Genomic DNA, 115,343 nt, shown 5'->3' with positions numbered 1-115,343 from the left:
AACCGCGTCTTGCATGGACAGCACGGCGCGTATCTCGGCGTGCGCCAGCACCACGCGCAGGACGGCATCGCAGCTTGCGCCACTGGCATTGGATTCCTGTGTGTCCCAGCTGATGCGCCACTTGCTATGTGACCCGTCAAGCGATGTGGCATCCACGCCGCGCACGCCCGGGCAGGCAGACAATGCGGCGTGCAGCGCTGGATGGCGCGCGGTGGCAAGCGCCAAATGCAGTTGCAGCGCGGCGGGTGCGCCGCCCAAGGCCGCGTCCTCAACCAGACGGCCCTGGCGCAGAATCGCAATGCGAGTGCACAGCGCCTCTACCTCTTGCATCAGATGGCTGCTGAACACGACCGCGCGGCCTTCGGCGCAGCGCCGGATCATGTCGCGCGCCTCGACAATCTGCAATGGGTCCAGACCGTTGGTGGCTTCGTCCAACAGCAACACGGGCGGATCGTTCAGCACGGCTTGCGCCAGCCCGACGCGCTGACGCTGGCCCTTGGACAGCCGGCCGATCACGGTGCGGGCCACGCCTTGCAGGTCAAACCCGTCGATGGCCCTTTCGATAGCCTGCCGGCGCGCGCGCGCGCCGCCCGCCACTTTTACGCTGGCTCCAAAATCCAGGTACTGCAACACGGTCAGCGCGTCATACAACGGAGCGCGCTCGGGCAGATAACCGATATCGGCGTTGCCTCGTCCTGCGGCCGGCTCACGGCCGTGGATGGTGATGCGCCCGCTGTCCGGGGTATAGAACCCCGCCATCAAGCGCAGAGTGGTGGTCTTGCCGCTGCCGTTCGGACCCAGCAGGCCCACAATTTCCCCGGGCCTGACGGACAGGCTCAGGGAATGCAGGACCTGACGCGGCCCGAACGACTTGCAGACCTCGTGCAAAGAAACAGCGGGCTGCATCGGACGCCTTTTTAGTCGAAGACTTTGGTCTTGGCGTTCTGCGCGTGCTGCTCCGCATCATGGCTGTACCAGAGCTGGCCCTGACGGGCGTCGCGAATCTGCTTCAAGCGGTCAATAGCCTGCATGGAGGCCGCGGTATTCCAGGTAATGCCAGGAATCACGCCCGCTTCGTTTTCGCCGGTGTAGATCGCATCCGCCGCCAACAGCACCGTGCCCGTGTTCTTCAACTTCACTTGCAGCGACTGGTGGCCCTGCGTGTGGCCTTTGGTGTCCAGCAACACGATGGTGCCGTCGCCGAACAGATCGAAGTCGCCTTCCACCTGGATGAAATCGTAGTCGCGAGTGGTGTCGAAGTCCTTCATCACATAGGCGGCACGCTGGAATTTTTCCGGCCACCAAGCCGCGCGCAGCTCGGCCTTTTGCACAACGTGCTTGGCCTTGGGGAACATCTTGATGTTGCCCGCGTGGTCCAGGTGGAAGTGGGAATACACCACGTACTTGACGTCACTGACGTCAAAGCCCGCAGCCTTTAACTGGCGGTCTACGACCTCGTCGCGGCCCTGGATTGAATTGAAGGCGCCGCACAAACCCTGGCCCCAATAATTGGCGCAATTGCCATCGGCCGTGGCCTGGTTCATGCCGGTGTCGAACAGCACCAGGCCGCGCGGATGCTGAATGACATAGGCCGGCACCGGGATCTTGATCTTGGTGCCCACGTCCACCATGGCGGTCATGAAGCCCTTGTCCAATTCGATCTTGCCGACAGACAGCTGCATCAGCTTGATGTCTGGCGGCGCATCGGCCGCTTGCACCCCGCCCCCTGCCATTACCGCTGCCGCACCCACTGCACCCAAAACTTTTTTCCAGCTCTTGCTCATTGTTGTCTCCTCAGACCAACAGGGGTAACCGCAGCCCAATGGCGGCGGCCGATAGCAAGCCACCCGGTGTGTCCCGGGTTTTATTCAATAGGTATCTTCTGTGCGGGGCTGACGAAGGAAGCGTATGGACACGCTCCCCCGAGACGGCATCTGGCGGCCGTTTTCTCTGTAGCGGACTCTGACGCAGCGCGCGCGGGCTGCCAATTAAGGTTTCATTAAGCTGGGCTTCACGGCGCACGCAGTGGGGGGAACCCCTAGATCATTCGCAGGTGTAGTCCGACTGGTTGAGAGAATTCCGCCGTCGAACCGCGCTACACCAGAATCGCGCCCTTGCGGCGCGTGAACTGCGCCAGCGACTGCAACGCCAGGGTGTGCATCGCGGCAACCGACGGCAGCAACGTTTCTTCCTTGCGCGTCAGCACGCCTACGATGCGCTCCACCATCGGTTCGGCCAGCGGCACAAACACCAGCCCGGTTGCCGTGGCGGGCCGTGCCAGCACAGGCAGCACGGTCACGCCCAGCCCGCTGACCACGCTGGCCAGCAATGACGCCCGGTTGGACACCACAATGGCCGGGTCTTCGATGGCGCTGCCCAATTGATGGTTTTTCAATGTGTCGAAGGTGGCGTTGCCTATCATTCGTTCAAGCTCCAGCGCTGCCCACGGCACTGGCCCGCGCCGCCGCGCCAGCGGATGGCTCTTGCGGCAAACCAGACCGAATGCGTCTCGCGCCACAGGCGTAAAGGCAACCTCGGCCGTACGCGGCACCTGGCCAGCCACGCCCACTTGGACCTCTCCGTTCAGCACCAGCCGGTGCACATCTTGCGACGACTCGTCCACAGCGCGTATGCGGATATCAGGGTGCTTGCGCGCATACCGCTCCAACAGCCGCGGCAACCATTCATCGGCCAGTGACGGCATCACCGCCAGCGACACCGGCCCCTTGTTGCCCATCCCCAGCTGGCGCGCCGCATCCAGCACACGGTCATGCGTGGACAGCAGTTCGCGAAACAACGGCGCCACGGCCTGCCCCAACGGGGTCAGTTGCGCGCGTTTGCCGGCTTCGAACAACGGCGCGCCCAATTGTTGTTCCAGATCTTGCATGGCAGCCGACACCGCCGCCTGTGATCGATGTGTGCCTGCCGCGGCCAGTCTAAAACTGCCGTGCTCGGCTGCCAGCAGAAATTGGCGCAGGTGTTGGATCTTCAGGGGCGAGGGCATAAAAGATGGCCGATTGAATTCAGATTTTCCGAAATTAACTTACGTTAATTTGGATTGTCAAAATTCCGGTGCGCACTCAACAATGGATGCATCGTTCATCCCCCCCAGGCCTAGGAGCAACAGCATGGCTTTGCAAGTGCGCAAAATTGTCAGTTACGTCGAAAAGACCTTCATTGAAGGCGGCAAGGCCGCCGAACGGCCGCTGGTCATGATCGTGGCCGCCGCTGTCATCCGCAACCCTTGGGCGGGTCTGCCGTTTCAGGAAGATCTGCGCCCGCAAATCCTGGAAGCCGCGCCGCCGTTGGGCGAGTTGCTGGTAGAAGAAATTCTGCGTCAGGCTGGCTCCGCAGATCAGATCGAGGCCTATGGAAAAGCCGCTGTAGTGGGAACCGCCGGCGAAGTCGAACACGCGTCCGCGCTGATCCATACGCTGCGTTTTGGCAATGCGTATCGCAACGCGGTGGGCGGCACCAGCTATCTGAGCTTCACCAATATGCGCGGCGGCCCGGGTTGCGTGATTACGGTGCCGATGATGCACAAAGAAGATGAGGGCCTGCGTTCGCACTACCTGACCGTGCAAACCACCATCTTCGATGCCCCTGCGCCGGATGAAATCGTGATTGCATTGGGCGCCGCCACCTCGGGCCGGCCGCATCACCGGATCGGCAACCGCTATTCCGATCTGCAAGAGCTCGCGCAAGAGGCGCAATCGAAATGAGCAGGCAACGTCAGCGTTCCGGCCGTGGCCAGCCGCTGGTGCTGCTGCACGGTGTTGGACTGGACCACACCTTGTGGGACGATCTGGCGCCGCTTCTTGAAGCGGATTTCGATGTGCTGCGCTATGACCTGCTGGGACATGGCGCGGGACCAGCCATTGAAGGGCTGGCGCATATGCCGGACTTTGTGGCGCAACTGGATGCGGAATTGGATCAGGCAGGTTGGTCCGGCGCCCATGTGCTGGGGTACTCGATGGGCGGCCTGATCGCCGGCGCCTATGCCGCCGCCCGGCCGCAGCGAGTCAAGCGGCTGATACTGTTGAGCACGGTGTTCCAGCGCACGGCAGACGAAGCGCAAGCTGTGATGGCGCGCCTGGCCGCCGCCGCCACACAAGACGTGCAGGCCGCCGCCGCCATCTCGCTGCAACGCTGGTTCACGCCCGGTTTCCAAGCCGCGCGCCCGGAAAGGGTCGCCAGCATCGAACGGCGTCTAGTCCAAAATGACCGCGCCAATTTCCTAGCGGCCTATCGATTATTTGCGGAGGGCGATCAGGTCTTGGCCAACGCCGCGCCCGACATCGCCTGCCCTGCGCTGGTGATGACTGGCGGCGAGGACGTCGGTTCCACCCCGCGCATGACGCGCGGCTTGGCCCGCGCGCTACCCGATGGCCGCGCTCGCGTCATCGACGGTCAACGTCATATGCTGCCGGTGGAAGCCCCCGCCATCGTGGCCTCGGCGTTGCAAGCCTTTTTACTGCCGCAAGGCGCCGAATTGTCCGCCTGATAGAGACGATCGGCAATTGCCCCGAACGAGGGCGGAGACGGAGACAGACAACCATGCACCGCAGAACTCTTCTGAAGCACATCGCCGCAGGCGCGCTGGCGCCCATGGCGCTCACCATCAACCGCATGGCCGCGGCTCGCGAGACGCCCTTGCGCGTTATCGTGCCGTTCCCGCCGGGCGGCGGCACTGACGTGCTGGGCCGCGTTATTGCCGCCACACTGGAAAGCGCGTTGGACCGTTCCGTGGTGGTCGAGAACAAACCCGGCGCCAGCGGCATGCTCGGCGCCGACTACACCGCCAACGGCGCCAAAGACGGCAGCATCTTGCTCTTTGCCGGGCTGGTGCCATCCGTGCGCTACTACGCCCGGCCGCCCGAAGAGGTGTTGAAGCAACTGGCGCCCGTCTGCCCGATTGCGCGCTCGCCTTACATGGTGGCCATCAACAGCGACCTGCCCGCCAAGACCTTGGACGAACTGATTGCCAAAGCCAAACGCGAGCCCAAAGGGTTGACTTTCGGTTCGCCCGGCAACGCCACGCCGCAGCACCTTGCAACCGAACTGCTGCAGGCGGCATGCGGTATCGACATGCTGCATGTGCCTTACCGCGGCACGGGTCCGATGATGACCGATCTGCTGGGCGGTCAGATTCAACTGGTGGTGGCGACCGTTGCCGCCGTCGAGCCCTATCTGAAAAGCGGCCGCTTGCGCGTGCTGGCCGTGACCAGCCAAGAGCGGCTGGCGAAGTATCCCGATATTCCAACGGTGGCGGAAAGCGGGTTCCCCGGATTTGTGGCGCAGATCCAGTTCGGAACGTATTGCGCAGCCGGTACGCCAGACGCGGCCATCGCTGCACTGAACGCAGGCATCAACCGCGCATTGCAGACCGATGCCGTACACGCGAAGCTGGCGGAGCAGGGCTTTCAACCCACAGGCGGCACACCGGCGCAGTTGCAAACGGCGCTTCTGGCAGAGATACGGGATGTGGCGGGGCTGGTGCAAGCGGGCAAGGTAAGGGTGGATTTGTAGTCCGAGGATGCTTGCGCGGCAGACGCGGCGCACACATCCCACGCGCCGTTGCAGACCTGCAACCAAGATGCCGCACAAGTTTCTTGAGCGGCACTTTCTGCTTTACAGCCCGTTCAAAGATGCGTTTGAATACGGGACATGATCAAACAAACAACTATAAAAACAAACGTCACGATCCCCGAACGCCAGATTCGAGCCTCTTACAACGACGCCACCATTCGCGTCTATCAAGCGTATTCCGACAGCATCGCCGACACGGCCTTGAGGCACGGCACCTTCGTTTCTCCACCGTTCAAAATGGAACGCATGACGTGGATAAAGCCATCGTTTCTTTGGATGATGTACCGCGCAGGCTGGGGCTATAAGGACACGGGCCAGAATCGTATTTTGGCCATTGATATCAGCCGAGAAGGTTTTGATTGGGCTCTGTCCCACAGCTGCGCCAGCCATGCCGAACCGGCAATGAGCCAGCAGGATTGGGATCGCGTAAAGCGTGAATCGCCGGTGCGCATCCAGTGGGACCCCGAGCGGGATTTGGACTTGCACCCGCTCAATCACCGCGCAATACAGATCGGACTTGGCGGCGAATCCGTGCATCGTTACGTGCATCAGTGGATAACGCGGATTACGGAAGTGACGCCACTAGCGCATCAAATCCATGCGCTGGTCGTGGCCGGACGACGGGATGAAGCGCATGCGCTGTTGCCAGAAGAACGTCCGTTGCCGGCAACGCCGGCGTGAATAAGCAACAACAACAACAACAACAACAACAACAACAACAACAACAACAACAACAACAACAACAACATGAAAAACGACGCTATCAAGATCAGCAAGTACCTTAGCTATGTCCTTCGCCACAACCCGCAAGAGATAGGACTGACCCTGGACACCGAGGGTTGGGCCGATATCGCGGCCTTGATCGACGGTGCAAGACGCACTGGCCAGGACCTGGATGAAACCCAGATCAGAGCGGTAGTTCGAGACAACGACAAACAGCGCTTCTCGATATCCGAGGACGGCAAGCGTATCCGCGCCGCTCAAGGACACACCACCCGGGCTGTCGCGATCAACTACTCGGCCCTGATTCCGCCCGCCATACTCTTTCACGGCACTGCAACGCGTTTTATCGCGGCCATCATGCAGGAAGGCTTGAAGCCCGGACAGCGGCAACACGTGCATCTCTCTGATAACCGGACGACGGCGGAGTCGGTCGGACAACGGTATGGCGTCCCCGTCATCCTTACGGTCGATGCCAGCCGCATGCACGAACAAGGCTTCAAGTTCTATCAAGCCGACAACGGCGTTTGGCTGACGGATCACGTGCCGCAAGCGTTTCTGTCGCGCGACGCCTAATAGCAGAACGTGCCGCAGCGCAGCATGACTGCGTTCTCCTGACAGGGCCACTGCTGGATAACCAGCATTTACAGGCACGTCTCCCTCTGTGCATGCTGCCTGCTGATCCGGCGTAGATCGGGCGCACCATGGAGACGACATGCCTAGTCAGGAATCCCTGCATTCCGCCCATATCCGCGAGATCGAGCAAGTTGGCCTGGGCCGGCCCACGCAGCGCGACGCGCATGTCGTGCGCAGTTGGCTGCGCTGTCTGGACCAATATCAGTTAGACCCGTCGCAGGCTTGTGAAGCCTATATCGTGCCCGATGGCCGGTTGCGCGAACACCGCCAGCAATCCGAGGCCCTGATCTCCATTGCGCGCAGCGGGCTGGATCACCTGTTCCGTCAGGTTGCCGGCCAGAACTATGTACTGCTGCTGGCCGACCGCCAGGGCGTCACCGTTGAATTCCTGGGCGACCCGTTACAGACCAGCAGGCTGCGCAAGGCTGGCCTGTACCTGGGATCAGAATGGTCAGAGCCGCGGGCGGGAACGTGTGCCGTGGGCGCCTGCCTGGAAACGGGCGAAGCGCTGACCATTCATCAGACTGACCACTTCGACAACACCCCCTGTCCTGCACCGCCGCGCCGATCTACAACGCGGATGGTGAGCTGGCGGCCGTGCTGGATATCTCGCTGCTCAGTTCGCCTAGTCTCAAGACCAGCCAGAATCTGGCGCTGCATCTGGTCAACAGCACCACGCGCCGTATCGAACTGGCCAATCTGATGGCGCGCACCCGCAACGAATGGGTGCTGCGCTTTGCCCGATCACCCGAATTTCTGGATGTGGACCCCGAAGCGGCTATATCGCTGGACGGGTCTGGCCGCATCCTGGGCATGACGCACACGGGCGCCAAGCTGCTGGCGCGCGCCGCTGGGCTGGACTGGCGCAACCCCGCTGGCCTGATCGGCCAATCCGTCACACGTTTCTTCGACGTGCAACTGGACGACCTGCCTCAATACACCCGCGCCCACGCGCCGCAAGACCGGCTGATCGTGGCGCGTGACGGCAATGCGCTGTTCGCCCACGCGATTGAACCCAATCGCCATCAGCGCGGCGCGACCGTGGCGGTGCGCGCCACGCCGTCTGCGCTGCGCGGACTGGACGGCGGCGACGTCAAGATGGCCGCGCTACAGGTGCGCGCCGCCAAGTTGGCGCGCCAAGGGCTGCCCATCCTGCTACAAGGCGAGACCGGCGTAGGCAAGGAATACCTGGCCCGCGCGATCCACGATGACAGCCGCCGCGCCGGGCGCTTCGTAGCGGTGAACTGCGCCGCCATCCCCGAGTCCCTGATTGAAAGCGAGCTGTTCGGTTACCTGCCGGGCGCCTACACCGGGGCCGCGCCCAAGGGCCGCAAGGGTTTGATCGAAGAGTCGGACGGCGGCACCTTGTTCCTGGACGAAATCGGCGACATGCCACTCACGCTGCAAAGCCGGCTTTTGCGCGTGCTGGCGGAATCCGAAGTGACGCCCATCGGCGCTAATACGCCGCGCGCCGTGCGCCTGACCCTGGTATCGGCCTCGCATCGCGACCTGGGTGCGCTGGTGCGTGAGGGCCGCTTTCGCGAAGACCTGTATTACCGCATCAATGCGGCCACCCTGACCGTGCCACCGCTGCGCGAGCGGCAGGATCTGGATTGGTTGATTACACGCATGTTGGCGCGGCACCAGGACGAATCCGCGCGCCGGTGTTGTCTCCCGGCGCGCAGATGGCATTGAAAGCGCATGCGTGGCCCGGCAACATTCGCGAGCTGGCGAACGTCATCGCGGTGGCCGCCGCCTTGTGTGAACAAGGCGTGATCGAGCCGCATGATCTGCCGGACTCGCTGGCGGCTGCGGGGCAAGCCAGTTCCACGGAAGAAGCCGCCTTGCGCTCAACCCTGGCCAATTGCGCCGGCAACGTATCGGAGGCCGCGCGGCAGCTGGGTGTGGACCGGTCTACCGTCCATCGGCAGATGCGCCGCTACGGGCTGGCTTCCCGCCGCTGACCGAGCAAGCACTGGGCGAAAACCCCAGCTGTGCCACACCCCGCGTGCCACACCTGTGGCATGCGCCACAGCGGCGTCCTGCTCAATCGCAGCCACCTCACTATGGCTAGCAGCGTTATGCGCGCGATCGACAGTTGGCACGGCATTTGCATGTAGCTACATGACGCTCACCGGCCGGCACAGGCCAGGACCGTCACCGGACGATCTGAAACACCGTCCGCCACGACCACAATGCCCGCCCCGGGCAAGGAGACAAGATATGCCGATCAACCCCGCCGACGCCGCGCTGGACGCGGTGCTCGCCCGCCTGAACACTGCGCTGGGCAACAAGGATATCGAAGCCGTCGTCCAGCTGTTTCAGGAAGACTGCTATTGGCGTGATCTGGTGCTGTTCAGCTGGAATCTGCGCACGCTGGAAAGCCGCGAACAGATCCGGGACATGCTCACGCAGCAGTTGCCACAGGTTGAACCCGTGCGCTTCACACGCGACGATGGTGAAGCCGTATCGGACGACGGCGGCCTGTTGCAAGGATGGTTCCACGTCGATACCAATCTGGCGCGCGGTTACGGCCATATCCGCGTCAAGGACGGAAAAATCTGGACCTTCCTGACCACCATGTCCGAGCTTAAAGGACACGAGGAACCCAGCGGCACGCGCCGCCCCAAAGGCGCCGAACACGGCAGCAGCCGCGAACGCCAGACCTGGTTGGAAAAGCGCGAACAAGAGGCCGCCGAGCTGGGGTATCAAACGCAACCGTATGTGCTGATCATCGGCGGCGGGCAAGGCGGCATCGCACTGGGAGCACGGCTGCGCCAGTTGGATGTGCCCACCATCATCATTGAAAAGAACGAGCGCGCGGGCGATAGCTGGAGAAAGCGCTACAAATCACTTTGCCTGCACGACCCGGTCTGGTACGACCACCTGCCCTACATCCCCTTCCCCGACAACTGGCCCGTCTTCGCTCCCAAAGACAAGGTCGGCGATTGGCTGGAGATGTACACGAAGGTCATGGAGCTGAACTACTGGACGTCCAGCGTCTGCGAATCCGCCCGTTATGACGAGCAGAAAAAGGAATGGGAAGTCACCGTGCTGCGCGACGGCAAGCCGGTGGTGCTGCGGCCCAAGCAATTGGTGCTGGCGACCGGCATGTCAGGCAAAGCCAACCTGCCGCGCTTTCCGGGCCAGGACGAATTCCAGGGCGAGCAGCAGCACTCATCGCAACACCCCGGCCCAGACGCCTATCGCGGAAAAAATGTGGTGGTGATCGGCGCCAACAATTCCGCGCACGACATCTGCGCGGCGCTGTGGGAAGGCGGCGCCAACGTCACCATGGTGCAGCGTTCGTCCACGCACATCGTGCGCTCTGAAACCTTGATGGACATCGGCCTGGGCGGCTTGTATTCCGAACAGGCGCTGGCCAATGGCATGACGACCCGCAAGGCCGATCTGACGTTTGCGTCTCTGCCCTACAAGATCATGGCGCAGTTTCAGATTCCGCTCTATGACCAGATGCGCGAACGCGACGCCGAGTTCTACAACAAGCTGGAAAAGGCCGGCTTCATGCTGGACTGGGGTGACGACGGCTCTGGCCTTTTCATGAAGTACTTGCGGCGCGGCTCAGGCTATTACATCGACGTGGGCGCCTGCGATCTGATTATCGACGGCAGCATCAAATTGCAATCCGGCACCGATGTCAGCCATCTGACCCCGAACGCCGTGGTGTTGAAGAACGGCGTGACGCTGCCTGCGGACCTGGTGATCTACGCCACGGGTTACGGCTCCATGAACGGCTGGGCAGCCGATCTGATCAGCCCGGAAGTGGCCGACAAAGTGGGCAAGTGCTGGGGCTTGGGTTCGGACACCACCAAAGACCCCGGCCCGTGGGAAGGTGAGCAACGCAATATGTGGAAGCCCACGCAGCAGGAAGGACTCTGGTTCCACGGCGGCAACCTACACCAATCGCGCCATTACTCGCAGTATCTGTCGCTACAGCTGAAGGCCCGGCAAGCAGGGCTGCCTGTTCAGGTCTATGGCGTGCAAGAGGTACACCACAAGCGCTAGCCGCCCGCCCGTCCCTTCCGTCCCCGCAAGCGGCATTCGCGCCGCTTGCGCGCATGCAGGCATCCGGGTAAATTGTTGACAATCCGGCGCTCAGGCGCCACTTATTCCGCCAATTTTCTTTAAAACCGGATGGATTGTTGACACAATGAGCAAAGTGCTGACCCTGCCGGGTGCGCTGCCGGGCGATAGCGAAACGCTGTCGGAACATATCTTCAAGAAGATCCAGTCCGCCATCATCAAGGGGGAAATCGCCCCCGGCAGCAAGATTTCTGAGCCAGAGCTGGCGCGCATCCACGGCGTCAGCCGGGGTCCGCTGCGCGAAGCGCTGCACCGGCTCGAAGGCCAAAGGCTGCTGGTGCGCGTGCCGCATGCAGGCGCCCGCGTCGTGTCGCTATCCCAGCAAGAGCTTTCCGAACTCTACGAAATCCGGGAGTCGCTTGAAGGCATGGCCTGCCGCTTGGCGGCCGAGCGCATGCCACCGTCAGAAATCGCGGAACTGCGCGGCGTGCTTGAAGCGCATGAGCGCGACGCCGCCTTCCAGGCCGGCTTGGGTTACTACCAGCAGGAAGGCGATTACGACTTCCACTATCGCATCGTCAAAGGCAGCGGCAACCAGATGCTGTTTCGCATGCTGTGCGACGAGCTCTATCAGTTGGCGCGCATGTACCGCATCCAGTACTCCACCACGCCCAACCGCCCCCGGCAGGCTTATGCCGAACACCACCGCATTCTTGACGCCATTGCCGACGGTGATGGCGAACTGGCTGAAATCCTGATGCGCCGTCACATCCGCGTATCCCGCATCAACATCGAACAACAGATCGCGCAAAGCAAGCAGCAGCGCACGGAGGCATGATGAACCACGCGTACCGCAAGACCCTGCCTGGCACCCGCCTGGACTATTTCGACGCCCGCGCCGCGGTCGAGGCAATCGCCCCGGGCGCCTATGCCGGCCTGCCCTACACGTCGCGCGTGCTGGCCGAAAACCTCGTGCGCCGTTGCGATCCCGCAATGCTGACCGATGCCTTGAAGCAACTGATCGAACGCCGCCGCGACCTGGATTTTCCGTGGTTCCCCGCGCGTGTGGTCTGTCATGACATTCTGGGTCAGACCGCACTGGTCGACCTGGCTGGGCTGCGCGATGCCATCGCCGACATGGGCGGCGACCCCGCCAAGGTCAACCCGGTGGTGCCAGTGCAGTTGATCGTGGACCACTCGCTGGCCGTGGAATTCGACGGCACCGATCCCGACGCCTTTGCGCGCAACCGCGCCGTCGAAGACCGCCGCAACGAAGACCGCTTCCATTTCATCGACTGGACCAAACAAGCCTTCCGCAATATTGAAGTCGTGCCGCCGGGCAACGGCATCATGCACCAGATCAATCTGGAACGGATGTCGCCGGTGATCTACACGCAAGATGGCGTGGCGTTCCCCGACACGCTGGTGGGCACAGACAGCCACACCCCGCACGTGGACGCGCTGGGCGTTATCGCCATCGGCGTGGGCGGCCTTGAAGCCGAAAACGTCATGCTGGGCCGCGCGTCGTGGATGCGCCTGCCCGACATCATCGGCGTGGAACTGACCGGCCGCGCCCAGCCCGGCATTACCGCTACCGACATCGTGCTGACCCTGACCGAATTCCTGCGCAAAGAGAAGGTCGTGGGCGCCTATCTGGAGTTCTACGGCGCAGGCGCAGCCAGCCTGACGCTGGGGGATCGCGCGACCATTTCAAACATGGCGCCTGAATACGGCGCCACCGCTGCGATGTTCTCGATTGATCAACAGACCATCGACTACCTGCGCCTGACAGGACGCGAAGACGAACAGATCGCCTTGGTGGAAAACTATGCCAAGACTGCGGGCCTGTGGTCCGACAGTTTGGCCACCGCTGAATATGAACGCGTACTGCGTTTTGACTTGTCGACGGTGGTGCGCACGCTGGCAGGCCCCTCCAATCCGCATCGCCGTCTGCCGGTGTCGGATCTGGCCGAACGCGGTATCTCCGGCGTTGTGGAAAACGAACCTGGCCTGATGCCCGACGGCGCCGTCATCATCGCTGCCATCACCAGCTGCACCAACACCAGCAATCCGCGCAACGTCATCGCGGCGGGCCTCTTGGCGCGCAACGCGAACCGCATGGGCCTGTCGCGCAAGCCTTGGGTGAAAAGCTCGCTTGCGCCTGGCTCCAAGGCCGTGCAGCTGTATCTGGACGAAGCTGGCCTGACCGAAGATCTGGAACGTCTGGGTTTTGGCATCGTGGCGTTTGCCTGTACTACGTGCAACGGCATGTCCGGCGCACTGGACCCCGTGATCCAGGAAGAGATCATCGATCGCGACCTCTACACGACTGCCGTGCTTTCCGGCAACCGCAACTTCGACGGCCGCATCCATCCCTACGCCAAACAAGCCTTCCTGGCCTCGCCTCCGCTGGTGGTGGCCTACGCCATCGCTGGCACCATCCGTTTTGACATTGAACGCGACGTGCTGGGCCTGGATCACAACGGGCGCGAGATCCGCCTGAAGGACATCTGGCCCAGCGACGAAGAAATCGACGCCATGGTCAAAGAAGCGGTCAAGCCGGAACAATTCCGCAAAGTCTACGCGCCCATGTTCGGCATCCAGACCGAGCAAAAGACCGCCGTCAGCCCCTTGTACAACTGGCGCGCGCAAAGCACTTATATCCGCCGTCCGCCGTACTGGGAAGGCGCGCTAGCTGGCGAACGCACGCTGCGCGGCATGCTGCCGCTGGCCGTGCTGGGCGACAACATCACCACCGACCACCTGTCGCCATCCAACGCCATTTTGCTGGACAGCGCCGCGGGCGAATACCTGGACAAGATGGGCCTGCCGGAAGAGGACTTCAACTCGTACGCGACCCATCGCGGTGATCACCTGACCGCGCAACGCGCCACCTTCGCCAACCCCAAGCTGTTCAACGAAATGGTGAAGAACGACGACGGCACTGTTCAGCAAGGCTCGCTTGCCCGCGTTGAACCGGAAGGCCAGGTCATGCGCATGTGGGAAGCCATTGAAACCTATATGGACCGCAAGCAGCCGCTGATCATCGTGGCGGGCGCTGACTACGGCCAGGGCTCGTCACGCGACTGGGCCGCCAAGGGCGTGCGTCTGGCTGGCGTCGAAGCCATTGCGGCGGAAGGCTTTGAACGCATTCACCGCACCAACCTGATCGGCATGGGCGTGTTGCCGCTGGAGTTCAAACCGGGCGTCAACCGCAATACGCTGGGTCTGGACGGCACGGAAAGCTACGACGTCATCGGCGAGCGCACCCCGCGCACGGACCTGACACTGGTGATACACCGCCGCAATGGCGAGACCGTGCAAGTACCCGTGACCTGCCGCCTGGATACCGCCGAAGAAGTCTCGATCTACGAGGCCGGCGGCGTGCTGCAACGCTTCGCCCAGGACTTCCTGGAATCGGAATCAAGCGCCGGCGCCGCAAAGAAAGCCAGCTGATCACGCATCGGTATGGCGGGCGCAGAAGCGCCCGCCGCCCCTAAAACCAAGACATCAGGACTGCCCCATGGCCCATGCCCCCCAGACCAAGATCACCGCGACCTACATGCGCGGCGGCACCAGCAAAGGCGTGTTCTTCAAGCTGGACGATTTGCCCGAATCCGCCCGCGTGCCCGGCGCCGCGCGCGACGCGCTGCTGATGCGCGTCATCGGCAGCCCCGACCCTTACGGCAAGCAGATCGACGGGATGGGCGCCGCTACGTCCAGCACCAGCAAAACAGTGATCGTCGGCAAAAGCACGCAACCCGGCCATGACGTGGACTACCTGTTTGGCCAGGTTTCCATCGATCAACCATTTGTGGACTGGAGCGGCAACTGCGGCAACCTGTCCGCCGCAGTGGGTCCGTTCGCCATCACCAACGGTCTCGTCGACCCGGCTCGCGTGCCGTCCAACGGCATCGCGATCGTGCGCATCTGGCAGGCCAACATCAAGAAAACCATCATCGCCCATGTGCCCATCACCGATGGCGCCGTGCAAGAAACCGGCGACTTTGAATTGGATGGCGTCACCTTCCCCGCAGCGGAACTGCAACTGGAATTCATGGACCCGGCGGAAGACGGCGACGGCGGCTCCATGTTCCCCACCGGCAACTTGGTGGATGACCTGGAAGTGCCCGGCGTGGGTACCTTCAAGGCCACGATGATCAACTCCGGCATCCCGACCATTTTCCTGAATGCCGACGCGCTGGGGTATCTGGGAACGGAGCTGCAAGACGACATCAACGGCGACGCCGCCGCGTTAGCGCGGTTCGAAACCATCCGCGCGCACGGCGCTCTGCGCATGGGCCTGATTCAGAAAATCGAAGAAGCCGCCAGCCGCCAGCACACGCCCAAGGTGGCATTCGTCGCGCCTCCCAAGGCCTACCAATCGTCCGCCGGCAAGCAGATCGGCGAAGGTGATATCGATGTGCTGGTGCGCGCCCTGTCGATGGGCAAGCTGCATCACGCCATGATGGGCACGGCATCGGTAGCCATCGCCACGGCCGCCGCCGTTCCCGGCACGCTGGTCAATCTGGCCGCGGGCGGCAGCGAGCGCGATCAGGTGTGCTTCGGCCACCCGTCGGGCACCCTGCGCGTGGGTGCGCAAGCCCAGTTGGTCGATGGCGAATGGAAGGTGACCAAAGCCATCATGAGCCGCAGCGCACGTGTGCTGATGGAAGGCCGGGTGCACGTGCCGAAAGCGGGGTTTTGACGCGAGTAGGCGCTTTGCCTGGATGAGTCACTGTCTGTCAGTGCAGGCTAGCTCAAGATAGGCTACGGCGGCAACACATCACTGCACCCTGCCCTCTGCCGCCAGCCTTGCATACGATTGCAGCCCTGGAGCCGCAAACACATTACGCCGCAAATAAGCCGAGACGATTCGAGCGACATCGGCTTTGCAGTCGCGCTGGATATGCCCCAATCCGTGCAATGCGCTTTCCACGCAAGCGGGATTGGGCGACACCAGGGCTTCTTCCAGCACATCAAGCACAGCTTGCTGAAAAACCTGTTCGGACGGCTCGCGCCCCCAGAGCAGTACCGGCGTGATATCCCACAACATGTAGCAAATCTCGTTGAGGGGATTTCCCTCTTCATTCCGGCTCCCGAGCACGGGCGCGCAGCGCGGCTCAAAGCAGTCCCGGTATAGCGTCTTGATGGCGGCGATAACACGCAGCCGAAGCGCTATGGGAACGAAGTCCGAAGCAATGTCGCACACGATATCCGCGCTGCCCGGGCAAAAGAAACAACGCAGCCCAGCGCTCACCTGAAGATCTGAAAATCCAGCGAGATCGCGCGCGCAGTTTTCCAATGTGTAGGCAAGCAGTTCCGCCTGACCGGCCTCGTCAACAGCGAACGACAACTGGTTGTCGTATTCACAGTTTGGATTTACATCCACGGGATGATCAAAAATCTCTGTCAGCCACGTTTCATAATGAGGCGGCGGCGCCGCCGCCTCAAGGGATTTTCTTCGCTTTCTGGGACCTGCCATTACCCCTTCCTTTGCGCTGTCCTTCAGCCCTCATCCACACGACTACGGGCGCATCCTGCATACGCATCAGCTACGCGCTGAAAGCAATTGGGACAACGCATTCGCTTCGCTTTGCAGGTCTTGCGCCAAGGTCCTGGCACGCGTGTCATCCAGTTGCTCGGCAAGTCCCGCCGCCACCAGCGAATGCGTCATGCGTTTATGGCTGTCGAACACCGGCACCGCGATTACAACGACGCCGTTGATGTAGTGATTGCGGTCCATGCTGTAGCCGTCGCGGCGCACAGCGTCCAGGTCCGCTTTCCACTCGGCATATTCTGGCGCCTGATCCCATCGCAGGGCTTTGAAGCGGCGCTCCAACTCCTTGTCTGAAAGATCCGAGAACGCGGCCACCAAACGGCCGGTGGCGCTGATCAGCGCGGGAAAGCGGCTGCCCACATCCACATGCAGGCGGAACGGCGCGGTGGAACGCGACAGCGCCAGCACCACCATGTGATCACTGCCCGCCACCTCCACGCCAATGGCTGTGACGTTTGCCGCGCTGGACAGCTTGTCCAGCACCGGCTGCACCAGCGCAGGAAATGGACTGCTTTCAATAACGCTACGGGCCAGCGTCAACATGCCGACGCCCAAGCTGTAGCGCTTGGTGCCGGTGTCGACTTTCACCAGGCCCTCTTCCACCAGCACACGAAGAATATGCAGGCAGGTGCTGGTCACCATTTCCAGCTCCTGCGAGATCGCCTTCAACGTCATCGGCGCGCCGCCGCGCCCCAGCAATCGCAGGATCGCGATTGATCGCGTCACCGCGGGCACGGGGCGCACGCGCGGGCCTGCGGCCGCGCCGGGTTCCTGGGTACTGGCTTCACTCATCTGGCTCTCCGTTTTTATTGCGGCAAGCATACCTTGCGCGGCTCAATCGCAAGCCTTTACCCCACTCTATAATTGTCTATAGACAATTGATGGACGTTATTGACAATTTAAAAGCAGGCGCGCATAGTCACTTCACAGATTGCCGACCCCACACAGGTACGCAGAAATGACGAAGCTGACCCAGACCACCTCTTACGCAGACGCCCAGGCGCTTTGCTCTCCCGACAAACTCTGGGAGCTGTTTGATGGCGATCGCGAGCACATGAACATTGCTCACGAATGCATCGACCGGCACGTGGACCGGGACCAGCCCGCGATCATCCTGGTGCGGGCGGCAGGCGGCGACGAGACCTACAGCTTTCGTCAGATCTCTGAAGAGTCCTCGCGCTTCGCGCACTACCTCGCTGAACAGGGCATCCGCGCTGGCGATCGTGTGGCAGTCATGCTGGAACCGTCGCTGCCTTTTTATGTGGCGATGTTTGGCGCAATGAAGATGGGCGCAATCGCGGTGCCGCTCTTTACCCTGTTCGGGCCGGACGGCATCCGCCTGCGGGTGCAGGACTGCAAGCCGCGGATGCTGGTGACGAATGCCGAAAAAGCGCCGCTGGTGGCGGGCGCCGATGATATGCAAGTCGTGATCGCGGACGACGATTTCATTGCCGGGCTGGCCGCCTTTCCCGCGCGCTACGAATGCCACACCCGAGCCGATGATCTGGCGATCTTCCAATACACCTCCGGCACCACGCGCGAGCTGCCCGACGCCGTCAAGCACACTCACCGCGCGCTTGTCACATTGATGCTGGCCGCGCTGTACGGCACCGGCGTGCGCCCGGATGACCGATTCATGTGTCCGTCATCGCCCGCCTGGGGCCACGGCTTGTGGCACGGCACGCTCGCGCCCTTGGCACTCGGTGTGACCATCGGCGCCTATGCCGGCAAGTTCAACGCCGAACGCCTGCTGCAAGCCTTGCAAGATCACAGATTCAACAACATTTCGGCCGCCGCGACGCACTACCGGATGATGCGAAATTCGGGCGTGGCCGGCCAATACCGCTACCAGCTCGACAAGGTCTCCTTTACCGGTGAACCCATCGATAGCGAAACCTCTGCGTTCGTGGAATCCACCTTCGGCCGGCCCGTGTGCAGCATGTACGGCACCACCGAGATTGGCGTGTGCCTGGTGAACTATCCCGGCGCGGCGGACTTCACGGTCAAGGCGGGGTCTTTGGGCAAACCCGTACCGGGCTTGCGCGTTCAGGTCCAGGACCCCAATGGCGCCCCTTGCGCGCCGGGCGAAACGGGCGAACTGAAACTATGGCGCCGCGACGCCTGGGTCGCGACCAAAGACCTGGGACGCGTCGATGAAGACGGCTACTTCTGGCACGGCGGCCGCGCCGACGACGTCATCATCTCGGCAGGCTGGACGATGAGCGCGGTGGAAATCGAAGACGCCATCCTCAAGCATCCCGACGTGACCGAGGCCGCCGCCATCGGTGTGCCGGACGCTTTGCGCGGACAGGTCGTCAAGGCCTTCGTCGTGTCCGCCCGCGCGGGCGATGCAACCTTCGTTGTAGAGATTCAGGATGCCGTGCGCAGCCGCCTGGCCCAGCACGAGTACCCGCGTCAGGTGGAGTTCGTGCCAGAACTTCCCAAGACCCCCGCCGGAAAGATTCATCGCAGGAAATTGCGGGAGCAAGAGTTAGCGACCGCTGTTGCATCAACCGCCAATGCCGCGCCCGCTGCGCACGCATAAAACACCCCCCAGGAGACGTCATGCTGACCCCGACCAAGACAGAAAGAAGCTTCCCGAAAATCACCGAGCGCGGCCTGGACGAATTGCGCGAACGGATAGGCGTCAAGATCGGCGCTACCGCCGAACCGTGGTGCTATGAAGCCACGCGCGACAACATTCGCCACTATGCGCACGGCATCGGCGACGACAATCCGCTGTGGTCCGATCCCGAATACGCGGCCAAGACCCAGCACGGCGGCATCATCGCGTTGCCCAGCTTTCTGTTTTCTACCAGCCGCATTGTGTCGGGCTATGTGGGCGGTCTGCCTGGCGTGCATGCCATGTGGTCGGGCGCTGACTGGACCTGGCACAAGAACGTCAAACGCAACGACACGATCTCAACCGAAGCGCATCTGAAAAACCTGATCGAACATCAGACCCGTTTTGCGGGCCGCGCGGTGCAACAGATCTATCACGTGGATTTCTTCAACCAGGACGGCGACAAAGTCGCTGAAGCCGACAGCTGGTGCTTCCGCACCGAGCGCGATCACGCCCGTGAACAAGGCAGCAAATACAAAGAGGTGCGCGCCCGTGAGCCGCGCCGCTACAGCCCCGAAGAAATCAAAGAAGCCTACAAGCTGTATGCGCAAGAAGAAGTGCGCGGCGCCACGCCCCGTTACTGGGAAGACGTGAAAGAAGGCGAAGAGCTGCCCGTCATGTTCAAAGGCCCGATGACGGTGACGGGCTTCATTGCCTTCGCGCAAGGTTGGGGCGGCTTGTACATCCGCGCCAACAAACTGGCGTGGCAACTGATAGACGCGCACCCCGGTGTAGGCATCACCAACCGCTTCGGCATTCCCGACGTGCCCGAACGCGTGCACTGGGAAGAGGAATTCGCGCTGGAAGTTGGCGCCCCCGGCGCTTACGACTACGGTCCAGAACGCAATTCCTGGTTGACGCACCACCTGACGAACTGGATGGGCGACGCGGGTTTCCTGCGCAAATCCACGTGCAAAATCCGCCGCCACAACCCGGAAGGCGACATGCTCTTCTTCAAGGGCCGCGTCAAGCGCAAGTATGTGGAAGACGGCCGTCACCTGGTTGAAATCGAACAAGAAGCGCGCAATCAGGATGACGAGCTGTCGGTGCTGGGTTCCGGCGTGGTAGAACTGCCCACCCGGGGCTGAAGCTCCGGCCCTCTGCGCCACCCGCGCATAGCACCTGACCAAATCGAGGTCGACGATGTCTGGTTCATCGGAGCATGCTGCACCCGCCCCCGAAGCGCGCCCGCAGGGCGCGCTGGAGGGTATACGCGTCATCGATCTGTCCAGAGTGCTGGCGGGGCCGTTGTGCACCCAGATGCTGGCCGACCAGGGCGCCGATGTCATCAAGGTCGAACCGCCCGGCGGCGACGAGACGCGCACCTTGGGGCCGCCCGTCAATGCCGATGGCGACGCGGCTTATTTCACGGCCGTCAATCGCGGCAAGCGCGCGATTGCGCTGGATCTGTCTCTGGCCGGGGGACGAGACACCTTGCTGACCCTGCTGGAAGACGCGGACATCCTGGTCGAGAACTTCCTTCCCGGCACCATGGCCAAGTGGGGGCTCGACTACGAGACGGACCTGAAGCACCGCTTTCCGCATCTGATCTACTGCGCCATCTCGGGCTTTGGCGATGATGGCCCGCTGGGTGGATTGCCCGGCTACGACGCCATTCTGCAAGCCATGTGCGGACTGATGAGCGTGAACGGCGACCCAGATAGCGGCCCGACCCGCATCGGCGTGCCCATCGTAGATCACCTGACGGGCTATACCGCGCAGGCCGGCATTTTGCTGGCGTTGTACAGCCGCGCACGCACCGGCCAGGGGCAACGTGTTGAAGTCACGCTATTCGACGCCGCACTCAGCCTGCTGGTGCCGCACGCGGCCAATTGGATGCATACCCAACGCGCCCCCGGATTGTTGGGCAGCGCGCATCCCAATATCGCGCCTTATGACCGTTTTGCGTGCCAGGACGGCGCGCTCTTCCTGGGCATTGTGAATGATCGGCAGTTCCACAAGTTCTGCGACTACGCTGGCCTTTCGCCATTGCGGGAAGATCCGCGGTTTGCCAACAACCGGTCGCGTCTGGAACACCGCTCGGCGCTGCGCACGTTGATCGAAGACGCGTTGGCGACGCGCTTGCGCGACACCGTCTGCCACGATCTGATGCAGCTCGGCGTACCCGCCGGCCCGGTCAACAGCGTGCCCGAAGCCTTTGAGCAGGCGCACGCAACACACCGCGGCATGCGCATCGACCGCGCTGGATATCACGGCATCGGCGCGCCCGTCCGGCTGTCGTTATCCCCGCCGCAAATCAACCGCCTGCCCCCTGCTTATGCGCAGCACACCGACGAGGTCCTCCGGGAGGCCGGCCTCGACGAATCCCAAATCGCGGCCCTGCGGGAACAGGGTGTCTTGCCGCGCTGGCCTCCTCCGAAGCAGTAACGCCATAAATCTGCCAAATAAAAAACGAGGAGACCACCATGAAAACGCTTCGACTGATTGCCGCGCTAGCGGCGTCTGCCCTGTGCGCCCCGCTAGCCGCGGCGGCGGACGCCTATCCCACCAAGCCAGTACGAATCATCGTCCCCTATCAGGCAGGCCAAGGCACCGACGTGGCCGGGCGTTATCTCGCCGAGTATCTGGCCAAAGCCCTGGGCCAACCCTTTATTGTTGAAAACCGCCCTGGCGCCGGGGGCAATATCGGCGCGTCGGAAGCCGCCCGCGCAGCGCCTGACGGCTACACGCTGCTGATGGGCACCAACGGCACGCACGTACTGAATCAATACATGTATGCGTCGACTTCGTTCGACCCGGAAAAAGACTTCGAACCCATCATGCTGGTCAGCTCGTTTCCGATGGTGCTGCTGACCACCCCGACGTCGCCCTACGCCAGCCTGGCGGACCTGCAAGACGCCGCCAAGGCAAAACCCGACAGCGTCAACGTGGGCATGCCCAGCACTACGGCGCGGCTGGTCTTCGAACTGCTTAAGCAACAGGGCGTCGGCAGCATACGCGGCATCCCCTACAAGGGTTCTGCCACCGCCACGACCGACCTGATGGGCGGGCAAGTGCAAATCGGCATCGACACCATCAGCGCCGCTCGCCCCTTCATCACCGGCGGCAAGCTGCGGCCGTTGGCGGTGACGTCGTTGAAAGAGTCCGCCTTGCTACCCGGCGTGAAATCGGTAGCGGCCCAAGGAATCGACGGTTTTCAAGTCATCGCCTGGAACGGCTTGTACGCCCCAAAAGGTACGCCTGCCGCCGTCGTGACGAAGCTGAATGCCGAGGTCGCCAAGATTCTGGCGCGTCCTGAGGTGCAGCAACGGCTGCTGGATCTGGGCCATGAACCCGGTGGGGGCACACCAGAGGCCCTGGCGGCATTTGCCCGTAGTGAACGCCTGAAGTGGCAGCCGCTGATCGTGCAGGCGGGGTTGAAAGCGGAATAGCGCATCGCCGTATCGGGCGGCCACGGCCGCCCCGATCTGCCGAGCCCATCGCCGCGCGCTCTGCTCCGAGTATGCAGCGCAGATGGCCGAACCCCTGCGCAAACCGCGCCCATCCCTCGTCCGCTCGACGACAATCCATAGCCTCTATTTCCGTGTTGCCGTCTGGGCTGAGCGGCTGGCGGGCCTGTACGTGCGTGACCGCACACAGCGCAAGGCCGGCGCCAAATAACTATGCACTTCAACGTTACGGGAAAACCCCAGCAGAATAAATACCTATAACATCAGAGAATATATTTATCATCACCACCAATCACCGGGAGATCACCATGGCAATGCCGACACTGAAGCATTTCATCGATGGCCAATACGTTGAGTCCAACGGCTCCGAGTACTTTGACCTGATCAGCCCGGTGACCGGCAAACCGTATGCCCGCTCGCCCAACGCCAACGAGGCCGACGTCGACCGCGCTTACGCAGCAGCCCGCAATGCATTCAAGATCTGGGGCCGAAGCACCCCGTCCACGCGTCAGAAAGCGCTGCTGCAATTGGCCAACGCGGTGGAAACCAACAGCGACCGCCTGGTCGAAGCACAAAGCCGCAACACCGGTCAGCTCAAGCATTTGATTGCCTCCGAAGAGGTCGCCGTGTGCGTGGATCAGATCCGCTTCTTTGCTGGCGCTGCCCGTTTTCTGGAAGGCAAGGCCACCAGCGAATACATGGAAGGCCTGACATCCAGCATCCGCCGCGAACCCCTGGGCGTGGTCGGCCAGGTTACCCCGTGGAACTACCCGCTGATGATGGCAGTATGGAAAATCGCGCCGGCCCTGGCGGCGGGCAACACCGTCGTGCTCAAGCCCAGCGACAGCACCCCGGAAAGCACATTGCTTCTGGCCGAAATCGCTGCACCGTTCTTTCCCGCAGGCGCGTTCAACGTCGTGCTGGGCAACGCCGCCACTGGCGCCAAGGTTGTTTCGCACAAGACGCCTGCGCTGGTGTCCATCACCGGTTCGGTGCGCGCCGGCTTGCAGGTCGCCGCATCCGCTGCGGCCAACCTGGCCCGGGCTCACCTGGAACTGGGCGGCAAGGCGCCCGTGGTGGTATTTGAAGATGCCGACCTGGATAAAGCCGCGCAACATATTGCCATGACGGGGTATTTCAATGCGGGGCAGGACTGCACCGCTGCAGCGCGCGTCATCGTTGCCGAATCCGTGCATGACGCGTTCGTCGCCAAACTGGTGAAAGCCGCCAAAGCCACCCGCTTCGGCGAACCGGACGATCAGGACGCGCTCTACGGGCCGCTCAACAACGCCAGCCAGCTGGAACGCGTGCAAGGCTTTATCAAACGCTTGCCAGCACACGCCCGGGTTGAAACCGGCGGCCACCGGGCAGACCGCCCCGGTTATTACTTCGAACCCACCGTTATCACCGGCTTGCAGCAACACGACGAAGCCATCCAAACCGAAATCTTCGGGCCCGTCATCACGGTGCAGACATTCTCCAACGAGCAAGATGCCATCCATAAAGCGAACGACGTCGAATATGGTTTGGCGTCCAGCGTCTGGACCCGCGATCATGGCCGCGCGCAGCGCATGTCGCGCGACCTGGACTTTGGCACCGTGTGGATCAACACGCACATTCCGCTGACAGCAGAGGCGCCTCACGGCGGGTTTAAGCGGTCGGGGTATGGCAAGGATCTGTCCGCTTACGGTTTTGAGGAATACACGCGCATCAAGCACGTGATGAGCTCACACGACTAAACCAGGAGACCTCCATGACCAAGGCCAATACGCTGCGCGACCGCGTCGCCCGCGCCCACCATGAGCTCTTTGCGCTGCGTGATACCGGAGCGCTGGACCGCTATTTTTCGCCGCGCTTTATCGATCACTCGCCTCGGGTCAGGAACGGGCAGGATATCTTGCGCAAGCTGATCCACAACTATCCAACCATGACGCATGAAGCGCACCGCGTGCTGGTGGATGGCGATCTGGTCGCCATCCACGGCCGCTACACGGGCTTCGGCGATCAGCCGATGATGAGCTTCGATATCTATCGCGTTGCCGACAACCACATCGTCGAACATTGGCACGGGCTGACGCCCGAAGCCCCTCCAAACGCCAGCGGGCGCACGCAGCTGGACGGCCCGACGGAGCCAGGCTCCTCGCAAGACACCGAGAAGAACCGAGAGCTGGTCACGGCGTTTTTCAAACGCGCCTTGATCGATGGCGACTATGACGCCTTCACCCGCTACGGCAATGGCGCACAGTTCCGCCAGCACAGCCCCGACATTGCAGACGGCACGGTGGCCGTGGTCGACTTCCTGAACCAATTGCGCGAAGACGGCAAGGCGCTTCAGTACAGCCGTATCCACCGTACGGTCGCAGAAGGCCAATTTGTGCTGACTCATTCCGAAGGCAGCATCGCAGGCGAGCGCCACGCTTATTTTGAGCTGTGGCGAGTTGAAGACGGGAAGATCGCCGAACTCTGGGATGTCATCATGCCGGTGCCGGAAGACGGCCAGGCCGCGCACAAGCACGGCATATTCTGACGATTCCCGTGTAATGATGCCCGCTACATTCTCTTGCCCCGGAGTTCTCCCATGACCGCTCACGCCATCGCCTTTGCCCCGATCGGCCAGGGCACGCGCTCGGAACAAATCGTAGAACGCCTGAGCAACGCCATCGTCTCGGGCCTGTTGCATGCCGACGAACAACTGCCCAACGAGAACGAGCTGTCCCGGCTGATGGGCGTGTCGCCAGTCACCATGCGCGAAGCCTTGAACACCTTGCGCGCAAGGCAACTGATCGACACCCGGCGCGGCCGCAACGGCGGCAGTTTTGTGTGCGTGGTTCCGGTCGAGATGATGTTGCAGCGCCACCCGCTGCATCTGGCCACGTCGGGCGATCTGGCCGACCTGGGTGAACTGCATTGCGCAGTCATCAGCCACAGCGCAAAACTGGCCGCGTTGCGATCCACGCCCGACGAGCATCTGCGGCTGACGCAGCAGATCGGCCTGTTCGAAGCGGCTACCGCGCCGCAGGCCCGCGCCCAGGCAGATATGCGCTGCCTGCTGATGCTGGCCAGCCACTCACAGTCTGCCCGGCTGGCCAATCAGGAGCTGGCCATTCAGGCTGAATGGGCGCCCCTGGTCGCCGCGCTCTATCAAGACGCGGCCGTACACGCCGACATTGTCGATGGCTATTTCTTGCTGTTGACGGCGCTGCGCGACGGTGACGACGCCCGTAGCGGCGCGCTCGCGCAAGACCTGATCAACACGCTTACCGACCATCTGCTGGAATACAAGCTGCGCATCGCCGCAACACCGCCATCCCCGAACATCCACGCGGACCGATGACCGCGCAACCCGCGGCAGAACAGGAGACGGCAGATGGACGAAGGCACACGCATCGATCACGCCACCGACATTCTGGACCGCGTCCTGACAGATGCCCGGTGCGCTGCGGAATCGCTGGCTGAGGCCGCAAGCCTGATTCTGTGGGATCAGCGTCCGGAGTCAGGCACGGGCATTCTTCTGTCAGGCGACCACCGCAGCGCACTGCAGTCTCATATTCAGGATGCGTTGCGCAACAACACCTGGTGCAACGGCGCGGGTTTTGCCAGCTATGCCGCGCCTGCGGGTTCCGGCGACGGCTACTGGACACTGGAATGGTGGCGGCAAGAGGGGCGATCCATGCAGCGCGCGCAATTGGAGCGCAATCAGGAAACACGGCAGCGTTTGGACTTTCGCGCATTTACCTGGTTCGATCTGCCCGCCCGTCAATGCGAGCCTGTTGTCGATGGCCCTTATGTGGACTACATCTGCAACGGCGCCTATACGATCACGGCCGCGCATCCCGTCCTGATTGGCGGAGCGTTTGCCGGTGTGACGGCCGTCGACGTATTGGTTTCCACGCTGGACCGCTTGCTCTTGCCCGCGCTGCGCGCCATCGGCCGCCCTGCGCTGGTTATCAATCAAGACACCCGGGTCGTGACCTCGACAGCGCGCGGCATCCGCCCGGGCTCACTCTGGAAACCGCACGCCAGCGACATCCAGGGCAGCAGCCCAACCGGCCTGCGCCTGGTTGTGCTGCCGCCCAATCCCCCACGCGTACCGCGTAGCCCGCCGGTCGGCCTGCAGCCACCGCGCACGGCGCGCTGATCCGCCCGCGCAATCTGCGCGGCCCCCTACCCCAACAGGCGCGCCATGCGTCACCTGCGCCCCTGACGGGCGCGGTATCGGCACATCTTTTCAAACGGGAGGACACCCATGAACTGGTACTTGCGAGCATTGAAGCAATACGCCGTCTTTACAGGCCGGGCGCGGCGCAAAGAGTATTGGACCTTCGTCCTGTGCCAGGTGCTGGCCGTGCTCGGCATTTCATACGCCGAACGCGCGCTGGCTGTGGCCAACCCAGAAATCTTGTTTGGCTGGTTCACGGCGGGTTATTTGATGCTGACCCTGGTGCCGGCTCTGGCCGTCTCAACACGACGCTTGCACGACACCGGCCGCAGCGGCTGGTGGAACCTGCTGCACGCGCTGCCCCTGCTTGGCACGCTTGTTTTGCAGGGTTTCATGATCCCGCGCGGCACCTCGGGCAGCAACCGCTATGGCCCCGCCCCCCAAGAAGCCGGCCGCCAGGGCAGGCGTTTCCAAGGAATATGGACATGACTCTGAACAGACGCGAATTCATTTTCAAGACCGCCACGGCCACGGCCGCATCAACCGCCGTGGCCGCCGCAGGCGGACTGGCACTATGGCCCAATCGAGTATTTGGACAAGCCAGCACAGGCGGCAGCGCCACGCCAGAGCTGCTTGAAGACGCCCGCGAAGCGCCCACACGATTGGGCATCGACAACCGCATCTGGAACTGGCGCAAAGACGCCGCCCCCGGCGCCATGCCCGCAAACTACTACGAAGCATCGCTATCCGAATGGCCCTCGTTCGGCGGACTGCCCGGCGACCTGAGCTGCGAGGTCGTCATCATCGGCGGCGGCTTGCTGGGCGCCTCCACCGCCCTGCATCTGGCGGAAGCCGGTGTTGATGTGGTCTTGATTGAAAAAGACCATATCGGCTCGGGCGCCTCGGGCCGCAACGGCGGCCAGATGACGCCCGGACTCGCGCGCTGGGAAGCGGGCACCATGCTGGACAACTTGTCCCTGGCAGACGCGCGGCGCTTGTGGCGTTTTGCTTCTGTTGAAGCCATGGACGTCATCGACGGACTGCGCGCACGCCATCACTTTGAATGCGACCGCAAGCGTGGCCACATCACGGCGGCCGTGCATGCTGGCCATATGGGCGCGCTGGTCGAAAACGCCGACGCCAGACTGCGCCTGGGCGACTCGGGCGTCAAGATCATCGGCAGGCACGAATTGAAGGATCAGTACGTCAAGTCCGACATCTATTTTGGAGCGGCCATCGATAGCACCGGTGGTCAAGTGCATCCTCTGGCGCTATTGCGCGGCATGGTGCACGGCTTCGTCAAACTGGGCGGCCGCGTGTACGACGGCACCCAGGCCTTGGCCATTCAGGAGGCTCCCGGCAGCACGCTTGTGACCACGGAGAAGGGAGCGATCACCGCGCGCAAAGCTGTCGTACTGGCCGTACACAGCTCCACCTTCCAGTTCATGCCTGGAAGTTCCACCACGGTGCCGTTCTTCACTTATGTCGCCGTCACGCCGCCACTGCCGCATCCTGTGCGCGAACTGCTTCCTGCCGACATGCCGGTGTACGACACCCAATTGCAGATCGACTACTACCGGGCCGTGCGCAACAACCGGCTGCTTTTCGGCGGCCAGGGCACGGGCAACTCCTGGTCACCGCGTGACGTCAACAACTACCTGCTGGACCGCATCAAGACCGTATTTCCGCAACTGGAAAAGCCTGAGCTGGAATACTCCTGGAGCGGTATCAGCGACCTGACCCTGAACGGCGCCACCGACAGCCGCAAGAGCGCTGGCGACATTCCGGTTTATATGGTGCATGGTTGGAGCGGGCACGGCGTGGCGCAGACAGTGCGGATCGGCCGCGCCATCAGCGACGACCTGACCGGGCGCAACAACGACTTCACGATGCTGACGCGCTTTGACCATGCGGGCATTCCATTGGGACGCCACATCTCGCCCGTCGCGATTCCGCTCATCAAGGGCGCGTTGGGCGTGATGGGCATGATCAACCCTGCGGACATGGTGTCGTTCTGAACCTGAGCGCGACGCCCAGAGCTAGCAACACGAGGCCTGCGGCAACCCAAAAAGCCGTGCGCAGGCCTGATGCCAGCGCTTCGGGCGGCGCGGCCAATAGGTCCGCCGCCCCGGCCCCGGCTGCAAATACCGCCCCCATCGCGGATGCGCCAGTGATAAAACCCAAATTGCGCGACAGATTCAGCAAGCCCGAAATGGCGCCGCGCTGGTCGCGGCCCACGTCCGCCATGACGGACGTATTGTTCGCAGTTTGAAAGAGGGCAAAGCCCGCCGTCATCGTTGTCAGCGCGCCGATATAACCCGCCACGCCAAACCTGACGGACGTGATGGGCAGAAGAACCGACCCAGCGATGATCGCAACCAGCCCGATCAACAGGACCGGCTGGGCGCCGTAGCGATCTACGCAGCGGCCGGCGGGCACGCCCGTCAATGCGGCGACGATCGGACCGCAAGACATCACGAGGCCCACGCGCGCGGCATCCAATCCAAGCCCGCCTGACAGATAGAACGGTCCGACCACCAGGGTTGCCATCATCACGGTGGCGACCAGCACGCTCATGACCAAACCTGCGCTCAACACCGGATTACGCAACATGACCGGCCGTATCAGCGGATACGCCGTCCGCGATTGCATCCACACAAACAGGGCAGCGCCGGCCAGCGCTGCTGCCAGCAGCGCGGCATTCAGCGCTCCCACACTGCCTCGCCCCATCGTCATGGCCATTGCATAGGCCGCAAGCGTCAACGCCAGCGCCACGGTGCCTCGGCTGTCAAAGCGTACCCGCTCGCCTTTGGACGGCGCCGGATCGGCAGGCAAGTACACAACCGCCAGCCCAAACGCCAACACACCCAACGGCACATTGACCAAGAAAATGGCTCTCCACCCTTGCCCTGCGATCAGCAGGCCACCCAGCGTGGGCCCCAGTGCCGTCCCGATGGCCGACATCGTGCCCAGCAAACCCATCACGCTGCCCGCCCGCTCTTTCGGCACGGTGTCACCCACGAATGCCATCGTCAGGGCCATCATGATCGCCGCGCCCAGGCCTTGCGCAGCCCGCGCCGCCACCAGGGGCCACAGGCTGGACGCCAACCCGCTCGCGATGGACGCGATGGTGAACAGTCCAATCCCCATCAGCATCAATCGGCGGCGTCCGATCAGGTCACCCAAACGGCCCACACTGACGATCAAGGTTGTGATCGCCAGCAGATAGGCCAGCACCACCCACTGCACATCGTGAAATGGCGCATTGAATGCCTGCGCCATGGCCGGCAGGCCAACGTTGGCAATGCTGGTCCCCAAGGACGGCAACAGCATGGCTAGCGACAGGCAGGCCAGCAAAGCGCCGGTTGCGCGGGAGGACGACGGGGTGATGTCTGAAGAGGTCACGGATCGATGCGGTATAAGAAGGGATATCACAGCGTAGGCGTGAACGACAGCTGGCGGAAGACGCAGCATTTGCACTGAATACCTGCACCAGACGCCACATCCCAATACAGACGTGCTACGTTTGCGCCATGTCCATGCCCGACCTGAACCTGTTGCTTACCTTGAACGCGCTGCTTGCCGAAGGCAGCGTCGCGGGCGCCGCGCGCCGTTTGCGCCTGAGTCCCTCCGCCATGAGCCGGGCGCTGGCGCGCCTGCGCGACACCACGGGCGATCCGCTACTGGTGCGGGCGGGGCGCGGCCTGGTGCCCACGCCTCGGGCACTGGAGCTGCGTGACCGGGTTGGCGCTCTGGTGCAAGACGTAGAGGCCGTGCTACGGCCAGCGGAGCAACTCAATCTGAAGCAATTGGCGCGCACCTTCACGCTGCGTTCCAGCGACGGTTTCGCGGAGACCTTCGGGCCAGGCCTGCTTGCCCGTATCGGTGCCGAAGCGCCAGGCGTGCGGCTGCGCTTTGTGCAAAAGACCGATAAGAACAGCGCCCTTCTGCGGGAAGGCGCTGTTGATCTGGAAACCGGAGTCGTCGGCGATGACGCCAGCCCGGAGCTGCGAACCCGCGCCCTGTTTAAGGACCGCTTGATCGGGGTCATGCGCGATGAACATCCGCTTTGCGGCAGCAGGGTCACGCTGGCGCGCTACGCGGCTGCCCGCCACATTCTGGTATCGCGTCGCGGGCAGGACAAAGGGCCCATCGACGATGCCTTGCTAGCGCTTGGGCGCGAACGCGGCATCGCCACCATTGCCGGCGGTTTTTCCACCGCGCTGGCGTTGGCGCGGGCATCGGACCTCATCGCCACCGTCCCCGAACGCCACACCGAAAGCATGCGCGCAGGCATGCTTGCGTTCCCCCTGCCCTTCGCGATGCCCGCGTTCACGGTTTCCATGCTTTGGCACCCGCGTATGGATGGCGATGCCGCGCATCGCTGGCTACGCGGATGCGTGTTGGATGGATGCCGATGATGCCCGCCAGGGCCTACTGCGCCTTGTCCTTCGGCGCACTCGCCACCAGCGCGTCGAACTGCTTATCCAAGCCGGCCAGCGATTGATTGATGTGATCGCGGCGCTCCGAGATCCACTTGCCTTGAGCCGCCAACTGCTCGCGCGCCTCTTTCAGCATGCGGTCCATCTCCTTGGGTTGCGGCCCGCCACTGGTTGCACGGTTGTTTACGATCGCCACCGGGTCCAAGGTCGAACGGAATTCCGCTTCGCTCATCGGCAGTTCGGTGCCGTACTTCGAGCCCTTTAAAGCGTCCGCATAGATACGGCGGGCCTGCTCATACGGGAAGTCCAGCGGCTTGATGTTGTTGGTCTTGGCGTACGTCACGATTTCCGACGCGAAATGATGGCCATCGCGAAACGGCAGCTTGTACTTGCGCATCAACACATCGGCCAGCTCTTGCGACGCAGTCCAATCGCTATTGAGCTCCTCCAGCGCGCGGTCCGGGCTGATGACCATGGCCTTCAGCACGCGGTCCCAGCGCTTGAGCGCCGAGATGCCGCTATCCACCATGGCCGAGTTCTGCTTGACGTCCTTGGGGTCGCTCATGCCCGGAGTGATGTTGTGCGTCTGGATGACGGGCCCCATCGCCAAAGTCACCGCCGTAGAGGCGTCGCTGCGCGTGTCGTTCAGCAAACCCGGATTGCGCTTCTGCGGCATGGCGCTGGAAACATAGGTGTTGCCGCCGCCTTCTTCCAAGAGAATCCACGGACGCGATTGCGCGTACTGCGTCATGACATCTTCAACAAAGTTTCCCGTGCGCAGCGCGATGCTGGTCACGATAGAGGCGACTTCAACCGGCTGGTCCATGGATGAAATCTGCGACGCGTCGTACGCGTTGTCCACCAGCGCCTCGAAACCCAGATAAGTTGCCATACGCTTGCGGTCCAGCGGCCAGCTGGTGCCGTTTAGCACCGTGGTGCCCATGGGAGAGCGGTCGATGCGGACATAGGCCTCGCGGATGCGCTGGGCATCACGCGCCAGACCCGCAGCCTGACCCAGCAGGTAATGACCATAGCTGTTGGGTTGGGCGGCTACGCCATTGGTGTAGTTCGGCACGATCGTGCCCGCGTGCTTACCCGCCAGTTCAACCAGCGTCGTAGACGTCTTGTTCAATTGATCCGCCAGCTCCAGCAGCTTGTCGCGCAGGATGGCGCTGCGGTAGGTCGCGTGCATATCCTGGCTGGAACGGCCCGCGTGCAGCAGGGTCACGTCTTCACCCGCCGCCTTGATCAGCAGCGGTTCAAAGGTAATGACGCTGGCTGGACGCTTGGCGCCCGGCTGATTGCCGTCATGAATGACCTTGGCCACGCCCGCCGCCAGACGCGGCGCCATGGTCTTATCCAGCAACCCTTCGTCGGTATTGATCACCGCGGTGGCCTTGTTGATCTCGCCCAGCCAGAAGAATGGATCACGTGGCACGGCAGCGGCCGGGGCCTGCTGGGCAAAGGCGGCGTGCGCGCACAGCGACAGAGCAAGGGCAGTTCCCAGGGCGGGAAAGAAATGTCTCATGGGTTTCTCGTTATAGGGGCGGTGGATCAGTGTATCGACGGCTTTCGCGGCGGAACATCCAGAATTTCACGGATACGGTACGGCAATTTCAAAGCGCAAAAAAAAGCCCCTATCTCTAGAAGATAGGGGCCAAGCCGGCGCGCCCGCTTAGAACACGTACTGCGCGCTTATCCAAAACAGGGGTTTGTGGTCCCTGCTATCCGATTGAGGGGCGCCGCCATCGGTGCGCCAAGCCACCGTGGCTTCGCCACGCCAGCCCGCCACCGCAACTCGGGCGCCCACGCCCGCACCCGCGACAGCGCGGAAGTTGTCGCCCGCCTGCCAGGGGTGGGCCGAGATCTGCACACGGCCCGCGTCATAAAACGCAAAAGGCGTGACCGCGCCCGCCGCGTATCGCACTTCCAGTTGCGTCAACCAGCCCCGGTCTCCGTAGCCTTCGCCCACGGGATAGGCGCGCACGCCTGCCGGACCGCCCAGCCCAAAGTCTTCCGAGGAGTCCAGGTTGTCGTTGGTCCATTGACCGCTAAAGCGGCCAAAGACCGTCCAGCGTGAAGACACGGATTGCAGACGCGCAATGTCCAGGTTCAGCTTGCTGTAATGGCCAGCTGACTGGGCGCTCAGGCTGTCGGCTGCGGCAAGCTTGCCGTCCAGCTTCAAGGTGCCCGGCGTCCAGCTCAGCGCGCCATACGTCAAACCGCCCCCGCCCAAACTGTCACGCACATCGAACTGCGCGGCAATCGGCACGCTGTTGCTGAACTTGTCTTGGACGATGTCAGCGGCGCGGTAATCATCGCGCAGCTTCTTGTGCAAGAAATCGACGCCTATCGTCAGGTTTCGGCTTTGCGAGCGGATCAAGGGATAGCTCAAGCCCACACTGGCGACACGCGCGCTGCCATGCGCGTCCAGGTCGCTGAATTCCTTGCCCAGCTCGTAGCCGGTGTAGCCATAGCCGATGCGGCCACGCAAACCGGAACTGCCCAGCGGCGCGCTGTAGCCCACGTCGCCGTAGTTCAGGTTTTCGCTGGTGCGTTGTGCGCGCAGCGTAATCTGGTCGCCCAACATGAAGGGGCTGTTGATCGCCAGCGCGGCGTTGGCGCGATATTGACCGGTGTACCGGTTGCCCTGGTTGTCCAGACCAACACTGCCATTGACGCGGTCACCGCGTTCAACTTGCACCGCCAGATCCCCCGTGCCCATTTCCTGACCGGGGCGGACAATGGGGCTGACCGTGACGCCGGGCAGGTCCGACAGCAAGAGCGCCGCGCGTTCCAGGGGCGCGCTTTCAATCACGCCGCCCGTCTTTAGCGGGTCCAAGTAAGCCTGCGCCTTTGCCGCCAGTGCGGCATCGCCTTCAGCCTTGACCTGACCGTAACGGCCTTCGACGACTTGCAAACGCAACACGCCGTTCTCCAAACCTTGCGCGGGCAGGTAGACGCGAGCGAAGGGATAACCTGCATCGCGGTAATAGCGCGTGAGCGTGTTGGCAAGCTCTTGCATACCAGCCAGGTCGTATGTCTTGTCCTGATAGCTGCCCAGCAAGGCCAGCAATTGCTCTTGCGTATAGGCGTGGTTGCCTGTCAGGTCGATGCGCGATACGCGAGCCTGCGCGCCGCCGGGTGCGGCCGTTCCGGGAATGGGGCTATCCAGATTCAACGACGGCGACGGCGCGGGCGGCTGGGGTTCTGGCGCCTGCTCTTGGAGAATGCGGCCAGCGTTAGGGATTTGTTGGGCCCAGGCGGGGGCTGCGGCCGGCAAGAGTGCGGCAAGCGCCAATACCAGTTGGCGCGGTCGAGCGGTAAACAATGCAAACGTCATGATCGTATGTGATTCAGGTTTTCATGACAGACGCCCGCGATCGCAAAGGACGTGGGGCGCCTGTCTGTCAAGAATGGAAGGACTCGCCTGATCAGGCGGCTGGAATCAGATGCCGCCCTGGATTACGCCATCAGGCAAACGGATGCCGCCGTCAATGACCAGCACCTGTGCCGGGCCTTGCACGCTGCGCGCGCCCTGCCCAGCGCCAGCGCCAGCGCCCGGCGCGTTCGTGCCAGACTCGCCAGACGTCACGGGCACAAAAGCCAGATCGCCACTCAGCGCAGGGGGATTGGCGTTCACGGACGTGATGGAAGCCTGCATCCACTGCGCTGCGGTTACCGCCGAATTGCGGCGCTCATCTGACGCTGCCGCCGGGCCGTTGGCGGGTGGAGTGGGCATAACGGTGTCGCCTGGCGTCGCGGGAACACCAGGGTTGGTAGGCGGCGTCCAGCTGTCGGGCGTCCTCGGTCCGTTGATCGTAAACATGCCGTCCAGCGCGGTGATCCGATAGTTGCTGTTATTCAGACCGTTGGCGCCAATGACATACCGGCCGGCCGTCTCGCCCGGCGCGCGGCTCAACGAGCCTTGCAACGCGTCCTCGCCGATCAGGTTGCCTTGGACCAGACGCCACGTCAGCGCAGGGTCCACTTCGCCCACACCCTTGCTCTTGTCGTCGGCGGCGACAGAGATCGCGCGCCGGTCTATGTTCGCGGTGGTCGTCGCGTTCAGGGTGATGTCGTAGTTGCGCGCATCGTCGCCCGTGAGCTTGCCTTTCACGTTCACGTCTTTGCTCTGGCCCGCGTTCTGATCCGCAAAACTGCCACTGGTCGTGAACGTCAACGCGTCGCCACTGACTGCGCCATACAGCGTGCCCGTCGTGGTAGCGGTGGTCGTGCCATCGTAGATTTTTCCGTCAGCCGTAATGTTGCCGACAATGCTTGCGCGGGCGATGTCCGCTTGCGCCGTCGCCGAACTATTCGTAATGAAGTAGTTGCCAGCATCGTCGCCAGACAGCCCAATGCCGCTGATAGACACTTGCTTTCCATTACCCGCGTTCTTGTCCTGGAACTTTCCGTTGGCCGACGCGGACACGTCGTCCGATCCGATCAGCCCATCCAAGTTCGACACCTGCACGCCGGCGTTGTCGGTGCCGTCGTATACCTTGCTGGCCACGCTGTAATCAGCGATCAACCCTTTCTTCGAAATCGTCATCGCCAAGCCGTCACCGTACGAGATGTCGTAGCCGCGCTGGCCCGAATACAGGTTGCCCGTCACCGTCAGCGTGCCGTCCGCCTGGCTGTACTGACCCGCATTCTTCGAGTTGGTGGTGAACGTCAGCGCGCCATCAAGCTGCGCGTTGTTGATCGAGCTCTGATAACCGCCGCCGCCTGCCTGGCCGTCATAGACCTTATCGGCCAAGCTGACCGTCACGGGTTTCAGGTAGACGCGCAGCAAGGGCGTGTCATAGCCCTCATACATGCGCCAGGCCTTGCCGGTACCTCCGACGTTGTCGATGTCCCATCCGTCGTTCACGAACGTGGACAGCTGCTTGAGCGCGGCCAGGGTCTGGCCTTGTGCACCAGCCGTGTTGTTGCCGGCGCCCGCGAAAGCGTCCGCATTCCAGAACGAATTCGCAATCACGCCCCCGCTGATATTCAGCCCCACCAGACCGCCCATCTGCTGGCTGGGAACCCCCGTCACGGTAATGGTGGAGTTGGAATACGTGTAGCGGATCGTAGCGCCCGCGTTGTTGATGCCAACCAGGCCGCCCACGGGGGTGGGATTGTTCGATGCAAAAAGGGCGCCTGTCGTGTAGGCATTGATGATGCTGCCGCGGTTATATCCAACCAAGCCGCCCAGAGTGGTATTGGCGACAAGATAATTGTTGATGGCATAGACACCGGATAGCGCGCCGTAATTCGTTCCCGCAAGCGCGCCGACGGCAGACCCGCCTTGAATGGTTGTGTCCATCAGGCCGACGTCCTTGACCGCCCCCGCGGCGCCAATGACGCCAAACACGCCAACCTGCGCCTGGCCGCCTCGATTGATCACCAGCCCGGTGATCGTGCGGCCCTGGCCGTCCAGACTGCCTGAGAACTGGTTATCGACGTCGCCAACGGGCATAAAGCCGCCGTCCGCCCACATGCCCCGGGGAGCCGCATTGAAATCTCGCGTCAGGAAATAGTGGCCGGTGCGGTCATAGGCCATCAGTTGCAGCTGATGATCATTGCCGATACCCGTGCTGTATTCGCTGGCCAGGAAAGGCCGGGTCTGACCTTCGATCATGATCCATTGCGCCTTGCCGGCCGCGTCCTTGGCAACCCAGACATCACTCGTGCCAGCGACCAAGGACCAAGTGCCAAGCTTGTCGTACGCCGTATGCGCGTAGCTGCCGTTGACGCTCGACACATTCGTTTGCGACATGCCGCCACCGCCGCCCACGGCAAGGTTTTGCCCTGTCGTCAAGAGGTCCCATTGGGAGTTCGTGATGGTGCTGCTGCCACTCACCATGCCCACCAGTCCGCCGGTCATGACCGACCCAATCACCCTGCCGGACGCATAGGCATTGGTAATCGAACTACCCGCCTGGGCTGTGCCGACCAGCCCGCCCACGGCGAGACGCAACGGGCCGCCAGCCGTCACATTGCCAGACGCATAGGCGTTTTTGATTGAACCCTGATTGATACCGACCAATCCGCCTATGTCGGAATTCGCCTCGGACACATCCACGGTTGCGTAGACGTTGGTCAGGAAACCCGTAGGCCCGTTGCTGCCTACCAGCCCGCCCAAAGCGAAACCGTTCGTAGAGCTCGTGACGAACCCGCTGGCGTAGGAGTTGACGATGGTGCCTGCATTATGGCCAACCAACCCGCCCAGGAAAGAGTCCCCGGTCACGTTGCCGGTAGCCGACGTATTGCGCAGCGTGCCCATGTTGATACCCGCCAGCATCCCGGTCTCGCTACCGCCAGTCACCGTTACCCGGGTCAGCGCCACATCACGGATCAGGCCGTCCACGCCCACGGTCTTGAACAAACCAGCGTTGTCGCTATTGCCAACGATGCTGAGGTTGCTGATGGTGTGCCCCATTCCGGCCAGCGTGCTGTTGAAGTACGGCACCACGGCGGAGGTAAACACATTGCCGCTCAGGTCCAGGTCTTGCGCCAGCGCATAGAAGCCGTTGTTGGTGGCGCCCAGATGCTGCGCGGCATCTTGCAGCGTATGAATCAGCGTGTAGTCCTGCCCGTTGATTTGCAGCGTCGCACCCGCGCCGCTCAACGTGACGGGCGCGCTGACCGAGTAGTCGCTACCCGCCGCCGCAACGCCATTCTGCTGGTAGCCGCCATGGTTCAGCACCAGCCCGGCCTGCGCGCCGGTCGCGGTGATCGGAGCATTGATGGCAATGTCGCCGTGCGCGCTCAGCGTCAGTTTCGTGTTGGCGCCCCACTTCACGGCGGCATTCACATTGATGTTGCCCGCGCCCGCGCCGCTGGCAACCGTACGCAGTTCTACACTGCCGTTTTCCAAGTTGCCCGCCAGCGTGTCCGCGCCTATGCCGCTATCGGAATTTCCGCCCGCGCCAGCGCTCACCGTGAAGTCGGTAGGGTCGATCAACCATGCGCCATGCTGGCCGCTGACGGCCTTGGTCGTGATGAGCGCGCCTGCTGCCACCGACACCTTGGCCGCCGACGTTTCAACAAAACCGCCACGGCCGCCAGTGGGCGCGCTGGCATCCAGCGTGCCGCCAACGGCGATGCGGTCGTTGACCATATCGCCCAGCAGCACGATCTTGCCGTTCTCGCCTGTTGCAAGCGTTCTGGCTTGCGTGATACCGGTGTGGTTGATGACGGTGCTGGCCAGATCACCCGCAGCTTTGGCCGTCAGGTACACCACGCCGCCGTCTGCGCGTATGGCTCCGCCCTGCTCGATCAGCGCGTCGATCGCGCCTTGTTCCACTTCAATCTTGACCGGGCCTCCCAGGTCCAGCTTGACCCGGCTGCCTGCGCCCAACAGCACGTTGCCCTTATCAGCCGTCACGGTGCCCGTGTTGGAGATCTTGGCTGCGATCAGCGCCACACTGCCGCCAGGCGCCGCGGTGATATTGCCCTGATTGATGATGGCGTTGCCGCTGGCGCCTTCAAACCGGTAATTGCCGGCCAGAAAATCCTGCGTGCTGATGTTCAGCGTACTGGCAACAATGCCGCCCACATTGACCTGCGCGGTCGGCGTGAACACTACGCCATTGGGGTTGACCAGAAACACCTGGCCGTTGGCATTCAAGGCGCCTTGAATCACCGACACATCCGGTCCCAGCACGCGGTTCAGCGCCACCGAATCGCGGCCTGGTTGCTTGAACGTGACGCTATTGCCCTTGCCGATGGAAAAGCTTTGCCAGTCCACCGCCAGCTTGCCGCTTTGCTGGTTGATCGTCAGCGCGGTTCCTGTCTGGCTGATGCTGCCGGAGCCTGCCACTACCTGGCCGCCCGTCGGCAGATCCGCAGCAAGCGCGGGACCAGACAATAGCAAGGCTGCGCTCAATACGGCGCCAGCCGATGCATTGCGCTTACGGCGGGCGCTGGCGATTTCGGCTACGGGCACGTAGGCGCCCGTGGCATCGTTCCAGACCAAACGGTAGACGTGGTTAAGGGAGGGCTTTCTCATGGCATATTCCTGAAACGGGGCAGCGTCACAATTTGTAAATTTCGCTGCTGAAATATACCGATGATTACTTCTTCAAATCTGAGCAAATCTGAGCGCTTCGTAAAAGTGCGATTTTCAGATCGATAAAGCCAACAATTAGCCCGTATTTGGTCGATTTTGGCGGAAATTCCAAAAGCACAAGCTTCGGCCAAAGATACAAATAGATGCTTTCACGCAACATTGTCTGATGTCGACATTGCCAGTGAGTGTGTCCCGCCGCGTTTACGTCGATCGCGCCCGGGGCAAACTCAGGCAGAAACTCACGGGGTCGTCTCCCCCCGCGGACTTCAGCACCACCGAACCGCCCAGCCGCTCTGCAATGCTTCTGACCAAATACAAACCCAGCCCCGCGCCCGGATGGCGCAGCGCGTTCTGACCACGGTAATACTTCTGGAAAAGCCGGTCCTGCTCGACCGGAGCGATCAAATTTCCGGGGTTGGCGACTTCGATTTGCAGGCGCTCGCCCTCTTCCCGAAGATTGACCTGCACCTGCCCACCCGGCGCGCAATGCCGGTCCGCGTTGGCCAACAAATTACGCAATGCGATACGCAGCAGGCCGGCGTCGCAGATCAGAATATGGCCGCCGGAGCCTGCCTCGATCTGTACCCGGCCTGGCGGAAACTCACGATCCAGGTCCGCCAGCAGCGCCAGCACATCACACTGCGCCGGACGCAGATCTGCTTGCGGTTCGCGCATGCGGTCGTCTGTCAGGTATTCATCGACCAGCGTCAAAAGCCGCATCGCCGCGCCTCGGATATTTCCGCAGCGCGCCAGGCTTTTCTCAAGCGGCGCAGCCAGGTTGCGGCTCAGCTGTTGAGCAGACGTCGTAATGATGGCCAGCGGCGTGCGGAACTCGTGCGACACCATCGCCACGAAGTCGCGCTGTTCAGCAAAGACCAACCGCTCTGACTCCAAAGACGTGCGCAATTCCTCTTCCAGCTGCACCCTGCGCTGGATTTCGCTTTGCATGTCAGCCGTGCGTTGCGCCACCTCCAGCTCCAGCCGCTGGCTGTGCTGACGCGCAAGGTCCGCCGCCAGATTGGCCTGCTGCCGTTCCTTCAGGCGCCGCTCGCGCTCATGCCGCCCCATGATGTACAGGCTGAGCAACAGCATGTGCAACATGGTGCCCAGCGTTGATACGTATTCGGTGAAGGCGTTCACAGGCAGCACGCCCAGATTGCGCAAGAAGGCGATCAGCACCCCCACGTAGAACACACCGAAAGCCACCGCGAAAAAGCGGGCCGGCCGCCAGCCGCGCCACAGCAAATACCCCGCCAGGGTGGAGAACCCCACAATCATCATCAAGGCCAGCAACTGTATCGGCTGCATGCCCCATCCGTAGTGCCCGGCCACGACCAGCACCGCGCACGCAATAGCGATGCTCCAAACCATCCGGTCCATCCAGCGCATGGTGCGCGGATACAGTGCCTTAAGATCCAATTGCCGGACAGCAAGGCGCATAGCCACGGGCAGGCTGATCGCGATGCCCACGCCCAGCATGCGGTCGCTCCAGCCGACGGGCAGGCCCGTCAACTGCTGCACCAGCCCCAAAGACATCACTTCATTGAAAACACAGTTGCCGATATAGGCCAGGAACAGACCGCTCATCGGCGCGCGCGTTGTCCACCAGAACACGGCGTGCAGGCAGATCAGCAGCAGATAGAAGCCGAAATACAGCCCGAACAACAAGCCTTCACGCCGGGACTGATTATCAAACGCCAGCCGCGGCCAGACTTCCACCCGCGTCGCCAACGCGTTCTTGCTCTGCAAACGCACCAGCAGCACATAGGAACCCACGCCGGGCGGATCAAACTGAATCACAGGGCTGCGATAGTCCACAGGCCAACGCCCGCGCGCCAGGTCTTCGCCGCTACGGCCAAGCTCTGTCCACCCGTGGCCCTGCGCACGGTATACGCGCACGTCATCCAGCAGCGCATTACCAAGCCGAAGCATCCAGCCGCCAGATGGCATCTCATCAACCTGCACCGGCAGACGCAGCCAGACGGTGGCGGGCGTGAAGCCCGCGCTCAGACTGCCCGGCAATGCGCGCCAGCCGTCAGCCCCTGCGGCGGTCATCGCATCCAGCCGGCCATCGGGGTCGTCCAGGCGCTCAAGATAACCCGCCGCATCCTGCATGCCGCCATGCGCATCCAGACGCAAAGGCGCCGTTTGCGCATGCGCCGCAGCGCTCCATACGCTGACCAGCCATAGCGCCAGCAGCGTCAGCCACGTTCCTGCCGTGCGGTAATATTTCCGTTTCATCAAGTCGCATTTCCCGAGCAACCAGGCAGAGTACACCAGGCTGAGGGCGGCTTTCACAGCGGAAATATCCCATGCTTGAGGTGATCGTTCTAGAAGACGAGCCGGTTTTGCGCCACGAACTGGGCGAATTTTTGGAAGAGGTAGGCTACACGCCGTTATGCGTGTCCAGCCTGCAGGAATTCGACCGCGATTTCGATGCAAGCCGTCATCACTTGGCGGTGATCGACGTTGGCCTGCCGGATGGCAGCGGACTGGATCTGATCCAAAGGCTGCGTCAGGCTGGCCAGAAATTGGGCATCGTGGTGTTCAGTGCGCGGCAGACCAGTGCGGACCGTATAACGGGCCTGGGCATCGGCGCGGACCATTATCTGGGCAAGGGTTGCGACCTGGATGAGCTGGCCGCAACGCTCGCGGCATTGGTACGCCGTCTGGGCCTGCAACAGCAGCCCGGGCCGGGCGCGCCGGTCCGTTGGATGTTGGAAGTGGGCCCACGCCGGCTGCATATTCCCGGCGCGCCCGCTGTGCCGCTGTCGCAACAAGACCTGATGGTGTTGCGCTGCCTGATGAGCCAGCCCGGCGAAAACATCAGCCGCCGTCAGATCATCGAAGCGCTGGGCGCCGACTTCCTGGACTACGACCAGCGCCGCCTGGACACGCAGATGCGCCGGCTGCGGCGGCGCGTCGAAGATGTCAGCGGACAAACGCTGCCGGTCAAGACGCTGCGCAACAGCGGCTACTGCTTTTATGAGCCGGCCGAGGTGCTGTCCTAAGCCAACCTTGGCGCGCCCCCGTTCCAGACCGCTTTCAGAATTCTGCCGACACGGACAGCAATACCGTCAACGGCGCCCCTACGGTCAAGCCTTCACGCGCAGCAGACTGCCAGTAGTTTTTATTCAACACGTTTTCGACCGTAGCGCGAACGACCATCGGCGTACCGTTGGCCTTGAAGGCATAACGCGCCCCTACATCAAAGCGGGTCCAGCCGGGGATCTCCTGCGTATTGCCCACGTCTACGTACTGCTGACTGGTACGCAACATCCGCGCGGTCAGCGTCAGGCCCGGCAGAAAAGGCGTATCCCACTCCGCCGCGGCATTGAATTGAAAGCGGGGCGCTGCCGGCGCCCGATTCCCGTCGTTGACACCGCCCTCGGTGCGAGTCAGGCGCGCGTCGGTGTACGCCACCCCGCCGAGCAGCCGGACGCCGCGAGCCGCATCGCCTTGCACCAAAAACTCCAGGCCCCGGTTTCGTTGCTGGCCATTCGCCACATAGCGCCGAGTCGCGGGGTCCAAAAAGCTGCTGGGCTGTTCAATCTGAAAAGCGCTCAACGTGGTGGCAAACTGGCCGAAGTCATACTTGGCTCCAAGCTCAAACTGCTTGGCAATAGCGGGGGCAAACACTTCTCCCGCATTCACGGAGCCTTCCGGCGCAGTGCCGCCCTGGCTCAAGCCTTCAATGTAGTTTCCATACAGCGACAACCGTTCCGTAGGCCGCACTGTCAGCGCAAAGGCGGGCGTGATCGCGGATTTGTCGTACTCAGAGGCGCGCTTTCCGGTAGCCGCATCGAAGTTGGCCGATTCGATCGTCTGGTGTCTGAAGCCCGCGATCAGCTGCACCCGGTCGTCGGCGAACGATATCGTGTCGGCCAAGGCGATGCTGTACAAGCGAGATTCGCTGGTCTTGGGCAGATCTCCGGGGCGGGCGATATCCGGCTTGGGCAGGTCAGCAGGCTGATAAATGTTCGAGAAAACCGTGCGCGACCGGATACGGGCTGACGAGTAATCGATATCCAGAACGCTCGCACTTAGCGCAGGCTCGTGTTTGATCGGCCCCGTCATTACACGGCCTCGCACGCCTGCCTCGGCTGTCTTGCTGATCAGCGATTCATTCAGGCGGGCCGGCACGGCGCCGATGTTGCCGTCGCCATCCAACATCAGCCAACTCGTTTGCATGCTCTGAAAATCGTGCTTGCGCGCACCCACGGCCCCATACACGGTCCAATCCGGCGTCACGTCGAACTCGGCGCGCAGCGCGCCCGACCACTCTTTTGTTTTCCAGTATGTCCAGGACGGGAAGAAATTTCCTCGTGCATCGGGCGCTGCGCCGATCTTCACGCCCTCGGGCGGCGGGAACAGCAAGCCGCTGCGGGCATCGGTGTTGCGGTTCTGATAGTTGATGTCGCCCTCAACGCGAAAGCGCTCGCTCTGGTAGTCCAGGCCCAACGCCACCGCGCCCAAACTTTCCTTTGCCCCATCCATGGGCAGGTCGCCACCGCTGCCCGCCACGTTCAGCCGCACACCCCATTCCTGGCTGTCGCCATAGCGCCGCGCAAGGTCGGCATGCGCGCCAAACTGGCTGTCGCCAATGTAGGACAGCGTAAACCGGTTCAATGGGTCGGGGCCCGCCCGCTTGGGTACAAGGTTGATCGACCCGCCCACGGAGCCATAAGGCGCCATGCCGTTCAATAAGGCATTGGGGCCACGCAGCACTTCCACGCGCTCCACACCGATCAACGAACTCGAGTTGCGCGGCGACACGCCATACAAGCCGTTGAAGGACACATCGTAGTTAAACAGCGTGAACCCGCGAATATTGAACTCGTCACGGCCCGCGCCGCGTGAATAGGTATTGCGTACAGAAGGATCATTGACGAGCACGTCCCCGATGTTCTGCGCCTGCTGATCTTCGATCAGTTTTGACGTGTACTGCGTGGCGCTGAAAGGCGTGTCCATATCGTCGCGATTGCCCAGCAGGCCGATACGGCCTCCGCTCGCCACCTGGCCGCCGGCATAGACGGGCGGCAATGCGCTGGACAGCCCGCTGCCGGTCACGGTTACCGGCTCCAGCGTTGCGGTCCCGGCTTCCGGCGCCACACTCAGCCGATACTGGTTCGGCGCCACTTGCGTAGCGCGCAGCCCGGTGCCGGACAAGGCCTGGGCGAGCGCTTGCGCACGCGTGTAGCGTCCGCGCACCCCGCCGCTTTGACGCCCTGCCACCAGATCCGGGCTGGCCGCCAGCAAAACACCTGACTCATTGGCAAGCCGCGCCAACACCTGATTCAAGGGCGCAGCAGGAATATCCAGGGTCAACAAATCCGCTGCCTGCCCCGTTCCCGCCAATGCCTCTTGCGCCTGCGCGGCGGGCGTCCAAACCGATGACAACGCCACGGCAAGCGCTAAAGGAAGGCCCCAAGCCCGGGCAGCTGTCCGGCACGTTAGGGGCTTGGCGGGCGGCGCTGCGGCGGGGGAAGAATGGGACATGACGGACCTGTGCTCTCGTGCGGAAAATTAAGGGATGAGAGCGATGCGGTAGGCGCAATCTGGCTGGGCATTCACATGCCCGCTTCACTCTCACTATCCTTAATCGAACAAGCAGGCGAAATGCGGAACTGCCCTGCGCGAAATATTTCTAGCCCCGCGGCTCGACGCTTATCCACCACGGCAAGGTGCGGCGCACTTGAATGGGCAGCACCGACGCAAGCATGTCCAGCGCGCGTTGCGCATCATCGATGGGATAGCTGCCGAAAACACGCAGATGCGCGACGCCAGGGGCCAGGCCCAAGTGGCCCGCATGATAGCGGCGAAGTTCGTCAACGACGTCTGCCAGCGTGGTGTTGTCAGCCACCAGCACACCACGGGCCCAAGCCTCCCGCGCAGGGTCCGCAGCTGCGGCCGGCTGTAGCGCATCGGCAGTGAAGCGTGCTTGCTGGCCCGTTTGCACGATGCCGGCGGCGCCCGAACGCGCGGTATCAATGCGGACGGCGCCCTCATAGACGGCAACCAGAATCCCGCCGTCATCCTGGCGCACGGTAAAGCGGGTGCCCAAAGCCTGTAACCGGCCCTGCGCGGTATCAATGAAGAATGGTCGCAGCGGGTCCCGGCCGGTATCGATCAGCATTTCCCCCGTCAGCAGCTGCAAACGGCGCTCTTTGGCGGTGTAGGCGGTATTGAACGCGCTCAACGCCTTGAGCCAGACCTCGGTGCCGTCAGGCAGCGTGATCCGGCGCGTTTCACCGACGCCCGCTCGATGGTCCGCGCCCCAGGTCGATGCCATCAGCGGCAATGGCGTTTGGCGCCAGGCGGTCCATCCCAGCCAGCCCATCCCCAGCGTCCCAGCCAGCCCCAGCAATACCTGCCGCCGGCGCCGAGGCGCAATCTGAGCCGCGTGGCGAAACGCGGTAACGGCTGCATTGCGATCCGGGCTGGCTTGCAGCGGTGCAAACCTGCGGCCGATGCGCTCGACGTAGCTCCACGCCTGCTGATGCTCTGCGGCCCCCTCCACCCATTGCCGCCACGCATGCTGTTCGGCAGCCGTGGCCTGGCCGGTGCGCAGCAGCGCATACCATTCGGCAGCCTGCTCCATGGCCTGATGAGAAGGCTCTGAACACGCCGGTTCGGCCATGTTCATAACGCCGCCACGCAGGGCGCCAACATCGGCGGCTCACCTTTGTTTTCCGGGAGTCCGGCAGCCAGCCGCGCTTCGAGTTTCATGCAGCACAGCATGGCCTGCGCGACATACTTGCGCACCATGCGGGACGACACATTCAGAACGTCGGCCACTTCCTGATCTGTCATCTCGCAAGCCACAGCCATGACAAAAGCATGAGCCGCCTTGGGAGGCAGTTCTCTCAGCATCGCGTCGATTTCACCCAAGGCCTCAAGCACGATGGCCTGTTGTTCGGCGGACGAGGTGACCGGCTCCGGCTGAGTCGCCAACGCATCCAGCCAAGCCTGCTCAAGACTGCGGCGGCGCCACAGATCGACGCACATGCCATTGGCCATTTTCCGCAGATAGGTCCGGGCCTGCTGGGCGGTGTCGAAATGGCAGGGCCGCGTCAGCAGGCGCACAAATGCGTCATGCGCCAGATCGGCGGCATCCGCCGCATTGCCCAGGCGCCAATTCACCCAGGCCAGCAACCAGCTGTGATGGTTGCCATACAGACGCTCGAAGTCATTGGAAAAGCGTTCCGAACCCTTCACGATCTCGCCCGCTCACGCGACAACCTCGCACGATTCGTAATGCGAACGGTTATCAGTTAAAGATAGAGCGCAGATTATGGACCGGCGGTCAGCCCTTTGGCAACCGCCGGACAAGTCCGGTGTGGCGCGCGTGCCTCAACCCAGGTGTTCGACGTTGCCGCAGACCGAAATACTTTGGCCGCTGATGATTGCGCCCTCGTCCGAGCACAAATAGGCCACCTGATTGGCAACATCCTGCGGGGTCGTCATGCGCCGCATCGACACCTTCTCAACCAGTTGCTCGCGCATCTCGTCATTGCTGACACCGCCAGCGGCCGCGCGGGCAGCAATCACCCGCTCCACCCGGTCGCCGGACACCACGCCCGGCAAAACGGAATTGACCCGGATATTGGACGGACCCAGCTCCATCGCCCAGGTTTGGGTCAAACCCGCCATGCCGAACTTGCTGGCGCTATAGGGGGTGCGCAGCGAAAAGCCCAAACGGCCCGCCACCGACGAGACATTGACGATGGCGCCGCCCCCGGCCGCCTGCAGCAGGGGCACCGCACTGCGCGCGCAAAGAAAGGCGCCGGTCAGATTCACATCCAGCGTGTTCTGCCAGGCATCCAGCGTGGTGTCTTCCAGCCGGCTTGTCGGTCCAGAGACGCCCGCATTGTTGATCAGCGCATCCAGCTTTCCCCACTTTCTGGACAGTTCGTCGTACAGGGAAAGCACCTGAGCCTCGTTGGACACATCTGTCAGGCTGACGCTTAACGAGGGGTGCTCATCCATCACTGCCTGGCAGGCATTGGCGTCCACGTCGCAAATATGTACGGTGGCGCCCGCCGCCAGGAATTTCCGGGCGATCGCCAGGCCTATGCCTTGTGCGCCCGCCGTGACCAGAACCCGCTTTCCTTTCAGAGATTCGCTCATGTTGCTTCGCCGCTAAATGTATAAACGCCAGCACGGTGGATTGCCGCGCTGGCCAGAACCGGGGTCAGATCGCGAACTCGGGGCGGATGCCGCTCTTTTGCGGAAGGCCCAGGATTTCACGCGCCTCGGCAGGTGTGGCTGGCTCCATATCCATTTCCCGGATGATGCGTACGACGCGCTCGGTCAACTGGACGTTGGTCGCAAGCTCTCCGTGGCGGTAGTACAGATTGTCTTCCAGACCAACACGCGCATGGCCGCCCAACAGCAGCGCGCTAATATTGGCTTCCAATTGCGACGGCCCAATCCCGCTCACGCAGAAGATGCTGTTCTTCGGCAACAGGTCCACCATCATTTGCAGATGGCGCGGCGAAAACGGCATCGCATTCTGGAAATTCCGATGCACATTCATGACCAGATTAATGAAATGCGGCGCTTCGTCCAGGCCCTCATCAATCAAGGTCGTAGCGTCTTGCAGAATGTGGGTAGGACTGAAGACTTCCCACTCGGGTTTGATTCCGCGCGCCTTCATGCCCGCCGCCAGCTCGCGAGCCTTGCTCAACGGTGTATTCATCAGATATTCGCGATCGCCGAATGCCAGATTCAGTGTCGTGGCGTCCAGCGTGCACATCTCAGCGCCAGCATCCATGCCCCGGATACGCTCTTCCCACAATATCTCCCAGTTGCCGGGATAGGTCTCTTTGACCATATCGCCATGGACGCCGCCACCAGTTGAATTGTTCAGCACGATGTCGCAGCGCTCGCGGATGCGCTGATTCATGTCGCGGTAGATCGCCGGGTCGCACGTGGCCTGATCGTCCGGCCGGCGCGCGTGCAGCGCCACCACGCTGGCTCCCGCGTTGTAGCAGCGGTAAACGTCCTCGGCGATCTCCGCCGGTTGTGTTGGCAGATGCGGATTCTGACTCTTGAATGCCATGCCCCCGGTCGGGGCGATGGTCACAATGACTTTGCGTTTGGCCATGAAGGTTCTCGTGTAGAAATAGGAGCGCGCCGTTTACTTCCAGAGCGTGCAGCGGCTTTCTGCCTGAGTGGTAAAGGCTTGATGGCCGTCAATGGTTTGCAGCACGTTGAAGTAGTCCCAGGGCTCTTTGGACTGTTCCGGCGTCTTCACCTGCAACAGATACATGTCGTGCACGACGCGTCCATCCGGCCGGACCACCCCATCCTTGATGTACATATCGTTCAGCTTGTTCTCACGCATATAGGCCAGCACGCGATCGGCGTCATCCGTACCCGTTGCCTTGACGGCGCGCAGATACTGCAACGCGGCGGAATAATCCGCGGCTTGAAGCGACGAGGGCATGGCCTTGCGCTTTTCGAAGAATTTCTGGCTCCATGCACGCGACGGCTCCGACGCGTTCCAATACCAGCTGTCGGTCAGATACATGCCTTGCGTTGCAGGCAGTCCCATGGCGTGGATGTCGTTGATGAACATAATCAAACCGGCCAAGCGCATCGTCTTGGTAATACCAAACTCGTTGGCTGCCTTGATGGCGCTTGTGGCGTCTGCACCCGCGTTCGCGAGCGCAAGAATTTCTGCCTTGCTACCCTGCGCTTGCAGCAGAAAAGACGAGAAATCGCTGGAAGACAGCGGGTGTTTTACCGATCCCACGACCTTGCCGCCGCCGGCTTCCACCACCTTTGTCGTATCGGCCTGCAACGCGTTGCCGAAGGCGTAATCAGCCGTCAGGAAATACCAGGTCTTGCCGCCCGCCTTGACCACCGCCGACCCCGTGCCACGCGCCAGAGCAACCGTGTCGTACGCATAGTTCAAGGTATAGGGCGTGCACTGCTCGTTGGTTAATGCCGGCGCGCCCGCGCCCACCACAATAATCGGCTTTTTCTTATCAGCGGCTACCTTGGACATCGCCAGCGCCGTGCTGGAGTTCGTGCCCCCGATCAGCATATCCAAGCCTTTCTGGTCGAACCATTCCCGCGCCTTGGCCGACGCAATATCGGCTTTGTTCTGATGGTCTGCCGTCAACAGTTCAATCTTCTTGCCGTTGATTTCTCCGCCCATTTCCTCGATAGCCATTTTGATGGCTTCCACGCCGCCAGGGCCGTCGGGACCGGAGTAGACGCCGGACAGATCCGTGATGAACCCGATTCGAATAACATCGTCCGAGATCTGCGCGCTGGCAACAGGGGTGTTCAGGAGCAAGACGGCGGCGCCGCAAGCTAAGGCACTGCGGGTCATCGTGCGTGGCATTGACAACATACCTATCTCCTTTTATGGTTTTTCGGCTCTGAGGGCCTCGGCTATTCTGGGACCGGTCCATTGGCGCGGACAGTCATCATGGTGACAAAGCGTCCTAGGGTTTACCTGAGCGGTATCGGCTCGGCCAAATGGGGGAAATATGCGCGGACCGCCTGCGGATGCTGGCAACGAATCATCAAACGTGAAACGGCGGCTTGCCCCGTGTCCGGTCGACAAAATGCTGGACGTCGTGCCCTGGTACAAGGGCTTGCCGGAGCTTGAACGCCATTTGGTGCGCTCTGAATTGCGCATGGTGTCGCTGGCCGCTGGCGAATACCTGTTCCGAGCGGGTTCCCGTTCGCCCGGCTGGTATGGAATGGTGGAAGGCCTGGTGAAGTGGACATCACGTGGCGTGGATGGCCGGTCCCTGTCGCTGGCGGGTTTCAGCACGGGGAGCTGGTTTGGCGAAGCCACGATGATTCGCCGCGAACCATTCGAATATGAAGTCGTTGCGTTGCGGCCCAGCCGGGTCGTGATATTGCCGCGAGATACCTGCGAACGCCTGTGGAACAACAATATTGAATTCACCAAGGCGCTGATGGCGCATCTGGCGCAGCGCGTGGATTGGCTGATGGCCAGCTACACCGGCAATGTGCTGCTGGACGTCGACACCACTGTTGCGCGCGCCGTCGCCGCGCAAGTGGATGCCGAACAGCATTCGGGCACCAACGGACGTCTGAAAATATCGCAGGAAGAAATTGCCAGCCTTTGCGGCGTATCGCGCCAACGTTGCAATGCCGCGCTGACCCAGCTGGCCCGGGCGGGTGTGTTGCAAACGCATTACGGCGGCATGACGATCCTGGATCGGGATGCCTTGTATAAATTTGCCAAAATCAACCGCAAGCCTTTAACGCACGTCTGAATTCAAACCCTGGAACAACGCATGACATTACCCAAGATGGCGCAGGCCGTGGCCACAGCGATACTTGCCCTGACGGCGGGAATCGCGTCTGCGCAGCCCGCAACCAGCTCCGGCAAAGCATCCGTCACCCAGCAGGAATATCAGGCTCGGATGGCGTTGGCATTCGCCAAACAAGACGTGGATGCCGACGGCTACTTGAGCAGAGGCTTGCTCGTCCAAGAGATCTCCGTGGAACAACTGGCCGCAATGGATACCGACGGAGACGGGCGGGTCAGCAAAGCCGAGTACCTGGCGCACGCGATGAAGGGGTTTAGGGAATGAAGCACCGGGCATCGCCACGCCGCTCGGAACAACCTGCATAAGCATATGGCAAGCGTATACATACTTGTCATTCGACAATGCCAGAGAGAAAATCGCGGCTTGGCAGGGGGCCACACATGAAGGTTGCAGGCAAGTTCAAGACCCACACCACGACCGATTTTGCATTAAGCCCTTCCAGGGACTGGCCGTATCGCTGCGCGATGAGTTTGCTCGAATACCCTGTTGACGATGCAATATCCGAGCAACTGGCTTTCATGGGCAAGACATCAGATGTGGACCGGGCATGGATGCTTGAGTACCGGCCCGACATGCTTCGGTTTCGCAATACGCATGAATGGTGCCGCGGACAGACGGAACCCTTCGTGGCCGAACTTCAAGATGTACCGACTACGCTGATCGCTTGGCTGCACCGGTACATGGTGCAAGGTTATGCCGTGGCGGTTCACGACGTGAACGATCTACCCCGCACTGCCCGCGTTATTCAGGTGGAGTTCCTGCGTCAGGGCAATAAGAGTGTGTTGAGCGTGCCGGTGTTCCACAACAAAAAACTGTTTGGGATTATCGGCTTCGACACCACTACCAAACACAAAACCTGGTGCGCCGACGACGTCAATGCCTTGTATCAATGCGCCAACCTCATTGGCCAGGCCAAGTATTCGGACCGCGCTGGTCATACCCGCACCACCCTATACGAAAGCACCACGCCCCTGATCTATCTGAGCATGCGCGGCGTTGTGCGGGGCGTTCAGCCGGAAGCCATCATTGGCGTGCGTTCCGCCGGCAACTACAGCGAAATATGGTTGGACAATGGATCGATGGTGCTCGATTCGCGCCCGCTTGGCATGTGGCTGACCTTGCTGCCGGAGAAAGTATTCTTCCGAATACACAGAACAGCCGTCGTGAACGCATTGCATGTCGTTGATGTGGACCGCAGAAGCGTCGACAAGTGGCTGATCAGAATGCGCTCCATGGACAGCGCTTGGCCGGTATCGCGTTCTTACCGGAAAACCTTGCGTGAGCGCATGGGGATCTAAATCCCGCCCGCGTCATGCGATGGCCCGAGTTACATGCGGTTCGTCACGCCGGCATGTTGTTTCGTCCTGGCAATGTAGCCATTTCTCACGGTTTTGGGATCATCTGGCTTGCGGAGAACCCCGCACCCTGGAACTCATTGAGAGAATCGGCATGCTGGCGTCTCGCATCTTTTCGCGCTTTACCACTCTTGCACTCACCGTATGCGCGTTAGGCGCCAACCCAGCCCGTGCTACCGACCTGGCCTTGCAAGATGCCGTGTCCATGGCCGGCATGCAGCTATACCTGAACTCAGGGGCGCCGGCAGTCATCATTGCCGTGGTTCGTGGTGACGAAACCGTCATTCAGGCATATGGCGAAACGGCGCCTGGCAGCGGTGTTGAGCCAGACGAAAATTCCATTTTCAGAATCGCCTCCGTCTCGAAAGTCTTCGCTGGGGATGTGCTGGCCTCGCTGGCCGCCAAGGGCCGCGTCAAGCTGACCGACCCCTTGGCCAAATACGCGCCGGACAACGCCCGCGTCGAAGTTAACGGCCGTCCGATCACGCTGCTTGACCTTGCCACGCACTCTGCGGGCCTGCCGCGCGAACTGCCAAATCCGGATGCCAAGCCTTCGGACAATCCCTTTTCCGCCTTCGACCGCGCCTACTACTGGAAATGGATGGGCAGCCACAAGCCCGCCTATGTTCCCGGAACCACAACGCTGTATTCAAACTTGGGTTTCGGCTTGCTGGGCGATGCGCTGGCAAAGGCGGGAGGCGCGGATTATTCGACGGTGCTGGCCAATGAAGTCCTGAAACCAGCCGGCCTTACCGATACGGCCAATACTCTCACCGACGCGCAAAAGAAGCGCTTGATGACCGGGCTGGACCCTTTTGGCAAGGCCGATCCAAACGCCCCGGCGCCTGACGTGATGTACGCCAGCGCAGGAATTTATTCCACAGGCGCAGACATGGCGCGCTGGATGCGATGGCATTTGGACGGCGCCAAACAAGCGCAAGAAGCCTTTACGCTGGATCACGCGCTCTGGTTGCCCTACGACGGCCTGAAGTCTGTTGTCGGAACGGAAGTGACCGACGCCGACGGCATGGGGCTGGGATGGGTCGTCACCCTGCCCCGCAATCAAACGCCGTTATTGCTCGGCAAAAGCGGAGGCCTGGGTGGATTCATGAGCTATGCGGTCTTGTCTCCTAACCGCGGGCTAGGCGTATTTGTGGTCGCCAGCCGCGTGAATTTCGCGATGTTCGGGAATATTCATTCGCAGGTTCGGGAACTGGCGGCCGAGCTGGCCCGGTGAGCCGGCCAAGGTTATGTGCGGCAATGCTCACCCCCATCAGTCCTTCGCCGTGGCGCACATGCTGGACATGGATCATAGCCAGCATGCAAGGCGCAGGACTGGCGGGCAGCTGCATGGCCGTGCTTGCCTTAAGTATGCAGGCCGTGTCCGCGCAAGAGGCCAGGGACATTTTCAAGACCGAAATATTCCTGACGCCCTACAGTGAATTAGGGGATGGCGAAGACAGCTATCCCCGGTTGAACGGCCGCTTTCTGCTGATGACCGGATACACCGGCTATTTCGGTGTCAAGGACGACCACGGACAGATTCCGCGTTCGCACTGGAACAGCGTGCAGCCCACCGCAGAGGCCGCATTGGTTGCTCAGTTGAGCCGACAATTTTCGATTCGCACGAAAGCCACGTTCAACTCGTCCACCAATGCCACCAAGGACAACGCGTTTTCTGACCTGGGCGTCAACCTGGACAACCTGTTTGCCGCCTACTCCGCTGACAACTACGCGCTGTACGCCGGAAAAATGGATCTTGGGTTCGGCGACGCCTGGCATGTGGTGGATGGCCTATACAGCGGGTTCAACGAAAACTCCGAGTTCCGCGGCTCGATTGGATTGGGTGGCCGCTACACCTTTGCCACGGCGGGTCACGGCGCACACTCCTTCTCCGCCATGCTGTTCAAAAGTGACGACACGAGCCTGAATCGCCGGTTAAGCCTTGACGGCGGCTTCATCCGGCCCGATCAACCGCCGGCGTTCAGCGACAAACTCAAGTCATTTATCTTGTCGTACGATTTTCAAGACCTGCCGGGTCTGGACCGGCTGTCCGGTGGCGTGGACGCAGGCAGGCTGTACGTGGAGCCCCGGTATGGGCACAGCGCCAACACCGTATCGGCGCGGCTGCGTTACGACCTGCCGCTGGGCAATGAGTGGAATATGAGCTGGTTCAACGAGGCAACCTTTTCCAGCGCCTTCCGTGGCGCGCCGGTTTCCAACGGGAACGGCGTCACGTCGATATCGCTGTCGCGAGACCGCTGGCAGTTCGTCGCCACGGCTGCCGCACGCAAGTTGTCTGGCAATGATCAGAAACTGGCGCAGTTTGGGCTGCTAGCGGATTGGGATTGGGCAGTCTCGGGCGCTGTCACGTATGTGACGCCAATCGGATTTATTGTGCAGGCAGGGGTGACGCACCAGCGCGACCAGGCTATACGTCTGAATCAGGGCGTTTTTCGTATCGCTTATCAAGCGGGATTCTGAGGGCACTATGACAAGCAAACCTACACTCTTGGCCTGGGCGTGCATGCTCGCGCTTGGCAGCTCCGTGACGGCCTGGTCCCAGCCGGTGCCCATTCAAAGCGGCTCCACCCCGCCCGCCGACGCCATCGCGATTCCGTCGGGCAGCAAGGAACTGGCGGTAAAGAACCTGCCGCGTATCGTCGAAGACATCATGAAACGCAGCCACGTTCCGGGTGTTGCGGTCGCAGTCGTCGTGGATGGCAAGATGGTGTTTGCCCAAGGGTATGGCAAGCGAGAGCTGGGCAAGGATGCCCCCGTGGACGCACAGACCGTGTTCCAGATTGCGTCGATTTCCAAATCGTTATCTGCCACGGTGGCCGCAATGGAAGTCAGCAAAGGCAAGGTGGCATGGAGCGACCCGGTAGTGCGCTACTTGCCGGACTTCAAGCTGAGCAATGCCTATGTGTCAGCGCAAGCCACCATCGGCGACTTCTTTGCGCACCGGTCCGGTCTGCCCGGCACCGCTGGCGATGATCTCGAAGACCTGGGTTTCACGCGGGCTGACGTCATTCGCCGCCTGCGGATCTTGCCGCTAGACGCATTCCGCACGTCTTATCACTACGCGAACTTCAGCACGACCATTGGCGCCGAAGCCGTGGCAGCAGCGGCAGGCCGCCCATGGGAAGGCCTGGCGGACGACATGCTGTTCAAGCCATTGGGAATGAAGGCAACCAGCTATCGCTACAGCGACTACACAGCGCGTGAAAATCGCGCTGCGCTGCACGTCTATCAAAAGGGAAATTTCCTGCCGCTAGGACAACGTGATGCGGATCAGCAGGCGCCGGCGGGCGGTGTTTCCTCTAACGTGATCGACCTGGCGCAATGGCTGACGCTGCTCCTTGCAGACGGCCAATATCAAGGCAAGCAGTTGGTGGCCTCCGCCGCGCTGCTTCCCGCGCTGTCGCCGCAAGCGTTCAGCGCCCGTGCGCACAACCTCGATTCGCGCTCCGGCTTTTACGGATACGGATTCAATGTCAACACAGAACTGGGCGGCCGCCCGTCGATGGGCCATTCCGGCGCCTTCCTGCTGGGCGCGGGCACATCATTCAAGATCGTGCCGTCAGCGGGCATAGGCATCGTCGTGCTGACCAATGGCGCGCCAATCGGCGCCGCGGAATCCATCACTGCCGAATTCATCGACACCGCGCTTTACGGTAAACCGTCGCGTGATTGGTTCGCAGCCTATAACGGCGCGATGATGGGATTCTTCCAGCCGCAGGCTGATCTCTCCGCGCAGTCCAAGCCGGCGGACCCGGCCCCCGCGAAGCCGCTTCGGCAGTACGCAGGCCGTTTCGACAATGCCTATTTTGGCAGCGCGGAAATCAAGGAAGAGAATGGCGCTCTAGCGCTCGTTCTTGGCCCCAAGGGCATGCGCTTCCCGCTGCGCCACTGGACTGGTGACACGTTCGCGTTCGCGCCAGCCGGGGAAGCCGAGCTGGTCGACTCGTTGGCCTCTATCGCGTTCACGTTCGATCGCGAGGAGGCTCGCAGCTTTACCATCAAGTTCTACGATGACAGCGGCCTGGGCCAATGGTCCAAAAAATAAACGATGCGAATTGGGCAGATTCGCATCGTTGTCTGCCGGAGAAAAATTTGACCGGTCGTTAAGCGTTGCTCACTTGGCCGAGCACTGACTGCATTTGCTGCAGGCGCTCTGCTTCTTGTTCCGCGTACGGCCATTTTGGATATTTGACACGGGCATACGCATTCATCCAAAGCTGATCCGCTATCGCAGCCTTTGCCTGCTTTAGAAGGTCAGCATTGATGTGGCCTGCGATTTTCAGCTGACCGAACGCGGTGGCGACAATGGCTCGGCAGTCGCTACGAAAATAGACTTCGTGCATATCGTCTTCGGCCAGCCATTGCTTTCGGGCGTCCAGGTCGGCACGCACTCGGTCCCAAGGCACATCCAATCCCCATCCGTCGAGAAAATCCGCAAGGAATTCCACAACGCCGTCGTCATTCGCTGACTCTCGGTACCAATCTTCCAAGGCACTCAGCGTGTCGTTGCCATCATCACTGCCGAAAGGGCTGAAATCGTCACCGACGTCATAGTAGAAGTCCTCTACGGCGAGCGCCACGAAACGAGGATGGCTCGTTTCCCGGGCAAGGCCCTGCTCGCTATCGTCCAGATACCGAACTTTATTCTGCATAGCTATTCTTCCTTTTTTTATGGTGTTTTACCCGCGATCACTCGACATGCACGTTCAGGCCGGACAATCTCATGAGGACTGGCGCCAACGATCGGCCCCAGCTTCACGGCCACACCATACCAGGGTAGTCACATTGCTTTGCGCGCAATCGATCCTGCCGGCGGTTCGACGCTGTGGCTGGAGTTGCCAAGCCGCATAGACTCTCAACTCCTCTTCAAAGCGAGCCTCGATGAACGAATTCTGATCGTGCCAGGAACAATATTCAGCGCCTCGGGTTCCTACCGGAACTACATCCGGCTGAATATTCCTGCCACTTGGGGAGCCCAGCACAGCCTCGCATTGCAGCGTGTTGGTGAAATTGCGTCGGCGATGCTGAGAGAGTTCAAGCAGTAGGACGCTGATTTTTCAGCCAATCGTTGTATGGGTTGCCGTGCGGTGGCGGCACTGCCATGACAAAGCGAACTCAAATTCACACATAGCGGCAGCATTCGAAAAAAACAGCGACCAGGAACGAATCAGCCCGACCGAGATCGTGTCACGCTCGAAAAAGTGTCAATATTCTTACACTATTTCCATTTTTTTGATGAAATATTAGCGGTTTTTGTAGCTCTGAAAATCAAAGACTGTGGTCTGAATCAATGGAATACCAACCGCTTAGGTGCTAATATTTTGGCTATATCAGCATAAAAATGCAGGAATATTAGCGCCATGGCGAAGAAGACCGCTCCCCTCATGCCGCCGACCCAGAAACTACTTGCTGAATTTGGGGAGCGGCTCAAACTCGCTCGCCTGCGCCGCAAGATCACGGCCAAGCAGGTGGCGGAGCGTGCAGGTATGTCACCGATGACGCTGCGCTCTCTGGAGTCGGGTGGGCCCGGAGTCACCATGGGGGCCTACCTCTCTGTCATGCAAGTCCTCGGCATTGAAAAAGACCTCGCCTTGCTGGGGGCCGACGATGAACTTGGCCGCCGGCTTCAGGATTCACGCCTCCTGAGGGCAAGCGCCACATCATCCGTTCCTCCCAGAACTGGCTGGAGCGTGAGAGTTCACGAATCTCGGGAAGGAAAGATAGTCAGTGTCAGTGAGCCAAGCAGCGGCACCTATGTCAACTCAGACCGATCCTCTGCTGGGAACTCTCGAACGACTTCAAAGAGTCTTGCTTCACTCTTAAAGCCCTCTTCCAAAAAGCGAGAGGAGGGCGAAAAAAAATGACAATGATCGGAGTGTATGCAGATTGGGATGGCCTGCCACACCCTCAACGAATAGGCTTCCTGAACTCTCGTAGGACTCGCGCTCACGAGACGTTCGAGTTTCAGTACGACCCTGCGGCTCTTGCAGACCCCGTCATTGGTCAACTGGTTCTTGACCCAAAAATCTTCCAGTTCGAAGGGCCCCAGTATCCCACTGCGCCCCAAGACAGGTTCGGCGTGTTCGCGGACTCCAGTCCCGATCAATGGGGCCGTCTGCTTATGGACCGGCGCCTCGCACGGGATATCCGCGCAGGCATTCAGCCCGCGGGCACTCGACTGTATGAAACGGACTACCTGCTTGGCGTGCACGATCTCTATCGCGTGGGCGCCTTGCGTTACAAGCGAGAAGATCAAGGTGAATTTCTCGATGACACAGTTGGACTAGCGGCCCCTCCTTTCGCCGAGGTTCGAGCGCTGGAGCAAGCGAGTCGAGCGCTGGAGGAAGATCCGAACAATGAGTCTGAACAAGGCCAGGAGTGGCTGAGGATGCTGATCGCTCCCGGCGGCTCCTTGGGTGGCGCCAGGCCCAAGGCAAGCGTGGCTGATGAACAGGGGCACTTGTACATCGCCAAGTTTCCAAGCTCTCGCGATGACCATGATGTCGGTGGATGGGAGATGGTCACCAATGCCCTGGCAGTCGGTTGTGGGCTGAATGTCGCGGCCGCTGAAGCGCGGAAATTTGCTAGTGACTACCACTGCTTCATGGTTCGCAGGTTTGATCGCACCAATGACGGGCGACGTCTGCACTTTGCTTCAGCAATGACCATGACCGGTCATGTGGATGGCGATGATGCGTCGACTGGGGTCAGCTACTTGGAGCTGGCTGAGGTCCTTATCAGGCATGGGTCCCAGACCAACGCAGACCTCCGCGAGCTATGGTCACGAATCGTTTTCAATATTCTCGTCTCCAACACGGACGATCACTTGCGCAACCATGGATTCATTCTGGTACCTGGAGCTGGGTGGCGCCTCTCTGAAGCCTACGACATGAACCCGGTGCCCTTTGCCGACGGACTAAAGCTCAACATCACCGAAGCGGACAACGCGTTAGATCTGGAACTCGCACGCGAAGTCGCAGCGTACTTTCGATTGAATCTAAACGAGGCCGATGAAACTATCGAAGAGTTCCAGGGGATCGTCAGCCAATGGAGAACGGTGGCCAGAGGACTGGGACTACCGGCGCGTGAGCAAGAACGGATGGCAGAGGCCTTTCGAGCTGCAAACGCCTGATCTCTGGTTTGAACTCCCGATCTTGGAATCACCCAGCCACGCAGGAATTGGAACATTCCGAAAGCGGGCACGCAGGGCAGCCGCAAGCGCCCCGCAGGCAGACCGTTAGAGAAACATCATCAAGGCTTTGCCAAGACAATCTGGCGCGCGCGCAGTCCTGCACAAGGACCGTGGAGAAAACGATAAGGAGATTTGGAGCGGGTGAAGGGAATCGAACCCTCGTATGAAGCTTGGGAAGCTGCCGTTCTACCATTGAACTACACCCGCTCGGGTGTCGTGCCGCAGCCGCAGGCTGGGCAGAGTCAGCGATTATAGCGCTCCTTTTTTAATGCCTGCCAGGGCTTATCCGCCTAAGACTGCGCCCTCGGCCTCAATATGCCCCTTATTTAGTGCCTATGGCCGACTGCGCCATAGCAAACCTGCCACTACAATTCGGTCTATGAATACGAACAACCCTGCGGATAAGCCCGCGACGCCCCCCGTGAACAGCCCCGATACGCCCGCCGACTCCTCCGCATCCGCTGCCGCGCAGGCCGCCGTTTCCCCGGAAACCCAAGCCGCGCTGGCCAGCACCGCGCACGCCCCCAACAGCCCTGGCGCCACGCACATCCGCAGCTTTGTGCACCGCCGCGGCCACATTACGCAGGGCCAGTTGGCCGCGCTCGAACGCTTGATGGGCGAATGGTCCATTCCGTATGCGCCCCGCCGTCTGGACCCCGCTGCCGCCTTTGGCCGGCAGGCGCCCACGGTGCTGGAGATTGGTTTCGGCATGGGCGAGACGACCGAGAAGATCGCGCTGGCCCGCCCGGACGACAATTTTCTAGGCGTGGAAGTGTTCAACGCCGGTGTCGGTTCGCTGCTGCGCCGCATTGAAGATTCCAGCATTCAGAACCTGCGCATCATTCAGCACGATGCCGTGGAAGTCGTGCGCGACATGATTGCCCCGGATTCGCTGGCTGGCGTGCATGTGTACTTTCCCGATCCGTGGCCCAAGAAACGCCATCACAAGCGCCGTCTGCTGCAGCCCGCCTTTGTGTCGCTCCTGGCCAGCCGCATCGCGCCGGGCGGCTACATCCATTGCGCCACCGACTGGGAAGACTACGCGGTGCAGATGTTGGAAGTTCTCAGCGGCGAGCCGCTGCTTGCGAATACTGCGGATGGCTACGCGCCCCGCCCCGATTACCGCCCCCTGACCAAATTCGAGACACGCGGCCTGCGCCTGGGCCATGGCGTCTGGGACCTGATCTTTAAGCGAGTCGCCTGATGCTCTATCCGCCGATCGAACCCTACCGCCAAGGCATGCTGGACACCGGCGACGGTCACCAGATCTATTGGGAAATGTCGGGCAATCCGGACGGCAAGCCCGCTGTGTTTCTGCATGGCGGCCCGGGCAGCGGTTGTTCGCCCGTGCATCGCCAATTGTTCGATCCGCAGCGCTACAACGTGCTGTTGTTCGATCAGCGCGGTTGCGGCCGTTCAAAGCCGCACGCCAGTCTGGACAACAACACGACGTGGCACCTGGTGTCGGATATCGAACGCCTGCGCACCGAAATCATGGGCGCGGACCAGTGGCTGGTGTTTGGCGGGTCCTGGGGTTCGACCTTGGCGCTGGCCTATGCGGAAACGCATCCGTCGCACGTCAGTCAGCTGGTGCTGCGCGGCATTTTCGGGCTGCGCCGCGCGGAAGTTCAGTGGTTCTATCAAGAAGGCGCGTCATGGCTGTTCCCCGATCGCTGGGAGGACTACCTGGCCCCTATCCCTGAAGCCGAACGCGGCGATCTGGTAGCGGCGTATCACAAGCGCTTGACTGGCAATGACCCGGTTGAGCAGTTGCGGGCCGCCAAGGCATGGAGCAAATGGGAGGACAGCACGATCACCTTGCTGCCCAGCCCGCGCCATCAGCAGAGTCATGCCGGCGACCGCGCGGCGCTGGCCTTTGCCCGCATTGAAAACCACTACTTCGTGAACGCGGGCTTCATGGAAGAAGGCCAGCTGATCCGCGACGCCCACAAGCTGCGCGGCATCCCCGGCACCATCGTTCAGGGCCGCTATGACGTCTGCACGCCCGCGCGCACCGCGTGGGATCTGCATCGCGCGTGGCCCGAGGCCGAATTCCACCTGGTGCCGGACGCGGGCCATGCGTTCGACGAGCCGGGCACCTTGGCGCGCCTGATCGCCACCACCGATGCTTACGCAAAACAGTGAGGAGATCTGATATGCACATCACCCTGAATGGCGACGCGCGCGAGTTCCCGCTGGACACGACCGTTATCGAGCTGCTGAATACGCTGGGTTATGCCGGCAAACGCGTGGCGGTAGAACGCAATGGCGAAATCGTGCCTAAAAGCCAGCACGAGCAAACCGCGCTGACTGACGGCGACCAGATTGAAATTGTGGTCGCAGTAGGCGGGGGCTGACTCCGTCCGTTTGTTTTCCGGGGCTTGCTCGCAACCGTATTTATTGCGCCGCAAGAGACTAAGGGCCGCTGAATCAGCGGCCCTTAGCTTATGCATTTTCTGCGTGTTTTCCGATGCACGGCACCATGCGCCCGATAGGGTTTGCTATGGCTGCCTGACATGCCCTGCCAACTGACGAGCATTATTGCGTAATCTGGCAGGACGCTAGCAACCTGTTACACCATAACCCCTCGTGTCGCGGCGATTACGCGAGTAATAATCGTTGCTGCTGGCGTTGTACGTTGTCGTGTTGTTGTTCTGGCGTTGCACATCGCCCCATGGGGCAAGGAGGCATCATGAACACCGCGGTCATCATTAATCTTCTCATCCAGCTTGTTGCTGGCGCTGCTGGCGGCAATGGATTGGGGAAAATGCTCCAGCAATTCAACCTGGGCCCGCTCGGCAACACCATCGCAGGCGCCATTGGCGGTCTGGCCGGCGGGTCGTGGCTGGCGCCCATGATCACCGCTGGCGCGGGAGCCGCAGCGGCAAGCAATACAGGAATGGACCTTTCAGCGATTGCGGGCAGTGTGGTGGGTGGCGGCGTCGGTGGCGCCGTGCTGACCCTGATTGCCGGCATCGTGCGCAAGATGTTCGTGGGCCGCGCGCCCTGATGGCACTTCGTTTTCTCACTGCAACATAGATAAAGGAAACACTATGGGTCTGCTCAATTTCATCAAGGATGTTGGAGAAAAACTCTTTGGCGCCAGCGAGGCCAAAGCCGCGACAGCGGATGAATTGAAGAAAGAGCTGGATAAGCACGGCCTGAACGCCGATGGCCTGCAGATTACGGTGGATGGCGATAAGGTCACCGTGGCGGGCGAAGCGCTAAGCACCGAAGCGGCCGAGAAGATCAGCCTGGCGCTGGGCAACACCGTCGGCGTGGCCGCGGTGGACAATCAGTTGAAGGTCAAGCAGGCCACGCCCGAAGCCAAGATGTACACCGTGCAAAAGGGCGACAACCTGTGGAAGATCGCTGAAGCGCAGTACGGCAAGGGCCAGGGCGCCAAGAACACGCTGATCTTCGAAGCCAACAAGCCCATGCTGACCAGCCCCGACAAGATTTACCCGGGCCAGGTGCTGCGCATTCCGCCCGTGGCCTGATCCGCAAGACACCCCAACAAACCGGAAAACACATTGCGTTTTCCGGCTTGTATCGCGGTGCGGCGCCCCCTGCTTGCCGCGATTACTTGGCCAGACGCAATGTCTGGCCATTTTTTTGGGAAGAGCAGGAAGCGCACAAGTTGCGCGCTCCGTGGCGGGTGTTACTTCATGCCGAAGCGGCCCAGCCCCTTCATACCGCCCATGGCGCGCATCATCTTGGCCATGCCGCCCTTCTTCATCTGCTTCATCATGCCCTGCATCTGCTCAAACTGAGCCAACAGGCGGTTGACCTCTTGCACGGGCACGCCGGAACCGGTTGCAATGCGGCGCTTGCGCGACGCCTTGATCAGCTCGGGCTTGGCGCGTTCAGCGGCCGTCATGGAATTCAGAATACCTTCCGTGCGGCGCAGCTGCTTTTCAGCCTGACCGCCTTGCAGCTGGCCTGCGGCCTGCTGGAACTGAGCAGGCAGCTTTTCCAGCAGCGAACCCATGTCGCCCAGCTTCTTGACCTGGCCGAGCTGGTCGCGGAAGTCGTTCAGGTCGAACTTATTGCCCGACTTGATCTTCGCGGCCAGCTTTTGGGCATCGGCGATGTCGATATTTTTTTGCGCTTGTTCGACCAGCGACACGATGTCGCCCATGCCAAGCACGCGCTGCGCCATGCGATCGGGGTAGAACGGCTCAAGGCCGTCCAGCTTTTCCGAAACACCGACGAACTTCAGGGGCTTGCCGGTCACGTGGCGCACCGACAGGGCCGCGCCGCCGCGGGCGTCGCCGTCCAGCTTGGTCAGCACCACACCCGTCAGCGGCAGCGCGTCTGCAAAAGCGCGTGCGGTGTTGACCGCATCCTGGCCCTGCATCGCATCCACGACAAACAGCGTTTCAATCGGTTTGACCAAGTCATGCAGTGCGCGGATTTCGCGCATCATGGCTTCGTCGATACCCAGACGGCCGGCCGTGTCCAGAATCAGCACGTCATAGTGGTGACGGCGGGCGTGGTCCACCGCGTTGCGCGCGATGTCTTCAGGCTTTTGGCTCGGGTCTGACGGCAGGAAATCCACGCCGACCTGCGCCGCCACGCTCTTTAACTGGTCAATAGCGGCCGGACGGTACACGTCAGCGGACACCACCAGCACTTTCTTCTTGCCGGTCTTGCGGCCGTGCTGAGTGTGCTGGCCTTCGGACAGCCAGCGCGCCAGCTTACCGGTGGTGGTGGTCTTGCCGGCGCCCTGCAGGCCCGCCATTAGGATGACGGCAGGCGGCTGGACAGCCAGCGACAGTTCGTTGGAGTCGGCGCCCAGGTCGCCGCCCATCAGGGCAGTCAGCTCCTTGTGGACGACGCCTACCAGGGCCTGGCCGGGGCTCAGGCTGCCGGCGACTTCTTCGCCCAGCGCTTTTTCCTTCACGCGGGTGACGAATTCACGCACGACGGGCAGGGCCACGTCGGCTTCCAGCAGTGCCATGCGCACTTCGCGCAGCATCTCCTGGGTGTTGGCCTCGGTCAGGCGGGCTTCGCCGCGCAGTGTCTTGACGACGCGCGACAGGCGTGTAGTTAGGTTATCGAGCATGAGAGGCGTTTCCGCTTAAACTAGTTGATTGAACGGTGGCCGCAGGCGCGGATTCTGCGCTTTAGGGTGACATGCACCCCAAGGCCCCATCCAGACAACGGTTTCTATGTCACTAGGCATTGTATTTCACACAGCGGCTGCCTTGGCGTACGCAGTGCTCGGGGGGTCACTTTGGATCCGCCTGGCCGGCGCCGGGGAAGTGGAGCAGACGGGCAAAATCGCCCGTCTCTGCCTGCTGGGAGCCCTGGTTCTCCATGGAATCGGGCTGCAACAGGCCATGTTAGGCGCCCAACATCTGTTCATTGGATGGGCACTTGCCCTGTCCGCGGCCATCTGGCTGGGCATGGTGGTGTTCTGGCTGGAAAGCCTGCTGGTGCGCATCGACGGCCTGCAACTGCTGCTTTTGCCCGCCGCGGCGATAGCCAGCGGCCTGGCAGCCCTGTTCCCACAGGGGCAATTCGTGCCCCACGCGGATGACATCTGGCTGCGCGTCCACCTGCTGATTGCGCTGGCCGCCTATGGCCTGATCACGATTGCCGCCCTGCACGCCATGATGATGGCGCTGCTTGACCGCCATCTGCACCGTCCGCTGGACGCCCCCGCCGAACGCAGCATCATCGGCCGCGTGCTGGACTCTCAGCCGCCGCTGCTGGTGCAGGAACAACTGCTGTTTCGTATCATCTGGATCGGGTTTATCGTGCTGACGCTGGCCGTAGGCTCGGGTTCTTTCGCATCCATGAAGCTCACGGGCAAAATCCTGCCGTTTGATCACAAGACCGTCTTCACCCTGCTGTCGTGGCTGACCTTTGGCGTGCTGCTGGCGGGCCGTCACATCTGGGGCTGGCGCGGCCGTGTCGCGCTGCGCTGGACGCTGACAGGTTTTGGTTTCCTGATTCTGGCTTACACCGGTAGCCGGTTCGTGCTGGAAATGATTCTGCATCGAGGCTGACGTGGGCAAGTTGTTGTTTTGGGTGGTTTTGATCATCGCCGTGCTGTTCGTGGCGCGCGTGGCCGCACGCATGGCGGCAGCCCGGCAGGCCGGCGAACAAGGCGGGCAAAAGGCCCGTGGCAAGACGCCGCCGCCCAAACCGCTGGAATCCATGGTGCGCTGTGCCCATTGCGGCATTCATCTGCCGCGCTCGGAAGCCTTGCTGCAAGACGGGAAGATTTGGTGCAGTGAAGACCACGCTAAACGCGGCGCCGCCTAACCGTTAGAACATGCAGCCCATCGGGCATCGCTGTGGATCATTGCGGACCACGGCATAATGCTTGTTGGACTCAACACGCATGTTCTCTCCCATGGCTCTGCTTCTGGATCGACATGGCTGGCTGGCGCCTGCCTCCGGTGTTTCCCTTCTGCCTTCGCCTAATCGCGATGCGCGCCCTGCCGGCGCGCAGGTATCGCTGCTGGTGCTGCACAACATCAGCCTGCCGCCCGGGCAATTCGGCGGCCCTGAAGTCCAAGGGCTGTTCCTGAACACGCTCGACTATGCCTCGCACCCCTGGCTGGAACGCCTGCGGGGCTTGCGCGTATCGGCTCACTTTTTCATCCGCCGTGACGGCAGCATCGTGCAGTTCGTATCCACGGACCAGCGCGCCTGGCACGCAGGCATATCACGCTTTGGCGGACGCGAACGCTGCAATGATTTCTCCATTGGCATTGAACTCGAAGGCACCGACACGCTGCCGTATACCGACTCGCAGTACCAGGCGCTGCGCAAGCTGACGCCGGTGCTGCGCACGCGCTATCCTCTGGCAGCCGCCTGGGGCCACGAACATATTGCCCCGGGCCGCAAGACCGATCCCGGCCCCGCTTTCAACTGGACGCGCTTTTCGCGCGACAGCGGCTTTGCGCGGCGGCAATTGCCGCCCGTCTGACACTTATCAAGGACTGGTTATGTTGAAGATCTGGGGACGCCTGACTTCCGTCAACGTGCAAAAAGTCATGCTGGCCGTGCGCGAACTGGCCCTGCCGCACACCTTTATTCCGGCCGGCGGGCCGTTTGGCGTGGTGGATACGCCTGAATTCGCCAAACTCAATCCCAACCGCACCGTGCCGGTGATCGATGACGGCGGATTTGTGCTGTGGGAATCGAACGCCATCGTGCGCTACTTGGCGGCCCGCTACGGTGTGGGCACCTTGTGGCCCGAAGACGCGTGTATCCGCGCGGATGCCGACCGTTGGATGGATTGGCAGGCCACGGAATGGCAAGGCGCCATGGGACCGGCTTTTCTGGGCCTGATCCGCACGCCGGAAGACAAACGCGACAAGGCAGCTATCGACACGTCGATCAAGCGTTCAAACACGCGCGCGCTGATCTTGGAACAGGCGCTGCAAGGCCGTGAATTCATTGCTGGCCGCCATCTGACGATTGGCGATATTGCGCTGGTCAGCTCCGCGCACCGCTGGCTGGCCTTGCCGATTGAGCGGCCCGACACCCCGGCGCTTGCCGCGTGGTACCGCCGCGTGATGATGCGCCCCGCCCCCCAAGGCGTGCTGACGCTGCCGTTGGAATAAACGGTATTCGTTTCATGGCTTGACGGCCGCGGCAGATCAGCCGCGGTCCACTTTCCAGCCCATTTCCGCTGAAATTCCCGCCGCGGCGCCCTGCACGACGGCAACCATGTCATACATGCGTTCCATCGACATATACGGCACCGTGCTGGACACGCTGATCGCGGCAACGATACCGCTGGACGCATCGCGCACCGGCGCGGCCACGCAGCGGATCGACGGCTCGTTGTCTTCCAGGTCAAACGCATAACCCAGCGCCGCGTACTCGCGCATGCGGTCGCGGAACGCTTCCCAACTCTGCTGGCCGCCAGGCGCCCTTGACGACACGGGCGCGCCAATGCGATGCAGCGCCTTCCATTGCGGCTCTTCGGTATCCAGCAGCAGCGCCTTGCCCACGCCGGTTGCGGCCAGCGGCATTCGGTGTCCCGCCCGCGAACGCATCTCCAGCCCCTTCTTGCCTGGGATTTTCTCCAGGTAGAGGACTTCGTCGTTATCACGCACGGCCAAGTGGATGGTGTCGCCAGTCAGCTCGGCCAGGCTATCCAGATACGGACGCGCCAAGGTCGCCATCGGAAAGGCTTCCCGCGCCTGAAAGCCCAATTCAATCAGCTTGGGCCCCAGCACGTAACCCACGCCCGGCAAGGCGCGCAGATAGCGTTCCTGCACCAGACAGCTGGCCAGCCGGTGCGTGGTGCTGCGCGCCACGCCGATACGGGCGCAGATATCTTTGAGATCGCGCGCGCCATCGGCAACCGCCTGCACCACCGCCAGACCGCGCATCAGCGTCTGCGTGCCCGCAGGCGCGGCGGAGTCAGGATTCAAGGGGGAGGGGCGATCAGAAGACGGAATGGAGGTCATGAAACAGGGCTACACAGCAAAGACGAAGAAGCATACCCGGCGTCTTGTGCCGAGAGACTGCGGGGATGGCCGCGGAACCATGCGCGGGCATCGAATGAGTGAAGCGCCCGGAGCTATCCGGGCACATCGCAGGGATAAGCCGATCTTACGCCGCAACCAATTCCCTGTATGTGGGATTTGATTCTATATTTTGAGATTTTTCAAGCGCTGATCTAGAATTTTTCGGCAAATGCGCGTTGGAACACTTTCACGGCGTCCGGCGCGCTTCAGATAACAAGGCATGCAATTGCTGCCTGGTCCGCGCCATCCACATGCCGCGGCGCAGGCGGCGGGTATTGCAGCCAGACACGAGACAGATCAGATGACTACCGGATCGCCCGCTCGCGCGGCGCTTATCGCGTTGGACTGGGGCACCTCATCGTTGCGCGCCTATCGGCTGGATGGCACGGGCCGAACGCTGGACACCCGCCACCTGCCTTGGGGCATCATGCGGTTGCCACAGCCGCTGCAAGACGGCGCGGCCACCAACGCCCTGTCCGGCTTTGAATTGGCATTTGATCAGGCCTGCGGCGATTGGCTGCGCGCCGAGCCGTCATTGCCTGTCATCGCCTGCGGCATGGTCGGCAGCGCCCAGGGATGGCAAGAAGCTGCCTACCTGGACGTGCCCGTTGACCTGGAACGCATCGGCACACTGCTGACGAAAGTCGAACGCCCAGGCGCGACGCCGGTACACATCGTGCCCGGCTTGATCCAGCGCCACGGCTTGCCCAACGTGATGCGCGGCGAAGAAACCCAGGTCTTTGGCGTGATGTTTGACCAGAGCCGCGCGCCAGACCATCACCCCGCCGACAGCGTGTTGATCGGTCTGCCCGGCACACACTCGAAATGGGTCAATGCCCGCCGCGGCCGCGTAACTCACTTCGACACCTTCATGACCGGCGAGGTCTACGCCGCGCTGCGCGGGCACACCATTCTGGGCCGCACCATGGCGGACGCGCCCGCAGCCGACATGGCCGCCTTTGAGCGTGGCGTGAAAGTGGCTGGCTCGCCCGCTGGCCGCGCTGGCGTGCTCTCCACCATTTTCAGCACGCGCGCGCTGGGACTGACCGGCGACTTGGCGCCCGCGTCACAGGCCGACTATCTGTCGGGCCTGCTGATCGGCCACGAAGTCGCCTCGCTTGCCCAGATGCTGCGCCAGCAGGGTGAACAACCGCGCATCGTGCTTTGCGGCGAACCCGCGCTGTGCCAGCGCTACATCTTGGCGATGCAGCACTACGAGCTGGGCACGCCGGAACAAGCGCAGAACGCGACCGAGCGCGGCTTGTGGCATCTGGCCGTTTGCGCCGGCCTGGTCAACGCCGCGGGCGCCCCCTCCATCACGTCATCAACGGCATCCGCCTAGGAATCGAATATGAATCACCCTGGTCTGCAAACCGCCATGGCCCATTGCGGCCTGATCGCGATCCTGCGCGGCATCACCCCAGCGGAAGCCGAATCCATCGGCCTGGCGCTCTACGCCGCCGGCTTTCGCCTGATTGAAGTCCCGCTGAATTCGCCAGACCCGCTGGATAGCATCCGCGCCATGCGCGCCGCGCTGCCCACCGATTGCCTGATCGGCGCCGGCACCGTACTGAACCCGGACGACTGCGCCCGCGTCCAGGACGCGGGCGGCGAATTGATCGTCATGCCGCACAGCGACGCGGCCGTGATCCGCGCCGCCAAGGCGCTGGGCATGGCGTCCTGCCCCGGCGTGGCCACGCCCACTGAAGCCTTTGCCGCGCTGGCCGCCGGCGCCGATGTGCTGAAGATGTTCCCCGCCGAACAGTTGGGTCCCGTCGTGCTGAAGGCCTGGCGCGCCGTGATGCGCCCGCCGATCGCGCTGGTACCCGTGGGTGGCATTACGCCCGACAACCTTTCCACCTACGCCCAGGCGGGCGCCAGCGGCTTCGGCCTGGGCTCCGCCTTGTACAAACCCGGCCTGACGGCCACCGAAGTCGGCCAGAACGCGCGCGCATTCGTCGCTGCCTGGCAACGCGCCTATCCCGCCCAGGAGACTCAAGCATGAAGATCACCAAGCTGACCACCTACATCGTGCCGCCCCGGTGGTGCTTCCTGAAAATCGAAACGGACGAAGGCATCGTCGGCTGGGGCGAACCCGTCGTCGAAGGCCGCGCCCATTCGGTGGCTGCCGCCGTGGAAGAACTGTCCGACTACCTGATCGGCAAAGACCCGCGCAACATCGAAGACCATTGGACCGTGCTGTACCGCGGCGGTTTTTATCGCGGCGGCGCCATCCACATGAGCGCGTTGGCAGGGATTGACCAGGCACTGTGGGACATCAAGGGCAAGCACCTTGGCGTGCCCGTGTCGCAACTGTTGGGCGGCAACGTGCGCGACCGTATCCGCGTGTATTCATGGATTGGCGGTGATCGTCCTGCCGACACGGCGGCTGCCGCCAAGGGCGCCGTGGATCGCGGTTTTACCGCTGTGAAAATGAACGGCACCGAAGAACTGCAATTCATCGATTCGTTCGACAAGGTCGAACGGTGCCTGGAGAACGTCGCCGCCGTGCGCGACGCCGTGGGACCCAACGTAGGCATTGGCGTGGACTTCCATGGCCGCGTGCATAAGCCCATGGCCAAGGTGCTGATGAAAGAGCTGGACGCATTCAAGCTCATGTTCATTGAAGAGCCGGTACTGAGCGAGAACTACGAAGCGCTGAAAGAATTGGCGCCGCTGACGTCCACGCCAATCGCGCTGGGCGAACGCCTGTTCTCGCGCTGGGATTTCAAGCGCGTGCTGTCCGAAGGCTATGTAGACATCATCCAGCCCGATCCGTCGCACGCAGGCGGCATTACTGAAACGCGCAAGATCGCCGCCATGGCTGAAGCCTACGACGTGGCGCTGGCCCTGCACTGCCCACTGGGTCCGATCGCGCTGGCCACCTGCCTTCAAATCGACGCCGGTTGCTACAACGCCTTCATCCAGGAACAAAGCCTGGGCATCCACTACAACGCCGCCAACGACTTGCTGGATTACGTCAGCAACCGTGAAGTCTTCAAGTACGAAGATGGCATGGTCGCGATTCCCCAAGGCCCGGGGCTGGGCATCGAGGTTAACGAGGAATACGTCAAGGAACGCGCCGCCGTGGGCCACCGCTGGCGCAACCCGATCTGGCGTCATGCCGACGGCAGCTTCGCCGAGTGGTAAGTCGATAAAAGAGAGAGGAGACACCTTTGTCCACTGCCACCCACGCTGGCCTGCAAAGCGCGCAAAAGCCCACTCGCAGCCGCTACATCATCATGGTGATGCTGTTCATCACCGTCGTCATCAACTACCTGGACCGCAGCAACCTGTCCATCGCCGCGCCTGCGCTCAAGGACGAGTTCGGGCTTGAAACCTGGCAAGAAGGCATGATTCTGTCTGCCTTTGGCTGGACCTATGCCGCCATGCAGATCCCCGGCGGTTGGCTGGTAGACCGCGTATCGCCCCGCGTGCTCTACGCCGCCGCGCTGATTCTTTGGTCCGCTGCCACGTTCTTCATGGGTTTTGCCGGCAGCTTCGTCATTCTGTTCGTTCTGCGCCTGGCTGTCGGCGCGTTGGAAGCTCCTGCGTACCCGATCAATAACCGCGTCGTCACGACATGGTTCCCGGAAAAAGAACGCGCTACCGCCATCGGCTTCTACACGTCCGGCCAATTCGTCGGCCTGGCGTTTCTGACGCCCGTGCTGGCCTGGCTTCAACACCACTATGGCTGGCACATGGTGTTTGTCAGCACCGGGTTACTTGGCGTTATCTGGGGCGTGCTGTGGTACATGATTTATCGTGAACCGCGTCAATTCAAAAGCGCCAACGCAGCAGAAATCGAATTGATCCAGCAAGGCGGCGGCGTGGTCGATCTGGACCGCAACGTCAAGGCCAAGAAGGCGAAGTTCGACTGGAATGACCTGGGCCTGGTGATGTCCAAGCGCAAGCTGTGGGGCGTGTATCTGGGCCAGTTCTGCCTGACGTCCACACTGTGGTTCTTCCTGACCTGGTTCCCCACCTATCTGGTGAAGTACCGCGGCATGGACTTCATCAAGTCCGGTTTTCTGGCATCGGTACCGTTCCTGGCGGCGTTCATCGGCGTGCTGTGCTCGGGCGTGCTGTCCGACTTTCTGGTCCGCCGCGGCGCGACCGTAGGCTTGGCACGCAAGCTGCCCATCATTCTGGGGCTGTTGATTTCAACCTCCATGATCGGCGCCAACTTTACCGACTCCACGCCTTGGATCATCTTCTTTCTGGCGGTAGCGTTTTTCGGGAACGGACTGGCATCGATTACGTGGTCCTTGGTGTCCACGCTTGCGCCCGTGCGCTTGTTGGGCCTGACGGGCGGCGTGTTCAACTTTGTCGGCAACCTGTCGTCGATCTGCACCCCGATCGTGATCGGCTTTCTGGTCACGAAAGACAGCTTTGCACCGGCGATTGTGTATGTGTCGTCGCTGGCTTTACTGGGCGCGCTGTCTTATATCTTGCTGGTGGGGAAAGTGGAACGGATCGAGGCTTGATTGTGAACGGCTTGTAGATCGGAGGGCAACGCCAGATTGATAGGCGTTGCTCACAACTTCCACCCGATCCATTCAAGTGCCAAGGCGTCCGCACATGTACGGACGCCTTTTTTACGTCTGGCCGACGCTACCTGCACCCTGGCATTTTGCGATTTGACTATTTTTTTTCCATCGACGATGGTGATCATGATGCAGATGGACACGACCTGATCGCATAGATCAGGCAGCGAAATACTGGCAAGCCTGGAGACGTAAAGACCGATGAAAAGCCGCCCCCATGACGAAGCGATGGCCGAGCTGTACCGTGATGATCCGACGTTGGCTGTAGCGCTGATCAACAACGTGCTGGAAAACGGCGACCAGGCCGAACTGCTCATTACCCTGCGCCACCTTACTCTTGCATTCGGCGGGGTACAGGCGGTTGCCGCGCATGGCTGAGTCCTGCCGCTTAGCGCCAGCCCCAAAAAAAACGCCGCGTCTAAAACGCGGCGCTTGTCTGGCTAGCCTGGATCAGCAGACCTGCAACGCCAGCTTGCGGCGTTGGTTGACGGTGCGTTGCACCAGCACCAGAGCCAAACCAGCGACGGCAATAATCGCACCGGCGATCGGCACAGCGGCATAACCCATACCCGCCGAGATCACCGCGCCGCCAGCAGCAGCGCCCACCGCATTACCCAGATTGAACGCGCCCACGTTCACCGACGATGCCAGTCCCGGCGCAGCGGTTGCGGCGCGCATCACGCCCATCTGCAAGGGCGGGACCACAGCAAACGTTGCCACGCCAAAGATCAACAACGAGATCGCGGCGCCGACTTGCGTGGAAGCGATCCAGGGAAACGCCAGCAGATCCACGATGACGATGACGAGGAACGTGATCAGCGTGCCGTCCAGCGACCGGTCGGCCATGCGACCACCCATGCCGTTGCCCAACGTGAAACCCAATCCGATCAACACCAGCATGCCGGTAATGAAGCCTGGCGACGCGCCGGTAATCTCAGCCAGCGTCGGCGAAATGTAGGTGTAGAGCGTAAACATGGCGCCCGCGCCCAGCACCGTCGTCAACAGCGCGAGCAACACCACGGGACTCTTGAGCACCGCCAATTCATGACGCACATTCGGGCGGCGTCCGGCTTCACCCGCAGGCAGCGCAAACCATAACGACAGCATCGCGACCAAGCCCAGCACGGCAGTAGCCGCAAACGACATACGCCAGCCAATCACCTGACCCAGCCATGTCGCCGCAGGCACACCGCCAACGTTGGCGATCGTCAGCCCCATGAACATCGTTGCCACCGCGCTAGCCTGCTTGTGACGCGGCACCACGCTTGCGGCCACCAGCGAACCCAGACCGAAGAACGCACCGTGATTCAGACTCGTCACCAGACGCGCCAACAGCAATGTCGTGTAGTTGGGCGACAGGGCGGACAAGATATTGCCGATGGTGAAAATCGCCATCAACAGGATCAGCGCCTTGCGGCGTGACCAGCGTGAAAACGCCAGCGTCATCAACGGCGCACCCACCATCACGCCAATCGCGTAGGCGCTGATCAGCATGCCAGCGCTGGGAATGGACACGCCGACACCGTCGGCGATAACGGGCAGCAAGCCCATGGGGGAAAACTCGGTCACGCCAATGCCAAACGCACCGACGGCGAGCGCCAACAACGGCAGGCCGGACTTAACCGGTGGATTATCTTGCGGGTTCATGCGAATTCCTTGGGCCACTTCTGGATGTCAGGCGTGCAGTATGACCGTAGGACCTTTGCAGAAAAAGCCGTATTCCGGGCAAACACTTTTGACTTGGAGTCATGAATCCGACCAAAACAAACATGTGCCCCTGCCTACTTCCAGCGATTTGCGCACTTACGCGTATTTGTCTTGATCCATTGCCCCAGACGCTCAATCAGGGCACGTTCCGTGCCTGCCTGGGACTGCGCCAATAGCGACGTTTGCACCTGATCCAGCGCTTCGGGCAGGTCTGCTGCCAACTCCTGCGCCACCGTCAGGACATAACGCGGCGCAAAACCCAACTCCCTTGCCATCGCCTCAAGGTGGGCCACCCCGATCTTGCCCGATTTCATTTCGCCCCCTATCGCCAGCGCAAAATTCTTGGCCAATCCGGGATACATGGCTGTGCACATCAGATCGTAAAAAGGCGCTAGACGATATCGTCCATCGCTGGCTTGCAGCACCGACAGATTCTTGGCGTGACTGTCGTTATTGCCAACGCACAAATTGAAGATAACCCACTGCAACAATCGTTTTACGTCCGCCGCGCCTACACTCATGTGCTTCAACAGCTCGCGGCAATCTGCAAGAGATGGTCCGCCATCCGCTTCGTACTTCAAATCGGACGGCTTGCCTGCCAACTGGCACAGGTCTAATTGATGCAGGCGCAGCAGCCCGCCCTGCCCATCTGGCAGACGGTCATAGCGCCTGATCAGGCAAGCGCGCGTGTCAGGTTGATAACTGACCTGCGCCACGCCCAGTCCCAGTTTTTCTGCCAATTGCATCACCAGGGTTTCATTCAGGGCTGACGCCCAGACCCCTTCCAAGCCCCGGATATCCGGTTTCAATATATGTGTGGAAGGTGCCGCGCCTTCCGGCATGGCTGGCAATCCGTCTGGCATCACCGACAACAGCAACTTGTCCTGCGCCCCGGCCAGAGAAATGCGTGCCCCTTCCGCGTTCTCGGCGACCAGCGACGGCACTGCGCCATTCTTCAACCGGGCTGCAACCTCTTGCCACGTTGCAGGCCGGTAATGCGGCGGTGCAGGCAACTCTCCTTGCGGCAATAGCGTCAGACCGCTAGCGGTGTCGCCCCCAACGCTGCGCAATAGACCGAATACGGTCGTGGCGTGGCGGCTGATCTGCAAGAATTTGCGAATATGCCCTTCGGGCAATAAGTTTTCAAAGTAGGCGTGCACAGCGTCGCCCAGATGCTCCGGACGGGTCAGCGGGATGGTCGGTGAGATCGCCCGCGCACCCGGCTGGGTCAACCAGCCTGCGTCATAAACAAAGCGCAGCGGCCGCTCGTCGAACAAACGCCCAACCTTGAGATCGGCCTGATAAAGGTCCAAAGCAGCAACGGTCATGACAGGCTCGCATGCTTGGGCACCACCTGCACCTCCAGGCCCAGCAGATCCAGCATATCGAGCACCTTCTGCAATTGCAGCGTCGGCTTGCCGCGTTCCAGATCCACCACGAAACGATTGCCAGTGCCTGACAAACCCGCGAGGTCGGCTTGCAGTAATCCTTGCGAGCGCCGCACGGCTTTCACCAGCTCGCCCAACTCAGCCGACGAGTGAACAGCCACCGGGATAGCCGGGAGGTCGCCCGATTTATTTTCCGTGGACATAGGAATCTCCAGAATTACCGTTCGGTAATTTTATGGACTTAACGGGTAAAAAGCGAACAAAAATTACCGATCGGGAATATTCAATCGGAATAGCTGAATTCGGCCATCAATATTACCGATCGGGAATATTTTCTATTAAGCAGGAATCCTGAGGCCAAGTTCGCTGCGGAAAAATTTCCACATCCCGTGATCGGTATTCACAGGCATCTTCTAACCGCCCCAACAAAAAAGGCGCCCTCTCGGGCGCCTTTCACATCCAACACGCTTGCCGCTTACTTCAGCAGCAGCGCATTCAAGCGCTTCACGAACGCGGCCGGGTCAGCGATTTGCGCGCCTTCCGCCAGCAAGGCTTGATCCAGCAGCAGGCGCGCCCACTGATCAAACTCGCCATCTTCGGCAGCGCGGATACGCGCCAGCAGCGGGTGTTCCGGATTGATTTCCAGCACCGGCTTCACGTTCGGCGCTTCTTGACCGGCGGCCTTCAGCATACGCAGCAGGTGCGGGCTCAATTCATTCTGGCCCACCACCACGCACGCCGGCGAATCCACCAGACGCAAGGTCACGCGCACTTCCTTGACCTGATCTTCCAGCGTCTTTTGCAGGCGCTCGACCAGCGGCTTGAAGTCTTCAGCCACTTCGGCCTGATGCTTCTTTTCTTCTTCGTCGGCCAGCTCAGCCAGGTCCAGACCGCCCTTGGCGACCGAGACCAGCGACTTGCCATCGAACTCGCGCAGGTACGACAGCATCCATTCGTCAACGCGGTCAGACAGCAGCAGCACTTCGATGCCCTTCTTGCGGAAGATTTCCAGATGCGGGCTGTTGCTGGCCGCGGCAAAAGTATCTGCCGTCACGTAGTAGATCTTGTCCTGGCCTTCTTTCATGCGCGACACGTAGTCGGCAAAAGACACCGTCTGCGACTGGTCGCCCGAATTCGTCGACGCAAAGCGCATCAGCTTGGCCAGACGTTCCAGATTGGCGGAGTCTTCGCCCGCGCCTTCCTTCAGCACCTGACCGAATTCCGACCAGAACGTGGCGTAGTCTTCCGGCTTGTTCTCGGCAATGTCTTCCAGCAAGGACAGGATGCGCTTGGCCGAGCCTTCACGAATGGCGCGCACATCGCGGCTTTCTTGCAGGATTTCACGCGATACGTTCAGCGGCAGGTCCGCCGAATCAATCACGCCGCGCACAAAACGCAGGTAGGACGGCAGCAGTTGGTCGGCATCGTCCATGATGAAGACGCGCTTCACGTACAGCTTCACGCCATGACGGCCGTCGCGGTCCCACATATCCATGGGCGCGTGCTTCGGCACATACAGCAGCTGCGTGTATTCGCTGCGGCCTTCAACGCGGTTGTGCGTCCAGGCGAGCGGATCATCGTAGTCGTGCGAGACCGTCTTGTAGAACTCGCGGTATTGCTCGTCGGTCACTTCCGACTTGCTGCGGGCCCACAGCGCGTTGGCCTGATTCACCGTTTCCAGTTCTTCAGTCTTGACCTGCTCGCCCTTTTCTTCGTTCCACTCTTCCTTCGCCATGCGGATGGGAAGCGAGATGTGGTCCGAATAGCGGCGCAGAATCTCGCGCAGCTTCCAGCCATTCAGGAAATCGTCTTCGTCAGCGCGCAGATGCAGGGTCACGTCAGTGCCGCGGCTGGCCTTTTCGGCGGCGGCAATCGTGAATTCGCCCTGGCCGTCGGACTCCCACTGGATCGCGTCCGTGGCGCCGGCACGGCGGCTGACCACCGTCACCTTGTCCGCCACGATGAACGACGAATAAAAGCCCACGCCAAACTGGCCAATCAACTGGGCGTCTTTTTGCTTATCGCCCGTCAACTGCGAGAAAAACTCCCGCGTGCCGGAACGTGCAATCGTGCCCAGGTTGGCAATGGCTTCTTCGCGCGACAGGCCAATCCCGTTGTCCGAGATCGTGACGGTACGAGCCGCCTTGTCATAGCTGACCGTAATAGCCAGCTCGCCATTGCCTTCCAGCAGCTCGGGCTGGTCAATGGCTTCGAAGCGCAGCTTGTCGCAAGCATCCGACGCGTTCGACACCAGCTCGCGCAGGAAGATTTCCTTGTTGCTGTACAGCGAATGGATCATCAGGTGCAGCAGTTGCTTCACCTCGGCCTGAAACCCCAGGGTTTCAGATGCGGAAGACGTGGCGGTTTGGCTCATAGTTTTACGTGAAGGTCGAAAAAAATTAGGGACGAATGATTGAAGGATCGCGCGGCGGGCAGGCCCGTGCGGTATCCGGGAGACCCTACAGATGTGGGGGCTATCGGGAACATTTCAAGACCAGAGAACCGCCGGCCTCGGTGCCCCCCGGCCCTTCTGCGACCAATCCCCCGGGCGTCCCGGGGCCATCCCCGCTAAAATCCCGCACTTTCCCCACCTACCCCACCCGGCCGGCCCTCCGCCATGCAACCCGCCTCCCTAACCCAACCTGCCCCCTCCAGCGCGCCCGACGCCGCCGTACCGACCCACGATCTGGTCTACGGCCCCGACGACCGCCCCGCGCCGCCCGTCGCCTTTGTCGCCGCGCTACAGCATCTGCTGGCCATTCTGGTTCCCATCGTCACCCCCGGCCTGCTGATCTGCCAGGCCCTGGGCGTCAGCAGCCGCGACACGACCCTGATCGTGTCCATGTCGCTGGTCATCTCGGGTATCGCCACCTACGTGCAATGCAAGCGCTTCGGCCCCTTGGGCGCCGGGCTGCTCATCGTGCAGGGCACCAGCTTCAACTTTGTCGGACCGCTGATTGCAGGCGGCTCGGTCATGGTCAAGCAAGGCACGCCGGTCGAAGCCGTCATGGCCGCGATCTTCGGCGTCGTCATTGCCGGGTCCTTCGTCGAGATGGGCATCAGCCGCATCCTGCCGTTTGTGAAACGCCTGATCACCCCGCTGGTTACCGGCATCGTCGTGCTGTTGATCGGTCTGACGCTGATCAAGGTCGGCCTGATCAGCATGGGCGGCGGCTTCGGCGCCATGGCCAACGGCACGTTTGCCAGCGCCGAAAACCTGACGCTATCCGGCCTGGTGCTGGGCACGATCATCCTGCTGAACCGCGTGCCGGTAGTCTGGGTCCGCAGCACCGCGCTGGTCCTGGCGCTGGCCGTTGGCTACATTGCCGCAGCATACATGGGCCGCCTGGACTTCACCGGCGCCCGCGAGGCCGCACTGTTCCAGATCCCTGTGCCGCTGCACTTTGGCCTGGGTTTCTCGTGGGCGCTGTTCGTACCCATGCTGATCATTTATCTGGTCACGTCCCTGGAAGCCATCGGCGACGTCACGGCCACCAGCAAAGTTTCCAAGCAGCCCGTCGAGGGCCCGCTGTGGATGCAGCGGATTAAGGGCGGCGTGCTGGTCAACGGCGCGAACTCGTTGCTGGCGGGCGTGTTCAACACCTTCCCCAGCTCGGTCTTTGCGCAGAATAACGGCGTCATCCAGCTGACCGGCATCGCCAGCCGTCACGTGGGCGTGTGGATCGCCGGCATGCTGATCGTGCTGGGCCTGTTCCCGGGCGTAGCGGGCATTTTGCAAGCCGTGCCTGAACCCGTACTGGGCGGCGCGGCGATGGTGATGTTTGGCGCGGTGGCCGCGTCCGGCATCAACATCCTGGCCGGCATCCACCTGGACCGCCGCGCGCTCCTGATCATCGCCGTGTCCCTGGCGCTGGGCCTGGGCGTGTCGCAAGTGCCGGAAATTCTGTCGCACCTGCCGCATGCGGTGAAGAGCGTACTGGAATCGGGCGTGGCCACGGGCGGCATCTGCGCCTTGATCATGAACTGGTTCCTGCCCGAGAAAAAGTAAGCCAGCAAGAACGCATAAAAAAGGGGATCGGCGCTTGCCTGAACGGCAATGCACCGATCCCCTTTTTGCCGGGCGCTATAAGGCCCTTCAGGGGGCTTTACATGAAGCCTGCGCCACCTGCCCCTTCGGCGCGTGCACGGTGCATTGCGTGGCGCCTTCAGCCACCAGCACCACATAGTGCCGGGAATCCCGATACCGGCATTTCATGGTCGCCGCCATATTCGCGTCCAGCTCCCAGCGCAGCGTATCCGGATCATCCTGCACCGTTTCAGGCACCAAGGCCACACGGTTTTCGATCGGACCATCAAAGACGTTCAGATTAGCCAGCGACAGCTCGACACCGTCGATGCTGATTTGCGCCGGACATTCGAATCCGTTCTGCGCGGCCTGCGCTACGCCACCGGCCGCCAACCAAGCCAATGCCGCAGCGGCGGCCCACGCCTTACTCGATGACATAGAACTGCTCTCCGTCATTGGATGCATAACCGCGCCCTCGGAAAGGTATCAAGCGCGAATCAAACTCCCGGCCGTTCCATTGGTCATAGACGATCAGGCCCGCCGAGGTCTGGCTATCGTATATGGCCGCGTGGCCTTTGTACTTGCCATGGCTGTCAAAGGTCGCGATTGCCGTGCCAGGGCGGATCGTCCCGTTGTTTTTGACCAGGGCGCCCTTTTTCCAAAAGGGCGTCCGGGGCGCCTTGGCAAAGTACTTCACCGCAGCCACGCATTCAGACGATTCACCAAAGTATTTACTGCCGTCGCCTTGAAGGCGGACGGTTGCTATGGACGCAAGATAAGGCATATTCCAGGTCATCTCCAGGGTAGCTCCGCCCAAGCAAGGCTTGAGGCGGAAGACCGGGTTCGGACATGGAACAGGCGGCAAGAGCGCCGCCAGACAGCTGCCGAACACCGGAAAAACGGTGCCGGTCAGTGTCTGGGACTTGGCAGAACGGGACTATCAGCAGCGTCTTAGAAACCCCCGAAAGAATGGCCGCCTGACAAATTTTAAAAGTACGCATATAATCGCTGTCTTCGCATCTCCCGCAGCCGTCAATTGGACGTGTTCGCGACCTCCTTGCCCGGGTGGTGAAATTGGTAGACGCAGGGGACTCAAAATCCCCCGCCGCAAGGCGTGCCGGTTCGATTCCGGCCCCGGGCACCATCGACACAAGCTATTGTTCCACTAGGGAATTCTCGACATCCAGCTAATGGGTGACGAGCAAATTTCGGTCCCTGAACAATCAGTTCTCCGCAATTTTTACGCAAAAAAACCACAGCGTTTTTATACCCACCCCCGCAGGTCCAAGTGGACAGCAGAGGTAGGCGTTGAGCGCGCAAGACTAAAGTTGAGCCCGAATGCGTGAAGCACCGAAGTGATGCATGCCATCGGTGCCTTTGGGGATTAGAGGCACATCATCGGATTCGGCATCATGCTGAACGGCAATTACCGCAAGCAAGCCTTGAACATGCGGCCAGCTACGCCATACTTCAAAGTATGGTGCGATTTCCTCGTAGTTCCCGACTCTGTCTGTTAGGTACGGGTACATTGCCCGAGTGGGGAGCACGATAATCCCACCGCATAGCTCATTGCGAAGCATACCCAACGCCATCTTGTTAATGGCACGATGGGTAGACGAAATATTGCCGGTCTCCCATTCGACAGCGAACATCCGACCATCACTTAGCGTCTTAACTGCATCCAGCGGCCCTGGTGCGAGGTCGCCAATTCGAATCCGCATTTCCGTCCGCCACCCTTTTGAGGCCAGATGGCGCACGAAATCATGCTTAATCGGGGTAACGCCGTTACCGTTCTTTATGGGATTGATCGTGAATTCGCGTGCCCCCACTGGCCACACCACTTCAGCAATGCCGGCCCGTATCTCCTCTACAATCTCCAATCCTTCTGCGGATGTGGCGAAGGCCCCGCTCCGGATAAGATGCTCAGTCCGCATCAATCTCATTCATAACCTCCTCTACGTAGTTCATCAAAGTAGATGGGGGCATATGCAAAGCAGCGGACAGCTGTACCATCGACCTCAGCGTGGGCTGCCTGAGGCCGCGCTCCAATAGCGAGATGTAGGTGCGGTCGAGCTGTGATTCAAAAGCCAATTGCTCTTGTGTCTTGTTGGCTTCCGACCGAAGCCGCCGCAAGACGCGGCTGAAAGCTTGCTCTGGCGTCATAGTCCCCTCCACAGCGCACAGTGAGGGGTTGGCAGACAATAGTCGACGGACTATAGTCACGCGACAGATTTACTCACGGATTTATCGAACTATGCTGTTAGCGGCGCTTGGGCTTGACCCAAAGAACACTCGCTCAATCAACGATCTGGCCAAGCGGGCTGAGGTCCTGCCCCAGCGCCTGCGGTTCTATGAAGAACAAGGAATTGAACCGACCAATGAGGAGTTGCAGCGCCTAGCTGCGGCCACCGGGTTGACGGAACTTGAACTTCGCTTAAAAAGCGGCCTCATCAATCGGGCAATCATCGAAAGATTAAGCGCCCATGCACAGGATGTGGCTGGAATTCTGGGGAATAGTCCGGCCATCAACAGCAAAGTTCGAGCAAGGGCGAATAAATCACTAAAACCAGCTTTCAAGAACGCTTTGGGCACGCTGTTTCAAGGGGATTGCATGGACATCATGGCTCGGCTGCCTTCTGAATCCGTCGACATGGTATTTGCAGACCCACCTTTCAACCTTGATAAGCTGTATCCGTCCGAAATTGATGACAACCTGCGCAAGAGTCACTACCTCCAGTGGTGTGAGGAATGGCTCGCGGAGAGCATCCGTCTCCTGAAAGACGGAGGGAGCCTGTTCGTCTGGAACCTCCCAAAATGGAACACTTACCTTTCTGCTTACCTGAATCGCCACCTAAATTTCCGCCACTGGATAGCGGTCGACATAAAGTACAGCCTCCCCATGCAATCCAAGCTGTATCCGTCTCACTACTCACTCCTTTACTTCGTGAAAGGTCCTCGCCCCACAACCTTCCATGCCGACCGCCTTCCAATGGAGGTATGCCCGGCATGCTGCGCAGACCTTAAAGACTATGGCGGCTACAAGGACAAGATGAATCCGCTGGGCGTAAACCTGTGCGATGTTTGGAATGACATCCCCCCGGTCCGCCATGCGAAATACAAGAAACGAAAGGAAGCCAACGAGCTATCTATCAAGCTACTGGACCGAGTGATTGAAATGTCGACCAACGAGGGGGATTGTGTATTCGACCCATTCGGAGGCTCAGGTACGACATATGCAGTCGCAGAACTCAAAAAACGTAAGTGGATAGGCGTGGAGGTCGGCCCGGTCGACGGCATCATTGAACGCATGGAGAGCCTCGATGAGGAAGCGGAATACCTAGACCGACTCCGCGCAGGGTACAACCACCTCTTCTTGCCCGAGATGGAGCGTCGACGAAAAGAATTGGGACGCTGGACTGTCGGTAACATTCCGAAAGGGCCGTCGCGAAAACGGAAGGAACCAGACATCGGCACCGGCACAGGCGACCAACGCCTCCTAGAAATAGAATCCTAGACGGTAGCACTTGAAACCCGCATCAGCTAAGGCTCTGCGGGTTTTTGTCGTCTGGGGCAATCTACGGTCACCTACCCACCAAACACCGACAACCCGTTACCGCCCTCCTTGAGAAACCGGCAGAACGGACACTACACCGGCCCTGAGATTTCAACGCTTGAGCAAAGCCGCACTTCCAACAGCAAGACTCCGCTCCGCACGATGCCGATCAGCATTAGCAAGATCAGCAATCGGCGCCAGCAATCCTCGATCGAATGTCTCATGCGCCTCACCAGCTCGCAGTCTGTCGGGCCAGTCGGCATGCGTGAGTGCGCCACGGCCAAGCGAAACAAAGTCCGCTTCCTGCCGCTCGATCATTCCGGCAGCCTGCATCGCGTCATGCAGCGAACCGTTTGCCAGCACCGGCACCGCAACATGCTTTCTCGCCAGCGCCGCGAGTGAGGGGCCGCCCTTACCAAAAGCGGCGCTCCAGGCCTCAAACTCGGTGGTGTGCAGATAGTCGATGGGTAGCGCGCCGAGCAAACCGAAGATCTGTGCCGCATCGGCCTCCCCGCCCTCCCATTTGTGCGTGAAGTCGTTGACCTTGCCCTGCGAGCAGCGCACGCCCACGGCAAAGTTCGCGCTCGTCGCACGTCGGACCGCGTCGATGACATCCGCCGTCAGGCGAAGCCGGTTGTCCAGACTGCCGCCGTAGCGGTCCTGACGCAGATTGGTGTGAGCCGTGAGGAACTGGTCCAGCAGATATCCGTTGGCGCCATGTATCTCCACGCCATCGAAACCGGCTTCCTGCGCCCTGCGCGCCGCTTGCGCGAAGCCGTTGATCACTTCGGATATGTCATCGGCCGTCATCGCTTCGGGCATCTGGTAAGGCCCTTGCCCCCGATAGAACGCCATCTGCTGCCCCGCTGGCAACACGGCCGAAGGCCCTTTCGTCGTAGCGCGGTAGGGATTGCCTTGCGACAGCGCGCCGGCATGCATCAGTTGCGCGACCACGCGGCCGCCGTGCTTATGCACACGGTCCACCACGGTTCGCCACGCATCGCGCTGCGCGTCGTCGGCCAGACCGGGCTGGAAAAGATAACCCTGCGCAAAAGCCTTGTCCGTATAGATGCCTTCGGTAATCACCAGACCGAAGCCGCCGGCAGCGTAGGCTTCGTAGTAGTCGGCCATCTGTTTTGTGGCGTGACCGCCCGCCGTGGCGCTGACCCGGGTCATAGGCGCGACGGCCAGCCGGTTGGACAGGCTAAGTTCGCGTCCCACCCGAAGTGGTGTGAACAAACTAACCCGCGAGGTTTGCGCATCGCCCGCCAAACGATCATGAGTGGTGTCCACGTTAGCGGCCCTCTTGTTGGCGTACGGCCGCGATCGCCTCAATCTCGATCATGGCCGCGGGGTCGTATAGCGCCTTGATCTCTGCGATCGTGTCTGCGGGGTACGGGGCCGAAAAAAAACGGCGGCGCAGCGCCACTACGTCGTCGAAATGCCCCATGTCAGTCACGAAGATGGTGACCTTGATCACGTCCGCCAAGCTGGACCCGCCCGCTTCCAGTGCGCGCCGCAAATTCAAAAAGGCTTGCTCGCCTTGGGCAAGAAAGCCGTCCGCCACGATCTTTCCGTCGTCGGCGGCGCCCGCCTGGCCAGAGATGAAGAGCAAGTTGCCGTACTGAATGCCCTGCGAGAGCAAATACGGCGCGTAATGGTCGGGTTGAGTCGTGACTTGATGCAGCATGATGCGAATTCCTTCACTTATGATCGGTGGAGATCGACAGATAACTGGCCGATCCATACCGCAACTGTAGGAAAGATGCGCTGCGCGCGACAAAGGTTGATTTGTCAGCTATAAGAAGAGAATTTCTCATCTATAGGCAGTGCTGCCCATGCAACGTCGATTTCTTCCGCTATCTGCGCTTCGCGCATTTGAAGCCGCAGCGCGACTGGGCAGCTTCAAGGCAGCCGCGGAGGAGTTGGCGGTCACGCCGACCGCAGTCAGCCACCAGATTCGCGCGCTTGAGGCACAGACCGGCTTCGAATTGTTCGATCGCCACATACGCAAGGTGTCGTTGAACGACGCAGGGATGCTGCTCTATCCGGTGCTGCGTGATGGGTTCGATGCGTTCGAAGCGGCGCTGGCGCGGTTGATGCAACAGCGGACGCGGATGCTGGTCAGCATCTCCGCGACGAATGCTTTCACTGTGAAGTGGCTGGTGCCGCGCATGAGCGATTTCCGGTCGCGCCATCCCGGCATAGACCTGCAATTGCTGGCTAGCGACGACCTTGTCGATCTGCGATCGACGGCAGTCGACATTGCGATTCGCTATGGCCGAGGGCCGTATCCCGGCCTTGTGACCGAACCTCTGTTCACCGACCGCTTCGCACCCGTCGCAAATCCGCGCTTGGGCGTCACTTCATTGGAAGATCTGGCTCGCGTGCCATTGATCCGTTTCGACTGGAAGCGGCCTCAGCCTGACAACCCGACTTGGGAGCGTTGGTTCAAGGTCACGCAACAGCCACCGCCGCCTCAAGCGAGTGAGCTGCGCTTTTCTGACGAAGGGCACGCCATACAAGCTGCCGTCGCGGGACACGGCATCGCCTTGGTCAGCTTGGCGTTGATCGCCGACGAACTGTTAGCCGGCAATCTCGTGCAGCCATTCGAGCCGGCAATAGACGGCCACACCTATCACCTGGCCATGCACGCCGACCGCCCGCCTTCGGCATCAGTCCAGACGGTCGCGCATTGGTTGCGTGCACAGGCACGCGGCGAGCACATCGAAATTGAAAACGCTGACTGATCACTACGCGCGCGCATTCACGGATAGACAATCGTCAGCTTCGCGCTCGCACTCATCTCACCCGGCGAGGCCGAGCCGCTGGCGTCCGGCAACTGCACGTACTGGGCGGTAAACGGCAAGGAGTAGTTCGCGCCTTGGGCAGCGTTGACGCTACCCGTAGTGATTGGCGCACGTGCGGGCAAGGTACTGCCAATCGGGGCCGGGCCGAAGGGAACCGGCGTAGTGTCGTTGTCGTGATAGATGCGGATGCCCACATTGGAAGCGCCTGCTGGGCGCAGATAGTCGTTTGTGCTGCTGGCGGCCAAGGCATCGGTGAAGTAGGCGTGAAAGATCGTGCCCGCACCGCAGTTTTTTGCCTGGATGAAGAAGGGCTTTTCTCCAGACACGCCCGCCGTTCGAGTCGTACCGTGGCGCGCGACCGAAGCACTATTTGCTGCGCCTAGGGCTACGGTCTGATTCAACGTCGCAGTGTCGAATTCACACGTCGGAGTGGGGGGGATGGGCAGCGTGACGGCTTGCAATGAAGCCGGGGGAAGCGTGGGAGTAGGGACCCCACCACAATAAGCGGGCTCGGTAGTTCCTGGATTCGGCTCCATTTTTGCTAACAGCATGAGCGTGCCGGTCTGCACGATTGTCATGCCACCGCCCGCGTATGCGTCGCTATCCGTCACCACCAATTCCAATAGATATGAAGCGGTGTATTCGGGGTTGTTCGACATGGTCAGCACACCCGAGGCGACGCTCGCTAGCGACGTAGGGATGGGAGCGCCGATGGGATGCATATTCAAATCCGCGATGGGGGCCAGTGAAGTCACGCCATTCCATTTGACACGCAATCCGACGCCGGGATTTCCGCTCACAGGGACGGAATCGGTTGCGCTGTCATACCCCTGGGTCGTGAGCCGAACAGCAGCCACTTCGAACGCCCCGCCCATGACAGGGGGATCTATGCTACTGGTACGCGCCGAGAACGTTGCGGAGGCCAAGACAGTTCCCACGGTTAATCCGTCCGCGTTGGGCCTGACCGACCAGGCGCTGGCCGTATTCCAATATTCCGTTCCGCACTGGCGGTCTGCCGCCGCGGGCGCGGACCACAACAACATTGCGAAGAACGCCATTCCTGCGACGCTAGCGGCGAACATTCGAGCGCGGACGATCTTTTTGAGTGCGACCATCTGTATTCCTTGAGTTTAGATTAGAGCGCATACGAGCCGACGTGCTCCGCCGCAAGCGCGTCCTCTTGCTTGTGCGTGGGCACGGAGAGGGCGCAAGTCACCACAACACGCTGATAGTTTTCACCCTCCACCTTGACAGGCAGGCGATAGGGGATGTTGCAAACCCGCTGTTCCCAACGCACCGTCAAATGACCGCTCTCTTTGCCGTCCGCGATCATCGTGAGCGCGCGGCCGCGCGGATCGGTGATCCCCAGGCGGGCGCCCTCGGCGCTGTCCACAACGGCGCCAAACGGCACCGGCTGGCCGTCGGGCTGGTTGATCTCGAATTGAATACGTCGGCCCGTATCGGCCTTGAACGTGGCCAGCACCGCCGCGCCGCGCGTCGGCACGACTTGCTGTGTTGCGTTGTCGAACTCGATGTCGGCGCCAATCTCCCGCGCATTGATCTGAACCCAGTTGCCACGGAAGGGCGTGGCCGACGGCACGATGGCGTAACCATTGGACCCCGTCTTCACGCCCGAATAGCTCGACAAAGCCACGCCTGCGACGGGCGGGTCCACCTTGGCCAGCACGAAGGTGTCGCCCAGCGATTGGCCAAGGTTGACGCCGCCGCCGTGGACCACCAGGGAACCATTGGCCGATAACGAGCCGCTGCGGTATTGGCTGCCTTGACTATACGAGCCGCCGACCCGGCCGAACGAGGTGACGGCGTTCAGCGCAGCCGACCCGCTGGCGCTACCGTCCAGCCCACGTCCGCCCGCAACCGAGTAAGCGATGTCCTGTTCGGTCGGCAGCCGGCCGCTGACCCCTGCCTGCACCGAGGTGCCAGACGCCTGCCGGTTCATGGTCGTATAGGCCTGCGGCGCATGCGCGCCACGGCCCAGCGGGAACGACAGCGATAGCGAGGCAACATTGTCGGAATAGCGCTGGCGGCTCACTGGCGAGCTGACGTTGCTCGAACGCGTGTACCCCAGGTTGTAGCTGACGGGGCCGATCGAATTGCTGTAGCCCACCGTCAAATTGCCGGAGCGCGAGTCATCCCAGTAGCGTGCTTGGGAACCGCTCAAGTACAGACTGCCGAACCGCCCGCCACCGCCCAGGTTCTGCGACACATAGGCGTCCAGGCGCGACTTCACGTGGCCGGTATCTCCGAAATAGCGATAGCGCTCGTCTACGCTGCTGCTGGCCTGCACGTGGTCCGCAAGGGTGCGGAACCCATCATTCAAAGCTTGCTGGTAGGTCACGGACACGTTCGTATCCGTCGCTTCAAAGAGCTTTCCATAGCGCAGGTTCATGCGCGTCCCAGATGCGCCCTCTGACGCGCCCTCTGATGCGCCAACACCCGCCGCATTACTGCGAGCATGCGTCAGGTCCACCGACACCGCGCCCACGCGGGTATTTACTCCTGCCCCAGCCGAAAGCGCCTGGTAGCCGCGAGACAGTTGCGCGCCCGCCGCCAAGGTCACGTCGCTCGTCAAGCCGTAGAGCATTGAACCGCTGGCGAACACCGGTTGCTCGCTTTTGCTATACGTATTGCGATATTGGCCAATGGCGGCGTCGAAGGTGACTCGCCCTTCGCGCACCATCAACGGCGGGCTGGAAAACGCCTGCCGCGTGACGCGGCGGCGGCCATCGGCTTCGATGATGGTGATCTCCAGATCGCCGTTGGAGCCAGACGGCGCCAGGTCGGATATCTCGAAGGGGCCCGGGGCGACGGAAGTCGTATAAATCAGGTAGCCATTCTGGCGCACCTCGATCGTCGCATTGGATTCCGCCGTGCCACGAATGACCGGCGCGTAACCCTGTTCGCTGTCCGGACGCATGGCCTCATCAGAAGCCAGGGTAGCGCCAAGGAAGCGCACGCCGTCAAACAGCGGCGAGTTCGTGTACGTCTCACCCAGCGCCATTTGGCTTTTGATGCCGCTAAAGCCACGCTGCACATACGTGTTCTGGCTCTTGAAATTGGTGCCCCGCCCGCTGCCCGATGTGACGAAGGAATTGTTCCGCAGGCGCCAGGGGCCCACGTTCACGCCCATCCGCAAACCTGCATTCGTCTGCTGCGCCGAAGACGAACCGCTCGCGGACGAGAAGTTCTTTAAGGTGCTGAAGCTGTAATCCACAAAACCCACGCGCACGCCGTCTTCCCACAACGAGGGGTCGATGTAGCCACGCCGCGAGGCGCTCAAGTAGGCCTGGGGGATGCTGATGTTCAGACGCAGGCTGGCCGCGTCGTAGGTCGCTGACGCCGCCGCAATAACATCCGGCAGCCGATGACATTGCACGGGGTGCAGCGTCTTTCCGTCAGCTTCGATCTTGTCGGTGGACACGCCCAACTGCTTGAGCATCTCCAGCGTAAAGCAGGGCCAAGCCTCATCGCCCGCGCCGTCCTGCATGAAGGTCACATCACGGCGGCCGGCGAACGTCGTATTTAAGTAAACGTCGACCCGGTACGTGCCGGGCAGCACATCACTGCCCGACAGCAGCGACTTGACGTCCACTGGCGCGCGCAAGCCATTCATGAAGGCCACGTTGTATTGCGGCGTAGCCATGGCCACCTTCTCATCAAGCGCTATTTTTGCGCTGTCGGCGGCCGCCTGCACGCCAAACGGCAGGCTCACCGTCAGGGCGCCCAGCGCGGCCGCACGGCGGCAAAAATATCGCTTTGCTTGGTTCATGAAAAGTTCATCACGAAAATTCAGGCCACACGCGGCCAACCGGCACAGATTTGCCAGCTTCGCGTAAACCTTGAGATTCAAAAATGCGCGGCGGGGCCGAGCCCGCACGCCAACGGGAACTACTTGACTACCGCCTTGGCGGTCACGGTGTTGGTTGCAGAAAGTTGAACTTCATAGCGGTCTGCGCCGCCGAAATCATTGATGTTGGAGAACGTCACATTCGAGCTCGCCCCTTCAACCGGAAGACGAATGGTTTCGCCCGGCGCAATCATGGTGGACGGCGTGCTCTTCCCCGATCCGATGGTGATGTTGGTCATCGACACATGGAATGGCGTGGGGTTGCTGACGTGTATCGTGGACTTGCCGGCAGCGGGCGCAATACGCCATTGAAGCGCGGCGGGCGAGTCCGCGGCATTACCCTTCAAACCTGCCGGGCGGAAAAAAATCTTGATCCGCTGAAGCACGGCGACTTGCAGCGATCCGGCCGATTGACTCGCTTCTGGCACTTCTTGAACATTGAGCCAGAACACCGACTCCTTGTCTTGCGGCAACGTGTTATTGCCACCCGCATACAGCACGCGCAGCAACTGCTGGCCATCAGGACGCATTTTTGCCAAAGGCGGGGTAACGGCAAGGGGCAGGTCTCCCTTGTCGCCGGGCGTGTTGCTTTCGATCCAGGCTTGAACAAGGATGTTGGCATTGCCATTGCGCACCGCCAGCGCTGCCTCTTTGTGCTTGGCGTCGAATATAAGCCGCGTGCCACTGAGCGATATCGCCGCTTGGGCACCGGCGCTCCAGACCAGCGCAACGCCCGCAACAAGGGCTGCGGCGCGTCGGCGGAATAAGGAATTCAACATGGTTGTCTCCGCTCGCGCCTTCCTCGACCGCGGCGCGAGCCGCGACGAGGAAGGCATCGCATTGTTTAGTCGTACGACAGTTCGTAGTTCACGGTCGCGTTGGCAACGCCGGGAACCACGTCTGCGGCCAGCTTGCCGGCCGACTTCGAGTAGTAGGCCATCAGCGGGAACGTGGTGTAGCCGCCGACCAAGTCGGCGGACAGGGTGACCGAGCCGCTGGTGAAGTCCAGGGGCAGGTTCGTGTTTTCGTTGACCAGCATGACCTGCACGTTCTGTGCGCCGCCGGGTTGCAGGCCGATGCCCTTGCCCGAAGCCACTTGGCGCGTCAGTTTCAGATCAACCGACGTGCCTTCCATGCAGGTCAGTTCCAGCGTCAGGGACTGAGCCAGCTTGCCGCCCACGCCGCCAACAGCGGGTTGGGCCTCGGTGCCCAGCACATCGGCGGCGACCGTACCCATGTCTACGGTGATGTTGCCGCCATTGCTGGTGACGTTGGCGCTTTTGCTCGCGACGGTGCACGAGTTGGCGTTGATGTGGCCGGTGAAGTTGATCGTGCCGGTGGCGCCAACGGTCGGTTCAGCGAACGCGGCAGTCGATCCCATGGCGGACAGGATCGCAATAGCGATAATGGATTTTTTCATTTGATGGATGAATGAATGAAGTTGATGTTGAACGGGCCCTCCCGATGAGGACTTGCAACGCTGCGGGAACCGATTTGAGTTGTTCTCACAGCCAAGATCATTCTAAAAACCAGCGCCATCATTCGAGAGACGACAAGTACGAAGTTTTTCCACATCAACTAGTACTGGTACGAGAAAAAGACTGGGCATATCTCAGACGCTTAAGATTCGGAGGCCCGATCAAGCGCGAGCTGTCCTGCCGCGGAGCATGCCAAGAAACAAAAACAGGCGACGATCGCCCGATGGGTACGAACAGCCACCGGTAGGGCCTAATCAAAAATGCCCGCCATAAAAAAAGCCGAACATCTGAAAGATGTCCGGCGAGGCAGTACGTTGACACGTCCGTGTGCGCCAGAGCGCGGGCGATAAGCTCAGACGCTGTCCAGCCCAGACCGATCCAGTCCGTCCACGGCCGATTGCGCGGCGATCCTTTCCTCTATGAACACCGGCGCGCACAGCCCGGCAATCACTGCGGCCAGATCGTGATCCGCCTGGTCATACGCATGGCGGCGAGCCAGCATATTCAGCGAGCCTATCACTCGCCCTTCGTGGCGCACCGGGATATTGAAGGCCGACTGTAGCCCGCGTTCAATCAGCATCGGCGCTTCGGAAAACACCGACCGCACATCATCTTCGTCGCTGGCCACATACAGCCGCCCCTCTTCCAGAACATGCCGTGACCACGGACCGCTACCGGTCGTCTTGAAGCCGCCCAGCGGGCTGATGCTGTCATCAGAGGTATAGAGCCGCTTCATCAGGCGGTGTTCTTCCAGATACAGAAGCGCCGTAAAGAGCTGATGTCCAAACGCCTGTTCCAGCATTACAGATATCTCGGCCCACTGCGCCTTGCGGCTGCTGGCCAGCCCCAAGGCCCGTGCGTGTTCCGCCCAAGGCCGCAATGGCGATGCCTGCGTCATTGATTGATCTCCTCAAGCACCACGCCGCGCGTGTTCTTGCCAAAGAACAGAATGCCCAGGCCGCCAACCAACAGAATGGCCGTCATCATGGCGAACACGCCCGCAAACCCCAGCACCGGATACGCCACGCCCACGATGGTGGGAGATGCGATCGAGCCGATGCGCGCAAAGGCCGATGCCGCGCCCATGCCGGTCGCCCGGATGGACGTGGGATAGATTTCAGCCGTGTAAGTGTATTGGCCCGCGATCACGCCGTTCATGCCAAACGACAGCAGCATGCTCAACATAATGATCTGTTGCTCACCGGTAGCCAACGCCAGGCCCAATGCCGACAGGCACGACAGCAGCATGTAGATCAGAATCGTGTACTTGCGGCCGATCTTGTCGTTGAAATACGCAGCCGAGAAGTAGCCCGGAATCTGCGACAGATAAATCAGGATGGTGTACGAGAAGCTCTTGGTGATCGTGAAGCCGCGTTCCACCAGCAGGCTGGGAATCCACACCAGGAAGGCGTAGTAGCAGAACAGCACGGTGATCCAGAACACCCAGACGAGCATGGTCGTGCCCAGATAGGTCTTGTTGAACAGCGATGCCAACTTGGCCATTGAGCCTTGCGGTTCGGCCGCAACGGAACCGGCTTTGCGAGTCGCGACCGGCGTGGGCAGCGGACGGCCCAGTTTCTGTTCGACTTCGGCTTCGATAATGGAGCAGATGCGGTTGGCTTCGGCGGTCTGGCCGCTGTGCTCAAGCCACCGGGGCGACTCGAACAAAGACTTGCGCCACCATAGCAGAAACACCACCGGCACGGACGCGATGATCATGATCCAGCGCCATCCATCGTCGCTCAGAGGCACGATGAAATAACCCAGCAAGGCCGACATCACAAAGCCAAACGAGAAGAACCCGGCCAGCGCGCCTGTGAACCGTCCGCGATACTTGCTGCTGACGAATTCAGCCAGATACGGCGCGATGATGGCGCCTTCGGCGCCCATGCCGATGCCCGCGATCATGCGCAGGATATAGAACTCGTGATAGTTCCGGGCGAAGGCATTGATGAAGGTCGCCACGCAGAACAGCAGCAAGGCCCACATCATGATCTTCTTGCGGCCGTAGCGGTCTCCCAGAATGCCGGAGAACAGCGCGCCTACCAAAAAGCCTACGTAGGTGCTGCTGGCGATCCAGCCGACCTGTCCGGTGGACAGGCCCCATTGAACGCGCAACGACGGGATGATGAACGCAATAATGCCTGCGTCCAGCGCTTCAAATGCAAGCCCCAGGCCGCCGATCAGCAGCAGCCGGAAATGAAAACTGGAAAACGGCAACCGCTCAAGGCGGTCCGATACGGAATACATAGTGAAGTTCCGGGAGAGTTTGAGAAAAGACGACAGCCGTCGGTCTTAGTCAGCAATCATTCTTGTGCAGCAAGCCGCGGTTGACGATCAGCTTGATCGAGTCGGGTTTGGTCAGCAGTTCGATGTTGGCGAGCGGATTACCGTCTATCAACAGCAGATCCGCGTAGGCGCCCTCGCAGACTTCGCCCAGCAGGCCTTCTTGATTCAGGATCTCGGCGCCGATCAGCGTTGCTTGCTGGATGACCTTGGCGTTGCCCAGCACGCGGCTGCGCAGCAGCAGCTCGTCGGCCTGCATGTAGTGGGTTTCGCCCAGCAGATCGCTGCCGTAGCCCATCTTCACGCCCACCTCGTCCAGGATTTCCAGCGCCTTCAAGCCTTGGGTGCGCACGGTGGCGATCTTCTTGACCGAGTCCATCGGCAAGCCATAGCGCTCGCCATCATTGGCCAGCCCTTCATAGGTAATGAGTGTGGGCACCATGTAGGCGCCGTGCTCTTTCATCACCTGCGCGGCCTCGTGGTCGACCAGATTGCCGTGTTCGATGGTGCGGACACCGCAGCGCACGGCGCGCGAGATCGCGCGCGGCGTGTAGGCATGCGCCATCACATAGGTGCTGGCGTTGGTGGCTTCTTCAACAATGGCGATCAGCTCGGCCTCGGAGAAGCCCAGGTTCTGGATCGGATCGTTGGGCGAAGCCACACCGCCCGACGCCATCACCTTGATCTGGGTTGCGCCCTTCAAGATTTCTTCGCGCACGGCCAGGCGGCAGTTGTCCACGCCGTCTACGACACGGCCAATGTTGCCGATCTTGACCGAGCAAGGGCACGGGTCCAGTTCGTCATTGCGCGGGCGGAAATCACCATGGCCGCCCGTTTGCGACAGCGCCTTGCCCGAGCAGAACAAGCGCGGCCCGTCGATCACGCCGTCCAGCACGGCCTGCGCCAGTGCCCAGTCCGCGCCGCCAGCATCGCGCACCGACGTAAAGCCGCGATCCAGCATGCCCTGCATGATGGGCAGGGCGCGCAACAGCGCCAGCGCGTTCGGCAATGCCGCCACACGGCCCAGATTGAACGACGACGCCACCACGTGCACGTGGCAGTCGATCATGCCGGGCATCAGGGTCATGCCCTTGGCATCGATGACTTGCGCATCTTCACGCGTCAGATCTTCAGCGCTGATGCGAGAGATCAGTCCGTCCTCGATCAGCACATTCGCAGCGCTTTCAAGAACCAGCGTTCTGGTATTCAAGATCTTGCAATTCTTAACAACAACCGGCTTCATAAATAAATCACGCTATCCGTTCAACATGCAGGGAAATTCAGCATGGCGAACTCTACCGGTACAATCGAAGCGTCCGATACCGGGTCTCCCCCTAGGCGTTCGACACAAATTCGAACAGCCTTATGAGCTTTACTCATACCCCCAATGAAACGCCGCTGCCCTACCCTTTCTGAGCTGAATGCGTTCGTGGCTGCGGCTCGCCATTTATCGTTTTCAAAAGCGGGCAAAGAGCTGTTCGTCACGCAAAGCGCCATCAGCCGGCACATCGCGACACTGGAAAATTATCTAGGGCATGCGATGTTCATCCGCGCCACCAATGGCTTGCAATTGACGCGCATGGGGGCAACGTATCTAAGCCTGATCCGGCCGGCCTTGCACACGCTGGAAAGCGCTACGTCGCAAGTCATGACGACGCAGCAATCCGCTAAGTCGTTGAACCTGTCAGCCGCGCCCACCTTTGCCGCGCAGTGGCTGTTTCCGCGGTTGAAGACGTTCCGCGAAGTACACCCGGACATCTCGATTAACTTCGTGCGCTACAGCGTCGCCGACTACAAAAGCACCGAACTGGATTTTGATGCGTCCATTCAGTATGGATACGGAGACTGGCATGACGGTAATGCCACCTATCTGACCGGCCGCGAAACCCGCGTCGTGTGTTCACCCGAATACTTGAAGCAGCAGCGCATCAGCAGTTTGGAAGACATTAAAAAATGCACGCTGCTGCAACACATCGAGATTCCGCTTTCCTGGGAATACTGGTTTTCCACTTATACCGGTGATTATGATCGGGCCCGTTTCGGCCCGGGCTTCAATTTGTTTTCGATGGTGATGCAAGCCGCATCATCAGGCTTTGGCGTGGCGTTGATGCCCGACTGCCTGATTGAAAAAGAACTTGCCACCGGTCAATTGGTCGATGTGTTTGACCGCAGCTTTGAAAGCCCGCTGGGTTATTACCTGTGCGCGCCGAACTGGCGCAGCAATATGGAAAGCTATGACCGGTTGAGCCAATGGCTGTCGCACGAGTGCTTTCATAGCGGCGCGGCGCCTGTCAATTCCCGGACGCCGCCCGGCAAGAGCAGCGCAGCGGACTGCCCGTACTGCGACGCAAATTCCGCATAGTGGATTTAACGGGAATTCCCCGATACTCCCGCCCTACCCCCCTGGCTACCATTCCGCGCACCTCAGGCTTGGTCTGAAGAACAAATGCGCTCAGAGCGCGGAGACACCATGAAAGCACTCAAACATGTCGCGGCAGGCACCGCCTTACTTATTTCGTCCTGGACTGCCCACGCCGGGGTGACTTTTGATGCGGTCAAGAACAAAGGCTTTGTTCAGTGCGGCGTGTCCACCGGTGTCGCGGGATTCTCCGTCAACGACAGCAAGGGCGGCTGGATCGGCCTGGACGTAGACCTGTGCCGCGCGCTGGCCATCACCATGTTTGGCGATGCCTCCAAATCCAAGATCATGGCCGTCAGCGCCGTGCAGCGCTTTACCGCCTTGCAGTCCGGCGAAGTGGACGTGCTGCCGCGCAACACCACCCTGTCACTGACCCGCGACACCACGCTGGGCCTGATCGGCGTTGGCGTGAACTACTACGACAGCCAGGGCATCATGGTGAACAAGTCCCTGAACGTGAAGAGCGCCAAGGAACTGGACGGCGCCACGGTCTGCGTGCAGCCCGGCACCACCACCGAACTGAACCTGTCTGACTGGTTCCGCTCGCAGAACATCGTCTTCAAACCGGTTGTCGTGGAACGCCTGGACGAAATCATCCGCGCCTTCGCGGTGGGACGCTGCGATGCCTTCACCGGCGACAAGTCCCAGCTGGCCGCAGCCCGCACCAACCTGGAGAACCCGGAAAAGTACGACATCCTGCCGGAGAACTTCTCCAAGGAACCGCTGGGTCCCATGGTGCGCCAGGGCGATGAACAATGGTTCAACGTCGTGCGCTGGACAATGTTTGCCATGCTTGAGGCCGAGGAATACGGCATCACGTCGAAAAACGTGGATGAGATGCTGAAAAGCACCAACCCCAACGTGCAACGCCTGCTGGGTGTAACCCCGGGGATGGGCAAAAACCTGGGGGTAGACGACAAGTGGGCTTACAACATCATCAAAAACATTGGTAACTACGGCGAGAGCTTTGAAAAGAACCTGGGACCCAGCAGCCCGCTGAAGCTGACCCGTGGTTTGAACGCCTCGTACCGTGATGGCGGCTTGATGTACGGATGGCCGGTGCGTTAATCGCGATTGACAGAGTCTGAATGGCTGGCTGGCGCGCACAGCGCCAGCCAGCGGTTCGATGCGCTCTCGGTACTTCCCGTACACTGAACTCGCATCTGTACCCGGCGGCGCCCCTGTCCGCCCTTTCACCGACTCATGACAACCACTCCCTATTCCGCTCAGTTCTTCCCCGCAGGATTCGTCCCCACCGAAGAACAGAGAAAAATCCAGACCTCGCAAAGCCGGACCAGCCTTGTCATCGCCAACGCGGGCGCGGCAAAGACGACCACCTTGGCGCTGCGGATCGGAGAAGCGCTTACCCGGGGGCTGGCGCCCGAAGACATACTTGCCCTGACCTTCACCGATGAAGCGCGGCAAGTCATGCAGGCGCGTCTGGTGGAAGTGGGCATTGCCTATAACACTGCCAAACGGATCAACGTGCAAACCGTTGAAGAGTTTGCGCAACGTGTTCTGTCGAAAATCGAAGATGGCAAGCCAGAGGTTCTGCATTCCACCCGAGAGCAGCAGAGCTACGCGTTGACCGCGCTGGACGGCGTGGGGGAAAGCAACCCGCAATTTGCGGATGCACTTGATATCCGCACACACAACACCGCCGTCAGCCAATTCCTGGATAACCTGCTGAAGCTCAAAGCCATGATGCGGCTTTCAAGCGACGACAACATCGATCCCGAATACACAGCGCAAAGCCTGAATATTCCGTTGACAGATTATCTGTGGGCCGTCGAATATGAAAAGCAGCGCGTGGATGTATTCGGCTTTGTCGATGCGCGCGGCTTTTTTGATGCCACTTATGATCTTGCCTGCCTGCTGCGATCCGCGCCCGACGCGCCTGATCTGCTGCCTGCGTACAAGCTGGTGGTCTGCGACGAATTGCATGACATCAACGAAGCATCGTTCTGCATCATTCAGGCGCTGACCCGCATCGGCACGACGTACTTCGTCGGCGTGGGCGACAAGGATCAGGTCATTTATTCGCACTTGGGCGCAGACGAATCGTTCCTGCAATATCGCATCGCTGCGAGCTTCCCGGATTGCGTCAGCTTTCCACTGACGATGACCTACCGCCACGGCCCGCATCTGGCCTACGCGATGGAAGCCTTCAAACGCAAACCCGTCGACTCGAATCTTCCTTTGCGCACAGAGGTTCACGAACTGCACTACGCCAGCGCATCGGGCGTATGCGGCCCGGAAGTCATCAAAGCCATTCATCAATGGAAGCAGGATGGCAAGCCGCTCGATCACTGCTGCATCCTGCTGCGCGACGGCCATCAGTCGATAGAAATAGAAAATGCGCTGATGAGCGCAGGCGTGCAGTACCGCACGCTAACCATGAAGAGTTATCTGCTGCGCGAAGAAATCCTGTTTCTGCGAGGCATGATTGCGATTGCGCTGGACGATTTCCACCACGTGGCATCACCAGCAACGCGTGAAGCCATTGTCGAGGCCCTGGCCACCTTTGCAGAGGTGCCATTGACGCCCCAAGAGCTTCGTGAGGCAAAAACCACGATCGCCAAAGAGCCCTCTTCGCTAAAGCACTTTTTTGACGGCCAGATTCAGCGAGTGGGCAGTGTTGCCGCCCGCACGCGCATCGCGGATGCGGTAGCGTACTTGCGTGGATTGTCTGTCGATACGCTGGCACACGGCGCACTTGAAAAAGTCTGCGAATTGGTCGATATGGATAAGCTGGCAAAGCGCCTGTATGTTCATCCCTATGAAGCGTCTGTGGTCACCAAGTCCGTCAGCGGGTTCATCACCACGGCTCGCAACTCTGGAAAAACCCTGCGCGAGTTCTCTGAATGGATTGGCGCTGCGGAAGCCTTTGCCGGCGCACGGCCGGGCAAGAACGCGGTGTTGATGGACTGCATCGTGAACGTCAAGGGCAAGGAATTCGATCATGTGATCTTGCCATTCCTGGACGCGGGCGAATTTCCGAATCCGCTACGGAAGCTCGGCGAAGAAGAGAACCTGTTCTATGTTGCCGCAACCCGGGCGAAATCACGCCTGAGCCTGATTTACTCTGCCGAACCCGCGCTACGCAGCGGATTCATTGCGCAATTGCAGTTGGCAAGCGTCCAAAAGCGGGCAGACACCGCTCTGAGGCGCAATCTGTCAGCGCCCGTCAAAACGGTAGGCCATCGTGACCTTAAGGTCGCATACGCGAACCGGGACGTCGTGAAGGCGATGGGCGCACAGTGGGACAAGACGCGCAAGGTTTGGTACGTGCCTAGCCACCTGGACCCCGAGCCATTCAGGAATTGGTTCGCGGACCAGTAGGCCTGTAAGCACAAACAAGACGTCCCCTAGGGTTAGCCGCAATTTGCGTCGCTGCTCGCGACTCGTACCGTACGGTAAATATGTTTATCGTACAAAGTTCGAGCCACATCATTGGAGCAGCACGTGAAGCAGTAGAGGTCTAACCCAAGGGGAAGTCGTCATGAAACGTCGCAGTGCGTTGAAGCTGATGGGGGCCGCCGCCGGCCTGAGTCTGACAGGTAGAAGTTGGGCGCTGGATGGGCCCTACCCGTCCCGCGTGATCAAAATCATCGTCTCATCCACACCAGGCAGCGCCACCGATCTTGCGGGGAGGCTGGTCGGTGACCTGCTCTTTGCCAAGTACGGCCAGAGCGTGGTGATTGAGAACCGCGCCGGCGCCGGCGGCGTCATCGGCATGCAAGCCGCAGCCTCGTCCAAACCCGATGGCTACACCCTGACTACCGGCGGACTGGGCCACAACGTTCTGCCACCCGCAACCCTACGCGGCTTACCCCTGGATATTCCCACTGCGTTGCTGCCCATTGCGCAGGTTGCTGAGTTCGTCAATGCGCTGGTCGTGCGGGTGGATCACCCCGCCAATTCCGTATCCGAGCTGATCCAGTACCTGAAAACCAGCAAGCGCAAGCCGCTGTATGGCAGCAACGGCATCGGCAGCTCGTCGCAGATGACGGCCGAACTCTTCGCCATGCGCACCGGCCTGCAATTCGACCATGTACCGTACAAGGGCGCATCCGAAGCGCTGGTAGGCACCGCCAACGGCGATCTGGACATCTGTTTCATGAACCTTCCGCCCACGTTGCCCATGGTGGAAGGTAAACGCCTGAAGGCGCTGGCGGTAACCAGCGCCTATCGGGCACGGCAATTGCCCCAAGTGCCGACGATGCAGGAACAGGGCATGGCGGACTTCGACGTGACGAGTTGGCTGGGCATGTATGCGCCCGCCAAGGTCGATCCCGCCATCATCGCCCAGCTGTCCGACGTCATTGTCACCAGCCTGGCCACGCCCGAGTTCCAGGCGCGCATTATCGGCGCAGGGTTTGAACCCAAGCTGCGCAATGCCTCTGAATTCCAGGCGTTTTCAGCGGCGGAGTTCAAGCGTTGGAGCGACGTGGCCAAGCAAGCCGGGATCGTTGTGGACTACGGCGGCAAGTAAAAGGCAAAGCACAGCCGGGGCCGCCTGCAACAGGCGGCCCCAGCTGTGCTTGCGGCGCCAAGGCAGGTCAGGCGCGAGCCTGCCAGACCTCTGGATTTACCATTGCCTGCGGCTGTTTGTTGGCCAACGCATCCATCAAATTGGCTACGGCCAGATCGATCATGGCGCGCCGTGTTTCGTGCGTGGCGCTACCCACGTGAGCTTGCAACACCACGTTGGGCAGCTCGCATAGCGGGCTGGTTGGCGGCAACGGCTCTTGCTCCATGACGTCCAGCCCCGCCCCCGCGATGGTGCCGGCGCGCAGCGCGTCAATCAACGCGGCTTCGTCAACCACCGGCCCGCGAGCAGTGTTGATCAGATAGGCAGTGGGTTTCATCAGGCCGAGTTCACGCTTTCCGACGGAATGCCGCGTCTCTGCGGACAGCGGAATGTGAACACTCAGCACGTCGGACACCTTGAACAATTCATCGCGTTCCACGTACGACGCCAGACCTTCCGCCTGCGGATCTTGCCGGCGGTTGTGATAGACCACTTTCATGTCGAAAGCCTGCGCGGTGCGCGCCACCACGCGGCCGATGCGGCCCATGCCCAGCAGGCCCAACGTCTTGCCGCGTATGTCGCGCGTCAATGGAAAAGCCCCCTTCGCCCAACCGCCGCTGCGCACAAAGGCGTCTCCCGCCACCAGATTGCGGGCCAGGCAGAGCATCAGGCCTATCGTCACATCCGCCACCGCGCCGTCCAGCACGCCCGGCGTATTGCAGATCAGCACCTTGCGCTTGGTGGCGGCCGCCAGATCAACGTTGTCAAAACCCACCGCGAAATTCGAACTGACGATTAGCGCCGGCAAGGCATCCAGCAGATTCTGATCGACCTTGGTGCGCATGGTGCAGACCATCCCTGTGATCTGTGCGCGCGCCTCTGCCGATACGGTTTCGGCCGGATTCTGTCCCGTTGGCACCTCGACAATCTCGCACTGCGCGGCCAGACGTTCACGCAAATCTGGCGGAAGCGGCGCGGATACGATGACTTTGGGCTTTTGATTCATTTACGGCTCCAGAAGGGTCAGGGTTCGATTGCTTCGACATCAGTGGCAAACACCTGTTGCTCACCAGCGCCGACCAAAGCAGGTTCCGTCGGATGATCCAGAAATTGGACGATCAGCCAGAACCCGTCCTGCGGGTTCTCTACGATCTCGGCAATTGCTCCGCCCGCCATGCGCACGCGCACGCCAGGTTGCAGATCGACGAGGTTGATGGATTTGTTGTCAGCCATGTCTTGTTCTCCTTCGCGCGGCCCGCGGCTACATCTCAAGCTGTGCCGACGGCACGCGCACCCGGATGCCATCCAGCTCGGGCGTCATGATCACCTGACAGGACAGCCGGCTGGTGGCGCAACGCTCTGGCACCACCTCAAGCAATGCTTCCTCTGCCATGCCCGGCGGCCCCAGCCGCGCATGCCAGGACGCGTCCACCTGCACATGACAGGTGCCGCAGATGGCGCCTCCGCCGCACTCAGCGACGATTCCGTCCAGGCCGTCGCGCCGGGCCGCTTCCATCAGCGACCAATCGTCGGGAACATCCAGCACCTGTTCGGCGCCGTCGGGCAGTTCAAATATGGCAACGGGCATGTTGGCTTCCTGATGGGTTGTGGGCGCAATTCACGCGACGGATTCCGGCGAACCGATACGCGGCACGCTCTTGATGAATTCAACCGGGCTATCCACGGCTTCAATCGCGGCCAGCCTGCCTTGCTGATATCGCTCCACCAGCCATCCCTTGGCGGTGGGCAGCAACTCGTCGCGGCACGGCTTGGATGAATCGACCAAGCCCGCCATTTGCAAACGCCGGCCATGCTGTTCCGACCAGAAGGTGGGCGGACGCGGCGCAGGCGGACTTTTTCCGGCGATGGCGGCGGCCGCCGTACGCGCCTGCATCAGCGCGTTCTGCACGCTTTCGATCCGGGCATGGCGTTGCAGCTCACCGCGAAAGGCGCTGGCGCAATCGCCTATGGCATACACATCCGGCGCAGAGGTCCGGCAGCATTCGTCAACCACAATGCCATCCCGGCACGTCAACCCAGCGGCCTCTGCCAGCGCGGTCTCAGCGATGGCGCCTATCGAAACCAGCACCAGGTCTGCATCCAGCGCGGAGCCATCGGACAGCTGCGCGCGCCAGCCTGTGCCGGTGCGCTCCCATTGCGCAACCGCAGCACCATGGCGGATTTGTATTCCAGCCTCGTGGTGCATGGCGCCGATGCGCATCGCGGTGGCGTCTGACACCTTGCCCGCCATGACGGAGCCGCCCTGCTCCAGCACCAGAACGTCTGCGCCCAGCTTGCGCGCCGAGCAAGCCGCCTCCAGGCCCAGATACCCCGCGCCTATCACCAACAGCCGGACACCCGGGCGCAGTGCGTCACGAAGCCGGTGCGCGTCATCCAGACTGCGCACCGAGTAAACCTGTTCGCCTGCGACTTCTGCAATGCCGCGGGCGCTGGCGCCAGTCGCCATGACGCAGTGTTCATAGCTGACAGTGCGCCCCGATCGCGTGGACAAGGTATGCGCCGCCGTGTCGATGCTGACTACCGGGTCCCCTGCCACCACCACCACACGCGATTTTTCGTAGGCGCTATCGGCCCGCAACGCGATACGCTCAGAACTCGTCACGCCAGTCAGCAACGCCTTGGACAGCGGAGGCCGTTCGTAAGGGGCATGGATCTCTGCCCCAAACAACGCCACCTCACCTTCAACACCCGCCGCACGCAGCGCCCAGGCGCACTCCACGCCCGCGTGTCCTGCACCGATGATGGCCGTATGTACCCGCTGCAACCGGGAAGACGATTCCATAACGCTCATGCTCCAAATTTCAGTGAAATGTTGGCGCGAGAGGCCACTTGCTTCCAGCGCACCAGTTCAACCCGATTCAATTCCGCAAATGCCGCCGCGCCAGAAGGCTTGGGCTCAAAGCCTGCCGCAACCAGCGTTTCGCCGGCTTGCGGTCGCGCCAATCCTTCCTGCAAGGCAGCGCTTAACGTCTGCACCAATTCTGCCGGCAGCCCCGCCGGCCCATACAAACCCAGCCAACTGGTCACATCAAAGTCCTTCACCCCTTGTTCCGCCATGGTCGGCACATCGGGCAGTTGCTTGCTGCGATAGCTGCTGGTGACGGCGATTGCCCGGATCGATCCCTTGCGGATCAGGCCCATCACGGGCGGCAGGTTGCTGAAGCTGAAATCCAGATTGCCGTTGACCACGTCCACCAGCATCTCACCGCTACCCTTGTACGGCACGTGCAACAGATTGGTGTCGGTACGCTGCGCGAAGAACGCAGTGGTCAGGTGTACCGACGTGCCGATACCGTTGGACCCGTAATTCAAACCGTCCTTGCTGCGGGCGCGGGCAGCGGCGATCAGATCATCCACACTGCGTATTGGTGAATCGGCCCGCACGATCAGCACATTGATGAACTCGGCCATCTGCCCGATCGGTGTAAAGGCTCGCGACGTATCCAACGGCAAACCCGCCACCGTCGCCATCGGCAACACCATGCCGCCCAAGCCGTTGAGCAGCAGCGTATAACCATCGGGCGGCGCCGATGCCACATGCTGGCTGCCGATCATGCCATTGGCGCCTGGGCGGTTTTCCACCACCACCGGCTGGCCGAACTTGCGGGTCAAGATCTCGCCCGCCAGCCGCCCCGCCACATCGGTCACGCCGCCCGGCGGATACGGCACAATCAGGCGCATCGGCTTGACCGGAAACGGCCCGTCCGCAGACCGTGACACCCCGGACACCGCCAACGCAGCGCTGCCGGCGATGGCTTTCAATACAGTACGTCTAAGCATGCTGCGACTCCAGGTATGGGCGTGTCTCACCCTGTCAGCGGACGGGCCCTGATCGGAAAGAAAACCATCGAACTCCGGCAGACGGGCCGGCCCGGCGAATGAGCGCTAGAAGAAGATCGTTAGCGCCTTGGAAAGCAGCACGTTCTGATCCAGGTGTATTTCCCGCGACAGAATCGTCCAGCGTCCGTCACGGCGGCGCAGCACATCTTCGCGCTTGCCTACGAACAGATTGACCTCGGCTTGCAGCCGGTTCTGGTAAATCAGAAAACGCGAGCGCACGTGTACTTGTTCGCCGCCGTCTTCGTCGGGCACCACATCCAGCACGCGGATATTCGTCACCAGGTGCGACACCCGCGAGGCCGGCTCCTCGGCCCAATGAATGCCGGTCTTGATCTGGGCAACCCGCTGGCGCAGCGTATCTATGCCCTCATCGAACCACGCCGCGTCATGCTTGCCCGAGTATTCCTGCGCCAAGGCGTCGCGGCGCACATTGCGCGTCAACGGCATGCGGTAGGTGATGTTCTCGTCCAGCAAAGCCAGCCAGTTATCGAACTCGCGGTGATCCAGCAGATCGGCCTCGTAGTGCAAAAAGCGCTGCGCCTGCCACCAGATCTGCATGTCATCCACGCTGGAATCCTGCGCGATGGGCGCGCTGTCGATGGTTGCGTTCATGCCGCTCTCTCCTCGACGCGTACGCTACCGGCCATCAACTGATCCCACGACAAGCCGTTCATGAACTGCGCCCAGCGGCGGTAATAGATGCGTGCGTTCTCTTCGGTGTATTCCCCGTTCACGGCACAGCCAGGAATCTCAGGCACGGGCTGGGCGTGCCCCACGCCCATCTGATAGTTGAAATAGAGTTCGCGAGATACCGCGCCCATGCTGGCTTCGGTGGCTCCGGTCCAGTTCTCCATATCGTCGGATTCCGTCATGCCGCCCGGCCCCGAATAGCGCAAGAAGTAGTGCCGCGCCGCTTCCTTCACGGCCTCGGGCGCATCCTTGTCTACCAGATACATCCGCCACATTTCCATCTCGGTCGCGCTGATCGGATGGAACACCGCCAACGTACGCGGCTGACGCCCGTGAAACGACATATTGGGGAAGATCGTGCCCACGCTGGTCTGCACGCGCATGGCCGAACCCAATGTGCGTTCGCGCTGTTCATGCACCTGGCGGAAGTAGGCCTCCACCTCGGGATAGCGCGCGTACTGCGGCGCGTAAGGCCCTTCTTCATAGAACGGCAGACGGCCAAGCAGCCCATGACCCAGCTCGGGAAAGCAGATGGCCGAACGCGTCGCGGAAGGATCGCGCCGCCCCTTGCCGCCACCTGGCCCGATGCCCACGATGTCCACTGAGCGATGGCTGATGTCGTGATACAGATCGCCAATGAAGTTCTCGGGCGCGAATTTCCAATTGCACTTCACGCGCCACTTCTGCACACCGCCGATCACTTCCGAACCGCCCGAGCTGCCGTCGCGATTGTCCAGCGCCGCGTCCAGGTACAGCCGCATATTGCCCAGGTAATCCAGGAACGGCGGGGCATCGGCATCCCACGTCGCCCAGATGGCGCCCTTGTAGTTCACCACCTGCGCTACCGTCTTCAGGCCCCACTGTTTCTTGTCGAGCTCGCCCTTATAGTGCGTTGCATGGCCGGGCACGCCGACGAGCTCTCCCGGCTTTTCCACCAGCTTGCCGTCGGTGGAAAAGCTCCAGCCATGGTACGGACAGGTGAAGGTCCGATTGTTGCCATGGTCATAACGGCAGAGCTTCATGCCGCGGTGCGCACAGCTATTGAGCATGACCTGTATCTGCCCCTGCCGGTCACGCGTCAGGATCACGGACTCAGTCCCCATGCGCGACACAAAATAATCGTCAGGCTTGGGCACCAGGCTTTCATGGCCCACAAACAGCCACGCTCGCGAGAACACCTGCTGCAATTCCTGCTGAAAGATTTCGTCGTCGACAAAGATAGACCGGCTGACCAGCCCCTCTTCGGCGCGCACCAACTCATCGATCGATTTATGACCCATCACCACTTCCCCTTGGAGGATGCCCTGACTTTGGGCGCCTACGGTCTTTCCGCCGTGGCTGCCGCTGTACGCAAACGTGATTCCGTGTTGTCGACGTGCGTACGCGCATGCTGCCGCGCAAGCTCTACGTCGCCTTTCTCGATGGCGGCAAACAGCGCCTCGTGCTCCTTCTGCGCCTGCGCGCCCCGGCCGGCAATCTTGGCCGACCGCGCACGCGACACGCGCAGATTTTTCTTGAGCAGCACCGCCAGGAAATCGAAGAAATTCAGATAGTGTTCGTTGCGGGTAGCGCGCGCGACGCAGCGATGGAATTCCATATCCGCGTCCACACCCACCGCCACATCGCCAGACGCGATCGCATCCGCCATCTTGCGCAGAGCCTTGCGCATGGCGGCCAGGTCTTCCTCGCTACGGCGCTCGGCCGCAAGCGGCGCGGCCTCGATCTCGAAACCGCGGCGCAGCTCGACAATGCGCAGCACTTGTTCGGCATCGCCAATATCCGCCGCCTGCATACGCAACACCGACGGACGCGCCGTCTGCATAACGGTCAGGCCACGCCCCTGCTTGCTTTGTACGATGCCATCGCCTTTAAGGCGGGATACGGCTTCGCGCAGCACCGTGCGCGAAACGCCAAGCCGAGTGGCAATGGTCTGCTCAGGCGGCAGCACCTCGCCAACTTGGTAATCGCCACTGGTAATTTCATCCAGCAGCATCTCGGTAACCCGGTCCGTCAGATTGGGCTCTGACTGAAACGGCGCAACCGAATCTTTTTTCAACAGTACTCGGGAAGCTGAAGTAGGCATCAGGAAGATCGTCCGAAAACGTGCATCTCATTGCCAGCCCGCGTTGCCTCGGCTGTGTACGCGCCCTGGGAAGGGGGTGCGTTGAAAATACGATAATCGTATAAGGATATGGGAGGGTATTAGGGGAAGTGCGGATGTGGGAGGGGATCTGTGCGCTTCGCGTCTTGTTATGTTTTGTAATGCCGGCGAACTATTGGCACGACTTCTAAACACAAGAAAATACTCGAAACCTAAGCGCGGCAGGCTCCCAGCAAACCCCGTTTATGATTGCAAGGCAACGAGCACGCCCAAATGCGTTACTCTCCCCTCCCCAAATCAATCCCCCGCTAGGAGCCCCTCATGGCACAAGCTACCGCCCGCCACATCCTCGTCTCGACCGAAGACAAGTGCAACGAACTGAAGACCGCCATCGAAAACGGTGCTGACTTCGCCCAAGTCGCCAAGGAAAACTCCAGCTGCCCGTCGAGCCGTGACGGTGGCAATCTGGGTTCGTTTGGCCCGGGCCAGATGGTCAAGGAATTCGATACCGTCGTGTTCAGCGCCCCGGTTGGCGTGGTCCAGGGCCCGGTGAAGACCCAGTTCGGTTATCACCTGGTTGAAGTGACCAGCCGCAAGGACTAAGTCCCGCCGCTGCACGCAAAAAAAAACCGCCGCCAGGGGAAACCCGGCGGCGGTTTTTTTATCGTGCGTTTCGATCTGCGCTTCGATCTGCGCTTCTGTCAGTACCTACCCACGCGCTCAACAAGCGTGACACACCAGCCCGATCATTCCTTACCCGTCATCACCATGTGCGCCAGCGCATCGGCATCCAGCCCGGCCACGTCGCGCTCAATCACCTTCACGCCGCTTTTCAGAATCGCGACCCGATCCGCCAGCGCGACGACGTCTGCCATGTTGTGGCTTATCAGAATCACGGTGCGCCCTTCTTCGCGCAGCTTGCGCACCAGGTTCAGTACCAGCGCGGTTTCCTTGACGCCCAATGCAGCGGTTGGCTCGTCCATGATGACGACACGCGCATCCCAGCGCAGCGCGCGGGCGATTGCCACGGCTTGGCGTTGGCCGCCCGACATGCGTTCGACGGGGCGGTCCATGTCTTCGATAGGGACGGACAGACGCTGCAAATAGCCGCGCGCGTCCTGCGCCATGCGGCGTTTGTCCAGGATGCTGAAGACGCCCACGCGGCGCACCAGTTCCGCGCCCATGAAGACGTTTTCCCAGATGGACAAACGAGGGGCCAGCGCCAGGTCTTGGTAGATCGTGGCGATGCCTTGCACCAGCGCATCATGCGGCGATCCGAACACGACCTTCTTGCCGTTCAGGCTCAGTTCCCCGCCGCTCGGTTCTTGCGCGCCGGAGATGATGCGGATCAGTGTGGATTTGCCTGCGCCGTTGTCGCCGCAGATGGCCATGACGCGGCCTTCTGGCACATCCAGATCTACGCCCTTCAAGGCCTCAACAGCCCCATAGGATTTACGAACCTGGCGTAGCGACAAGGCGGCGGTCATGGCGGTCAACTCTTACTTGGCTGCGGGTTGCAGGAATTTCTGGACGTTGGTGGCGTCTACCAGGACCGAGTCCATGAACAGGTACGGACCGGCGGCGACTTTCTCTTTCGGTTCTTTCTTCACAACGATGCGGTCGATCGAATCAATGGCGCTGACGCCCAGTTGTTCAAAGGGGATCATCATGGTGGCGGTGATCAGGCTGCTGGGGTCCGCGATGCGGCGGTATGTTTCAGGGCCGCCGTCGACCGACACCAAGGTGATGTCGCCCTTCTTCATGCCCTGGGATTGCAGCAGGTCGTCGATGACATAGGCTTGTCCGTCGAACGATGCCCACACGCCCTTGAACTGGCCTTGGTGACGCAGGAACAGGGCTTGCATACCGTTGCGCACGTCATCACGCCAACTCTGCGTTCTGGCCATGCTGAATTTGGCCAGGTCTTTGACGGCGGTGTTTTCCGTCAGGACGGCGTCCAGCATCTTGCCGCGAATGCGCGTGCCTGAATTGCCGTCAAAGCGGGCGGACAGGATGTTGCCTTGATAGCCCATCTTGCCCAACAGGTACAGCACGGACTGCGCGCCAGTGGCGTATTCGTTGACTTCGACGTCAAACAGCATGTGCGGGCTGGCGCCCGACATGACGCCCACAACCGGGATGCCTTTCTCTTTGGCGGCTTGCAGCTGGGCATCGGTTTCCACAGGCTTGCCCATGGCGATGACGATAGCGTCGACCTTTTTGTTGACCAGCGTATCGAGCTGTTCGGCCAGTTTGGGCAGCGAGCCTTCGGCGTTCAGTTGAGTGACCGTCCAGCCCTTGGCTCGGGCGGCTTCTGCTGCGGCGTTGGCGACGCGGGCGTGGGTCTCGGACGACATCTGAAAGGCGACAACACCGACTTCAAAGGCGTGGGCAGCGCTTGCGGCTAGCGCCTGGACGGCGAAGACGCTGGCCAGCAGCGTGCGCTTTACGAATGTATTCATGGTGGTTTCCCCTTCCGATCAGAATTTGAAGGCCGCTTTCTTCAGCACGGCCGATGACACCGCGACGGACGCGATCATGATGAAGCCCAGCACGATGTCTTGCACGTAGTACGGCGCGCCCATCAGGACAAGGCCGTTGCCCAGCACTTTCAGGATCAGAGCAGCGACGAGCGTGCCCGGGATGTTGGCGTGGCCGGGATTGAACATCGTCATGCCCAGCAGCACCGCCGCAATCGCATACAGGAAGTAGTCGCCGGCCATGTTGGGCGCGGCGGACGACAGGCTGGACGTCAGCAGAATGGCGGCCAAGCCCGCGCAGACGCCGGACAGGGCCAGGCCGATGCTTTTCATGGCGCGGATGTTGATGCCTGCCAGACGCGCGGATTCTCCGGCTTCGCCGGTGGCGGTCATGCGCGCGCCGGTGCGGGTCCATTTGATCAGGAAATAGGCGGCCAGCACGGTACCCAGCATCCACAGGACCAGCGCCGGAATGCCTAAGGGTTTGGCCCGGGCAAGATCGGTAAAGGCGGCCGGCCAGCGGCCCACATACGACACGCCGTCGGTCAGCATGAAGGCGAAACCGCGCGCCATGGCGGCCATGCCCAAAGTGGCGATCAACGACGGAACACGCAGGCGGGTGACGGCAATGCCGTTGACCAGTCCGCAGAGCAGGCCGACACCCAAACCCGCGCCTACGGCTAGCAGCACGGGTTGCCCGGTGTGGACCAGGGCGCCAGTGACGACGGCGGCCAGGCTGGCCACATCGGCTACCGACAAGTCCAGCTCGGCGGTGACCAGCGCCAGCGTGAAGCCCACGGCGATGATGGCCAGGAAGCTGGTTTCCTTGGCGATGTTCAGCAGATTATTCGGCGCTGCGAAATTCTGGGCCGCTATTGCGAAAAAGCCCACCAGGACTAATCCCGCGATTGCCGTGCCGTACTTTTCCAGAATGCCGCGCATCGAATCGACCCTTGCTGCGTTTGTCGTGTTGTGAATGCAAGGGCCAACAATCAACCGCCTGCCGGGCTGTCGCGCCCTGATGGCGTAGCAGTTTATACCCGGGCGGCGCCGGACAGGGCGCATTGTGTTCGCGCGCCACCTAGGGTTTTTACGGCAGGCGCAGTCCGGCCAGGGCGTGGGACACCGGGGCAAGCGCAGCTTCGGCGGCCCGGAACTGCGCGTACATGGCGCGATAGGCTTCTGTCCGGCCGGCTTGAGGCTCGTAGCGCCGGGCAACTCGGACCAGAGCGTCTTGGGCAGCAGCGAAGCCGGGGTAGCGGCCCAAGGCCGTCCATGCCGTGACCGCCGCGCCGAGAACGCCGGGTTGCTCGGCCTGACCGACCACCACGGGGCGCTCGCAGATGTCGGCCTTGACCTGGCACCACTGCGCGTTGGACGCCGCGCCGCCACCGAATCGTATTTCGGTCACAGCGCGGCCCAAGGCGACTTCGGCGCGTTCCAACACAATGCGATTCAAAAAGGCCACGCCTTCCAGGACGGCCCACGTCAGGTCGCCGGGACCGTGGCGGCGGTTCAGGCCAACGAATGCGCCGCGCAGATGCGGGTCCCAGTACGGTACGCGTTCGCCTTGCAGGTACGGCAGAAACAACGCAGGCTGCGGGTCGCGAGGCGCATGTAGCAAGGCGCTCATCGCATCGCCAACGCCTGCCATTCCATCCGTGCCCAAGCGTCCCAGCAGCGGTAGCAGCCACGCCACAGTGTCCGCGCCGTTCTGGCCCGGTCCGCCGATCTGATGATTGCCGTTACCCCAATCGACCGTCATCAATCCTTGCGCCGGCACCGGCTCGGCGCCGATAGCGCCAAAGACTTCAGTCGTGCCTGAGATGTTGTAGGCATAGTCCAGCCGTAAGGCGCCCAGACCGGCGACGGCTGCCCAGGTGTCGTTAGAGCAGGCGACCACGCTGCGGCCTGCCAAACGGCCTAATGCACCCGGCAGGCCGGCCTGTACAGAGGCGACGATAGCCAGGGGGTCCAGCAAAGGCGGGACCCATGCGGGATCAGCCCCTATTGCCGTGAGCAGATCGGGGCCGGTCCCATTTGCCTGACTCGCGGTTGCCGCCAAGCGCGCCATCGACACCGTATCGCTCGCCGCCCTGCCCGTCAGACGGAAGTTCAGATAGTCCTTGGGTTCCAGCACGACTCGTACTCGCGCCGCGTGCTGCGGTTCGGTACGCAGCAGCCATGCCACGCGCGCCCAAGGATGAAAGGCGTTGATCTGTTTGACCTCGGGATGCGTCGCCGGCATTGCTGTCAGCCAATTGCCCACATCTGCCGCCGTGCGCGTGTCGCGCCACGTAATGGCCGGACGGATGGATGCGCCTTCGGCATCGACAAACACCTGGGTGCGGGTGACGCCGCAGATGGCAATGGCCTCTATCGCGTCAAAGCTGGCCCCAGCCTGCCGGGCCAGATCGCCGGTCAAGGTTTGCAGGCCGCGCCACCAGGCGTCGGCGTCAATTTCATCCCAGCCGGGGTGATCGCCTGAACCTGCCGGACTGTCAATAAAGCTGGAATGAACAATGCCGCCGGTCTCGTTCACCAGCGCGGCCCGGAATCGCGTGCCGCCCAGATCTACAGCTAGCACCGTGCTCATGATTGCCCCTGCGCTGATGCAGGCATCGCCGTGCTAAGGCGAGCCGTGAAAGACTGGCCATCGTCCATCAAAGGCGGGGCATGTCGGGGTATGGATGGAAGAACGTGGCTGTCAGGCATAAGTGGCGCGTGGCGCGGTATCCGGTCTGTTCGGCGTCTGGTGATTGTATTTCAGGGTGCTGGCAGCGCAGCCGTGCCAGCGCCACACGCTTGGGGTATTCTCGCCAGACGCCACCCGGCGTGCTGCAAGTTACCCAAGCGTTACCCCTTCACCAAGAATGGAGACGACGATGAGCGGTTACTTTGTATTGAAGCGTAGCGGGGCGCATTTCATGTTCAATCTGCATGCGGGCAATCACGAAGTGATTCTGACCAGCGAGCAATACACCACCAAGGCATCGGCCGAGGGCGGCATCGCGGCGGTGCAGAAGTATGCGGCGGATGATGAACGGTATCACCGCAAGACCGCAAAGGATGGTTCGCACTATTTTGCGCTGGTGGCGGCCAATCACGAGTCCGTGGGGCGCAGCGAGATGTATTCATCGGCGCAGGCGCGGGACAAAGGGATCGAGTCCGTGAAGGCGAACGGACCCAAAGCGCAGATCAAAGACCAGACCTGATGTGAAATCCAAGCTGTGCGAGCCGTCCCGAGGAAGTGGGACGGCTTTTTCTTGCGGCCTACCGCGAGGTCCCCGGCCTACGGAACACGCTGTAGCTCTGGCGATACCCATTTGCCATCAAGCAATTCTGGTTTGGGCCAGTAGTAGCGCATCGTGACCATGAAGGGTCCGTTAGGCGCTGGCAGCCAGTTGGCGTCCTTGCCCTTGCCCGGCGATTGCGCCTGGATATAAATCGTCAACCCGCCGTCCGGGTCTTTCTTCAAAGACGGCAGCATGGGCGAATTGATCAGGTAGCGGTTGATGGGGTTCTGCGTCAGCAACTGTTCGGGCAGACGGTACATGGTCATGGACCAGAACGCGTTGACGGGGGGCAAGCTATTGGGCGCAAAGCGCAGCGTGTAGTTGTACTTGCCATCCAGCTCCTGACCGCGGCTGTCTTTTTCCAGCACGGGGTACAAGGCTTCTTCGCGGCTGTTGGCGCCGATCCCCACCTGTGTGCCGGTGGCGCGCGACAGGTAATCGTTCTTCAGTTTGCTGCGGTCGCCAAACAGTCCTTCGGTTTTACCGCCTAGCGCTTCACGATTTTTGTCGATGTTGTTCTGGGCCGTGTGCATGCCCTCTTGCAATGCGCGGCGCAACTCTGCCGACACGTGATCGGGATTGAAAGGCTGGCCGGGTTTGATGCCGATGCTGGAAAAACGCTCGCGCAACCACTTCTCGGTAGCATGCGTAGGCGCAAATTGCAGCAGGAAAGCCAGCTGGTTATAGAACTCCAGTGACGTGCGCATCTGCGCGGGCGGCATGGGAGGTATCCATTCCACCGCGGCAGGCGCCGGCGGCGCAGGCTGTTTGGTAAACGCGGACAAGGGCTGAATCTTGTAGCCGGACTGGATGCGTTTGACGTTGTCCAGATCGGCCGCGTTGAACAGCTGGGTACGGCCCACCATGTTGACGAGCTCGGTTTCCGACTTGATGACCTTGGTGATGCCCGCTGGCACGGCACCGTTCCAGCGCGGACCAGCAATCAGGAACTTGCCGCCGCCATTGCCTGTGCTGCGGCTGCCGATATACGCAAAATTGTACGTATACAGGTCCATCAATTGCAGGACGAAGTAACGCCGCTTCTCCATCGCCGGCACGGTGATGACGACAGGTTCAGCGCGCAGATCCAGCACGGCGAACGAGTACGGAGTGTCTGAATTTGGGGTGACGAATGCGGTGTCTTCGGGCGTGAAGACGCGCGCAATATTGTTCACCGTATTGAATGGACCTTTGTACTGCGGGTTGCTCTTATCGATGCTGAACGCGTACATGGTCTGATAGCTTGCAACCATGGGCGTGCCGTACAGGTAGGCTTCTTGCGCAATGCTGCGCGCTTGCTGCGCCGTCACACCATGAATACCGACAGATTGCGATCCTGTGGCCTCGTCAGGGGACGTGAAACTGCATCCGGCCAAGCCGCCGGCCAAAAAGGCAGCAGTGATAAAACGAGCCGGCTTGAGGCGTGCCGCCAGCCAATATCCGGTGCTACTCTGACGATCGCGCATTGATGGCTCCAACACTTCGTGATGTTGGCAACGCCCTGGTGGCGGCAGCGTCGCATGCAAGACAGACATTTCGGGGACGATTCTGGCATATTTCCCCCCGGCATAAAAGCATTGCTTTGGCTCGCGTGTCCGCTGGCCTACATAGGAACAACAGTCAGAAATGAACACGCAAGATACTGGCGCCAACGAACTCGACGCAGTCAGCCCGCTAGACATGAACATCCGTGCGCCGTCGTATTTCGTGCTGCAAACCGGACACCACTGCGCGGCATGCAAGCAATCCACACCGGTGTTTGCGCTGGCCGTGCCGCCTGGTCACGAAAGCACCGAAGCCGATATTGAACTGGACGAAGATAGCGCCAACACCATGGGGCTGGACCCCGATGCGTTCCACGACTGGCTGTTCAGCCCGGTGCAATGGCTGAAGGTCTCCGGCCCTGCCTTGATTTCGCAGACGGGCCTGTTGTCCGAGTCTGTCGCACAGACACTGCAAGGCTTGGCGCCGGCGTTCCGGCCGGACCCGGCCAGCCATGGCCAATGGACCAATTTTTGCGAGCATTGCGGCAAGGCCGTATGGGAAGGCCTGTTGTACCCGACCGTGGGCCAGCCCTTCTGCCCCAAAGACGATATTGCGGCTGCCCGCATCAACGTGCATACCGTGAATGCGCCGTTCGCTGCGTTCTACGGCATGTGCTGGTCAGACAGCTATCGCAATAAATGGCCGCTGTTCAAACGCCTGGGCGTGGAATGCAGCGAGGCGGACTGACGCCTGCGCTGCAACGTTTCTGCTGTATATAGCGCCCGCTGCTCCGGCTTAATTTGACCAACCGCCGTCGATGATGTGCACCGTGCCGGTGGTGAAACTGGATTCATCGCTGGCCAGGTAGACAACCAGCGCGGCGACCTCTTCTGCGCGGCCGACGCGGCCCACAGGCTGGCGCGCGACAAAAGCGGCGCGCACATCATCCACTGCGGTACCCGTCTGCCGCGCCTGCGCTGCAATGCGCTCTTGCAATGAAGGCGAATCGACCGTGCCGGGACAGATGGCATTGCAGCGTACGCCGCGGCCCACGAAATCCGCCGCGACCGCTTTGGTCAGCCCGATGACGGCCGCTTTGGAAGCGCCATAGGCAAAGCGGTTGGGCACCCCCTTTACGCTCGACGCGGCAGACGCCATGTTGATGATGGACC

At 61.3% G+C, this 115,343-nt stretch carries 104 protein-coding genes, 2 tRNA genes and 2 pseudogenes (2 of these 108 running past the window's edge); 57 read left to right on the top strand and 51 right to left on the bottom strand.

Annotated elements, in window-relative coordinates:
- The 3 genes from RAS12_RS25945 to RAS12_RS25935 all read right to left on the bottom strand — a co-directional run.
- A protein-coding gene (locus RAS12_RS25945; protein ID WP_306942783.1) for an ABC transporter ATP-binding protein crosses the window boundary here: on the bottom strand, positions 1-906 show its 5' portion. The gene continues 60 nt to the left of window position 1, outside the view; 906 of the gene's 966 nt are visible here — the first part of the coding sequence; the start codon lies at positions 904-906; the stop codon falls past the left edge of the window.
- Positions 907-917: 11 nt separating this feature from the next.
- Positions 918-1,784, bottom strand: a complete 867-nt coding sequence (locus RAS12_RS25940; RefSeq protein ID WP_306942781.1) for an N-acyl homoserine lactonase family protein — start codon at positions 1,782-1,784, stop codon at positions 918-920.
- A gap of 311 nt (positions 1,785-2,095) precedes the next feature.
- Positions 2,096-3,004 (bottom strand): LysR family transcriptional regulator, encoded by a 909-nt coding sequence (locus RAS12_RS25935; RefSeq protein ID WP_306942779.1) that lies wholly within the window; start codon positions 3,002-3,004, stop codon positions 2,096-2,098.
- Between the two features lie 124 nt (positions 3,005-3,128).
- Here RAS12_RS25935 and RAS12_RS25930 point away from each other — a divergent pair, with 124 nt between their 5' ends.
- From RAS12_RS25930 to prpF, 10 genes and pseudogenes are all read left to right on the top strand, one after another.
- Entirely contained in the window at positions 3,129-3,722 is a 594-nt protein-coding gene (locus RAS12_RS25930; protein WP_306942778.1) for an amino acid synthesis family protein, read from the top strand.
- Positions 3,719-4,504, top strand: a complete 786-nt coding sequence (locus RAS12_RS25925) for an alpha/beta fold hydrolase (RefSeq protein WP_306942776.1) — start codon at positions 3,719-3,721, stop codon at positions 4,502-4,504. Before RAS12_RS25930 ends, RAS12_RS25925 begins: the two co-directional genes overlap by 4 nt.
- A 53-nt stretch (positions 4,505-4,557) precedes the next feature.
- Positions 4,558-5,529 (top strand): Bug family tripartite tricarboxylate transporter substrate binding protein, encoded by a 972-nt coding sequence (locus tag RAS12_RS25920; protein ID WP_306942774.1) that lies wholly within the window; start codon positions 4,558-4,560, stop codon positions 5,527-5,529.
- 138 nt (positions 5,530-5,667) lie between these two features.
- Entirely contained in the window at positions 5,668-6,270 is a 603-nt protein-coding gene (locus RAS12_RS25915; protein WP_306942771.1) for a DUF4291 domain-containing protein, read from the top strand.
- Between the two features lie 66 nt (positions 6,271-6,336).
- Positions 6,337-6,885: an RNA 2'-phosphotransferase gene (locus RAS12_RS25910; protein WP_306942769.1), complete on the top strand. Its 549-nt coding sequence runs from the start codon at positions 6,337-6,339 to the stop codon at positions 6,883-6,885.
- A gap of 139 nt (positions 6,886-7,024) precedes the next feature.
- Positions 7,025-8,909, top strand: a pseudogene (locus RAS12_RS25905) (sigma-54-dependent Fis family transcriptional regulator).
- A gap of 259 nt (positions 8,910-9,168) precedes the next feature.
- Positions 9,169-10,971 carry an NAD(P)/FAD-dependent oxidoreductase gene (locus RAS12_RS25900; protein WP_306942766.1) on the top strand — a complete coding sequence of 601 codons (1,803 nt, stop codon included), beginning with the start codon at positions 9,169-9,171 and terminating at the stop codon, positions 10,969-10,971.
- Positions 10,972-11,116: 145 nt separating this feature from the next.
- The gene (locus RAS12_RS25895; protein ID WP_306942764.1) at positions 11,117-11,827 is read left to right on the top strand and encodes a GntR family transcriptional regulator; all 711 of its coding nucleotides are present in this window, start codon (positions 11,117-11,119) and stop codon (positions 11,825-11,827) included.
- On the top strand, positions 11,827-14,445 hold the full coding sequence (acnD, locus tag RAS12_RS25890; RefSeq protein WP_306951619.1) for a Fe/S-dependent 2-methylisocitrate dehydratase AcnD: 2,619 nt from the start codon (positions 11,827-11,829) through the stop codon (positions 14,443-14,445). The genes RAS12_RS25895 and acnD overlap by 1 nt, the downstream gene beginning before the upstream one ends.
- Positions 14,446-14,512: 67 nt before the next feature.
- Positions 14,513-15,697: a 2-methylaconitate cis-trans isomerase PrpF gene (gene prpF, locus RAS12_RS25885; protein ID WP_306942762.1), complete on the top strand. Its 1,185-nt coding sequence runs from the start codon at positions 14,513-14,515 to the stop codon at positions 15,695-15,697.
- A 78-nt stretch (positions 15,698-15,775) separates the two neighbouring features.
- Here the strand turns inward: prpF and RAS12_RS25880 are convergent, their stop codons facing one another.
- Both RAS12_RS25880 and RAS12_RS25875 read right to left on the bottom strand, forming a co-directional pair.
- The gene (locus tag RAS12_RS25880) at positions 15,776-16,474 is read right to left on the bottom strand and encodes a hypothetical protein (protein ID WP_306942760.1); all 699 of its coding nucleotides are present in this window, start codon (positions 16,472-16,474) and stop codon (positions 15,776-15,778) included.
- A 66-nt stretch (positions 16,475-16,540) separates the two neighbouring features.
- Positions 16,541-17,341, bottom strand: coding sequence for an IclR family transcriptional regulator (locus RAS12_RS25875; protein WP_306942758.1), 801 nt, complete (start codon positions 17,339-17,341; stop codon positions 16,541-16,543).
- Positions 17,342-17,507: 166 nt separating this feature from the next.
- Here RAS12_RS25875 and RAS12_RS25870 point away from each other — a divergent pair, with 166 nt between their 5' ends.
- The 11 genes from RAS12_RS25870 to RAS12_RS25820 all read left to right on the top strand — a co-directional run bounded on the left by RAS12_RS25870 (position 17,508) and on the right by RAS12_RS25820 (position 28,759).
- The gene (locus tag RAS12_RS25870) at positions 17,508-19,094 is read left to right on the top strand and encodes an acetate--CoA ligase (RefSeq protein WP_306942756.1); all 1,587 of its coding nucleotides are present in this window, start codon (positions 17,508-17,510) and stop codon (positions 19,092-19,094) included.
- 20 nt (positions 19,095-19,114) lie between these two features.
- Positions 19,115-20,260: an FAS1-like dehydratase domain-containing protein gene (locus RAS12_RS25865; protein ID WP_306942754.1), complete on the top strand. Its 1,146-nt coding sequence runs from the start codon at positions 19,115-19,117 to the stop codon at positions 20,258-20,260.
- Positions 20,261-20,315: 55 nt separating this feature from the next.
- Entirely contained in the window at positions 20,316-21,560 is a 1,245-nt protein-coding gene (locus RAS12_RS25860; RefSeq protein ID WP_306942752.1) for a CaiB/BaiF CoA transferase family protein, read from the top strand.
- Positions 21,561-21,598: 38 nt separating this feature from the next.
- On the top strand, positions 21,599-22,564 hold the full coding sequence (locus RAS12_RS25855) for a Bug family tripartite tricarboxylate transporter substrate binding protein (RefSeq protein WP_306942751.1): 966 nt from the start codon (positions 21,599-21,601) through the stop codon (positions 22,562-22,564).
- 82 nt (positions 22,565-22,646) lie between these two features.
- Positions 22,647-22,793: a hypothetical protein gene (locus tag RAS12_RS25850; RefSeq protein WP_306942749.1), complete on the top strand. Its 147-nt coding sequence runs from the start codon at positions 22,647-22,649 to the stop codon at positions 22,791-22,793.
- A 97-nt stretch (positions 22,794-22,890) separates the two neighbouring features.
- Positions 22,891-24,321: a gamma-aminobutyraldehyde dehydrogenase gene (locus RAS12_RS25845; protein WP_306942747.1), complete on the top strand. Its 1,431-nt coding sequence runs from the start codon at positions 22,891-22,893 to the stop codon at positions 24,319-24,321.
- Between the two features lie 14 nt (positions 24,322-24,335).
- Entirely contained in the window at positions 24,336-25,109 is a 774-nt protein-coding gene (locus tag RAS12_RS25840; protein WP_306942745.1) for a nuclear transport factor 2 family protein, read from the top strand.
- Between the two features lie 51 nt (positions 25,110-25,160).
- Positions 25,161-25,916, top strand: coding sequence for a FadR/GntR family transcriptional regulator (locus RAS12_RS25835; protein WP_306942743.1), 756 nt, complete (start codon positions 25,161-25,163; stop codon positions 25,914-25,916).
- 33 nt (positions 25,917-25,949) lie between these two features.
- Complete coding sequence (locus RAS12_RS25830) at positions 25,950-26,720, top strand: cache domain-containing protein (RefSeq protein ID WP_306942741.1); 771 nt, start codon at positions 25,950-25,952, stop codon at positions 26,718-26,720.
- Positions 26,721-26,828: 108 nt separating this feature from the next.
- A complete protein-coding gene (locus tag RAS12_RS25825; protein ID WP_306942739.1) occupies positions 26,829-27,230 on the top strand; it encodes a DUF805 domain-containing protein in 402 nt (133 codons plus the stop codon).
- Complete coding sequence (locus tag RAS12_RS25820) at positions 27,227-28,759, top strand: NAD(P)/FAD-dependent oxidoreductase (RefSeq protein ID WP_306942737.1); 1,533 nt, start codon at positions 27,227-27,229, stop codon at positions 28,757-28,759. Before RAS12_RS25825 ends, RAS12_RS25820 begins: the two co-directional genes overlap by 4 nt.
- On the opposite strand, the gene RAS12_RS25815 is transcribed toward RAS12_RS25820, so the two are convergent.
- Complete coding sequence (locus RAS12_RS25815; RefSeq protein ID WP_306942733.1) at positions 28,731-30,146, bottom strand: MFS transporter; 1,416 nt, start codon at positions 30,144-30,146, stop codon at positions 28,731-28,733. The two genes, RAS12_RS25820 and RAS12_RS25815, sit on opposite strands and share 29 nt — an antisense overlap.
- 128 nt (positions 30,147-30,274) lie before the next feature.
- On the opposite strand from RAS12_RS25815, the gene RAS12_RS25810 reads away from it, so the two are divergent.
- Positions 30,275-31,162, top strand: a complete 888-nt coding sequence (locus RAS12_RS25810; RefSeq protein WP_306942731.1) for a LysR family transcriptional regulator — start codon at positions 30,275-30,277, stop codon at positions 31,160-31,162.
- 13 nt (positions 31,163-31,175) lie between these two features.
- Here the strand turns inward: RAS12_RS25810 and RAS12_RS25805 are convergent, their stop codons facing one another.
- The 4 genes from RAS12_RS25805 to RAS12_RS25790 form a co-directional block, all read right to left on the bottom strand.
- Positions 31,176-32,711 carry an argininosuccinate lyase gene (locus RAS12_RS25805; protein ID WP_306942729.1) on the bottom strand — a complete coding sequence of 512 codons (1,536 nt, stop codon included), beginning with the start codon at positions 32,709-32,711 and terminating at the stop codon, positions 31,176-31,178.
- 147 nt (positions 32,712-32,858) lie between these two features.
- A complete protein-coding gene (locus RAS12_RS25800; protein WP_306942727.1) occupies positions 32,859-34,526 on the bottom strand; it encodes a ShlB/FhaC/HecB family hemolysin secretion/activation protein in 1,668 nt (555 codons plus the stop codon).
- A gap of 105 nt (positions 34,527-34,631) precedes the next feature.
- Positions 34,632-39,185, bottom strand: a complete 4,554-nt coding sequence (locus RAS12_RS25795) for a two-partner secretion domain-containing protein (RefSeq protein ID WP_306942725.1) — start codon at positions 39,183-39,185, stop codon at positions 34,632-34,634.
- 261 nt (positions 39,186-39,446) lie between these two features.
- A complete protein-coding gene (locus RAS12_RS25790) occupies positions 39,447-41,486 on the bottom strand; it encodes a sensor histidine kinase (RefSeq protein ID WP_306942722.1) in 2,040 nt (679 codons plus the stop codon).
- Positions 41,487-41,557: 71 nt separating this feature from the next.
- On the opposite strand from RAS12_RS25790, the gene RAS12_RS25785 reads away from it, so the two are divergent.
- Positions 41,558-42,256, top strand: coding sequence for a response regulator transcription factor (locus RAS12_RS25785; protein ID WP_306942720.1), 699 nt, complete (start codon positions 41,558-41,560; stop codon positions 42,254-42,256).
- 34 nt (positions 42,257-42,290) lie between these two features.
- On the opposite strand, the gene RAS12_RS25780 is transcribed toward RAS12_RS25785, so the two are convergent.
- The 6 genes from RAS12_RS25780 to RAS12_RS25755 all read right to left on the bottom strand — a co-directional run bounded on the left by RAS12_RS25780 (position 42,291) and on the right by RAS12_RS25755 (position 49,611).
- Positions 42,291-44,744, bottom strand: a complete 2,454-nt coding sequence (locus tag RAS12_RS25780) for a TonB-dependent receptor (RefSeq protein ID WP_306942718.1) — start codon at positions 44,742-44,744, stop codon at positions 42,291-42,293.
- A gap of 148 nt (positions 44,745-44,892) precedes the next feature.
- Complete coding sequence (locus tag RAS12_RS25775; RefSeq protein WP_306942716.1) at positions 44,893-45,891, bottom strand: FecR domain-containing protein; 999 nt, start codon at positions 45,889-45,891, stop codon at positions 44,893-44,895.
- Positions 45,888-46,463, bottom strand: coding sequence for a sigma-70 family RNA polymerase sigma factor (locus RAS12_RS25770; protein WP_306942714.1), 576 nt, complete (start codon positions 46,461-46,463; stop codon positions 45,888-45,890). The genes RAS12_RS25775 and RAS12_RS25770 overlap by 4 nt, the downstream gene beginning before the upstream one ends.
- 135 nt (positions 46,464-46,598) lie before the next feature.
- Entirely contained in the window at positions 46,599-47,375 is a 777-nt protein-coding gene (locus RAS12_RS25765; protein ID WP_306942713.1) for an SDR family oxidoreductase, read from the bottom strand.
- Positions 47,376-47,439: 64 nt separating this feature from the next.
- Complete coding sequence (locus RAS12_RS25760) at positions 47,440-48,354, bottom strand: beta-keto acid cleavage family enzyme (RefSeq protein WP_306942711.1); 915 nt, start codon at positions 48,352-48,354, stop codon at positions 47,440-47,442.
- 33 nt (positions 48,355-48,387) lie between these two features.
- Positions 48,388-49,611 carry an ABC transporter substrate-binding protein gene (locus tag RAS12_RS25755; protein ID WP_371321220.1) on the bottom strand — a complete coding sequence of 408 codons (1,224 nt, stop codon included), beginning with the start codon at positions 49,609-49,611 and terminating at the stop codon, positions 48,388-48,390.
- A gap of 181 nt (positions 49,612-49,792) precedes the next feature.
- Here RAS12_RS25755 and RAS12_RS25750 point away from each other — a divergent pair, with 181 nt between their 5' ends.
- The 6 genes from RAS12_RS25750 (at position 49,793) to RAS12_RS25725 (ending at position 55,993) form a co-directional block, all read left to right on the top strand.
- Entirely contained in the window at positions 49,793-50,512 is a 720-nt protein-coding gene (locus RAS12_RS25750) for a Crp/Fnr family transcriptional regulator (protein ID WP_306942709.1), read from the top strand.
- Positions 50,513-50,533: 21 nt separating this feature from the next.
- Positions 50,534-50,833, top strand: coding sequence for a CREC-EF hand family protein (locus tag RAS12_RS25745; RefSeq protein WP_306942708.1), 300 nt, complete (start codon positions 50,534-50,536; stop codon positions 50,831-50,833).
- Between the two features lie 116 nt (positions 50,834-50,949).
- Positions 50,950-51,867, top strand: coding sequence for a GAF domain-containing DNA-binding protein (locus RAS12_RS25740; RefSeq protein ID WP_306942706.1), 918 nt, complete (start codon positions 50,950-50,952; stop codon positions 51,865-51,867).
- Between the two features lie 151 nt (positions 51,868-52,018).
- The gene (ampH, locus tag RAS12_RS25735; protein ID WP_306942704.1) at positions 52,019-53,161 is read left to right on the top strand and encodes a D-alanyl-D-alanine-carboxypeptidase/endopeptidase AmpH; all 1,143 of its coding nucleotides are present in this window, start codon (positions 52,019-52,021) and stop codon (positions 53,159-53,161) included.
- Between the two features lie 83 nt (positions 53,162-53,244).
- Entirely contained in the window at positions 53,245-54,408 is a 1,164-nt protein-coding gene (locus RAS12_RS25730) for a hypothetical protein (protein WP_306942702.1), read from the top strand.
- Positions 54,409-54,415: 7 nt separating this feature from the next.
- The gene (locus tag RAS12_RS25725; RefSeq protein WP_306942701.1) at positions 54,416-55,993 is read left to right on the top strand and encodes a serine hydrolase; all 1,578 of its coding nucleotides are present in this window, start codon (positions 54,416-54,418) and stop codon (positions 55,991-55,993) included.
- Positions 55,994-56,051: 58 nt separating this feature from the next.
- On the opposite strand, the gene RAS12_RS25720 is transcribed toward RAS12_RS25725, so the two are convergent.
- The gene (locus tag RAS12_RS25720) at positions 56,052-56,600 is read right to left on the bottom strand and encodes a MolR family transcriptional regulator (protein WP_306942698.1); all 549 of its coding nucleotides are present in this window, start codon (positions 56,598-56,600) and stop codon (positions 56,052-56,054) included.
- A gap of 138 nt (positions 56,601-56,738) precedes the next feature.
- Between RAS12_RS25720 and RAS12_RS25715 the strand changes: the two genes are divergently transcribed.
- From RAS12_RS25715 to RAS12_RS25705, 3 genes are all read left to right on the top strand, one after another.
- Positions 56,739-56,993 carry a hypothetical protein gene (locus RAS12_RS25715; RefSeq protein ID WP_306942696.1) on the top strand — a complete coding sequence of 85 codons (255 nt, stop codon included), beginning with the start codon at positions 56,739-56,741 and terminating at the stop codon, positions 56,991-56,993.
- A gap of 315 nt (positions 56,994-57,308) precedes the next feature.
- Positions 57,309-57,812 carry a helix-turn-helix domain-containing protein gene (locus RAS12_RS25710; RefSeq protein WP_306942695.1) on the top strand — a complete coding sequence of 168 codons (504 nt, stop codon included), beginning with the start codon at positions 57,309-57,311 and terminating at the stop codon, positions 57,810-57,812.
- Positions 57,809-59,080 (top strand): type II toxin-antitoxin system HipA family toxin, encoded by a 1,272-nt coding sequence (locus RAS12_RS25705; RefSeq protein WP_306942693.1) that lies wholly within the window; start codon positions 57,809-57,811, stop codon positions 59,078-59,080. The genes RAS12_RS25710 and RAS12_RS25705 overlap by 4 nt, the downstream gene beginning before the upstream one ends.
- A gap of 193 nt (positions 59,081-59,273) precedes the next feature.
- Here RAS12_RS25705 and RAS12_RS25700 read toward each other — a convergent pair.
- A tRNA-Gly gene (locus RAS12_RS25700) sits at positions 59,274-59,347 on the bottom strand.
- A gap of 172 nt (positions 59,348-59,519) precedes the next feature.
- Here RAS12_RS25700 and trmB point away from each other — a divergent pair.
- The 5 genes from trmB (at position 59,520) to lysM (ending at position 62,640) form a co-directional block, all read left to right on the top strand.
- Positions 59,520-60,344 (top strand): tRNA (guanosine(46)-N7)-methyltransferase TrmB, encoded by an 825-nt coding sequence (trmB, locus tag RAS12_RS25695; protein ID WP_306942691.1) that lies wholly within the window; start codon positions 59,520-59,522, stop codon positions 60,342-60,344.
- Positions 60,344-61,285: a prolyl aminopeptidase gene (gene pip, locus RAS12_RS25690; RefSeq protein WP_306942690.1), complete on the top strand. Its 942-nt coding sequence runs from the start codon at positions 60,344-60,346 to the stop codon at positions 61,283-61,285. Before trmB ends, pip begins: the two co-directional genes overlap by 1 nt.
- 11 nt (positions 61,286-61,296) lie before the next feature.
- Entirely contained in the window at positions 61,297-61,497 is a 201-nt protein-coding gene (gene thiS / locus RAS12_RS25685; protein ID WP_306942686.1) for a sulfur carrier protein ThiS, read from the top strand.
- A 335-nt stretch (positions 61,498-61,832) separates the two neighbouring features.
- Complete coding sequence (locus RAS12_RS25680) at positions 61,833-62,150, top strand: hypothetical protein (RefSeq protein WP_306942684.1); 318 nt, start codon at positions 61,833-61,835, stop codon at positions 62,148-62,150.
- Positions 62,151-62,193: 43 nt separating this feature from the next.
- The gene (gene lysM, locus RAS12_RS25675; RefSeq protein WP_306942682.1) at positions 62,194-62,640 is read left to right on the top strand and encodes a peptidoglycan-binding protein LysM; all 447 of its coding nucleotides are present in this window, start codon (positions 62,194-62,196) and stop codon (positions 62,638-62,640) included.
- A 161-nt stretch (positions 62,641-62,801) separates the two neighbouring features.
- Here the strand turns inward: lysM and ffh are convergent, their stop codons facing one another.
- On the bottom strand, positions 62,802-64,208 hold the full coding sequence (gene ffh / locus RAS12_RS25670; protein ID WP_306942680.1) for a signal recognition particle protein: 1,407 nt from the start codon (positions 64,206-64,208) through the stop codon (positions 62,802-62,804).
- Positions 64,209-64,314: 106 nt separating this feature from the next.
- Between ffh and RAS12_RS25665 the strand changes: the two genes are divergently transcribed.
- From RAS12_RS25665 to RAS12_RS25650, 4 genes are all read left to right on the top strand, one after another.
- A complete protein-coding gene (locus RAS12_RS25665; protein WP_306942677.1) occupies positions 64,315-65,157 on the top strand; it encodes a cytochrome C assembly family protein in 843 nt (280 codons plus the stop codon).
- Position 65,158: 1 nt separating this feature from the next.
- Complete coding sequence (locus RAS12_RS25660; RefSeq protein ID WP_306942675.1) at positions 65,159-65,416, top strand: PP0621 family protein; 258 nt, start codon at positions 65,159-65,161, stop codon at positions 65,414-65,416.
- Between the two features lie 91 nt (positions 65,417-65,507).
- Positions 65,508-66,086, top strand: coding sequence for a 1,6-anhydro-N-acetylmuramyl-L-alanine amidase AmpD (ampD, locus tag RAS12_RS25655; protein WP_306942673.1), 579 nt, complete (start codon positions 65,508-65,510; stop codon positions 66,084-66,086).
- A gap of 19 nt (positions 66,087-66,105) precedes the next feature.
- Positions 66,106-66,726: a glutathione S-transferase family protein gene (locus RAS12_RS25650; protein WP_306942670.1), complete on the top strand. Its 621-nt coding sequence runs from the start codon at positions 66,106-66,108 to the stop codon at positions 66,724-66,726.
- 36 nt (positions 66,727-66,762) lie between these two features.
- On the opposite strand, the gene RAS12_RS25645 is transcribed toward RAS12_RS25650, so the two are convergent.
- Positions 66,763-67,581, bottom strand: a complete 819-nt coding sequence (locus RAS12_RS25645) for an IclR family transcriptional regulator (protein ID WP_306942669.1) — start codon at positions 67,579-67,581, stop codon at positions 66,763-66,765.
- Positions 67,582-67,942: 361 nt separating this feature from the next.
- Here RAS12_RS25645 and RAS12_RS25640 point away from each other — a divergent pair, with 361 nt between their 5' ends.
- The 5 genes and pseudogenes from RAS12_RS25640 to RAS12_RS25620 form a co-directional block, all read left to right on the top strand.
- Entirely contained in the window at positions 67,943-68,983 is a 1,041-nt protein-coding gene (locus RAS12_RS25640) for a 2-dehydro-3-deoxygalactonokinase (protein ID WP_306951615.1), read from the top strand.
- Between the two features lie 9 nt (positions 68,984-68,992).
- Positions 68,993-69,646 carry a 2-dehydro-3-deoxy-6-phosphogalactonate aldolase gene (locus tag RAS12_RS25635; RefSeq protein WP_306942666.1) on the top strand — a complete coding sequence of 218 codons (654 nt, stop codon included), beginning with the start codon at positions 68,993-68,995 and terminating at the stop codon, positions 69,644-69,646.
- Complete coding sequence (gene dgoD / locus RAS12_RS25630) at positions 69,643-70,791, top strand: galactonate dehydratase (RefSeq protein WP_306942664.1); 1,149 nt, start codon at positions 69,643-69,645, stop codon at positions 70,789-70,791. Before RAS12_RS25635 ends, dgoD begins: the two co-directional genes overlap by 4 nt.
- A gap of 26 nt (positions 70,792-70,817) precedes the next feature.
- On the top strand, positions 70,818-72,128 hold the full coding sequence (locus tag RAS12_RS25625; RefSeq protein ID WP_306942663.1) for an MFS transporter: 1,311 nt from the start codon (positions 70,818-70,820) through the stop codon (positions 72,126-72,128).
- A 261-nt stretch (positions 72,129-72,389) separates the two neighbouring features.
- Positions 72,390-72,554 (top strand): annotated as a pseudogene (locus RAS12_RS25620) (addiction module antidote protein); the annotation flags it as partial.
- Between the two features lie 84 nt (positions 72,555-72,638).
- Here RAS12_RS25620 and RAS12_RS25615 read toward each other — a convergent pair.
- The 4 genes from RAS12_RS25615 to htpG form a co-directional block, all read right to left on the bottom strand.
- Positions 72,639-73,835, bottom strand: a complete 1,197-nt coding sequence (locus RAS12_RS25615; protein ID WP_306942661.1) for an MFS transporter — start codon at positions 73,833-73,835, stop codon at positions 72,639-72,641.
- A gap of 134 nt (positions 73,836-73,969) precedes the next feature.
- On the bottom strand, positions 73,970-75,223 hold the full coding sequence (locus tag RAS12_RS25610; RefSeq protein ID WP_306942659.1) for a type II toxin-antitoxin system HipA family toxin: 1,254 nt from the start codon (positions 75,221-75,223) through the stop codon (positions 73,970-73,972).
- Positions 75,220-75,486, bottom strand: coding sequence for a helix-turn-helix transcriptional regulator (locus tag RAS12_RS25605; RefSeq protein WP_306942658.1), 267 nt, complete (start codon positions 75,484-75,486; stop codon positions 75,220-75,222). Before RAS12_RS25605 ends, RAS12_RS25610 begins: the two co-directional genes overlap by 4 nt.
- A 272-nt stretch (positions 75,487-75,758) precedes the next feature.
- Entirely contained in the window at positions 75,759-77,657 is a 1,899-nt protein-coding gene (gene htpG / locus RAS12_RS25600) for a molecular chaperone HtpG (protein ID WP_306942655.1), read from the bottom strand.
- A gap of 243 nt (positions 77,658-77,900) precedes the next feature.
- Here htpG and RAS12_RS25595 point away from each other — a divergent pair, with 243 nt between their 5' ends.
- Positions 77,901-79,292: a uracil-xanthine permease family protein gene (locus RAS12_RS25595; RefSeq protein ID WP_306942653.1), complete on the top strand. Its 1,392-nt coding sequence runs from the start codon at positions 77,901-77,903 to the stop codon at positions 79,290-79,292.
- An 87-nt stretch (positions 79,293-79,379) separates the two neighbouring features.
- Here RAS12_RS25595 and RAS12_RS25590 read toward each other — a convergent pair whose 3' ends face one another.
- Both RAS12_RS25590 and RAS12_RS25585 read right to left on the bottom strand, forming a co-directional pair.
- Positions 79,380-79,748, bottom strand: a complete 369-nt coding sequence (locus RAS12_RS25590) for an STY0301 family protein (protein ID WP_306942651.1) — start codon at positions 79,746-79,748, stop codon at positions 79,380-79,382.
- Positions 79,735-80,175: a BPSL0067 family protein gene (locus tag RAS12_RS25585; RefSeq protein ID WP_306942650.1), complete on the bottom strand. Its 441-nt coding sequence runs from the start codon at positions 80,173-80,175 to the stop codon at positions 79,735-79,737. Before RAS12_RS25585 ends, RAS12_RS25590 begins: the two co-directional genes overlap by 14 nt.
- A 194-nt stretch (positions 80,176-80,369) precedes the next feature.
- Between RAS12_RS25585 and RAS12_RS25580 the strand changes: the two genes are divergently transcribed.
- Positions 80,370-80,454: transfer RNA gene (locus tag RAS12_RS25580), tRNA-Leu, on the top strand.
- A gap of 178 nt (positions 80,455-80,632) precedes the next feature.
- Here the strand turns inward: RAS12_RS25580 and RAS12_RS25575 are convergent.
- Together RAS12_RS25575 and RAS12_RS25570 are read right to left on the bottom strand one after the other, a co-directional pair.
- Entirely contained in the window at positions 80,633-81,253 is a 621-nt protein-coding gene (locus RAS12_RS25575; protein WP_306942648.1) for a BglII/BstYI family type II restriction endonuclease, read from the bottom strand.
- Positions 81,234-81,473: a helix-turn-helix domain-containing protein gene (locus RAS12_RS25570; protein ID WP_306942647.1), complete on the bottom strand. Its 240-nt coding sequence runs from the start codon at positions 81,471-81,473 to the stop codon at positions 81,234-81,236. Before RAS12_RS25570 ends, RAS12_RS25575 begins: the two co-directional genes overlap by 20 nt.
- Positions 81,474-81,564: 91 nt before the next feature.
- Here RAS12_RS25570 and RAS12_RS25565 point away from each other — a divergent pair, with 91 nt between their 5' ends.
- Positions 81,565-82,824 (top strand): DNA methyltransferase, encoded by a 1,260-nt coding sequence (locus RAS12_RS25565; RefSeq protein ID WP_306942645.1) that lies wholly within the window; start codon positions 81,565-81,567, stop codon positions 82,822-82,824.
- Positions 82,825-82,974: 150 nt separating this feature from the next.
- On the opposite strand, the gene RAS12_RS25560 is transcribed toward RAS12_RS25565, so the two are convergent.
- Together RAS12_RS25560 and RAS12_RS25555 are read right to left on the bottom strand one after the other, a co-directional pair.
- On the bottom strand, positions 82,975-84,156 hold the full coding sequence (locus RAS12_RS25560) for an NADH:flavin oxidoreductase (protein ID WP_306942644.1): 1,182 nt from the start codon (positions 84,154-84,156) through the stop codon (positions 82,975-82,977).
- A 1-nt stretch (position 84,157) separates the two neighbouring features.
- The gene (locus RAS12_RS25555) at positions 84,158-84,553 is read right to left on the bottom strand and encodes a RidA family protein (protein WP_306942642.1); all 396 of its coding nucleotides are present in this window, start codon (positions 84,551-84,553) and stop codon (positions 84,158-84,160) included.
- Positions 84,554-84,701: 148 nt separating this feature from the next.
- On the opposite strand from RAS12_RS25555, the gene RAS12_RS25550 reads away from it, so the two are divergent.
- Complete coding sequence (locus tag RAS12_RS25550; protein WP_306942640.1) at positions 84,702-85,613, top strand: LysR substrate-binding domain-containing protein; 912 nt, start codon at positions 84,702-84,704, stop codon at positions 85,611-85,613.
- Between the two features lie 17 nt (positions 85,614-85,630).
- On the opposite strand, the gene RAS12_RS25545 is transcribed toward RAS12_RS25550, so the two are convergent.
- The 7 genes from RAS12_RS25545 to RAS12_RS25515 all read right to left on the bottom strand — a co-directional run bounded on the left by RAS12_RS25545 (position 85,631) and on the right by RAS12_RS25515 (position 94,548).
- Positions 85,631-86,428, bottom strand: a complete 798-nt coding sequence (locus RAS12_RS25545; protein WP_306942637.1) for a fimbrial protein — start codon at positions 86,426-86,428, stop codon at positions 85,631-85,633.
- Between the two features lie 380 nt (positions 86,429-86,808).
- The gene (locus RAS12_RS25540) at positions 86,809-89,463 is read right to left on the bottom strand and encodes a fimbria/pilus outer membrane usher protein (RefSeq protein ID WP_306942636.1); all 2,655 of its coding nucleotides are present in this window, start codon (positions 89,461-89,463) and stop codon (positions 86,809-86,811) included.
- A gap of 119 nt (positions 89,464-89,582) precedes the next feature.
- Entirely contained in the window at positions 89,583-90,320 is a 738-nt protein-coding gene (locus RAS12_RS25535) for a fimbrial biogenesis chaperone (protein ID WP_306942634.1), read from the bottom strand.
- Positions 90,321-90,385: 65 nt separating this feature from the next.
- Positions 90,386-90,961, bottom strand: coding sequence for a fimbrial protein (locus RAS12_RS25530; RefSeq protein WP_306942633.1), 576 nt, complete (start codon positions 90,959-90,961; stop codon positions 90,386-90,388).
- A 410-nt stretch (positions 90,962-91,371) separates the two neighbouring features.
- Positions 91,372-91,917, bottom strand: coding sequence for a GAF domain-containing protein (locus RAS12_RS25525; RefSeq protein ID WP_306942631.1), 546 nt, complete (start codon positions 91,915-91,917; stop codon positions 91,372-91,374).
- On the bottom strand, positions 91,914-93,269 hold the full coding sequence (locus RAS12_RS25520; RefSeq protein WP_306942629.1) for an MFS transporter: 1,356 nt from the start codon (positions 93,267-93,269) through the stop codon (positions 91,914-91,916). The genes RAS12_RS25525 and RAS12_RS25520 overlap by 4 nt, the downstream gene beginning before the upstream one ends.
- A 49-nt stretch (positions 93,270-93,318) precedes the next feature.
- Positions 93,319-94,548: a metal-dependent hydrolase family protein gene (locus tag RAS12_RS25515; RefSeq protein WP_306942627.1), complete on the bottom strand. Its 1,230-nt coding sequence runs from the start codon at positions 94,546-94,548 to the stop codon at positions 93,319-93,321.
- Between the two features lie 174 nt (positions 94,549-94,722).
- On the opposite strand from RAS12_RS25515, the gene RAS12_RS25510 reads away from it, so the two are divergent.
- The 4 genes from RAS12_RS25510 (at position 94,723) to RAS12_RS25495 (ending at position 100,219) form a co-directional block, all read left to right on the top strand.
- Positions 94,723-95,667 carry a LysR substrate-binding domain-containing protein gene (locus RAS12_RS25510; RefSeq protein ID WP_306951613.1) on the top strand — a complete coding sequence of 315 codons (945 nt, stop codon included), beginning with the start codon at positions 94,723-94,725 and terminating at the stop codon, positions 95,665-95,667.
- Positions 95,668-95,775: 108 nt separating this feature from the next.
- On the top strand, positions 95,776-96,792 hold the full coding sequence (locus tag RAS12_RS25505; protein WP_306942626.1) for an amino acid ABC transporter substrate-binding protein: 1,017 nt from the start codon (positions 95,776-95,778) through the stop codon (positions 96,790-96,792).
- Positions 96,793-96,927: 135 nt separating this feature from the next.
- A complete protein-coding gene (locus RAS12_RS25500; RefSeq protein WP_306942624.1) occupies positions 96,928-99,066 on the top strand; it encodes an ATP-dependent helicase in 2,139 nt (712 codons plus the stop codon).
- A gap of 160 nt (positions 99,067-99,226) precedes the next feature.
- Entirely contained in the window at positions 99,227-100,219 is a 993-nt protein-coding gene (locus RAS12_RS25495) for a Bug family tripartite tricarboxylate transporter substrate binding protein (protein ID WP_306942622.1), read from the top strand.
- Positions 100,220-100,286: 67 nt separating this feature from the next.
- Here RAS12_RS25495 and RAS12_RS25490 read toward each other — a convergent pair whose 3' ends face one another.
- The 8 genes from RAS12_RS25490 to RAS12_RS25455 form a co-directional block, all read right to left on the bottom strand.
- Positions 100,287-101,264: a 2-hydroxyacid dehydrogenase gene (locus tag RAS12_RS25490; protein WP_306942621.1), complete on the bottom strand. Its 978-nt coding sequence runs from the start codon at positions 101,262-101,264 to the stop codon at positions 100,287-100,289.
- Between the two features lie 17 nt (positions 101,265-101,281).
- Entirely contained in the window at positions 101,282-101,491 is a 210-nt protein-coding gene (locus tag RAS12_RS25485) for a hypothetical protein (RefSeq protein ID WP_306942619.1), read from the bottom strand.
- Positions 101,492-101,519: 28 nt separating this feature from the next.
- Positions 101,520-101,846, bottom strand: a complete 327-nt coding sequence (locus RAS12_RS25480; RefSeq protein WP_306942618.1) for a 2Fe-2S iron-sulfur cluster-binding protein — start codon at positions 101,844-101,846, stop codon at positions 101,520-101,522.
- 30 nt (positions 101,847-101,876) lie between these two features.
- Positions 101,877-103,061: an FAD-dependent oxidoreductase gene (locus tag RAS12_RS25475; protein WP_306942617.1), complete on the bottom strand. Its 1,185-nt coding sequence runs from the start codon at positions 103,059-103,061 to the stop codon at positions 101,877-101,879.
- Between the two features lie 5 nt (positions 103,062-103,066).
- The gene (locus tag RAS12_RS25470; protein WP_306942615.1) at positions 103,067-104,059 is read right to left on the bottom strand and encodes a Bug family tripartite tricarboxylate transporter substrate binding protein; all 993 of its coding nucleotides are present in this window, start codon (positions 104,057-104,059) and stop codon (positions 103,067-103,069) included.
- A gap of 105 nt (positions 104,060-104,164) precedes the next feature.
- Positions 104,165-104,731, bottom strand: coding sequence for a 3-phenylpropionate/cinnamic acid dioxygenase subunit beta (locus RAS12_RS25465; protein WP_306942613.1), 567 nt, complete (start codon positions 104,729-104,731; stop codon positions 104,165-104,167).
- Positions 104,728-106,089 (bottom strand): aromatic ring-hydroxylating oxygenase subunit alpha, encoded by a 1,362-nt coding sequence (locus tag RAS12_RS25460; RefSeq protein WP_306942611.1) that lies wholly within the window; start codon positions 106,087-106,089, stop codon positions 104,728-104,730. Before RAS12_RS25460 ends, RAS12_RS25465 begins: the two co-directional genes overlap by 4 nt.
- 38 nt (positions 106,090-106,127) lie before the next feature.
- A complete protein-coding gene (locus RAS12_RS25455; protein ID WP_306942609.1) occupies positions 106,128-106,892 on the bottom strand; it encodes a FadR/GntR family transcriptional regulator in 765 nt (254 codons plus the stop codon).
- 339 nt (positions 106,893-107,231) lie between these two features.
- Between RAS12_RS25455 and RAS12_RS25450 the strand changes: the two genes are divergently transcribed.
- Positions 107,232-107,513: a peptidylprolyl isomerase gene (locus RAS12_RS25450; protein ID WP_306942608.1), complete on the top strand. Its 282-nt coding sequence runs from the start codon at positions 107,232-107,234 to the stop codon at positions 107,511-107,513.
- A 143-nt stretch (positions 107,514-107,656) separates the two neighbouring features.
- Here RAS12_RS25450 and RAS12_RS25445 read toward each other — a convergent pair whose 3' ends face one another.
- The 4 genes from RAS12_RS25445 to RAS12_RS25430 all read right to left on the bottom strand — a co-directional run bounded on the left by RAS12_RS25445 (position 107,657) and on the right by RAS12_RS25430 (position 111,986).
- Positions 107,657-108,397 (bottom strand): ATP-binding cassette domain-containing protein, encoded by a 741-nt coding sequence (locus RAS12_RS25445; RefSeq protein ID WP_306942606.1) that lies wholly within the window; start codon positions 108,395-108,397, stop codon positions 107,657-107,659.
- A 12-nt stretch (positions 108,398-108,409) separates the two neighbouring features.
- Positions 108,410-109,372 (bottom strand): sugar ABC transporter substrate-binding protein, encoded by a 963-nt coding sequence (locus tag RAS12_RS25440; RefSeq protein ID WP_306942604.1) that lies wholly within the window; start codon positions 109,370-109,372, stop codon positions 108,410-108,412.
- A gap of 18 nt (positions 109,373-109,390) precedes the next feature.
- On the bottom strand, positions 109,391-110,332 hold the full coding sequence (locus RAS12_RS25435) for an ABC transporter permease (RefSeq protein ID WP_306942603.1): 942 nt from the start codon (positions 110,330-110,332) through the stop codon (positions 109,391-109,393).
- Positions 110,333-110,480: 148 nt separating this feature from the next.
- Complete coding sequence (locus RAS12_RS25430; protein ID WP_306942601.1) at positions 110,481-111,986, bottom strand: xylulokinase; 1,506 nt, start codon at positions 111,984-111,986, stop codon at positions 110,481-110,483.
- A gap of 289 nt (positions 111,987-112,275) precedes the next feature.
- Here RAS12_RS25430 and RAS12_RS25425 point away from each other — a divergent pair, with 289 nt between their 5' ends.
- The gene (locus RAS12_RS25425) at positions 112,276-112,605 is read left to right on the top strand and encodes a YegP family protein (RefSeq protein ID WP_306942599.1); all 330 of its coding nucleotides are present in this window, start codon (positions 112,276-112,278) and stop codon (positions 112,603-112,605) included.
- A 77-nt stretch (positions 112,606-112,682) separates the two neighbouring features.
- Here the strand turns inward: RAS12_RS25425 and RAS12_RS25420 are convergent, their stop codons facing one another.
- The gene (locus tag RAS12_RS25420; RefSeq protein ID WP_306942597.1) at positions 112,683-114,152 is read right to left on the bottom strand and encodes a DUF1254 domain-containing protein; all 1,470 of its coding nucleotides are present in this window, start codon (positions 114,150-114,152) and stop codon (positions 112,683-112,685) included.
- 160 nt (positions 114,153-114,312) lie between these two features.
- On the opposite strand from RAS12_RS25420, the gene RAS12_RS25415 reads away from it, so the two are divergent.
- Positions 114,313-114,918: a hypothetical protein gene (locus RAS12_RS25415; protein ID WP_306942596.1), complete on the top strand. Its 606-nt coding sequence runs from the start codon at positions 114,313-114,315 to the stop codon at positions 114,916-114,918.
- Positions 114,919-114,966: 48 nt separating this feature from the next.
- Here the strand turns inward: RAS12_RS25415 and RAS12_RS25410 are convergent, their stop codons facing one another.
- On the bottom strand, positions 114,967-115,343 hold the final stretch of the coding sequence (locus RAS12_RS25410; protein ID WP_306942594.1) for an SDR family oxidoreductase. The gene runs 394 nt beyond the window's last position; only the last 377 of its 771 coding nucleotides appear in the window; its start codon lies off the right edge, out of view; the stop codon is at positions 114,967-114,969.

The sequence above is a fragment of the Achromobacter seleniivolatilans genome (assembly GCF_030864005.1).
Taxonomy (GTDB): Bacteria; Pseudomonadota; Gammaproteobacteria; order Burkholderiales; family Burkholderiaceae_B; genus Achromobacter; species Achromobacter seleniivolatilans.
This window is presented reverse-complemented; position numbering and strand designations above follow the sequence as displayed.

Coding starts and splice junctions, on each gene's coding strand:
- RAS12_RS25520 (WP_306942629.1), bottom strand. CDS start 93,269: ATGTATTCCGTATCGGACCGCCTTGAGCGGTTGCCGTTTTCCAGTTTT.
- RAS12_RS25475 (WP_306942617.1), bottom strand. CDS start 103,061: ATGGAATCGTCTTCCCGGTTGCAGCGGGTACATACGGCCATCATCGGT.
- RAS12_RS25920 (WP_306942774.1), top strand. CDS start 4,558: ATGCACCGCAGAACTCTTCTGAAGCACATCGCCGCAGGCGCGCTGGCG.
- RAS12_RS25490 (WP_306942621.1), bottom strand. CDS start 101,264: ATGAATCAAAAGCCCAAAGTCATCGTATCCGCGCCGCTTCCGCCAGAT.
- pip (WP_306942690.1), top strand. CDS start 60,344: ATGCTCTATCCGCCGATCGAACCCTACCGCCAAGGCATGCTGGACACC.
- RAS12_RS25755 (WP_371321220.1), bottom strand. CDS start 49,611: ATGTTGTCAATGCCACGCACGATGACCCGCAGTGCCTTAGCTTGCGGC.
- RAS12_RS25780 (WP_306942718.1), bottom strand. CDS start 44,744: ATGTCCCATTCTTCCCCCGCCGCAGCGCCGCCCGCCAAGCCCCTAACG.
- RAS12_RS25415 (WP_306942596.1), top strand. CDS start 114,313: ATGAACACGCAAGATACTGGCGCCAACGAACTCGACGCAGTCAGCCCG.
- RAS12_RS25830 (WP_306942741.1), top strand. CDS start 25,950: ATGGACGAAGGCACACGCATCGATCACGCCACCGACATTCTGGACCGC.
- RAS12_RS25900 (WP_306942766.1), top strand. CDS start 9,169: ATGCCGATCAACCCCGCCGACGCCGCGCTGGACGCGGTGCTCGCCCGC.
- RAS12_RS25875 (WP_306942758.1), bottom strand. CDS start 17,341: ATGAGTGAAGCCAGTACCCAGGAACCCGGCGCGGCCGCAGGCCCGCGC.
- RAS12_RS25505 (WP_306942626.1), top strand. CDS start 95,776: ATGAAAGCACTCAAACATGTCGCGGCAGGCACCGCCTTACTTATTTCG.
- RAS12_RS25790 (WP_306942722.1), bottom strand. CDS start 41,486: ATGAAACGGAAATATTACCGCACGGCAGGAACGTGGCTGACGCTGCTG.
- lysM (WP_306942682.1), top strand. CDS start 62,194: ATGGGTCTGCTCAATTTCATCAAGGATGTTGGAGAAAAACTCTTTGGC.
- RAS12_RS25525 (WP_306942631.1), bottom strand. CDS start 91,917: ATGACGCAGGCATCGCCATTGCGGCCTTGGGCGGAACACGCACGGGCC.
- RAS12_RS25765 (WP_306942713.1), bottom strand. CDS start 47,375: ATGAGCGAATCTCTGAAAGGAAAGCGGGTTCTGGTCACGGCGGGCGCA.
- RAS12_RS25720 (WP_306942698.1), bottom strand. CDS start 56,600: ATGCAGAATAAAGTTCGGTATCTGGACGATAGCGAGCAGGGCCTTGCC.
- RAS12_RS25910 (WP_306942769.1), top strand. CDS start 6,337: ATGAAAAACGACGCTATCAAGATCAGCAAGTACCTTAGCTATGTCCTT.
- RAS12_RS25465 (WP_306942613.1), bottom strand. CDS start 104,731: ATGAACGCAACCATCGACAGCGCGCCCATCGCGCAGGATTCCAGCGTG.
- RAS12_RS25500 (WP_306942624.1), top strand. CDS start 96,928: ATGACAACCACTCCCTATTCCGCTCAGTTCTTCCCCGCAGGATTCGTC.
- RAS12_RS25420 (WP_306942597.1), bottom strand. CDS start 114,152: ATGCGCGATCGTCAGAGTAGCACCGGATATTGGCTGGCGGCACGCCTC.
- RAS12_RS25795 (WP_306942725.1), bottom strand. CDS start 39,185: ATGAGAAAGCCCTCCCTTAACCACGTCTACCGTTTGGTCTGGAACGAT.
- RAS12_RS25850 (WP_306942749.1), top strand. CDS start 22,647: ATGGCCGAACCCCTGCGCAAACCGCGCCCATCCCTCGTCCGCTCGACG.
- RAS12_RS25845 (WP_306942747.1), top strand. CDS start 22,891: ATGGCAATGCCGACACTGAAGCATTTCATCGATGGCCAATACGTTGAG.
- RAS12_RS25615 (WP_306942661.1), bottom strand. CDS start 73,835: ATGAACCCGCAAGATAATCCACCGGTTAAGTCCGGCCTGCCGTTGTTG.
- RAS12_RS25930 (WP_306942778.1), top strand. CDS start 3,129: ATGGCTTTGCAAGTGCGCAAAATTGTCAGTTACGTCGAAAAGACCTTC.
- RAS12_RS25570 (WP_306942647.1), bottom strand. CDS start 81,473: ATGACGCCAGAGCAAGCTTTCAGCCGCGTCTTGCGGCGGCTTCGGTCG.
- RAS12_RS25860 (WP_306942752.1), top strand. CDS start 20,316: ATGTCTGGTTCATCGGAGCATGCTGCACCCGCCCCCGAAGCGCGCCCG.
- ampD (WP_306942673.1), top strand. CDS start 65,508: ATGGCTCTGCTTCTGGATCGACATGGCTGGCTGGCGCCTGCCTCCGGT.
- RAS12_RS25455 (WP_306942609.1), bottom strand. CDS start 106,892: ATGCCTACTTCAGCTTCCCGAGTACTGTTGAAAAAAGATTCGGTTGCG.
- RAS12_RS25915 (WP_306942771.1), top strand. CDS start 5,668: ATGATCAAACAAACAACTATAAAAACAAACGTCACGATCCCCGAACGC.
- RAS12_RS25445 (WP_306942606.1), bottom strand. CDS start 108,397: ATGACCGCCGCCTTGTCGCTACGCCAGGTTCGTAAATCCTATGGGGCT.
- RAS12_RS25480 (WP_306942618.1), bottom strand. CDS start 101,846: ATGCCCGTTGCCATATTTGAACTGCCCGACGGCGCCGAACAGGTGCTG.
- RAS12_RS25515 (WP_306942627.1), bottom strand. CDS start 94,548: ATGAAGCCGGTTGTTGTTAAGAATTGCAAGATCTTGAATACCAGAACG.
- RAS12_RS25540 (WP_306942636.1), bottom strand. CDS start 89,463: ATGAACCAAGCAAAGCGATATTTTTGCCGCCGTGCGGCCGCGCTGGGC.
- RAS12_RS25865 (WP_306942754.1), top strand. CDS start 19,115: ATGCTGACCCCGACCAAGACAGAAAGAAGCTTCCCGAAAATCACCGAG.
- RAS12_RS25810 (WP_306942731.1), top strand. CDS start 30,275: ATGTCCATGCCCGACCTGAACCTGTTGCTTACCTTGAACGCGCTGCTT.
- ampH (WP_306942704.1), top strand. CDS start 52,019: ATGCTGGCGTCTCGCATCTTTTCGCGCTTTACCACTCTTGCACTCACC.
- RAS12_RS25450 (WP_306942608.1), top strand. CDS start 107,232: ATGGCACAAGCTACCGCCCGCCACATCCTCGTCTCGACCGAAGACAAG.
- RAS12_RS25565 (WP_306942645.1), top strand. CDS start 81,565: ATGCTGTTAGCGGCGCTTGGGCTTGACCCAAAGAACACTCGCTCAATC.
- RAS12_RS25710 (WP_306942695.1), top strand. CDS start 57,309: ATGGCGAAGAAGACCGCTCCCCTCATGCCGCCGACCCAGAAACTACTT.
- RAS12_RS25495 (WP_306942622.1), top strand. CDS start 99,227: ATGAAACGTCGCAGTGCGTTGAAGCTGATGGGGGCCGCCGCCGGCCTG.
- RAS12_RS25535 (WP_306942634.1), bottom strand. CDS start 90,320: ATGTTGAATTCCTTATTCCGCCGACGCGCCGCAGCCCTTGTTGCGGGC.
- RAS12_RS25760 (WP_306942711.1), bottom strand. CDS start 48,354: ATGGCCAAACGCAAAGTCATTGTGACCATCGCCCCGACCGGGGGCATG.
- RAS12_RS25440 (WP_306942604.1), bottom strand. CDS start 109,372: ATGAATACATTCGTAAAGCGCACGCTGCTGGCCAGCGTCTTCGCCGTC.
- RAS12_RS25590 (WP_306942651.1), bottom strand. CDS start 79,748: ATGTCATCGAGTAAGGCGTGGGCCGCCGCTGCGGCATTGGCTTGGTTG.
- prpF (WP_306942762.1), top strand. CDS start 14,513: ATGGCCCATGCCCCCCAGACCAAGATCACCGCGACCTACATGCGCGGC.
- RAS12_RS25705 (WP_306942693.1), top strand. CDS start 57,809: ATGACAATGATCGGAGTGTATGCAGATTGGGATGGCCTGCCACACCCT.
- RAS12_RS25645 (WP_306942669.1), bottom strand. CDS start 67,581: ATGACCTCCATTCCGTCTTCTGATCGCCCCTCCCCCTTGAATCCTGAC.
- RAS12_RS25485 (WP_306942619.1), bottom strand. CDS start 101,491: ATGGCTGACAACAAATCCATCAACCTCGTCGATCTGCAACCTGGCGTG.
- RAS12_RS25595 (WP_306942653.1), top strand. CDS start 77,901: ATGCAACCCGCCTCCCTAACCCAACCTGCCCCCTCCAGCGCGCCCGAC.
- RAS12_RS25430 (WP_306942601.1), bottom strand. CDS start 111,986: ATGAGCACGGTGCTAGCTGTAGATCTGGGCGGCACGCGATTCCGGGCC.
- dgoD (WP_306942664.1), top strand. CDS start 69,643: ATGAAGATCACCAAGCTGACCACCTACATCGTGCCGCCCCGGTGGTGC.
- RAS12_RS25840 (WP_306942745.1), top strand. CDS start 24,336: ATGACCAAGGCCAATACGCTGCGCGACCGCGTCGCCCGCGCCCACCAT.
- RAS12_RS25800 (WP_306942727.1), bottom strand. CDS start 34,526: ATGACGTTTGCATTGTTTACCGCTCGACCGCGCCAACTGGTATTGGCG.
- RAS12_RS25775 (WP_306942716.1), bottom strand. CDS start 45,891: ATGAACATGGCCGAACCGGCGTGTTCAGAGCCTTCTCATCAGGCCATG.
- RAS12_RS25785 (WP_306942720.1), top strand. CDS start 41,558: ATGCTTGAGGTGATCGTTCTAGAAGACGAGCCGGTTTTGCGCCACGAA.
- RAS12_RS25820 (WP_306942737.1), top strand. CDS start 27,227: ATGACTCTGAACAGACGCGAATTCATTTTCAAGACCGCCACGGCCACG.
- RAS12_RS25825 (WP_306942739.1), top strand. CDS start 26,829: ATGAACTGGTACTTGCGAGCATTGAAGCAATACGCCGTCTTTACAGGC.
- RAS12_RS25940 (WP_306942781.1), bottom strand. CDS start 1,784: ATGAGCAAGAGCTGGAAAAAAGTTTTGGGTGCAGTGGGTGCGGCAGCG.
- RAS12_RS25680 (WP_306942684.1), top strand. CDS start 61,833: ATGAACACCGCGGTCATCATTAATCTTCTCATCCAGCTTGTTGCTGGC.
- RAS12_RS25635 (WP_306942666.1), top strand. CDS start 68,993: ATGAATCACCCTGGTCTGCAAACCGCCATGGCCCATTGCGGCCTGATC.
- RAS12_RS25470 (WP_306942615.1), bottom strand. CDS start 104,059: ATGCTTAGACGTACTGTATTGAAAGCCATCGCCGGCAGCGCTGCGTTG.
- RAS12_RS25610 (WP_306942659.1), bottom strand. CDS start 75,223: ATGACCGTTGCTGCTTTGGACCTTTATCAGGCCGATCTCAAGGTTGGG.
- RAS12_RS25575 (WP_306942648.1), bottom strand. CDS start 81,253: ATGAGATTGATGCGGACTGAGCATCTTATCCGGAGCGGGGCCTTCGCC.
- RAS12_RS25935 (WP_306942779.1), bottom strand. CDS start 3,004: ATGCCCTCGCCCCTGAAGATCCAACACCTGCGCCAATTTCTGCTGGCA.
- RAS12_RS25895 (WP_306942764.1), top strand. CDS start 11,117: ATGAGCAAAGTGCTGACCCTGCCGGGTGCGCTGCCGGGCGATAGCGAA.
- RAS12_RS25805 (WP_306942729.1), bottom strand. CDS start 32,711: ATGAGACATTTCTTTCCCGCCCTGGGAACTGCCCTTGCTCTGTCGCTG.
- RAS12_RS25725 (WP_306942701.1), top strand. CDS start 54,416: ATGACAAGCAAACCTACACTCTTGGCCTGGGCGTGCATGCTCGCGCTT.
- RAS12_RS25855 (WP_306942751.1), top strand. CDS start 21,599: ATGAAAACGCTTCGACTGATTGCCGCGCTAGCGGCGTCTGCCCTGTGC.
- ffh (WP_306942680.1), bottom strand. CDS start 64,208: ATGCTCGATAACCTAACTACACGCCTGTCGCGCGTCGTCAAGACACTG.
- RAS12_RS25730 (WP_306942702.1), top strand. CDS start 53,245: ATGCAAGGCGCAGGACTGGCGGGCAGCTGCATGGCCGTGCTTGCCTTA.
- RAS12_RS25650 (WP_306942670.1), top strand. CDS start 66,106: ATGTTGAAGATCTGGGGACGCCTGACTTCCGTCAACGTGCAAAAAGTC.
- RAS12_RS25555 (WP_306942642.1), bottom strand. CDS start 84,553: ATGCTGCATCAAGTCACGACTCAACCCGACCATTACGCGCCGTATTTG.
- RAS12_RS25425 (WP_306942599.1), top strand. CDS start 112,276: ATGAGCGGTTACTTTGTATTGAAGCGTAGCGGGGCGCATTTCATGTTC.
- trmB (WP_306942691.1), top strand. CDS start 59,520: ATGAATACGAACAACCCTGCGGATAAGCCCGCGACGCCCCCCGTGAAC.
- RAS12_RS25665 (WP_306942677.1), top strand. CDS start 64,315: ATGTCACTAGGCATTGTATTTCACACAGCGGCTGCCTTGGCGTACGCA.
- RAS12_RS25745 (WP_306942708.1), top strand. CDS start 50,534: ATGACATTACCCAAGATGGCGCAGGCCGTGGCCACAGCGATACTTGCC.
- RAS12_RS25925 (WP_306942776.1), top strand. CDS start 3,719: ATGAGCAGGCAACGTCAGCGTTCCGGCCGTGGCCAGCCGCTGGTGCTG.
- RAS12_RS25460 (WP_306942611.1), bottom strand. CDS start 106,089: ATGGGTCATAAATCGATCGATGAGTTGGTGCGCGCCGAAGAGGGGCTG.
- thiS (WP_306942686.1), top strand. CDS start 61,297: ATGCACATCACCCTGAATGGCGACGCGCGCGAGTTCCCGCTGGACACG.
- RAS12_RS25740 (WP_306942706.1), top strand. CDS start 50,950: ATGAAGGTTGCAGGCAAGTTCAAGACCCACACCACGACCGATTTTGCA.
- htpG (WP_306942655.1), bottom strand. CDS start 77,657: ATGAGCCAAACCGCCACGTCTTCCGCATCTGAAACCCTGGGGTTTCAG.
- RAS12_RS25870 (WP_306942756.1), top strand. CDS start 17,508: ATGACGAAGCTGACCCAGACCACCTCTTACGCAGACGCCCAGGCGCTT.
- RAS12_RS25880 (WP_306942760.1), bottom strand. CDS start 16,474: ATGGCAGGTCCCAGAAAGCGAAGAAAATCCCTTGAGGCGGCGGCGCCG.
- RAS12_RS25550 (WP_306942640.1), top strand. CDS start 84,702: ATGCAACGTCGATTTCTTCCGCTATCTGCGCTTCGCGCATTTGAAGCC.
- RAS12_RS25605 (WP_306942658.1), bottom strand. CDS start 75,486: ATGTCCACGGAAAATAAATCGGGCGACCTCCCGGCTATCCCGGTGGCT.
- RAS12_RS25530 (WP_306942633.1), bottom strand. CDS start 90,961: ATGAAAAAATCCATTATCGCTATTGCGATCCTGTCCGCCATGGGATCG.
- acnD (WP_306951619.1), top strand. CDS start 11,827: ATGAACCACGCGTACCGCAAGACCCTGCCTGGCACCCGCCTGGACTAT.
- RAS12_RS25640 (WP_306951615.1), top strand. CDS start 67,943: ATGACTACCGGATCGCCCGCTCGCGCGGCGCTTATCGCGTTGGACTGG.
- RAS12_RS25835 (WP_306942743.1), top strand. CDS start 25,161: ATGACCGCTCACGCCATCGCCTTTGCCCCGATCGGCCAGGGCACGCGC.
- RAS12_RS25435 (WP_306942603.1), bottom strand. CDS start 110,332: ATGCGCGGCATTCTGGAAAAGTACGGCACGGCAATCGCGGGATTAGTC.